The organism is Caballeronia sp. LZ019, assembly GCF_031450825.1.
GTDB lineage: Bacteria > Pseudomonadota > Gammaproteobacteria > Burkholderiales > Burkholderiaceae > Caballeronia.
Genome location: NZ_JARTVZ010000001.1, coordinates 57,414 through 172,756 on the forward strand (window position 1 = coordinate 57,414; position 115,343 = coordinate 172,756).

A 115,343-nucleotide genomic window follows, 5' to 3' on the forward strand; every position below is an offset into this window, starting at 1 on the left:
CAGCGTCAGCGGCGGGATCGCCCCGCGGCGCGTGAAGCGTTCGGGCGTATAGAACATGCGCGCGGCGTCCGCGCCGCTGACACAGATCACGTGCCGCAACATCATGCGCGCTTCGAAACCCGGTGCGCCCAACGCTTCGCAGCGGCTCGGGATGAAGCGATACCCTTCGCGCAGTAGCGCAAGCGTGCTGTCGAATTCGGTCGTGCGCGGGAAGTGCGGCATGCGATGACCTTGCGCTCCGTCGGTCGGGACCGACTCCGCCCGCATGCCGTGTGCCCGAAAGCGCCGGCGGCGTGGGCATAGCCATTGCGGCGAGGATGCTCGCCTGGGCGATAACCCATCGAACGTCGAAGCGAGGCGCGTCTCCAGGCAGCGCCTGCGCTACTCAGCAAACGGAGTCAGTCATGGCAAGACACGCGAACAGCCCATCGGGGCCGGGCAAGCCGACGGCCGTCGAAACGTCGGACATCAAGAAGGAAGAAGGACTCGTCGAGTTATCGAGCGAGGACGATACGATCGGCGGCGCGGAAGGCGCTCAATCGCAGCGGCAGGAAGGCGGCAGCAACGATGACGGCGCCGCCTCCGTCAAGGGAGAATGACAAGGCGGCGCCGCGTGCTCATCGCGCGGGCTGCCGCCATTGCGTCCACCAGCCGCGCAATTGCAGCGCCATCGACTTGAACGGCGGATTGGCGAACAGGACGAACGCGCCGAGCGCAAGGCCGCCGCAAGCGAGGAATGTGATCCGATAGCCCATTGCAGCGACGAGTGCGCCCGACAGGACGCCCGACAGAATGGAGCCGACGCGCGATGCGTTGAAGAAAAGCGCCGTCGCCGCGCCGGGGTTGCGCGGCATCATGTCCTGGATATAGACCATGCCGAGGCACGAAGTCACCGCGACGACGAACGCATTGAAGGCCTGCATCGGGATGAGAAGATGCACCGTCTGCGATGCGCTCACCGCAACGAAATAGACGACGTGCACGACGGCGCATGCGGCAAGCCAGCGCTGCTTGTCGAGGCGCGCACCACGCGCGCCGAGCGCGAGCATCATCGGGATCTCGAGGAATGCGCCGAGACCCAGCATGATCGATACGTCGATCTGCGTGCCGCGCAATCCCTGCACGACATAGAGCGGCAGCACGATCATCGTGGCATTCGCCGCGAGGCCGATGAGCGTCAGCGCAATGGCCGCCCGCCATATCTGGGCGCGCGTGCCTTCCATTTCCGGATGCGGCTCGGCGGGATGCGCGTGCTCGGTCATCGTCGTCACTTCGAGCGACGATGCCGGATCGCCCGCGTAATGCGGCTCGGCGGACGCGGAGATTCGCGCTGCATCCTTCATGCGCCATACGATGACCGAACACGCCGCGAACGATACCGCGGCAAACACGAAAAGCCCGTGAAAACCGGCCCCGGCCAGAACCAGAGCGCCGACCGATGGCCCGAACACCCAGGCCATCGAGAGCACGGTGCGCAGCGTCGCGAGCGCGAGCGATCGTTCGGCATGGCTCGTGACCGGCAGCGCGACGCGTGCGAACGAGAACACGAGAGACATCGCCGAACTGCCGACACCGAGAAACACGATGCCGATCACGAGCAGCGACGCGTAACTGCGCAACAGGCACAGCAACAGAAAGCCGAGCGACGATGCGATCAGCGCGCTCATGAGCAGCATGCGATGACGCCCGTGCCTGTCGGTCCATTTTCCCGCCAGCGCGCTCGCGAGAACGCCGCTCGCCGCGATGAGCGTCATGAAAAGCCCGAGCTGAAGCGGCGTCATGCCGGCCTCCTGCACGCTGAAAAGCGACAGGTAAGGCGCGGTGAACGACATGGCGACGCCCAGCATCAGCGTCGCGCCTGCGAGAGGCAAGAAGGAATGCAGGCGCGCGAGGCGGAAGAGGCGTGCGTCCATCGACGGATGTGTCCTTGGGATGAGGGAAGACAGCGGGAACGTGCCGCAGGTTAGCGCAATCGGCGTTCCGCCAGTGTGGAAGTTTGAAGAAGGATGCCTAAGCGAACTTCAGGACGGCAGCGTCACCGACAGCAGCCATCGGGTTCCGGCGCCCGCTTGCGTTTCGACCGCGAGTTCGCCGCCTATGTTGCCGATCAGACGCCGTGCAGTTGCAAGCCCGGTGCCTTCGGTCGCGCCAGCCGCATAGCCGCTGCCGTTGTCGCGCACTTCGACGATCAGCGCCCGTGATGTGCGATGCATCGAGATGCGAATCTCGCCCGCCGCGCCGTTGAACGCGTGCTCGACGGCGTTCGCGACAAGCTCGTTGACCACGGTGCCGATGGCCGTGCAGGTATCGATGCCGAGCATCACCGCGCCTTGCTCGATGGATCGCGCGAGCGTGATGTGATGGCCCGCGAAGTCGTAGAAGCCGTCGAAGCTCGCGCACATCGACTCGAGGTACACGCCGGGGTCCACCGATTCGCCGTGCTCGCCCAGCCCGAGCAGGTGATCGTAGAGCGATGCCATCGCGAACACGCGCCGCTCGACATCGTGATAAGCCTTCTGCACGGACGGGTCCTGCGAATTCATCGCCTTCTGCGCAAGCAGCGCGGCGATCATCTGGAAGTTGTTGCGGATGCGATGCTGCTGCTCCCGCAAGAGCGTGACCTTCGCATCGCGGTCCTCGATCAACGCTTCGCGCTGCTGCCGGGATTCGATGCCGTCAGCGAGGATCGCGGCAACGGATGCGAGGAACGATACGTGGGACGCATCGACGGCATGCACGGTGTCGTAATCGACTTCAAGGATGCCGTACGCGCCCTCGGCGGCGATGAGCGGAAGGTTGATCGTCGTGACAACGGAGCATTCGCGCAGAAGATCCGGCACGGTGTCGCCGCGTTCCTTCATGACATCCGCCACGACGACGGGCCGGGCGGTGATCAACGCCTGTCCCGGTGGATTGCCGGCTTCGGCGGTGCCCGCGTCGCGTCCGATGACCGATGCGTCAAGGCCGTATTGCGCCTTGACGATGAGGAAATTGTCGGAGTGCCGGAGTTCCAGCACCTTGGCCATCGGCGCATTGCAGCCTGCTGCCGCGCATTGCACGGCGGCGTCGAGCAGTCGCGCGATGGAACGCTCGCCCTGAAAAGCATCGTGCATGACGGCTAACGCATTGCGTTGCCGAACCAGCAATGCGATAGGGACGGTGTCGTTTTCGGCGAACTGGAGGTCGCTTATCGATGCGGCCCAGGTCGCTCTGCGCGCGAAGCTCATTTGTTCTGACGATAGGTGGCTGACACGCCTGTCGATTCGACAGGGATCGTTACCGCGCATGCGGCAGAGATGCTCCGCATCCGCCATGCCACCGCACGCCGTTCACTGCAGCGCGCCTGCTCCCGCCTTGGCCACCTGCGCGTCCTGATCGGCCTTGACGCCCGATACGCCCACTGCGCCGATCACCGCGCCATCCGCCACGACCGGCACGCCGCCTTCGAGCGTCCCGACAAGCGGCGCACTCAGGAACGCGGTGCGGCCGTTGTTGATCATGTCTTCGTATTGCTTCGATTCACGCCGGCCGAGCGCGGCCGTGCGTGCTTTCTCGGTGGCGATATACGCGCCGATGGGCGCGCAGCCGTCGAGGCGCAACAGGCCGAGCGGATGACCGCCGTCGTCGGTCACGGCGATCGTTACCGCCCAGCCGTTCTTTTCCGCTTCGGCGCGCGCGGCGTCGAGAATACGTGTCGTTTCGGCGATGCCGAGGATCGGTTTGCTTTTCATGCGCTTCGCTCGTTGAGAGTTGAAAATGAACGCGCCGCCCATGAAGGCGGCGCGGTAAGTATGAAGCGTCAGGCGTTATCCGGCGAGACGCTCCGAAGCACGCGCGGCCTGCCGCGTTTGCAGCAACGCGAGCACCGCGCCGAAGATGAGCGCGCCCGACACGCAATAGATGCCTGCGTTCGTGCTATGCGTCACGTCCTTCAGCCAGCCGATGATGGATGCGCTGACGAAGCCCGCGAGGTTGCCGACCGAATTGATCATGCCGATGGCCGCCGCTGCCGAACCGCCCGCGAGGATCGCGCTCGGGTAGGTCCAGAAGACGGGCATCGTCGCCAGCATGCCGGCGGTGCCCACGGTGAGCGCGAGCATCGCAAGGGGGATGTTGCCGGTGAGTTGCGTGCTGACATAGAGTCCGATGCCCGCGAGCGCGGCGGGAATCGCGAAGTGCCAGCGGCGTTCGTTGGTGCGGTCCGAACTGCGCGCAACAAAGAACATGCTCGCCACTGCGACCGCATACGGAATGGCCGTCAGCAGGCCGACTTGCAGCGCGCTTTGCACCCCCGTCGCCTTGACGAGCGTCGGCAAATAGAAGCTGATGCCATAGAGGCCCATCATGCAGCAGAAGTAGATGATGGCCATCTTCCAGATGCGCAGATCGGTGAAGACCTTGCCGAGCGCTTCGTGCGTCTTGCCGGCATCGTCGCGCTGAATGTTCGCTTCGAGCACGCGCTTTTCTTCTTCCGTGAGCCACTTCGCCGCGCGAATGTTGTTCGGCAGGCAAAACAGCGTGACGACGCCGAGCACGGCGGAAGGAATCGCTTCGAGCAGGAACAGCCACTGCCAGTTCGACCAGCCGCCCACGCCCTGAAACGCGGCCATGATCCATCCCGACAGCGGCCCGCCGACCACGCCCGCCACCGGAATGCCCATCATGAAGAGGGCATTCATGCGCGAGCGCCGCGCGGCCGGGAACCAGTAGGTGAGATAAAGCACGATGCCGGGGAAGAAGCCCGCCTCGGCGACGCCGAGCAAGAAGCGCATCACGTAGAACATCGTCGGTGTCTTGACGAAAAGGGATGCGGCGGAGATGACGGCCCACGTGATCATGATCCGCGCGATCCAGACTCGCGCGCCGACGCGATGCATGATGATATTGCTTGGGACTTCGAAAAGAAAATAGCCAATAAAAAAGATGCCCGCGCCGAGACCATACACGGTCTCGCTGAACGACAGGTCGTTGAGCATCTGCAGCTTGGCGAAGCCGACGTTCACGCGATCGAGGTACGCCGCGACGTAGCAGAAAAAGAGGAAGGGCAAAAGCCGCCATGCGGCTTTCGAATAGGCGCGCGCTTCGAGTGCCGCATAATCGCGCGCGTTGCTGTCGGGATAGGTGTTGCTTGCCACGGTGTGTGTCTCCAGTCTCGTTATGAATGATGTGCGCTTACGCGATGGCCTCGTCGACGATCTCGATCCAGTGGCGCACCGCCGTGCGCCCCGCGCCGCCGAGATGCGTCTGGCAGCCGATGTTCGCGGTCGCGATGATATCCGGCTGCCCGCTTTCGAGCGCATCGAGCTTGTTGTCGCGCAGCTTGCGCGAAAGCTCGGGCTGCGTGAAGGCGTACGTTCCCGCCGATCCGCAGCACAGGTGCGGATCGGGCACGGAGGTCAGCGGGAAGCCCAGACGGCTCAGTATCGCTTCCACCGATCCGCCGAGCTTTTGCGCGTGTTGAAGCGTGCAAGGACAATGAAACGCCACGCGCTGGTCCGCCTTCACACGCAAATGTTCGAGCGGCAATGCGGCGAGCACTTCGCCGATATCACGCGCCAGTTCGCTCACGCGAGCCGCTTTGGCGGCATAGGCGGGATCGTTGCGCAGCAGATGGCCGTATTCCTTGATGAACGCGCCGCAACCGCTTGCCGTCTGGATGATCGCTTCCGCGCCGGCTTCGATCTTCGGCCACCAGGCGTCGATGTTGCGCCGTGCGCGGTCCAGTCCCGCGTCCTGCGCGTTGAGATGATAGTCAACCGCGCCGCAGCAGCCCGCTTCGTGCGCCGGCTCGATGCCGATGCCGAGACGGTCGAGCACCCGCGCTGTCGCCGCATTCGTGTTCGGCGACAACGAGCGTTGCGCGCAGCCTTCGAGCATGAGCATGCGCCGCGCATGACGCATCGGCGGGCGCGGCGTTGCGCGTGCGGCTTCGCGCGGAATCTTGTCGCCGATCTTCGCGGGCAATGCGCCGCGCATCAGGCGGCCGGCCGCAAGCAATGCGCCGAACGTGCGCGGACGCGTGATGACCTTGCGCAACCCCGCGCGCATCACGCGCTCGCTCATGGGACGCTCGACGCGCGCTTCCAGCATGTCGCGGCCGATATCCAGCAGCGCGTGATACTTCACGCCGGACGGACACGTCGTTTCGCAGTTGCGGCACGTGAGGCAGCGGTCCAGATGCAGTTGCGTCTTGTCGCTGGCGGGCTGGCCTTCGAGCATCTGCTTGATGAGATAGATGCGCCCGCGCGGACCGTCGAGTTCATTGCCGAGCAGTTGATAGGTCGGACACGTCGCGTTGCAGAAGCCGCAATGCACGCACGAACGGAGAATGTCCTCCGCTTCTTTCGCGCGCGGCAGCGTTAGAGCCTGATCGCTGAGATTCGTTTGCATGTCGATGAGTCGATAAAGCGATTCGGATGGCGAATCAATACGCGGCGTACATGCGCCCCGGATTGAAGATGCGGTGCGGATCGAGGCGTGCCTTCAGTTGCTCGTGCAGGCGCATGAGCGGCGCGGGAAGCGGATGGAACGGCTCCCCGCTGCCGTGCTCCGTGAAGCACGTGGCATGTCCGCCCGCCGCGTTCGCGATGGCGCGGATGTCGGGGACCTGAGCATCGCTCTTGAGCCAGCGTTGCGCGCCGGCCCAGTCGAGCAGTACCGCGCCGGGCAGGTCCACGAGCGGTGTCGCATTCGGCAGCGACAAACGCCAGAGCGTGCGCGGATCGTCGAAGAAGCCGAGACGTTGCTCGCGCAGATCGTCCCAGAAGCGCATATCGAGCACATTGCCGCCGATGCGATCGACCGCCGCGCGCACCGATCCCGTGCCGCCTTCGAGCCGCAGGTGCAGCGCCTGATCGACGAAGCATGCGCCGGTCACGGGCAGCGCCGCGCGCCGCCATGCCGACAGCTCGCGCATCGCTTCGCTCGCGTCCATCGCGATGACGAGACTCGCGGATGCGCGCGGCTTGGGCAGCACCTTCAACGACACTTCGGTGATGAGGCCGAGGCATCCGAAACTGCCGCTCATCAGCCGCGATACATCGAAGCCGGCGACGTTTTTCATCACCTGGCCGCCGAAGCGCAGGTGCTTGCCTTCACCGGTGATGACGCGGCAGCCGAGCACGAAGTCGCGCACGGAGCCTGCCCACGGCCGGCGCGGTCCCGCGAGCCCGCTCGCCACCGCGCCGCCGATGGTCGCCAGCCCGTCATACGTCGGCGGCTCGCACGGCAGCATCTGGCCCGCTTCGTCGAGCGCCGCGTTGAGTTCGGCGAGCGGCGTGCCGGCGCGCGCGGTGATCACGAGTTCGCTCGGGTCGTAACTGACGATGCCGCGATGCGTGCGTGTATCGATCTCGCGCGCCCCCGTGTTCACAGGACGGCCGAGGAACGCTTTGGTGTTCGCGCCGCGTATCGAGATCGGCTCGTGGCGCGCAATCGCTTGTCGAACCTCGTCGGCGAGGCGCGCGCTGTCATCGAAAGATAAGGGGTCGCGCCGCATCAGAACCGCTCCAGTTCGGGGAAGGGCAGTGCGCCGTGATGCACGTGCATCGCGCCGAATTCAGCGCAGCGGTGCAGCGTCGGCACGTTCTTGCCCGGATTGAGCAGGCCGTGGGCGTCGAATGCCGCCTTGACCGCGTGAAAGAAGGTGAGCTCGTCTGCGTTGAATTGCGCGCACATCTGATTGATCTTCTCGCGGCCCACGCCATGTTCGCCGGTGATGCTGCCGCCCACTTCGACGCACAGTTCGAGGATGCGTGCGCCGATGGTCTCGGCGCGCTCCGTTTCGCCGGGCGCGTTGGCGTCGAAGAGAATCAGCGGATGCATGTTGCCGTCGCCCGCATGGAACACGTTCGCCACTTGCAGCCCATATTCCTGCGATAACGCCGCGATGCCCCGCAGCACGCGCGACAGTTCGCGGCGTGGAATGGTGCCGTCCATGCAGTAGTAATCGGGCGAGATACGGCCGACCGCCGGGAACGCGTTCTTGCGGCCGGCCCAGAAGCGCTGGCGTTCCGCTTCGTTCGCCGCGAGCCGGATGTCCGTTGCGCCCGCCGCGCGCAGCAGCGCTTCCACGCGCTCGCAGTCTTCCTGCACGTCGGACTCGACGCCGTCGACTTCGCAGAGCAGCAGCGCTTCGGCATCGACGGGATAGCCCGCGTGAATGAAGTCCTCGGCGGCGCGGATCGCGAGGTTGTCCATCATTTCGAGGCCGCCGGGAATGACGCCCGCCGCGATGATCTGCGCGACCGCATCGCCGGCGCGCTCGATATCGTCGAAGCTCGCGAGCAGCACTTTCGCGCTCTGCGGCTTGGTCAGCAGCTTGACCGTGACTTCGACCACCACGCCGAGCATGCCTTCGGAGCCCGTGATGAGCGCGAGCAGATCGAAGCCGGGCGAATCGAGCGCCTCGGAGCCGAGCGTCACGCGCTCGCCGTCGATGGTGACGATATCGACCTTCAGGATATTGTGGACCGTGAGGCCGTACTTGAGGCAATGCACGCCGCCCGCATTCTCCGCGACGTTGCCGCCGATCGAGCACGCGATCTGCGACGACGGATCGGGCGCGTAGTACAGGCCATGCGGCGCGGCGGCCTGCGATATCGCGAGGTTGCGCACGCCGGGCTGCACGCGCGCGATGCCGGCTTCGGCATCGATCTCGAGGATGCGGTTGAAACGCGCCATCACGAGCAGGATGCCTTTCTCGAGGGGCAGCGCGCCGCCCGAAAGCCCGGTGCCCGCGCCCCGCGCGACCACCGGAATGTGATGTGCCGACGCGTATTCGAGCAGCGCTTCGACTTCATCGACGGCGCCGGGCAGCGCGACGAGCATCGGCGTGATGCGATACGCGGAAAGGCCGTCGCATTCGAACGGGCGCAGGTCTTCCTGATCGTGCAGAAGCTGGAGGTCGGGCAGAAGCGCCCGTAAATCGCGGACGATCGCGGCTTTGTCGTGATCGCGCAGCGGGCCGTCGATTCTTTCGTCGTAGGCGTAGGTCATGCGGTGTCTCCGTGCCGACGGCGTTCATATCGACGCCTGTCTCGATTGCAGGTGTTGCGCATTCTTGCGGCCCGAGCGCGCCCTTGTCGATGCTTTTCGCACTGGTATGACCAGTTTATTTGCAGCGCAGCATGCGGACAAGCGGCCGTAGCTCAAGAAAACGCCTGCCGACAAGGGTTGGCGCCGCGCGCACGGTGTTACTATCATCGCTGGTCATACCAGTGACGAAAGAGAGGTGGACGGCATGGAACCGGACAAGCGCAAACTCGCGGATGTGGTCGTCGAGCGCGTGGAGCGCCTTATCGTCGATGGCGTGTTGAAAGAAGGGCAGACGCTGCCTTCGGAGCGTCGCTTGACCGAGAAGCTCGGCGTGTCGCGCACGGCGCTGCGCGAAGGGCTGCGAATCCTGCGCGCGCGCGGCTTGATCGAGACATCGCATGGAAAGGGCTCGTTCGTTGCGAAGCTGACGGTCGAGCCTGCTCAGACGCCGATGATGCATCTACTCGGCTCGCAACCGCGCACGCTTTACGACCTGCTCGAAGTGCGGGAGATGATCGAAGCGGAATCGGCGCGTCTCGCGGCCATGCGCGGCACGCCGGCCGATCACATTCTCATCAGGCGGCGCTACGAAGAGATGATGGCCGCGCAAGCGAAGGAAACGGATGCGAGCACCCATGCGCGGCTCGATCACGCGTTCCATCTCGCGATCTGCGAGGCTTCGCACAATCCCGTGCTGGTGCATACGCTCGGCATTCTCAACGACCTGATGCTGAGTTCGGTGTTCGCGTCCGTGAACAATCTCTATCACCGCGAGCAGCACAAACGCGTGATCGACCGGCAGCACGCGCGGCTCTATAACGCGGTGACGGGACACTTGCCCGAGCAGGCGCGCCGCGCCGCGAGCCAGCATATCCGCAGTGTGCGCGAGCGTTTTGCGGAGATCGAGCAGGAAGAGCAGCGGCTCGTGCGATCCACGTTGCGGCTCGAAGGCTGGGCATGAGCCAGCCGGCAAGCCTATAGAATGACTCGCGTCGAACGCATACTTACGAACGAGGAGACGGTCTGCAATGAGCAAAGAAGCGTATCGCATCGCGGTGATTCCGGGCGACGGCATCGGTGTGGAAGTGATGCCCGAGGGCCTGCGCGCGCTCGACGCCGCGGCCAGGCGCTTTGGTATCGCGCTGGAATACGACCATATCGACTGGGCGAGCTGCGATTACTATCTCGCGCACGGCCAGATGATGCCCGACGACTGGAAGAGCCGGCTTCAGCAATGCGACGCCATTCTTTTCGGCGCAGTGGGCTGGCCCGACAAGGTGCCCGACCACATTTCCCTGTGGGGCTCGCTGCTCAAGTTTCGCCGCGAGTTCGACCAGTACATCAATCTGCGCCCTGCGCGTCTTTTCGATGGCGTGCCTTCGCCGCTCGCGAATCGCAAGGCGGGCGATATCGACTTCATGATCGTGCGCGAGAACACGGAAGGCGAGTATTCGTCGGTCGGCGGCGTGTCCTTCGAAGGCACCGAGCGCGAGTTCGTGTCGCAGACATCCATCTTCACGCGCAAGGGCGCGGAGCGCGTGCTGAAGTTCGCATTCGATCTGGCGCAGCAGCGCGAGAAGAAGCTCACGGTGGCCACGAAGAGCAACGGCATCTCGATCAGCATGCCGTGGTGGGACGCGCGCGCCGCCGAAATGGCCGCGCAGTATCCGGACGTGACGTGGGACAAGCAGCACATCGATATCCTCAGTGCGCGCTTCGTGCTGAGCCCGGACCGCTTCGATGTCGTCGTCGCGACGAATCTGTTCGGCGACATTCTTTCCGATCTGGGACCGGCCTGCACGGGGACCATCGGCATCGCGCCATCGGCGAACATGAATCCCGAGCGCCGCTTTCCTTCGCTGTTCGAGCCGGTGCATGGGTCCGCGCCGGATATCGCGGGCAAGGGCATCGCCAATCCCATCGCGATGATCTGGTCCGCCGCGATGATGCTCGACTTCCTCGGCGAACGCGAGGCGCACGACGCGATACTCGATGCGATCACCGCCGTGCTGAAGGACGGCCCGCATACGGGCGACCTCGGCGGCAAGGCGGGCACGACGGAAGTCGGCGAAGCGGTGGCGGCGCGCATCGGCTGAGCGTCTGATCGAAAACACGAGGAGACGCGGCGGATGAACGAGAACGACAACGACAACGGCCACACCGCGCAAGGCGAAGTTCGATTGACGATCGATGGTGCGGCCGCGCATGTGGTCTTCGATCGCGCTGACGCGCACAACGCGCCCATCACGATGCGCGTCAGCAAGCAATCCATGTCGCCCATGCTCGCTGCGCTGCCGCTGCAAGGCGATGACCTCGTGCGTCAGCGCTACGGCAGCGAGGACTTTCACGAAGGCGTTGCAGCCTTTACCGACAAACGCCCGGCGGGGTGGATAGGCGTCTGAATCGCGCTCATGCGCGTCTGATGGCGGTTCGCTGACGGCCGCTCCGGTGTCCCCGGGCGGCGTGGCCGTCGCCGCTCCCTCATCGGCGTCCCAAGCCAAACGCGCGCGTTGCCCCTGTCGCGCATCCGTGATGCTGCTCGCTTCCCTCTCTTGCGCTCGCGCTTGCCGGCGACCCGGACCGACGCGTCCGTCCCCCGGCGACGCATGTGGCGGCAACGACATTCGCGGAATGGATCGGTCACTCCGTGGCCGGAGACGGCCGGCATGACAGGGAAGCGGTGTTCGTAAGTCCCGTGTTACGTACAGCGCAGCATGCCGGCGCGCCGCGCAAAATAGCTTCTACTGGACTGTTTTACTGGAGCGAATGCATGACCCATGTTAGCGGAAGACGCCCGAAGCTCGTGTTGTTCCCCACGCGTAGAGTCCCGCCTGCTCCCGGCGCGACCGAGGACGATTTCCATATCTACGCTTCTTACCGCGGCACGAGCGCGAGTGGCTATTACGGCACGCTGAAAGTCGTCCGCAAAACGGACGGACGGCTTCTTTTTCCATTCGATGGCGCCGATACCATCGGCCCCTATCCCACGAAGGCAGCCGCGATCGAAGCGGCGCAGCGGCGCGGCGATGAAGTCGTCAGCGCCGATCTCGTGCGGCCCGAACTCTGAGCGCCCGCAGTCGCATCGCGTGTCGATGCGACTGTTCTGGTTCTTCCTGACGTTCAAAGCCCATCGTTCGTCTATGCTGAATGTCAGTGTCCTTCCATCGTGAAGCCGTGGCCGTCTTCCGTGCTCCTCTAATGGTCTGCCCCGAAGCGCCGAGGGCCGGTATCGCATCGGCTATGTCTTGGCGAGGCGTCGTCATGTCCAGGACAAAGCAACTGCGTCGTCGCCAGGGAGGCGTTCGGGAGTAGACCTTGCTATTTCGAACGGTATGACGCATGCCACGAAGCGCTCACGCGAGAGCGGCACGTGGCGTCCGCATCGGTACACCGCATTCAATCAGCAATCCGCTTCGGGCGAGTCGGAAGAATCCTCCGTCAGCCAGTCGCTCCCTGGCGGCGAAGCGCGCATTTTTTGCGGACCGGAATCGACCGATACGATAAGGAGCACAGCAAATTGGGAATCGTCGTGTACGTCCTGGAGGATACCGAGGGCGTGTCAAGTCACGAACGCGCGCTGTTCGATATCGACGCCGCCGGCTATCTCGTGGAGATGAGCGCGGTCTTCGTCGAGCAATGCAGTTGCGCCACGCCGATGGGTTCGCGCCCCGCGTTTCAACGTGCGTTGCGGCGGCTGCAAGCAGGCGATACCTTCATCACGACGAAACTCTGGGGACTGGGCAATACCATCGGGGAAGTCATTTCCACGCTCGGCCACCTGGAGTCGCGGCAGGTTTCGGTGGTGTGTCTCGACTACGGCAACGAGGACATCGGCGCGGGCCACGGCGGCGCTTTCCTGCGAGCGTTGCAACTTGCGCAAGACCTGGAACGCTTCACGCGCCAGATTCGCGCGCGCGAAGCAGTGAGCGCCGCGCGGGAACGCGGCGTCGCTCAGGGACGGCCTAGCTCCTTGTCCAGGGCACAGCAGCTTGAAGCGCTGAAGGAGTTGAAGGCGGGCGCGTCGGTCGCGGAGGTTGCGCGGTCGCTCAATACGTCCCGGCAGACCATCATGCGTCTGCGCGACGCCCACCGCGATTCCACTCCCGACGACCTGTCCGCCGAACTCGACGAACTCGCCGTCGATTCGCCGCAGGGCATCACCAGCGAGCGTTGAAGCTCCGGCGCAGTTCGTCGATCGCGGCTTCGTCGAGCGGCGCGGGGCGCGGCGTCGTCATGAGCCAGAGGCGCGCCGTCTCCTCCAGTTCTTCGAGCGCATACGACGCGTGCGATACGCTGCGCTCCCACACCACCGGCCCGAGCCGCTCGAGCAGTACCGCGCGGACCTTCGCCGCAACTTGCGCGATTTCAGCGGCGACTTGAGGATCGCCCGGGCGGCGGTATCGCACGAGCGGAACATGGCCGACTTTCATTACGTAGTACGGCGTGATGGGCGGCAGCACGTCGTCGTCGCGCCAGGCACCGGCGAGCGTCAGCGCGACGAGCGATGTCGAATGCGTATGCACCACACCGCGCGTTTCGGCGTTGGCGTCGTAGATCCGGCGATGCAGCTCCAGTGTCTTCGATGGCCGCCCGCCCGACAGATGCTGGCCGTGCGCGTCGACCTTCGCGATGTCGGCGGGATCGAGCCTGCCGAGGCACGCGTCCGTGGGCGTGATGAGCCAGCCGTCGTCGCATCGTGCGCTGATGTTGCCGGCCGTGCCGACCGTATAGCCGCGCGCATAAAGGCTTGCGCCGACCGTGCAGATTTCCTCGCGGAGTCTGGCGTCGCTATTCATCACGCGCGCTCCCCGACGGTGAAGCGCAGCGCCTTCGCGAAGAAATCCTGCGCGCCGAAATTGCCCGACTTGAGCGCCAGCGCAAGCGGCGTATCGCCGACCGTCACGGTGACGGGTACGCCCGGATCGATCGGCGGCCCGATGTGCAGCATGTCGACGCCGAGCGCCTGCACCACCGCGCCCGATGTCTCGCCGCCCGCCACCACGAAGCGCCGCACGCCGCGCGCCTTCGCCTCGCGCGCGATGGCCGCGAGCGCGTCTTCGACCAGCTTGCCCGCCGCCGCGACGCCTATCTCCTGTTGCACCGCCTTCACTTCGTCAGGCGTGGCCGTCGCATAGACCAGCACCGGTTCAGGCGCGTTTTCGTCGATGAAGGCGAGCGCCGCATCGACGACGTTTTCGCCGCGCGACAGCGAACGCGGATCGACGCGAAAGGCGGGCCGCGACGCGACCCATTCGGCCACTTGCGCGTTCGTCGCTTTGGACGCGCTGCCCGCCAGCACGAGCGCGGCGCCGTCGACCAGCGGCAGATCGGCGGCTGTCTCGTTGGACTCGATGAGCCCCGCGCGCCGGAAGTTCTCCGGCAAGCCGATGGCAACGCCCGAGCCGCCCGTGACGAGCGGCAGGTCCGCGCATGCCGCGCCGAGGATGCGCAAATCGGCGTCGGTGAGCGCGTCGGCGATGGCGAGGCGCACGCCGTCCGCACGCAGCCGCGCGAGCGCATCGCGCACGGCGGCCTCGCCCGCGGCGACGGTTTCGCTCCCGATCAGCCCGACCTTCGACTTCGACTGCCGCTGCAGCACGCGCACGAGGTTGGGATCGCGCATCGGCGTCAGCGGATGATTCTCCATGCCCGATTCGCTCAGCAGCGCGTCGCCCACGAACAGATGCCCGCGATACACCGTGCGCTTGTTCTCCGGAAAAGCGGGGCAGGCGATGGCGAAATCGTCGCGATCGTTCCCGGCGAGCGCATCGAGCAGCGCTTCCGCGACCGGGCCGATGTTGCCCGCATCGGTGGAATCGAAGGTCGAGCAGTACTTGAAGAAGAACTGGCGGCAACCCTGCTCCCGCAACCACTCGAGCGCGGCCAGGGATTGCGCGACGGCGTCGGCCGGGTCGATGGTGCGCGACTTCAGCGCGACGACGAGCGCGTCTGCGTCGATCGGCTGCGTGGACGCCGGCACGCCGATGGTCTGGATGGTACGCATGCCGCCGCGCACGAGCATGCTCGCGAGGTCGGTGGCGCCGGTGAAGTCGTCGGCGATGCATCCCAGGACGGGACGCCGGGTAGATGTCTGCATGTGGGCCTCCATGAGTCGATTGTACGGGCGTTTGCCGGGGCTGTATGTCTCGCACGGCCTGTTGCCGCCGCATCCGGCGCCGACGCTCGCCGTCACCGCGTATCACGCGAACACCGGCCTGACGCTGCTCTACGGCCTATTGATCGCGATTCCGAGCGCCGTGATCCGCGGCCCGCTCTTCACGGCGTTCGCTCGACGCAGCTTCGGTCCCGCGCCCGATCTCGCGGCCGGTCCGGGCGGCACGCGCAGCGATGCGGCGAGCAAGGCGAACGTTTCGCTCGCGCTGTCGGTGCTGTGCCTGCTGATTCCGCCGGGGCTGATGCTCGCGGGGACCATCGGCATGGATCACAGCGTGAAGGGCCCGGCGTCCTATGTGTTCTTTCAGTCGCTCAACGCTCGGCACGAAGGGTGGCTTCACGCTCGCGGACATGCAGAAGATGATCGGCCGGGGCATCGCGCCGCTTTCCGCCATCCTGCTGATTCTCGGCGCGGGCGGCGGCTTCAAGGAGATGCTGACATCGATTCATCCCGGCACGATCATCGTCGCGCATACGTCGCACTGGTCGGTGAGCCCGCTCGTGCTGGCCTGGGTGATCGCGGCGCTGCTGCGCGTCAGCGTCGGATCGGCGACGGTGGCGACGGTGGCCGCGAGCGGGATCGTCGCGCCGCTGCTGCTGTCGCATCCGGAAGTGCCGGTGATGACCTGATCGAATCGCTCGAGACTCGCGACCTTCCATGATGCGCTCGCGCCCGCCGCCGCCACAGGCATCCGGCAATCGGGCATCGATCTGGTGCTGGCCGAAGTCCGCTAGGCTTCGGCCATACCGGCGACGCGCCTACTTCATCGCAGGCGTCGCTTCTTCCGGCTCGTTGCTCGTATAGACCTGCGCATCGCGGCGCTCGCCCGGCGCGGGCTTTCCTTCGAGCGGCGGCAGCTTCTTCGCCTCTTCCAGATCGATGCCCGCGCCTTGCGCGACGCGCGTGCCGTAGTCGGGATCGCAATGCCAGAAATGCCACACCATGCGCAGCGCAATGGGCTTCGGGCACGCCTTCATGTCGGCGACGAGATTGGCGATCAGATCGTCGCGCTCCCAGTCCTCGAACGTGCGATAGCGCTCGCCGGCCTGCTTGTAGTCGTCCTGCGTGCGCGTGGCCTGATAGCGCCCGAGATGCCCTTCGACCCATTGGTGATAGTCGTGCTGCTTCTTCGGCGCTTCCTTCAGGCCGCCCATCATGCTCGGCTCGTAGTTCACGTGCGGATTCTCTCCGGCGTTATCGACGTAATAGGCCATCTGCCCGTCGCGCTGATTGGTTTGCGCGCCGTTCTTCGGCGCGTTGACCGGCAATTGCAGATAGTTCGGCCCCACGCGATACCGCTGCGTATCGGAGTACGAGAGCGTGCGGCCCTGCAGCATCTTGTCGTCCGAGAAGTCGATGCCGTCCACCAGCACGCCCGTGCCGAACGCCGACTGCTCGGTCTCGGCGAACACGTTCTTCGGATTTTGATCCAGCACGAGCCGGCCGACCGGCAGCAGCGGGAACTTGTCTTCCGGCCAGCGCTTCGTATCGTCGAGCGGATCGAAGTCCAGTTCCGGGTGATCGTCGTCGGACATGATCTGCACGCACATTTCCCATTCGGGATGATCGCCGCGTTCGATGGCATCGTAGAGATCGCGGGTTGCGTGTCCGACATCGCGCCCCTGAATCTCCGCAGCCTGCTCTGAGGTCAGATTCTTCACGCCCTGCTTCGGCTCGAACGAGAACTTGACGAGCACCGCTTCGCCCTCATCGTTGACGAGCTTGTACGTGTTGACGCTCGACCCTTGCATGTGACGATAATCCGCCGGAATGCCCCACGGACTCTTCACCCATGTGACCATGTGCAGCGACTCGGGATGATGCGCGATGAAGTCATAGAAGCGCCACGGCTCCTGCCGGTTGGATAGCGGATCGGGCTTGAACGCGTGGATCATGTCGGGGAACTTGATCGCATCGCGGATGAAGAAGATCTTCAGGTTGTTGCCGACGAGATCCCAGTTGCCATCTTCCGTATAGAACTTGATGGCGAAGCCGCGCGGATCGCGCGCCGTCTCGGGAGACTCCTTCGCGCCGATCACGGTGGAAAAGCGCAGGAATACGGGTGTTCTCACGCCGGCTTTCGTCAGCACCTTGGCGCGCGTGTACTTTTCGGCCGGTTCGTCGCCGATTTTGCCGTAGGGCTCGAAGTATCCGTGCGCCGCCGTGCCGCGCGCGTGCACCACGCGCTCCGGAATGCGCTCACGATCGAAGTGCGTGATCTTTTCGATGAACGGATAGTTCTCCAGCGTCGCCGGACCACGTTCGCCGACGGTTCGCATGCTCTGATTGTCCTGAACAGGATGTCCCTGCCGCGTGGTCAGGACTTTCTCGTCGCTCATATCTCGCTCCTTGCTCCTGGCTGGACTAGCAGCCTCACAGTTGACCGTTTGCTCCGGCGCGCTGTGCGCGTGCCGGCCCGTTGCCGGGGGAAGCAAACACCATACCGATGCACGTGATGTCGTGGACGCGGTCAGGCACGATAAGGCGTCCGCGTTTCATCCACGTGTCTCCTGCGCGCATTACTCCGCGAGCTTGTCCTGCGTGCGCGTCTCGAAGTCCGATGCATCGTGACGCTCGTGCAGCTGGGTCAACGGCTCGCCGAAGGTGCGGTTCACCATGCGGCCGCGCTGCACGGCGGCGCGTGCGCCGATGGTGTCCGCCCAGCGGCGCACATGCGTGTATTCGTGTACGGACAGGAACTCCGCTGCATCGTAGAGCCAGCCGCTGACGAGGCCGCCGTACCACGGCCAGATGGCGATATCGGCGATGGTGTACGCATTGCCTGCGACATACGCGCTGTCTGCGAGACGCTTGTCGAGCACGTCGAGCTGGCGTTTCACTTCCATGGCGAAGCGGTCGATCGGGTACTCCATCCTGGTCGGCGCGTAGGCGTAGAAATGGCCGAAGCCGCCGCCGAGATACGGCGCGCTGCCCATCTGCCAGAAAAGCCAGGAGAGGCATTCGGCGCGCTGGGCCGGATCTGTCGGCAGAAACGCGCCGAACTTCTCCGCGAGGTAAAGCAGGATGGCGCCCGATTCGAACACGCGCACGGGAGCCGCGCCGCTGCGATCGAGCAATGCGGGAATCTTCGAATTGGGGTTCACGTCCACGAAGCCGCTGCCGAACTGGTCACCTTCACCGATGCGGATGAGCCATGCATCGTATTCGGCCCCTTCGTGGCCGAGTGCGAGCAGTTCTTCGAGCATCACCGTGACTTTCACGCCGTTGGGCGTCGCGAGCGAATAAAGCTGCAACGGATGCCGTCCGACCGGCAGGGGCTTGTCGTGCGTGGGACCGGAGATCGGGCGATTGATATTGGCGAAACGCCCGCCGCTTTCCTTGTTCCAGGTCCAGACGGCCGGTGGGGTGTAGTCGGACGGCTCGCTCATGCTTCAGGCTCCTTCGCGGGGGATGGGTTCCGCTGAGGTTAGCAGGTCCGTGCGGATCGTGCTTTTTTGTCGCCGGCGTGGCGAGGCTCGTTCGCCGGTGCGTCCGTCGGGGTGCGAAGGGCGGTGGCGGTGAGTTCCCACGGGCTCGAGAGAAGATTGCTTGTGATCAAGAAAATTAGGAACTGTCTGGCTGTGGCAGCAAATTAGGATACCGATAATTTCGGGCTCGCTGGAACGCCCGAAAGATTCGAAGAATGAACAAAGGTTTGCACAAGGTTGTTTTCTGTCGCATGCGCCGCATGCTGGTTGCCGTCGCCGACTTCGCCACCTCGCATACGAGCGAGCCGGTCAGCGGCGGGAGCACGGGTCGCGCGATGCGCGGTCTTTTGAGCGCTGTGCCTGACTTGCGCGCCACCGCATTCGCCGCGATGCTGCTGCTCGGCACGGTCTCGACGATCGCCGATGCGCAGATCGTCGCTGCGCCGGGGTCGGGTGCGCAGGTCATTCAGACACAGAATGGGCTGGATCAGGTGAATATCGCGCGTCCGTCCGGGGCTGGCGTTTCACTCAACAATTTTTCGCAGTTCGACGTGCCGGGCAAGGGCGCGATTCTGAACAACTCGCCGACCATCGTTCAGACCCAGCAAGCGGGTTACATCAACGGCAACCCGAATCTTTCGCCGGGGCAGTCCGCTGGCATCATCGTCAATCAGGTGATGAGCAACTCGCCGTCGCAATTGCGCGGCTATCTTGAGGTCGCTGGATCGCGAGCCGAAGTGGTCATCGCGAATCCGAACGGGATCGTGGTCGATGGCGGCGGCTTCATCAATACGTCGCGCGCCATCTTGACGACCGGCACGCCGAACTTTGGCGCGACCGGAAATCTCGCGGGCTTCAGCGTATCAGGCGGCAATATCACCGTGCAAGGCGCGGGACTGAATGCGACGAATGTCGACCAGGTCGATCTGCTGGCCCGCGCGATTCAGGTCAACGCCGCCATCTATGCGAATAGCCTGAACGTCATCGCAGGCGCGAATCAGATCGATCACAACACGCTGTCGGCGACGGCGATCGCCGGCAATGGCGCCGCGCCAGCGATGGCGATCGATGTGAGCGCGCTGGGCGGGATGTACGCGAATCGGATTTTTCTGACGTCCAACGAGTATGGCGTCGGGGTGTCCAATAAGGGCGTGCTCGCGGCGCAGGCCGGCGACCTGACGCTCAAGTCGAACGGGCAACTGGTGCTGGCCGGACAGACGAACGCGAGCGGCAGCATCAGCGCGACGGCACGCGATGGCATCGACAACAGCGGCATGACCTATGCCCGGCGCGATGTGATCGCATCGACGTCGGGGACGCTGACGAATACGGGCGTGCTGGCGGCGCAACAGAACACGACGCTGAACGCGGGCGCGATCGCCTCGACGGGCACGCTCGGCGCGGGCGTGAACGCCGATGGCACCATCGCCAATTCGGGCGATCTGACGGTGCTCGCGAGCGGCGCAGTAACCGCGACGGGACGCAACGAAGGCGGCGGCAATACCGTCATCCAGGGCACGGCGGTCAATCTCGCAGGCAGCAACACCTCGGCCAATGGCGCGCTCACGCTCGCGGCCAACAACGGGGATCTGAACCTCGCGGGCGCGGCGACGACCGCTGGCGGCGCGCTCAACGCGAGCGCCACCGGTAAGCTCGTCAACGAAGGCGGCAAGCTGTCGAGCGGCGACGCCATGCAACTGGCTGCGGGCAGCATCAGTAACGCAGGCGGTCAGGTCGTCACGCAATCGACGCTCGACGTCAATTCGACGGCTGCGCTCGACAATCGCCAGGGCGTGATGCAGGCAGCAGGCCGCGAGACGATCCGCGCGGGTTCCGTCGATAACACGGCAGGTCGCATCACTTCGCTGAACGCAGAGGGCTTGAGCATCACCGCGAATGGCGCACTCGTGAACGGCGCGGGCGGCAGCATCGGCACCAATGGGGCGCTCGGCGTAGCGGCGGGCACGCTGTCGAATCAAGGACAGATGAACGCGGCGGGCAACGCCACGCTCAACGCACAAAGCATCGACAATCACGCGGGCAGCGTTGTCGCCGGTGGCGCACTGAGCGCGACCACACCGGGCGCGCTCAATAACGCAGGCGGCACGCTGTCGGGCTCGGCGACGACCGTTTCCGCTGCATCGATCGACAACACCAGCGGCGACATCAACGGCGATGCGCTCGCCGTGTCCACGCCCGGCGCGCTCGTGAACCGCGGCGGCAAGCTCACGCAGTACGGCGCGAGCGATCAAACCATCAGCGCAGGCGGCGCGCTGGACAACACCGGCGGCACGATCGCATCGAATGCGAACAATCTGAGCGTCAGGGCGCCAGGCATCGCCAATGACAACGGCACGATTCAGCACGCTGGCGCAGGTGCGCTGACGGTGAAACCGAACGGTACGCTGTCGAACGCATCGGGCAGCATCGTGAGCAACGGCGCGCTCGCGCTTCAGGCCGCGCTTGCGCTGAACAACACGCAAGGCGCGATTCAGGCGGCCCGCCGCGTGGATATCAATGCTGCATTGCTCGACAACACGGCGGGACGCATCGTCTCGCTCAACAGCGATGGGTTGAAGGTCACAACCACCGGCGCACTCGTGAACGGCACGGGCGGTGTGATCGGCACGAACGGCGCGCTGGATGTCCGCGCCGCGTCGCTCTCGAATCAGGGGCAGCTCAATGCGGCGACCGATGCCACGCTCAACGCGCAGAGCATCGACAACCACGCGGGCAGGGGCAGACTGTCATCGGCTCGGGCGTGACGGGCGGCAGCGCCGATGGCACGCAGGCGGGCATGATCGCAGGTCAGGGCGGCAGCACGCAAGGCGTCAAAGGCAGTCAGACGCAAGCGGTGAGCGGCCAGTCGAGCGCGCCGCAGACGCTGGGCGGCGCCACTGGCGGCATTCCGAACCTGAAGCTGCCGGTCAATGGCCTCTACACGTACAACACCGCGCCGGGCGCGACCTATCTGATCGCCACCGATCCGCGCCTGACGCAATACGGGCAGTTCATCAGCAGCGACTACATGCTCAGGGCGCTGAACCTCGATCCGGCCAAGACGATCAAGCGGCTGGGCGATGGCGCGTATGAAGAGCAACTCGTGCGCAACCAGATCACGCAACTGACGGGCCGCACGTTCCTGGACGGTTTCCACGACAACCTGAGCGAATACACCGCGCTGATGAACAACGGCGTGACGTATGCGAGGGAGTTCGGCCTTACGCCGGGCATTGCGCTGAGCGCCGAGCAGATGGCGCGGCTCACGAGCGATATGGTGTGGCTCGTCGAGCAGGATGTGACCTTGCCGGATGGCTCGCACCAGACGGTGCTGGTGCCGACCGTGTATCTCGCCCAGGCCAACGCGGTCGATCTGAAGCACAGCGGCGCGCTCGTCGCGGGCAACAGCGTGACGCTCAACGCGAGCGGCGACGTGAACAACAGCGGTCACGTCACGAGCAATCTGGCGACGACGATCATCGGCAACAATGTGGTCAACAGCGGCATCATCGGCAGCGGCGGGACCACGGCGGTCGTCGCGGTGCAGGATGTGCGCAACACGAGCGGGCGCATCGGCGGCAACGATGTGGTCGTGCAGGCCGGACGCGATGTCATCAACGAGACGCAGACGTATGGCGTATCGAAGTCGTTCACGGATAGATCGTTCTCCGGGACGACGACGAACACGAGCGCCGATGCAATCGGCACGATCTCGGCGACGAACAGCGCGACGGTCATCGCGGGCCGCGACGTCAATCTCAACGGCGCGCTGATCCAGAGCGGCGGCGACGCGACCGTCATGGCAGGACGGGATCTCAACGTCGGCACGACGACGCTGACCTCGACCAAGGATTCATCCGGACACGGCGGACAGGACTTCCGTCACGACACGGTGACGCAGGAACTCGGGAGCGGCATCGTCGCGGGCGGCAACGTGACGACGGTTTCCGGTCGCGACGCGACGCTGAGGGGATCGACGGTTGCAGCCGGCGGCGACGCCGCCATGATCGCCGGTCGCGATGTGACGGTGACGGCGTCGAAGGACACGCGCACGTACAGCGAGCAGTCGCTGAGCAACAGTCAGAGCCAGCACGCGAATTCGAGCTACGACGAGCGCGTGAACAGTTCGAGCGTGAGCGCGGGCGGCAACGTGGTGCTTGCGGCGGGGCAGGCGGGCGGCGGTGATCTCGCGGTGATGGGCTCGAGCGTCACGGCCGACAAAGGCGGCGTGGCGCTGGTTTCGACGGGCGATGTCGCTATCGGCAGCGTAAGCGAAACGCACGACTCGCAGGGCTGGTCTCGCAGCATGATAGCGGCAACGAGACTGCGACGACGAAGAGTGCGGTCGGTGCGGGCACGATCAATATCACGGACAAGGATCATCAGACGCAGGACGTCGCGAGCCTGAATCGTGATACGACGGACTTAAATGGCACGGTCAGCAAGTTGCCGGATTTGAACAATCTGCTTCAGCAGCAAGCGAGCACGCAACAGGCAGCGGCGATCGTGGCGCAGACGGTGGCGACGCAGATCGGAAACTATGCGCAGCGGCAGAAGGAGGCGGCCGAGGCGGCGGGCGATCAGGCGACGGCGGACAAGTGGAAGGAAGGTGGTGAGTATCGTATTGCGATGCATATCGCGGGCGGGGCGGCGGTGGCGGGACTGGGAGGCGGGAGCGTTGCGGGCGGTGCGGCTGGAGCAGGGGTATCGGCAGCGCTGGCGGGCAATCTGAACGACCTCAGTAACGCCATTACCAGAGCAAGTCCGACGGGTAACGCGGACGCGGACCGCGCGCTGGGAAATATCATCGCGAACGCGCTGGCGGCCGGAGCGGGTGCGGTCGTCGGCGGCAGCAGCGGCGCATCGATCGGCTCGGCCGTGGATATGTACAACGCTGAAGCGCACTGTTCGAATCAGAAGTGTGAGGGGAGCACACCGGGATCCATATCAGCGGGAATACGAAACGGGATTGTCTCGATCGCCGAGATGGCCGTGAATCTGCCCAATGGTGGGCCGTTCGCTTCGCCTAGCGATCCTGGGTATATCTCGCTCGACGGCTTGCGTGTACCGTACTCGCCAGGCGACGCAGTAGGGCCGGATGTGGAGTTCTGGACGGCTGTGCTGGCGACCAGAGGTTCAAAGGGAACTGCAGCCGAAGCGAGAGCGCTGACGGAAGCGGAAGCGTTCGAACGGTCCCTTGTCAATTTGCCGCCCGGAGAGAGAGTTGCGCAGGTCAAACAAACGGCCCAGACGGTCGCGGCGGACAACGGCTGGGCGAAGGACTCGCAACTCAGCCGACTCAATGGACGCGATGTATACCGTGCAGACGACGGTACCCTTTATGCTGTCGATTCACAACATGGACGCTTCGAACAGGTCAATGGAAAAACCGGTGCACACATGGGTGAAGTGAGTATGCTGGATCTGAAGACGACGAAACCTGCTGACACGTCTGGACAACACGACCTTCGACTGAAATGACGAATTGGAAAAGACTAATTGAGAGCCCAAATTCAGAACTCGAGCGAGGCACATTGCTTCGCTTCGTGGCTGGGCAGCCATTCGAGAGCCATGTCGTAATGATGGTTTGCGAAGCGCCGGATAAATCTGATAGGCTCGGACTGATAGCTATCAGTGGCTACAAGGCAGGAATCAATTGCTATGTGGTATTCCCACAAGACACTGCCTCATATCGCTTGTCAACTCGCTGGCTCATCGAGAATTGGCAGCATTGGGTTTGGCCAAACGGCGATGTTAGTCAAGTGGAAGTCCACGAACCGCTAGATGCGTTGGAGATCGACTGAGAGGGAATTAGACGGTCGCCCTAGATCTCGTGTTTCGTCGTGCACGCAGCCAAGGCGGTGACCGTCCTTCTTCCGCTAGCACAGATACGGCCATGAGGTTTGAACGCGGTTGTTGAGGCCCTCTGCTGCGAAGCTGTGGGCGCGGCACAGACAGTGGTGCCGGATGCAGGTTGCCGTACCGTTGTAGTCGAACCTTGCCAAGCGGTAACCGCCGGCACCACGTGGAGAGGCGCAAAGGCGCAAGGTGAGTCGACTTTCGTCGATTAGTTCTTCGAGTAGAGTAATGGCAATTAGTTTGAGGCTGGCGGCGTTGCCGCTTACAGCCCTGGTATCGCTCGCCGTTCAGGCGCAACAAGCGCCTGCGCGCGCCGATGAGGCAGCTGCGGCACGTGCGAACGCTGAGCAGAGTCAGCAGATTCAACAACAGCGCGAAGCGCAGCAGCGAGAAGCAGCGGTACAGGCACCCACGGTGCGTTCGACGCTTCCGACTGTGGGGGCCTACCCCGAACTACCCATCGAGTCGCCATGCTTTCGCATCGACACGTTCGCGCTCGATGTGCCTGCGACATTGCCCGATGCGGTGCGTATCAAAGGCGCATCGGCGCTGCCGCTGGACCCGTTCGCGTTTGCGCGTGAATGGCTCGACCATTACACAGGCCAATGCGTCGGCAAAGACGGCGTCAATCTGATCACGAAAGGCTTGCAGCAAGCGATTCTCGGTCGCGGTCTCGTGACAACGCGCGTGCTGTTGCCCGAGCAAGACTTATCGACGGGTACGCTCAAGGTTGCACTCGTGCCGGGGCTCATCCGGGAGGTGCGCTTCGCCGACCCAATCTCGTGGGGCACGTGGAAAACCGCCTTCCCCGCAAGACCCGGTGACGTGCTGAACCTGCGCGATCTCGAACAGGGCCTCGAGCAGATGAAGCGCGTCGCCAGCCAGGACGTCTCGATGAAGATCGAGCCGACCAGCGTCCCGGGCGAAAGCGATGTCGTTCTCACGCTCAAGCGATCGAAGCCATGGACGTTCGTCGCATCGGTCGATAACTCAGGCAGCCGCGCGACTGGCAAGCTGCAAGGCAATGTGAGCCTCGGCATCGACAATCTGCTCGGCCTGAACGACATCCTGACCCTCGGCGCGAGTCAGGATCTGTATTTCAAAGACAAAGCGCTCGGCTCCCACGGCTTCAACGGCTCGTACTCGATGCCGTGGGGTTACTGGACGGCGACGCTGTTCGGCAACACGAACACGTACTACCAGCAGATTGCGGGCGTGAATCAGACCTTCGTATCGAGCGGCAATTCGCAGTCGGCCGGGGTGAAGCTGGCTCGCGTGCTGCGTCGCGATCAGAACGACGTGTTCGGCGGTTACGTGCAGTTGTCCAAACGCTTCGGCGCGAGTTTCATCGACGACACGGAAATCGAAATCCAGCGCCGCAACAACACGTTCTTCGAAGCGGGCCTGACCGATCGTCACTACTTCGGCGGCGCACAGTTCGATGGCACGCTTGCGTATCGACAGGGCATCGGCGCATTCGGCGGGAAGGCCGATCCATCGCTGGCGTACGATCCGAACATCGCGCCGACGCCAGCAACGAAACCCGACGGCCCGACCTATCGGTTCCACATGGCCGTGCTGGATGCCAACCTGTCGGTGCCCTTCGCGATCGCATCGCAGGCGCTCAGATACGTGACGACCTTCCACGGTCAATACACGAACGACACGCTGTTCTACGTCGACGATCTCACCATCGGCAGCCGCTACACAGTACGCGGCTTCGACGGCGAACAGATGCTGGCAGGCGAGAAGGGTTTCTATTGGCGCAACGAGTTGCAAGCGCCGATCGGCAAGACTGGCCAGTCGCTTTACGCCGGTATCGACTATGGCCGCGTGTTCGGACCGAACACGGCGTTTCTGGCGGGCACGCAACTGGTCGGCGCAGTCATCGGCGTACGCGGCGGCGTCCCGGGTAAGTACGCGGGGCTCAGCTACGACCTATTCGCCGGCACGCCGATCCACAAGCCGTCGGCATTCACGACATCGCGCGTATCGGTCGGCTTCCACGTCACAGCCCAACTCTAGGAACAAGCCTCAAAAGAAATCGCGATTCATTCGCTCGTCGAGCTTTCTCAACGAGCGAACGATCGCGCGCCACAGCGTCACCCCGCCTTGTTCCACCGCTCCGCCCGCCGCCGCGTCACCAGCGCGATCCGGTCCGACGCAAGCCCCGCGAGATTGACTAGCCGCCGCTTCTGCACCGCATCGATCACACGCGGCTGCCGGTCGATGCCGCACAGCGCCCCAAGCGCATTCCCCTGAGCATCGCGCAAAGGCGCGCCCGCATAGAACCGGATGCGCGGCTCGCCGGTCACGAGCGGATTCGCGTTGAATCGCACATCGGCGGCGGCATCGTCGACGACGAACACATCGTTCTGCATGATCGTGAAATTGCAGAACGCCCACGGCCGCGGCGTCTCTTGCGCGTTGAGTCCCCACCGCGCCTTGAACCATTGACGATCCGGCGTCAACAGCGTCATCAGGCTGATCGGCACGCGCAATATCTCGGCCGTGAGTTGAACGATCTCGTCGAATTCGGGCTCGTTGACCGTATCGACGAGCCCCGTGCGCGCCACGGCCTGCACGCGCGCCTCCTCGTTCGCGGCAATCGGATAGGACGATGCAGCATCATCGGGCGGCGTAAGTGCGAGGCACCGCATCAGCGCCGCCGTGAACGCAGCGCGGTCGGCGGGCGTCTGCAGCACCGTCACGCGCGACAGCCTTCCGAGATCCGCTTCGAGTTGCGCGCTGCTCATGTCGGTCACGATGAGCATCCGCATATGCCCGAGATCGCGCGACTGGAGCAGACGCCGCGCCATCGACAGACGTTCCCAGTCGCCGCGCATCAGCTCGATTGCAATGACAGCCGGCATCGCGACGCCCGCATCGAGCATCGCGTTGAACGGATCGCTCTGGCCGATGCCGCGCAGGCCCGCCGCAGCCACCGCCTCCAGATAGGCCGGCAACGCCGCATCCGACGCCACCACGAGCGCAATCGCATTCTCGACGCGCGCCGCAGGCTGCCGCCCATTGCCGAGCTGGTCGCGCAGCGCGATGACCGCGCTCGTACGCACGCGACGATGCCCGCCCGGCGTCTTCCACGATTCGATCATCCCCTGCTCGATCCACGTTTGCGCCGTCTTGACCGATACGCCGAGAATGGCCGCCGCGTCGCGGGTCGTCAGGATGGGATCGTCGTTCGATGACATGAGGCTCCTTGCGTTGAGGGCGCAAACGATAGCTGGCTTCGGCTTAAAGCACAATCGCCGAATTTGATAGAAACGGCAATTTTCCGCTTGCGCTGTTCTTCAGTTAAATCTACGCTTAACGCGCTTATCTCGCTGTCTTCTGCGGTCATCGGTCGCAATTACCAACGGTTGTGCGGTGTGTCGGTAATTATGGCTTCCATCGAGCCGAAGAGCAAGACGGCGAAAATTGATAAAAACGGAAAGTCTCGATAATGCAGCGGGTACGCATCTCCCGCACGCCGCGGACCACGGCGCACTACACAACAACACCATGAATCTCAAGACCATGTCGATCAAGGCGAAGCTCGCCTTGTCATTCAGCTTTCTCACGGGCGTCGTGCTGATCGTATCGGCGGTATCGATCAACGCGCTCGGCGATGCGAACCGGCGCTTCACCGGCTATGTCGAAGGCGCCAATGCGCGGGCCGCGATGGCGGAGCAGGTTCGCGCCGCAGTTGACCGGCGCGCAATCGCCGCGCGCAACATGGCGCTCGTGTCGACGCCCGCCGATTTCGCGCTGGAGAAGGCGGCGGAAGCACGCGCGCAGGCGGACGTCACCGCGAACCTCGGCAAGCTGAGCGCGATGATCGCGTCCGCCACGGATACGACCGACGAAGCACGCTCGCTCGTCGCCGAAATCAACCGCGTCGAAGCGCTCTATGCGCCGGTCGCGCAATCCATCGTCGAACTCGCGAGCGAGCACCGGCAGGACGAAGCGGTACGCAAGATCAACGACGAATGCCGCCCGCTGCTGGCCGCGCTGGTCGGCGCCACCGACGCTTACTCGCGCCACACGCATCGGCGCGCCGAAGCGCTCGTGGCCGACGCGCACGAACACTATGCGGTGCAGTTGCAGATTCTCGCGGCCATCTGCCTCGGCGCCGTCGCGGCTGCGGTGCTGGCGGGCGTCGTCATCACGCGCGGACTCACGCGCGCGCTCGGCACCGAGCCGGCCACGCTCAAGGAAATCACGCAGCGCGTTGCTTCGGGCGATCTCAGTCCGGTCGGCATGACGCGCGCGGCGCCCGCAGGCAGCGTGCTCTCGTCGATGGACGCCATGCAGAAGAGCCTCGTCACGCTGATCGGCGAGGTACGCATGGCCGCCGACGGCATCGCGACCGGTTCGATGCAGATCGCCTCCGGCAACGCCGATCTCTCCGCGCGCACGGAAGAGCAGGCGTCGTCGCTGCAGGAAACGGCGGCGAGCATGGAAGAACTGACGTCAACGGTTCGGCAGAATGCCGACAACGCTCAGCAGGCGAGCACGCTGTCGGCGAACGCGTCGCACGTCGCGCAGCAGGGCAACGCAGTGGTGACGCGCGTCGTCGAGACGATGACCGCCATCAGCGAGAGTTCGCTCAGGATCGCGGACATCATCGGGATCATCGAAGGCATCGCATTCCAGACCAACATCCTCGCGCTGAACGCGGCAGTCGAGGCGGCGCGCGCGGGTGAGCAAGGGCGCGGATTCGCCGTCGTGGCATCCGAAGTGCGCTCGCTCGCGCAGCGTTCCTCGCACGCGGCCAAGGAGATCAAGGAGCTGATCGGCGCGTCGGTGGCGAAAGTGGAAGCGGGCTTCGTGCTCGCGCAGGATGCGGGCGCCACCATGAGCGACGTGCTCCGCGCGGTGGCGCGCGTATCCGACATCATGGACGAGATCGCCGCGGCCTCCGGGGAACAGAGCCGCGGCATCGAGCAGGTCAATCAGGCGATTGCGCAGATGGATCGCGTCACGCAGCAGAACGCCGCGCTCGTCGAACAGGCCGCGGCCGCTTCTCAGGCGCTCGACGATCAGGGGCGGCACCTGTCGCGAACCGTCTCGCAGTTTCGCATCGAACACGCTCGTGCATGACCCGCGCGCGGCCCGCGAATCGCAATACTGAGAGGTAGTCGTGCATCACGAGATGAAGACGCCGCCAGGCGTCGCCACCGCGCAGTTCAGATCGTTTGCAGCCAAGATCCCGCCGTTCTACGCATCGCTTGCAGTCACGATGCTGTCGGTCATGTTCGTGTTCGCGCACCGCGCGCCCGCGTGGCTCGCGCTCGGCGTTCCGGGCATTTTTATCGTCCTGCTCGCGTGGCGGGGATGGTGGTGGCTCGATCATCGCCACGACGAACTGACCGATGCGCAAGCGCGCCGGCATCTCGCGCGCGCGACGACCGTGCTCATCGTCTGCGCGCTCGTCGCGATGGGCGTCGACGTGATGCTCTTCAAATACGCCGACGTGCACGCGAAGTACTTCATTCTGATGCAGATCGTCGCTTCGACGATGGCAGGCTTCTTCTGCCTGATGCACCTTCGCGCGGCGGCCGCGCTCGTCGCTTTCGCGATGATGCTGCCGTTCATCGGCTTCATGCTGTGCATGGGCGATATCGGCGCGACGGCATCCGCAGTTGACATCGCGATCACCGTCGGGCTGATGAGCATCGTGATGTTCGGCTACCAGCGCGACTTCGCGAACCTGATTCGTTCGGAAGCCGAAACATCCCAGCTCAGCAGGGAAAATGTGTGGCTCGCGAATCTCGACATGCTCACCGGGCTGCCGAACCGCCGCCAGTTCTTCGAAGAGCTGCAGGCATCCATCGCCAGCGCCACGGTAACGAAACGGTCGGTTGCGGTCGGCATCGTGGATCTCGATGGATTCAAACCCGTCAACGACACGCACGGGCATCGCGTGGGCGATCATGTGCTCGCGGAAATCGCGCGGCGCATCGAGGGGGTATCGAGTCATAGCGCGTTGCTCGCGCGGGTCGGGGGCGACGAGTTCGCTTTCATCGTCACCGATGCCGACGAAGCCGCGCTGCTCGCATCCGCCGAGGTCATCATTCAGACGGTGAGCAGGCCGATCACCGTGGGCAACCTGACGACATCGGTCGGATGCTCGATCGGCTTCGCGGTCTACCCGAACGCGGCCGCGACCGCCGATCTGCTCTACGAACGCGCCGACTATGCGCTGTATCACGCGAAACGTTCGGGTCGATCGCGCTCGGTGATGTTCTCGGTGGAACACGAGCAGTTGCTGAAGGAACAGGGCGCGGTCGAGCAGGCGTTGCGCAGCGCAAATCTTGCCGACGAGTTCTATCCCGTGTTTCAGCCCATCGTCGATGCGCAGTCGAAACGCACGCTCGCGCTCGAAAGTCTCGCGCGCTGGCAAAGTCCCGTGCTCGGCGCGGTGCCGCCCGGCACCTTCATTCCAATTGCGGAGCAGGCGGGCATCATCGCCGAACTCACGCCGATTCTGCTGCAGAAGTCGCTCGCCGCTGCGGAGCTGTGGCCGGAGGACGTGCATCTTTCGTTCAACGTCTCGCCCTACGATATCTCGAGCGAGATCCGCACCCGCAGGCTCATCGAGATCATCAAGGCGAGCCGCGTGCCGCCGCATCGCGTCGCCATCGAACTCACGGAAACGGCGTTGCTGCACAGCTTCGTGCAGACGAACGCGAACATGGCGCTGTTGCAGGCCGTGGGCGTACGCATCTCGCTCGACGACTTCGGCACCGGCTATTCCAGCCTCAGCTATGTGCACGCGTTGCCGTTCAACAAACTCAAGATCGACAAGCGTTTCATCGGCGATATCGAAGCGAATCCGCGAAGCAGGAACATCGTGCGATCGCTGATCACGCTGTGCCATGACCTCGGCGTGACATGCATCATCGAGGGCGTCGAGACGACGGATCAGTTGCGTATCGTGCGCGAACTCGGCGGCGCGGCGATTCAGGGTTACTACTTCGCGAGGCCGATGCCGGCCGCGAACATCGACGCGTACCTGCGCACGAGCGCGAGTTCCTGACGCCACTCTCCGTGCGGCATGCGTATTGCGTGCAGCGCTGTCATGCCGCCCAATCGAGGGGCACAGAAGGAGGCTCAATTGGAAACGATGATCGCACGTGTATTTCAATCCATGGAAGCTGCGGAACAGGCACGCGACGCGCTCGTGCAGTCGGGCGTTGCGACCGATGCAGTCGAGTTGAACTTCCAGGCGGACGAAGCCGGGCCGGTGCGCGGCAACTTTCTGACAGGCGACAGCACCGAGTCCATCGGCTGGAACGAAGAATATGACGCGCGATTCAGGCATCAGGGCGAGGTGTCGCGCTTCATTCTTACCGCGCGGGTGGAAGAGGCGCGCGCGAAAGACGTCGAGTCGATCCTGCAGCAAGCAGGCGGGCGCACGATCGATGCAGTGACAGCGGCGCCGAAGACCGGCGAAGCGTAAGCCGGCACTTCAGAAAACCCATAACCTGTCTTCAGCGCGCGGGAAGTTGCCGTATGGTCGGCGAGGCAGACCGCGCGCCGCCATCATCGAGCCGCCCTGGTCATCAGCCGAGGCCGTGCCACGCATATCTCCCGAATCGCTTTGCACCTGACAATTCCTTCGTTCACGCGGGCGCCATGCATCGTTAAAGTGCAAGCCTCGCAAAAAGAACCGAAGGAACAGCAGAATGAAAACGAGAACCTGGGGTGCAGTGCTTGGCGCACTGCTGATCGTGGCGTCGCATGCGGCACAGGCGGATCGTCTCGACGACATCAGGAAGGCCGGCGTTTTGCGCGTCGCCGCGTTCGACAGCAATCCGCCGTTCGGCTATGTCGATCCGAAAGACAACCATATCGTCGGCCTCGATGTGGACTACGCACGCGCCGTCGCGCAGAGCCTCGGCGTCAAGCTGGAGATTCAGCCGACCAATCCCGCGAACCGTATTGCCTTCCTGAAGTCGGGGAAGGTGGACCTCGTCTTCGCCAACTTCACCATTACCGACGAGCGCAAGAAGGAAGTCGATTTCAGCACGCCGTACTTCGCATCGGGCACGCAGTTCATCGCGAAGAAGGGCGTGTTGAAGTCACCGGAGCAACTGAACAGCCTGCGCATCGGCGCGGACAAGGGAACCACCAACGAGCAACAGGTCCGCGCGCAGTTCCCGAGTGCGACGATCGTCGCGTATGACGACACACCGTTTGCGTTCGCGGCGCTGCGCACGGGCAATGTGCAGGCGATCACGCAAGACGGACCGAAGCTCGTCGCCTTGCTCGCGCGCGTGCCGGACAAGGCGAACTACGAAATCTCCGCTTTCACGATCTCGAACGACTATGAAGGCGTTGGCGTGCCGAAGGGCGAAACGCGGCTGCTCGATGCGGTAAACGGCACGCTCAGGCAGCTCGAAGCCGATGGCAACGCCGCGAAGATCTACGACACGTGGTTCGGCCCGAAGAGCGCCGCACCGCTGCCGCGACTCTTCAAGATCGGCGATCCGCAGAAGAGCTGAAGCCGCGCTGGCTTCGATACGGCCCGGACCGCTTGCGCTGCGAGCGGTCCGGGCTTTGCGTTTTCCTCGTCCAACGATGCTTCCACCGTCACTCATGCATAACTGGCTCGACCCCCGCTACATCGCGTGGCTCGGACAGGGCTTCGCCGTCACGCTGCTGCTGTCCGCCTGCGCCTCTGTTTGCGCGACGCTGCTGGGCTTCGTGATCGCCATCGCCCGCACCGCACGCAATCCGATGATCGCGCGCGCCGCTGCGCTCTATGTCTTCGTGTTCCGCAATTCGCCGCTGCTCGTGCAACTGCTTTTCTGGTACTTCGGCGCAGCGGCCCTGTTGCCCGCCGACTGGATGACATGGCTCAACACGCCGCATGCGGTATCGTTCGGAAGCCTTACGTTGCGATGGCCGAGCTTCGAACTCTTCGCGGGATGGATCGGCCTCACGTGCTACACGACCGCGTTCATCGCGGAAGAATTTCGCGCCGGCATGCGCGGCGTGAGCGTGGCGCAGGAACAGGCGGCCGCTGCGCTCGGCATGGGGCGCTACATGACCCTGCGTCACGTGATTCTGCCGCAGGCGCTCTCCATCGCCACGCCGCCGCTCGCGGGCCAGTACATGAATGCCGTGAAGAATTCCTCGCTCACGATGGCGATCGGCGTCGCGGAACTATCGTATATGTCGCGTCAGGTCGATACCGAATCGTTCAAGACGTTCGAAGCGTTCGGCGCGGCCACGCTGCTTTACGTGCTGACCATCGCGATCATCGAAGTGGCACTCGTGCTCTGGCAACGCACCGGCGTGCGCGCATTGCAGCGAGGCCACGCATGAGCGACTTCGCATGGCTTCCCACGTTGCGCTATCTGCTGCTCGGCGCATTCCCCGCAGGTCCGCTCGGCGGCGTCGCGCTGACGGTGGTGCTGTCGGTGTCGTCGGCGTTGCTCGCGGCCATCGCGGGTCTGGCGGGCGGCGTCGCGCTGGCCATGACGCGCGGCATGGCGCATCTCGCATTGACCGCGATCGTCGCCTTCTTCCGCGCGATTCCGGTGCTGATGCTGATTTTCTGGACCTTCTTCCTGATGCCGATTCTTCTGCACGTGAACGTGCCGGGTCTCGCGACCGTGATATGCGCGCTCGCGCTGATTGGCGGCGCGTATCTGTCGCATTCGGTCCATGCGGGCATCGTATCGGTGGGCGAGGGTCAATGGCAGGCTGCGCTGTCGCTCGGACTCACACGATGGCAGGCGTTGCGCGAAATCGTCCTGCCGCAGGCGGTGCGCGTGATGATGCCGTCGTTCGTGAATCAATGGGTGTCGCTCATCAAGGATACGTCGCTTGCGTACATCGTCGGCGTGCCGGAATTCACGTTCCTCGCCAATCAGCTCAATAACCGGCTCATGGTGTATCCCGCGCAGATATTCCTGCTCGTCGGCGTCGTGTATCTGACGCTGTGCGGCGCGCTGCAATGGACGGCCAATCGCTTTCTCGTCGTCCGCAAGAAGCGAGCGCCGCGCAACGAGTCGCGCGCTGCGGCGACGATCCGGACCCGCGCTTAGTGCCGGCCTTTCCAGGGTACGAGCCGGCGTTCGAGCGCACGCATGCCGAAGTCGAACACCCACGCGATAGCGCCGATCAACACGATGCCCATCACCACCACATCCGTGCGCAAGAAGCTCGATGCGTTGAGGACCATCTGCCCGAGGCCCGCGGTCGCGGCGACCATTTCCGCGGCGACGAGCGTGGTCCAGCCGAAGCCGACGGCGATTCTCAGGCCCGTGAGAATCTCCGGCAAGGCGGCGGGCAGCACGACATGCCACACGACTTGCCGAAAGTTCGCGCCGAGCGACCAGGCCGCATTGACCTGTTCGGCGGTCGCGCTTCGCACGCCGGCTCGCGCGGCCATCGCGATCGGTGCGAAACATGCGAGCCAGATGACGACGATCTTCGCGGTCTCATCGATACCGAACCAGATCACGACGAGCGGCAGATACGCGAGCGGCGGCAGCGGCCGATAGAACTCGAGCGGCGGATCGAGCAAGCCGTGCGCAATGCGGCTCACGCCCATCAGCAGGCCGACCGGCACGGCCGTGACGACCGCGAGCGCGAAGGCGCCGAACACCCGGAACGCGCTCCATAACAGATGTTCGGACAGCGGCAGACCGCCTTGCAGGCGGCCATGCACGGCATCGACGAACGCTTGCCACACGGCTTCCGGCGATGGCAGGAAGAGCGGCGGCAGCCAGTGCAGATGCGTGGCCGTCCACCACAGCGCGGCCATCGCGACGACGCACGCGATGCTCCATGCGGCAGTCGGGCCTGCGCCCGGCATGCCGCGATATCGCGCGGGGCGCTGCCTGGCGGCGACAGTGCGCCCATGCGGCGTGACTGCGCGATGAGACAGCGGCGCGTTCTGAACGGGCTGCGTCACATGGCCTCCGCGACGGGACGATGCAGCCGGCGCGTGAGGCGCTCGCGCCATTCGATGAACGCAGGCGACGACTTCACCGCGCGCGCATCGCGGTTGCGCACGTATTCGCGCGAGAACGGCAGTTCATGCACTTCCTCGATGCGCCCGGGCCCCGGCGTCATCAGCACGAGCCGCGTGGCGAGGAACAACGCTTCCTCGACGCTATGCGTGATGAAGAAGACCGTCTTCGCGGTGCGCGACCAGACATCCAGCACCAGCTCCTGCACGTTCTCGCGCGTGAGGGCGTCGAGCGCGCCCATCGGTTCGTCCATCAACAGGACTTCGGGATCGCTTGCCAGCGCACGCGCGATACCCACGCGCTGCTGCATGCCGCCCGACAACGCGTGGACTTTCGCGCGTTCGTATTGCGCGAGCCCGACGAGCGCGAGCGTGCGCCGCGCAATCTCCTGCCGCTCCGCACGCCTGACGCCGCGAAAGCGCAGGCCGAGCGCGACGTTATCGAGCACGTCGAGCCACGGCATCAGCGCATGTTTCTGAAACACGACGCCACGTTCCGCGCCCGGCCCGACGATGGCTTCGCCGTTGAGCGAGGCGTCGCCTTCGGTCGGCGCGAGGAAGCCTGCGAGGCAGTTGAGCAGCGTGGTCTTGCCGCACCCCGATGCGCCCAGCGCGACGACGAACTCGCCGCTGCCGATGTGCAAGTCGACGCCCGCGAGCGCGGGCGCGCTCGCGCCTTCATAGGTGACGCCGAGATTGCGGATCGAGAGCGATGTCATTTCGCGGCCTGTTGCACGAAGCGCGGATCGACGCCCGTCGAATAATCGGCGAGCACGTTCTGAATCGTGCCTTGCTGCTTGAGGAATTGCGCGGTCGCGGTAAGCGATCTGGCCGCGCCCGATTGCTGCCCGCCGCCGAGCCACGTCGGCGATGCCTGTTCGGCGGCGCTCGGGAACGCATACAGCGCGAGGCTCGCGGGAACGTCGGCGGCGGCCGCGCCGGATTCCTGAGCCACGGCCTGCACCTGTTTCGAGCCGGCGCTCCAGTCGGCTTTGTGATCGCGGTATTGGGCGTCGGTATCGGCGAGCACTTTCACGAGCCCGGCCATGAACGCGGCGTTGTCCTGCGCGAACTTGCGCGACGCGACGAAGCCGTCGAACGTGGCCTTGCCGGTTTCCTTCGCGACATCGCCGGACGTGATCAGCACCTTGCCGTTCTGCTTCACTTTCGCGAGGACAGGGTCCCAGATATAGGTCGCATCGATGTTCCCGCGCTCCCACGCCGCGGCGACTTCGGGCGGACGCAGATTGACGATCTTCACCGACGCGGGATCGACGCCTGCCTGCTGCAACGCGACGAGCGCATGAAAATGCGAGGTCGACACATACGGCAGGCCGAGCGTCTTGCCCTTGAGATCGGCGAGTCTGGTCACGCCCGAGCCGTTGCGCACGACGAGCGCTTCGGCGTCGTTGATGTTGTCGAGAATCCAGAAGAGCGACAGGTTGACGCCTTGCGACAACCCCGCCGCGATCGGGCTCGATCCTGCTTCGCCCAGTTGTATCGATCCCGATGCGAGCGCACGAATGACATCCGCGCCGCTGCCGAGCTTGCGATACGTGACTTTGTAGCCGGTCGCCTTCTCGACCGCACCGCTTGCCTGCGCATAGCGCCACGGGACGACCATGTCCTGATAGCCGATCACGACTTCGCGCGTGTCGGCGCGCGCGGCTGCGGGCGTCGCGATGAGCGTGACGGTGATCGCGAATGAAAGCGCGCCGGCGATGGGCCGTGCGAGAAGGCGAAGCATGGATTTCATGGAGCGGGGCGAAGGTCGTGGACGAGCTTATGAATATAAGCACTTTGTCTGCCGCGGCTTCGAATGATTCGTGCGTAGCAAATCAGAACGCAGGTGCGTTGCTTGTGATGACTTGCGTGGCCGATGGCGCGTGGCCCCGGCGCGATGCGGGGACTATGGCCGTTCGTTCGGCGAACCGATCTTGCATGTGCCGTCGATCGACAACCCCAGCACTTGTTCCGGTGCAACCGGCCGGCTCAACAGGAAGCCTTGCACGAGGTCGCACGCAGACTCGCGCAGCAACTCGAGCTGACCCGTCTGCTCCACGCCTTCGGCGGTGACGCTGACACCGAGCGTGCGCGCCATCTGGATAATCCCGCTCACGATGCTGCGCGTCGCGCGATCGTCCTGCAGCCGCGCGACGAACGACCGATCGATCTTCAGCGTGTCCGGCGAGAAATCCGCGAGATAACGCAGGCTCGAATAGCCGGTGCCGAAATCGTCGATCGCGATACGCACGCCCAGCGCCTTCAACGCGGACAACGTGCGCTGCGCGAGCGCGGGGTTCTCCATCAACGCGCTTTCGGTCAGCTCGACCTGCAGGCTCGACGCCGGCAACGCGTAGCGGCTCAGCGCATCGTTGACGACCTCGACGATCGCCGCATCGCGCAACTGTCGCGACGACACGTTCACGGACACGCCGAGCGAATGCGCGCCCGCGCCTCGCCAGAGCGCGAGCTGGCGCAGCGCTTCGTCCATCACCCATGCGCCGATCTCGTTGATGAAGCCCGTTTCTTCGAGGATCGGAATGAACACGCCCGGCGACACCAGCCCGCGCGTCGGATGCCGCCAGCGAATCAGCGCTTCGACGCTGCGCACTTCGAGCGTGCGCGGCTCGTGTATTGCCTGATAGTGCAGAAGGAACTCGCGTTTCGCGAGCGCGGCGGGCAAGTCGCGCTCCAGCTTGAAATCGACGATGCGCTCGGTCGACTCCTTGTCCGCGAACGAGAAGCCATTGCGGCCGGCCTTCTTCGCGGCATACATGGCGATGTCCGCGCTCGTCAGGAGCGTCTCGTGATCGGCGCCGTTCTCCGGATACACCGAGATGCCGATGGAGGCCGTGACGAACGCATCCGCGCGCGACGGTTCGGCGGATCGCGCGAGCGCGGCCAGAATATTCTTTGCGATGCCGGCCAGGCGTTGCTTGTCCGAAGCATCATCGATCAGGACCGCGAACTCATCGCCGCCGAGGCGGGCGAGAACGGCGTCGCGCGGCAACGCGGCCTGAATCAGTTCGCTCAGTGACTTGAGCAGACGGTCGGCGGCGGTGTGGCCGAGCGTATCGTTGAGCACCTTGAAGCGGTCGAGGTCGATGAACATCAGCGCAAACGCGGCGTTGCGCCGGCAACGCTCCTCGATCTGGAGCACGAGCGCGCCGCGGTTCGCGAGGCCGGTCAGCGAATCCGAGAAAGCCAGGCGGTCGAGTTCCGCGAGGCGTTCCTGTTCGACGGTGATGTCCTCGCTGATGCCGACGACGCGCACGACATTGCCGCTCGCATCGAGCACCGGATTGCCGGTGCTTTGAATCCAGCGGACGCCTCCGGCCGGATGTTGAATGCGGTATCGCGCGCGGCCGCCGGTCTTGAGTTGCGCGATGCGGTGCATCGCCGCCTGAAGCGTCGGCCGGTCCTCCGGCAACACGAGTTCGATCCATCCTTGCGGGCATTCGCGCATCGCTCGTGCGTCGATGCCGAAGACGGACTTGCAGCCCGCACTCACATGATGAAAGTAGCTGAAATCCGCGCTGTAAGAGTAGAAGCAGAGCCCGACATGCGCTTCCATTTCGGACATGAGCAGCTCTTTCGCGCGCAGGTCGGCGGCGAGTTCCGCTTCGTGCGTGATGTCGAGCGATGCGCAAAGGATCGCTCGCGTGCCGCCGCGGCCGTCGTCAATCGGGATCAGGCGCGATTGCCACGTCTTCGGCACGCCGGCCGTCGTCGGACACGATCCCACGAATGCGCTGCGCGAGCCGTTGAGCGCGGCGTCGAACGCGTTGCGGGCGGTATTCGCCTCATCGCCGGACCAGAAGCCGAGCCAGTTCGCGCCGGCGAGTTGTTCGGGCCTGCTCGCCTGCATCAGTTCGGCGCCATATTCGGAGATGCGCAACATGCGGCCGTCGGCGTCGAGCAGCTTCAGGCATTCGCGGTTGGCGTCGAGCAGGGCTTTGGCGAGCGCCGATGTCGCGTTCGCGCGCGCATGGTCACGTCGCGCGTGACGCAGCCCCGCCATGAGCACGAGCATGGCAGCGCCCGCGCCGATGCAGAAGGCCGCTTCCTCCGATACCGATGCCAGCGCGAACCAGGCCAGCGCCCACGCGCCCACGGCTGCGAGAAAAATCTGCGCGACGCTCGCGAGCGGCAGCGCCGCGGCGCTTCTCGTGCGCGTCGAGAGGAAGAACGACAGGAAACCCTGGTTACGGGCGGACGACGGGCTTCGCGGTGTATCGCCGCGAAAAGGGATGGCTGCCGAAGCTCCGGGACGAGTGGTTTGAGACATGTGCAGGCGATACCGACGTGCGGTGGACGAGCAGCCGCTCGGCCCGAAGTGGCCGAGAGAGGCTATAGCTGGTTTACGTCGCGAAGGCGCGATGCTTTAGGGTGATCGCGCGAAGGATCGGCGGCAGCGCCGATCCTTTTCCACACGGGGCCGCTTCACTGCGCCGCGTTCCACGTATGCGCGGTCGTGCGCCACTGTCCGTCGCTGCTCCTGGTCATCACCTTGAGCAGCACGCCCTGGTACTGCGTCTTCTTGCCGTCCTTATCGGCGACGGCGGTCCAGTTGGCGGTCTCGTACATGACGTTGCCGACGCGGCGCGCATGAACCACATCCGTCGTGTGGTGGCCGACGCCTGCCTTGAAATAGCCGTCGAACAGTTTTTCGATATCGGCGCGGCCCTTGACCGTCTTGCCATTTCCCGGCGATACCACCGCGTTCTCGTCATACAGCGAGGCGAGCTTTTTCGCGTCCCCGCTGTTGAACGTCTTGTCCCAGGCCGCGTTGGCCTTTTCCACTGTCGCGTCTTCCGCGGCATGCACGGAATACGGCGCGGCCACGAACAGCGCTGCGCAGGCGCTCAGGCACGCAATCGTCTTCTTCATCGCTTGTCTCCATGATTGTTTCGTCGTACGTAGAAGTACCGACAATGCGAGACGCTGCCGTAAGCGGCGTGCGGCGATGCCTGCAGTCTGTTGGCGCACGAAGTATAGAAAGCGCGCAACGGGGTAAGCAATTAAGGGAAGTTCGAGGCATGAACGTTCGCACGGCACGCACGGGACTTGCGCGTGCTGGCGATGCTGCGCGGCTACTCCTGATAGACCGCCGACAGCACGTTTTCCGCATCCGCCTGCGCGTTGTCCAGTTGCACGAGGCTCGCATGACGCGCGCCGAGCGGATCGCGATTGATGATCGCGGTGAGGATGGCCTTGTGACGGGGCAGCGAGAGCGCGTGCGTGTCCGGATGCCGGCTCGTCAGCTTGATCGACTCCGACAGCGCGAGCGACAGCATATGCCCGATGTACGTCAGCATGTCGTTGTGCGTCGCCGACATGATCGCGCGATGAAAGTCGAGGTCGGGTGCGAGCAGCGCTTCGGGCGTGTCGGCATGTGACATGCGCTCGAAGGCATCGCGAATGCGCGCGAGGTCGTCGTCCGTTGCGTTCGATGCCGCGAGCGCCGCCGCAGCCGGCTCGATGATTCTCCGCACGACCAGCAGCGAGCGGAAGAACGCGCCTTCGTTCACGCTGTTCATGGTCCAGAAGAGCACATCGGGATCGAGCATGTGCCATTCGTCGCGCGGCCGCACGATGCTGCCGAGGCGCGGCTTCGACAGCACGAGTCCCTTCGCGACCAGCACGCGCGTCGCTTCGCGCAGCACGGGACGGCTCACGCCATAGGCCTCGCACAGCTTGGCTTCCGCGGGCAACCGCTCGCCCGGTGCGAGCCTGCCGCTCACGATTTCGATGCCGAGCTCCTGCACGATGCGCGCGTGCATGCTCTTGCGGGGCAAGGGATGGCGATAGTCCATGCCGTTCCTCAGCGCGGGGCCGCGCGATGACCGAACGCGCGCTGCGAGAGGCAGAACACGAGCAGCAGCGCGCCTACCGCGATCTTCGTCCACCAGGAACTGAGCGAGCCGTCGAACGAGATCAGCGTCTGAATGATGCCGAGCAACAGCACGCCGAAGAGCGTGCCGATCACATAGCCGACACCGCCCGTCAACAGCGTGCCGCCGATGACGACGGAGGCGATTGCATCGAGTTCGAGCCCCATCGCGTGCAGGCCGTATCCCGACAGCATGTAGAACGTGAACAGCACGCCGCCGAGCGCCGAGCAGAAACCCGATAACGCATACGCGCCGATGGTCGCGCCGTGCACCGGCAGGCCCATCAGCAGCGCGGAGTGCGGATTGCCGCCGACCGCATAGATGGAGCGGCCGAACGGCGTGTAATGCGCGACGAACACGGCGATGGCGAGGACCACGAGCGCAATGACCGCCCCGATGGACAGCGATGCATCGCTCGTCACCGGTATGCGGATCTGCGATACGGCCGCATACCACGGATGCGTGATGCTGATCGAATCGATGCTGATCAGATAGCACAGCCCGCGTGCGAGGAACATGCCGGCGAGCGTCACGATGAACGGCTGCAGCCTGAAGCGCGCGATCAGCCAGCCCATGAACGTGCCGAATGCGGTGCCCATCGCGAGGACAAGCGGAATGACCACGAGCGGATGCCAGCCCGCCTTCTCGACGAGCGCAGCGGAGACCATCGTGGTCAGCGCGATGACCGATCCCACGGACAGGTCGATGCCGCCCGACAGAATCACGAAGGTCTGTCCGACGGCGACGACGATCAGGAACGCGTTGTCGATCAGCAGATTGAGAAAGACCTGCGGCGAGAGAAAGCCCGTGTACATCGTCGAGCCGAGCACCGAGACGGCGATGAACAGGGCGATCGTCGCGGCGAGCGGCAAATAGCGGTTCTGCGCGCAATTGCGTCGCGGCGTGCCGCTGCCGTGATTCGGCGCGATCGGCACACTCGGCGGCTTTGGCAAGCGCGAATTCATTAGTGAACCTCACGATCGGAAGTGGCGGGGCGGCGCGCGAACTTCGCGACGGCGGCGCGGAATTCGCCAGATTGCAGCATCATCACCGCGAACACGACGACCGCCTTCACGACGAGATTCACTTCGGGCGGCACGCCCAGCGAGTAGATGAGATACGTGAGCGTCTGGATGATGAGCGCCCCGATCACGCTGCCCGCCAGCGTGAAACGTCCGCCCGTGAGCGCCGTGCCGCCGAGCGTGACGGCGAGGATCGCATCGAGTTCGAGCAGCAGGCCGGCGTTGTTGCCATCGGCGCTCTTCACGTTGGAACTGATGAGTATGCCCGCGACGCCCGCACAGAGGCCGCTGAACGCGTAGGCGCCGAGCGTGAGCCGCCGCGCCTGCACGCCTGCGACGCGCGCGGCAGTCGGATTGATGCCGACGGCCTGAAGAAACAGCCCGAGCGCCGTGCGCGTGATGGCGAGATAGAGCAGCACGAACACGAGCGCGACGATCAGGATCGACACTGGCAGGCCGAGAAAATATCCGCCGCCGAAGAAGAAATACGGGGAATAGTAGATCGTGATGATCTGACCGCTCGTGATGAGCTGCGCGATGCCGCGTCCCGCAACCATGAGGATCAATGTCGCGATGATCGGCTGCATGCCCGCGCGCGCCACGAGCAGGCCGTTCCACACGCCGCACAGCAACGCGACGCCGAGCGCCGCCAGCAGCACGACGGGCAATGGAAAGCGCGTGACGTTGCCCGCAATCGAGCCGCCGATGGCCCACGCGGCCACCGCACCGGCAATGGCGACGATCGCGCCCACGGAAATGTCGATGCCGCGCGTCGCGATCACGATCGTCATGCCGAGCGACACGACCGCGAGCGGCGCCGCGCGATTGAGAATGTCGATGAGACTGCCGTACAAATGGCCGTCGCGCCATTCGATATGCAGAAAGCCGGGGTTGAACGCCGCGTTCAGCGCAAGCAGCAGCGCAAGCGTGACAACGGGCCAGCCGAGCCGATGTTCGAGCGCCGAGCGTAGCGCGTTGGGTCGCACGGACTCATCCATGTTCCGCTCCGATCATTTCGCATACGGTGTCCTCGCTCGTGCCTGCCGGCAGTTCGCCGACCTTGCGCCGGTCGCGCAGCACGACGATTCGATTGGCAATCCGAACGACCTCCGATATCTCCGACGAGATGAAAAGCACCGCCATTCCGGTCGATGCGAGCCGCAGGATCTCGTCCATGATTTCCTGTTTCGCCGCGACGTCGATGCCGCGCGTGGGTTCGTCGAGGATCAACAGGCGCGGTTCGGTCGCGAGCCATCGGGCAATGAGCGCCTTCTGCTGATTGCCGCCCGACAGAAGGCCGATCGGCATGTCGAGCGTCGCGGCCTTGATGCCGAGCGCGCGCACGAAGCGTTCGGCAAGCGCATTCTGCTCCGCGCGCGAGAGGCAGCGCCGCGCGCCGAGCCGCGCCTGCAGCGCGAGTGCGATGTTCTCGCGCAGCGACAGCTCCGCGACGATGCCATCGGCCTTGCGCTCTTCCGGGCAGAACGCGAGACCGTGCCGGATCGCGTGGGCGGGCGTCGTGAATTCGACCGGGACGCCGTCGATGCGCAGTTCGCCCTGGTCGGGCTTTTCCAGGCCGAACAACAGTCTCGCAAGCTCCGTGCGTCCGGAGCCGAGCAGGCCCGCCACACCGACGACCTCACCCGCGCGCACGCGCAGGTCGAGCGGCTGCAATTGCCCGGTCTGCCCGAGGCGCGATGCATCGAGAAGGACATCGTCGGTGGATGCGGTATCGGCTTCTTCGGGCGGCGCTTGCCGCGCTTGTGCGGCGGCCAGTTCGCGGCCGAGCATCGCGGCGATCAGCGCTTGCGTGTTCAGTTCGCTCGCAGGCCATGCGCCGACGAGGCGGCTGTTGCGCAACACGGTGATGCGGTCCGAGATCGCATAGACCTGGTTCAGAAAGTGCGTGACGAAGAGAATCGCGATGCCTTGTGCGCGCAAGCGGCGCAGCACGTCGAAGAGAAGGCGCACTTCGTCTTCGTCGAGACTCGACGTCGGTTCGTCTAGGATCAGCACTTTCGATGACAGCTTCAACGCACGCGCGATCGCCACCATCTGCTGGACCGCGACGGAGTAGCTCGTGAGCAGGCGCGTCACATCGATATCGAGGCCGATGCGCGCGAGCAACTCGCGAGCCTCCCGATTCGTCGCGTCCCAATCGATGCGATACGCGTGCAACGCGCCGCGTCGCGGAAACGATCCGCTGAAAATGTTCTCGGCGACGGACAGGTTAGGGCAGAGATTCACTTCCTGATAGACCGTGCTGATGCCGAGCCGCTGCGCCTCCTGCGGCGAACCGGGGCGAATGGCGCGGCCATCGAGCAGGATCTCGCCCGCGTCGAGACTGACGACGCCGGTGAGCACCTTGATGAGCGTCGACTTGCCCGCGCCGTTCTGTCCCATGAGCGCGTGAACCTCGCCCGGATACAGGGTTAGATTCACGCCCGCCAAGGCGTGCACGCCGGCGAAGCGCTTGTCGATGCCGCGCAGTTCGAGTACGGGCGCGGCGTCCGTCGGCCTTGGCGATGTCATCGTCGCTCAGTACTTGCGGTTGGGGAATTCCTTCGCCGCGACTTCCATCGGGAAGATGCCTTCCTGAGTCACGATGCGCTTCTGCACGGGCTTGCCTGCCTTGATGTCCTTCACCACCGCCATCAATTGCGGCCCCAGCAGCGGACTGCATTCGACGGACACGTTCAGCTTGCCGGCCATCATCGCTTCGAACGCGCCCTTCACGCCATCGACGGAAATGATGATGATGTCCTTGCCCGGCTTCATGCCGGCTTCTTCGATCGCCTGAATGGCGCCGATGGCCATGTCGTCGTTGTGCGCGTAGAGCACGTTGATTTTCTTGCCGTCGGCCTTGAGGAATGCCTCCATGACCTCCTTGCCTTTCGCGCGCGTGAAGTCGCCGGTCTGCGAGCGAATGATCTTGTACTTCGGGTCCGCCTTGATGATTTCCTCGAAACCCTTCTTGCGATCGATGGCGGGCGCGGAGCCGACCGTGCCTTGCAGCTCGACGATATTCACCGGCCCCGCGTTGTCCTTCATCTTGTTGACGAGCCAGCGGCCCGCCTTGCGACCTTCCTCGGTGAAGTCCGAGCCGATGAACGTCACATAGAGCGATTCGTCCTTGCTGCTGATCGCGCGATCGGTCAGCACGACGGGAATCTTCGCGTTCTTCGCTTCGATGAGCACGGTGTCCCATCCCGTCTCGACAACCGGCGAAAACGCGATGACGTCCACGCGCTGCGCAATGTACGAGCGGATCGCCTTGATCTGGTTCTCCTGCTTCTGCTGCGCGTCGGAGAACTTCAGGTCGATGCCCGCGTCCTTCGCGCTCGACTTGATCGACTGAGTATTCGCGGTGCGCCATTCGCTCTCGGCCCCGACCTGCGCGAAGCCGAGCACGATAGGTTTCTGCGCGAAGCTCAGGGCCGGCAGCATTCCGCTCAACGAGGCAGCGGCCATCGCGGCCAATACGGTGCGGCGTCTCATCGGTGTTTCCTCCATTCGTACGCTGTCGATTTTTTTGGTCTTCGAATGCTCGTGGAATGCACGTCTGAATCTCGGATTCTCGATCTCGTAGCCGCTTGCGTGACCTTTGTTCTCGCTATGTGGGTTGCTCGATCCACGACGGCGCGGCGATGAGATAGATAGACTATATGAATGTCTTCAAGCGGTTTTTATTGATGTAAACCCGCTCAGTGGTGGACATAGTCTGACGATCTGTGTGATTGCTCGCCAACCATGCAGACGAAAAAAACCCGCCGGGATTCGGCGGGTTTCTTGCACGACGAGTCCGGCGCGAAGCCGGACCCGCTGAATCAGTAAGTTCCGGCCGGCGGGCGCTGGCTGGTCGAAATGATGTACGGCGCTTCAGTACTGAGTTCGACGCGAAGCTCTCCCACGGACAGCACATCGCCCTTGGGTGCGGCGCTGCCGTTCACGCGAACGAACGACACCGCATACTCACGGCCGTTGCCCGACCCGATCTTCAGCAGCGCCGTGGTTGCCGGAAACTCCAGCGTCACCATGCCGTGATGCGCCGCACCTGCGATTTCGAACGCACCGACCGTTCCGAGGAAATGCTTGGAACGCACTTCATCGATATCGACGCCTTCGGGCAGGTTCAGATAGACGTTGTAGAAGTAACCGCCGGCCGCGCCTGCGGTCGTCAGCATCACATCGTCCAGCACGATCTTGACGGACTTGTACTGGCTCGACTTGCCGGGCGCGAGCGATGCCGCATTGGACGCGCCGCGCGCTGCCGCTTCGAAGCCTTCGGCAGTCGCCGACAGAAGATCCTGCAGCGGCTTAGCCGAATTCGCTTCGCCGATCACGCGCGCACTCACCGACTGTTCGCGGAGCACGAGTCCCTTCACGCCGCCGATCGACCGGCGTCCGTTTGCAATGTTACGGGCCGCCGTTGCAGCGAACGTCGCGATCGGCGGACGGGCGCGAATCTGTGCAACCTGCGCCTGCACGCGGATGATGCGGCCGGTTTGCGCCGACGGCGGCATCGTCGTGGGACGGGTCGTATCAGCATAGTCGTAACCGAGCCGCGAGCGGTTCGAGTACGTCTGTTCCTTGTTGATGGTCAGGCCCGGCGCATACGTGAACGTGCCGGCCCAGTACGGATCGGTCGGCGGCGGCATGGTGCGGCCATCGGGCAGCGCCCATGCATGCCAGAGGCGGTTGACGTTCGCGTGATGCAGATAGAAGATCGGATCGCGCGGGGACTGCATCGTCGCCATCGCATTACCGATGATGTTGTGCACGGGGTTGTGCGGCGCGCTTTCAAACTTCTCCTCGAAAGAGTTCGCGGTGCCGCGCTGAAAATTCACGACCGAGTACGAGAACGGCGACAGGTCCAGCGCGTTATAGACGTTCGTGTTCAGACGCGGACAGTACAGCGGGTTGCCGCTTGCATTGTCGGTGAATTCGCTCGGGATATGCGGGTTCTTGAACCAGTCCCAATACGGCAGGGTGAACGACGCATCGCCGGTGATGCGCTTCATCTGCTGCTCGAGATAGTACAGATAGCCGCGGTGCCACGCGAGGAAATAGGGTGCGCGGTGCGGGCAATAATTCGCATGCACATTCGTCCAGTATTGCCACGAGTTCGGATCGTTGGCATTGGTATTGGCCATCATGGAGCGCACGCAGTTCAGAAACGACGCGTAGTGCGGGGTTTGCTTGTACTGCTGCCACTCCACGCGGACTACGTTGGTCGCCGCAACTGCCATATAGGGAAACGCAGCCCATGAAAGCGTCGATGCAGCGCCGCCGAGGAAGGCTCGTCGGGTAATTTTTAGGCGGCTCAAGATATTCTCCGGTACATAGTACGACGAATTAAGCGGGTCACGATCAATCCATGCGAAGCCGGCGATCCGGTAAGTGACCGCTTCTTCGATGCTCGTGCTGGGTGACGAACGGGAGACCGTGGCGACGAACAACGTGTGCCTTTACAGTCAGGCCATCGAGAAAGGAACGCGTGCCTTGCAGTCGATATGCGTCGTGGGTTGTCAGAAAGGAATGTACGCCGATCAGTCGTCCTTTTATCGTGCGCTTCCGCACGTAAATATCCGACTAATGTCGTTTATACATGTGTTGTCGCACAGTGACTACAGCGGCGCTTCCGATTGCAGCTAATCGCGTGCCACGAGCAGATCGAATGCATTAGTAATTCACTGAAATCCGCTCGTCATTTGATAATTGTCTGCGGAATAAGCGATGGAAATAACGCAGTCGGAGCGGCGCAGTTCAGGAGAACGATGATGTCGATCGGCAAAGGCCTTGTGAAAGCAGTACTGGATTGTCTTCCGGACCGCGTATTCTTGAGCATAGCGCACAGACGCAAGGTCGGCAGATTTCCAAACATCAGCCATCCGAGAACGTTCAATGAAAAGATACTTCATCGCTGTCTTTATCCCGATGCACGTTTCGTCGATCTGACCGACAAGCTGACCGTGCGCGACTACGTGCGTCGCAAGGTCGGCGAGCAATATCTGATACCGCTGATCGCGACGCCGCCCGCATTCACGCGTGAAGTGTTCGATGCATTGCCGCGCGCCTTCGTGATGAAAGCGAATCACGGCAGCGGTTTCGTCGAAGTCGTGCGCGACAAGTCGAAGACATCGTTCGACGAATTGCAGCGCCTTGCGCAACGCTGGCTTGCAACGGACTTCTATCGCGTGGCGCGCGAACGTCACTATCGGACTATCAAGCCTCGCATCTATTTCGAGCAATTGCTGATCGAGTCCAACGAAGACATTCCGGCCGACATCAAGATTCATTGCTTTTTCAGCGACGGTCAGGCGAGGCCGACCATTTATATCGCGGTGATTTCGGATCGTTTCGGCGAGCATCCGCGTGGCGACATGTACGACGGAGAGTGGAATCGTCTGGATGTCGCCATCGGGCACTATCCGCGCAGTCCGCAGCCCGCGCCGCGTCCTGCAAATCTCGATGCGCTGTTATCGGTTGCCACGTCGCTTGCGGAAGGCTTCGAGTATGTGCGCGTCGATCTTTACGCGCCGAGCGACAAGATTTATTTCGGCGAATTGACTTTTACGCCGGGCGCGGGCGTCTTTCCGATGGACCCGGAGCATCTCGACTATGAATGGGGCCGCTTGATGAACCGGCCCTTCATGCAAGGCGCGCGCGCATAGAGGGCTCGATTCAGCATGCGGCGAACACGCGGCGTCGCCGCGCCACCATGTCGCCAGCGCGGCGGGGCGCCGTGTTGAACACGACGCCGGCCACGTTGGCGCCGCTTCGCTGAAGCACGCTGACCGCGTCATCGATCTCTTCTTCGCTGCGCGGGCCAGGGCGCGCGACGACGATCGTCGAGCCGCCAAGCGCGGCTACGGTGCTCGCATCGTCGAACGCGAGTATTGCAGGCGTATCGATGATGATGAGGTCGTAAGCGGGCGACAGCTCTCGCAGCAGTTCCTGCAAGCGCCCGTTCGCGAGCAGTTCGGAGGGATCGGCGAGCGTGCCGCCTGCGGTCATCACATGGAGGCCCGGGACATCGACGGGACGAACCGCGGCCGTCGCGTCCGTTCTGCCGGCAAGCCAATGCGCCAGTCCCGCGCCGGGGGGCAATCCGAACAACGATGCGACGCGACCGTGGCGCAAGTCCGCATCGATCAGCAACACGCGCTTGCCGGCTCGCGCGTTGACGCCTGCGAGATTGGCTGCGATGAACGTCTTGCCGACGCCTGCGGTCGGCCCCGTGACAACGAGCACGTTGGACCCACTGCGATCCGCCGCGAGCGCCGAGCGTTGTCTTCTTCCAAAGCGAGAGTGTTCGATCTGCATGATCACGAAGCGCTCCTCGGTGGATGGTGTCGATGCAATTCGCGAAACGCACGATCGGACGCTTTCGCGCCGCTGCGGCCTTCGCGGAAATCAGCGTAGTACGCCGAATTGCATATGGACAAGCGCCGTCGAAATGCGTTCGTGACTTTCGCTTTTCATCCGCTGCCCGAGCGCCTAAAACAGGAACAGGGCCGACTTCCTGCCATTGAGTCGGCGCGGGCGGACGTCGCTCGAACGCGAATTAATCGATTAGGAAAACGACGCCCGAACGTTCGATCATCGACGGATGAGGGCGGAAATGAGCTATCAACTGGAAGGCAGCATTCTCGAAGTATGCGAATGCAAGGTGCTGTGTCCTTGCTGGATCGGAGAAGATCCCGACAACGGCACGTGCCGTAGCGCGCTGGCTTATCACTATGAAAAAGGCGTGATCGACGGCGTCGACGTGTCGGGCGTCACGGTCGCATTCGCCGCGTTCATTCCGGGCAACGTGCTCGAGGGGAACTGGCGCGTTGCAATGTTCGTCGATGACAGGGCGACCGATGCGCAATTCGATGCGCTCCTGAGCGTGCATCGCGGAGAACGCGGCGGGCCGCTCGCTGAACTCGTGAAACTCATTGGCGAAGTCGTCGCGGTCGAACGCGCGCCTATCGAATTCACCGTGCAGGACGGCAAGGGCAGGCTGACCGTCGGAAAGACGATCGATGCCGAAATGGAGCCTTATCGCGGCCCCACAGGCGAACCGACAAAACTCGTCGAAAGCATCTTCTCGACGATACCCGGCTCGCCTGCCTACGTCGCCAAAGCGAACGTGTTCCGCCTGAAGGACGAAAAGCTCGGCATCGACCTTTCGCTAACAGGGCATAACGCCATTCAAGGCTCGTTCAGCTTCGCGTCATAGCGTCGGACGAAGCGTGGCCCGGATGCATAACGACGCGCGCACACGGCTGTTCGCACCGATCTTCGCTGCATTGGTGGCGAGCGCATGGGTCGTCCTCTGGGCATGGGGCGCGGGACCCTATGCACGCTATGTGCGCCACGCGAGCTGGTCTGACTTGCCGGGTGTGGCGGCGTTATGCCAATCCATTCCGGGTGCGAATCTGCTGTTCGACGCATTGCTGCATAGCGCAGCGTGGTTGTTGATGATCGCCGCAATGATGCTGCCCACTATCTTTCCCCTGCTAACGAGCTTTAGACGGCTCACGGCGGCTCGTTCGGACAGACGTGCGCTATTCGCTTTGCTCGTGTCGGGTTACGCGAGCGCATGGGCGTTGTTCGGCCTGGTCGCGCACGGTTTGGATGCGGCCCTGCATCGGCTTGCGGAAAGCGCGCCGGTGATAACGCTGTATGCGTGGCTCCTCGGCGCGGGTGTCGTCGGGCTGGCGGGTGCTTATCAATTCACGCGCATCAAGTATCGATGCCTCGAGAAGTGCCGCTCGCCGCTCATGTTCGTGATGGAGCATTGGACGGGCCGCAATGCCGGCCGCAACAGCTTCGCGCTGGGCGTGAGTCATGGTGCGTTTTGCGTCGGCTGTTGCTGGACGCTGATGCTGCTGATGTTCGCGGTCGGCACGGGAAGCATCGGGTGGATGCTCGCCTTAGGCGCGGCGATGGCGGCTGAAAAAAACCTGCCGCAGGGACGAATCATCGGCCGCACGCTTGGCGTCGCGTTGATCGGGTGGGCCGCGTGGATGATCGCGCCGCACATGCTTTGACGCACCGAAACAAGGCAATCGTGCACGCTTTTGGTTCGATTGGAGAGCTCTAAAGAAAACTTCCAAGGCGGGATTCTTTTTCTTTAGACATTTGTGAACTTTTCATGCGAAAGTATTTCGTAAGCATTGGCGCGCCGACAAGCCGAGGCGCGTTGCCAATCTTTGATGAGAGACAACGCATGAATAGACCCAAACGGATGCTCCTCGAAAATATTGCGTGGGCTCGCGAGGCCGCGCATGCGGACCCGCAGTTCTTTCCGAGACTCGCGCAAGGGCAAAGCCCCAAAGTGCTATGGATCGGCTGCTCCGACAGCCGCGTTCCGGCGGAAACCGTCACGAACGCGAATCCTGGCGATCTCTTCGTCCACCGAAATATTGCCAACCTGTTTTCGCCGACCGATGACAACACGATGAGCGTACTGGAGTACGCGGTGCGCGTGCTGAAGGTCGATCACGTGATCGTGTGCGGGCACTATGGATGCGGCGGCGTGCGCGCCTCGCTGCTGCCGCTGTCGAATGAATTGCCGCACGTGAACCGGCGCATTGCGCCGTTATGTGCGCTGGGTGAGCGTCATCGAAAGGAACTGGACGCGTTTTCCGAACTCGATGCGCGCGCCAATCGTCTCGCCGAACTGAACGTGCTGGAGCAAGTGCGCCTGTTGCGCGAGTCGCCGGTCGTTTCCGGCCGGGACACGCCGCCGCTCGTGCACGGCTGGATCTTCGGGCTGCATGACGGCCGCATCAACGTGCTGTCCTCAGGCTATGAGGACGAAGCGACGCCCGATACGCGCCTCACCGTGCAAGCCGGCATCTGCGAAGCGGTCGAATCACCCGGCCGATAACCGACTCACCTTCTTTGGCTTTTTCCTGCATGCGACGTGGTTCGGATCATGTTGCAGGCATCACCTCGCCTCAAGAAACCATGAACTCAATAAAACGCCTGACTCATTTTCCGCGCGATATTTTCGCGGGCACGGTCGTCTTTCTCGTCGCCATGCCACTGTGTCTCGGCATCGCCAATGCATCCGGCGTCGATGCCTTCGCGGGCCTCTTGTCCGGCATCATCGGCGGTCTCGTCGTCGCGTTGCTGAGCGGTTCGCACCTGAGCGTCAGTGGCCCTGCGGCCGGGCTCATCGTGATCGTCGTCGATGGCATCGCGGGGCTCGGCAGCTTCTCCTCGTTCCTGCTCGCGGTGCTATTGTCGGGCGCGATTCAGTTCGGTTTCGGCATGCTCAAAGCAGGGCGCTTCGCGGCCTACGTGCCGTCCTCGGTCATCAAGGGAATGCTTGCCGCAATCGGCCTCTTGCTCGTCATTAAACAGATACCGCTTGCCGCAGGCTTCGCGAACGTCGGCGCGCAAGGCGAGAGCGGTGCGGGCATGATCGATACCTCGTTCGGCGCGATGTCCATCGCCGCGTGCTTCGTCGCGCTCGTCTCTCTCGCGATGCTCGCTGCGTGGGAAACGCGCGCGCTGCGCCGCTTCGCACTCGTGCGCGCGGTGCCGGCTCCGCTTGCCGTCGTTGCGTTCGGCATCGGCGTGACGTTGCTGCTCGACGTCATTGCGCCGGGGTTTGCGCCGCCCGCGCAGCATCGCGTCGCATTGCCTTCGATGCAAACGTTTGCCTCTTTCACCGATGCGCTCTCGTTGCCCGATCTCTCTCAGTTCGTCAATCCCGACGTGTGGCGGCTCGCATTGACGCTTGCCATCGTCGCCAGCCTAGAGACGTTGTTGTGCCTCGAAGCCGTGGAGCAGATCGATCCGAAGAAGCGCGCGGCGCAGCCGGATCGCGAGCTGAAGGCGCAAGGCATCGGCAACATGATGGCGGGCGCAATTGGCGCGCTGCCGATCACGTCGGTGATCGTGCGAAGTTCGGCCAACGTTCATGCGGGCGCGCAAAGCCGCTGGTCGTCGTTCATTCATGGCGTGCTGCTGCTGGCGAGTGTTTTCGCGCTGACGAGCATCATCAATCTGATCCCGCTCGCGTGTCTCGCTGCGATCCTGATCTTCACGGGACTCAAGCTCGCGAAGCCGTCGCTGTTCGCGGCGGTCGCGAAGCAGGGTATCGAGCGCTTCGCGCCGTTCATCGTGACCATCGCGGGCGTGTTGCTGACGGATCTGCTGATGGGCATTCTGCTGGGCATCGCGTGCAGCCTCGCGCTTGCCGTGCGTGCGAATCTGAGAAGGCCGATCACCGTCGCGCAGCATGATGACCACTACCTGTTGTCCTTCCGCAAGGACGTCTCGTTCCTCGGCAAGGTGTCGCTCCGGCAGCATCTGCACGCGATTCCCGACGGGGCAACCGTCATCTTCGATGCCTCGCGCGCAGATTACATCGACCCCGACGTGCGCGAAATCATCGAGCAGTTCATGGCCGATGCGCCCGCGCGGCGCATGCATGTGGAATGCCGCCAGATGCCGCGTGCGGGCGCGGAACCGGTGAAAAGCGGCTGGTTCGGACTGACGCGGCAGCGGGGGAGTTGAGGCCGCGCTATTCGAAAGGCTTCACGGAATCCGATAGCTGCCCGTCTTCTTGCCGATGTAGTTATACGTGCCCTTGTCGGAGGGCAGGGCGACTACTTGCTCCCAGTCGAACTGCCCTTGTATGCCCTTGTATTTTCCGGTGCCGGAGCTGAGCGTTCCCTTTCCTTTCGGCGAGCCTCCCTGGTACGTGTAAGTTTCGATGAACTTGTCGCCGTCCTTGTCCGAGTAGACACAATATCCCGTTGCCGAGCCGGCGCTAAAGCCCGCCTCGACGCAACGCGCGGTGACGTTCTGCATCAGCGGGGACTTGTTGTTGTTCGTCATCAGCAGCGTGGATTCGAAGAGGAAGACGGCGTCATCGCCGCTGACGGTGAGGTTGCGCACATCCGCGCCGGACGCGGTGTAAGTCGCCTCGATCGTGCCTTGCTTCGGAACCGACTGACACCACGCGAGCGATGTCCACATTGCTGCGGCGACGCCCGCCATGCTGAAAGTCAGAAATCTGCCTGAAGGGCTGGTGCTCCACATGATCAACCTCCACCTTTTTATCTCCGATATGCGGGTGAATCGAACAGGTGTGCGGCAGCGGAAGGGGCGGTCAGAGGCGATGGCGAATGCTTCGCGCACCGAACTATCTGAATCGGTGTGTAGTTATAAAAGGGCTTTCCTGCGCTAGACGGCACACTCACGTTTTATAGAATTTTCGCCCTGAAAGGTCTAGTACAAATTCTCGACAGTCGATAGTTCGACTGAATAATATGAATGCGCCGTCATCGCCGGGCAACCGGCATGCTGTGCTGCAACAACGCGCGAAGGTTGCCGCGCCACGGCTGCGAATGTTGCCGGTTGGCGAGCCATTGCGCCGCGAAGGTATAACCGTCTCTCATACCCCTATCGCAAATCGTCAATATTAGGGCGGCCGTATTTTAGCTAGATTCGCTAGTTAGTACGAAAGCCGCACTGGACGAAAACATACAAGGGGACGAGATCGATGAATCAGGAAGCACGCCCGCAGGCAATGCGGGTCGCCATTGTGACGGGCGCGGGAAGCGGCATCGGCAGCGCGACGGTGCACGCGCTCGCCGACGATGGCTGGCATGTCGCGCTCGCGGGCCGTTGACGGGACGCGCTCGATGCCGTCATCCGCAGCTACGCGGAGCGTCACCCGCAAGCCGCCGACCGCCTGCTCGCCATCGCCACCGATGTCGCCGATTCCGCATCGGTGCAACATCTCTTCGAAACGGTGCAGCGCCGCTTCGGCCGGCTCGATCTGCTCTTCAACAACGCAGGCATCGGCGTGGAAGGCGTATCGGTAGAAGATCTGTCGATCGAGCGCTTCAGAAACATGCTCGATATCAACGTCACCGGGACACTGCTGTGCACGCAGGCCGCGTTTCGTCAGATGCGAGCACAAGAGCCGGGCGGCGGCCGGATCATCAATAACGGCTCCCTGTCGGCGCATACGCCGCGTCTTCATTCCGCCGATTACACCGCGAGCAAGCATGCGGTGAGCGGCCTCACGAAAGCATGCGCGCTCGATGGCCGCAAATACGACATCGCCGTGTGCCAGATCGATTTCGGCAACGTGCTGACGGAAATGGCCGCGAAGATGCAGGGCGGCGTGCTGCAGGCAAACGGCGAACGCGCGCCAGAACCGACAATGGACCTGACGCATGCGGCGCGCTCGGTCGCCCATATGGCGAGCCTGCCGCTCGAAGCGAACGTTCAGTTCATGACCGTCATGGCGACGAAGATGCCGTTCATCGGACGCGGCTGAAGCACCCGGCATCACAGACTAAAACAATCATTCGACGGAGACACACCATGCTCGATACCCTCGCGGACGTCGGCTCTATAGCCAGCGCGCCCGATGAAGCGCGCATCTTCAACAAGGTGACGTGGCGCATCGTCCCGCTCATTCTCGCGTGCTTCGTGGCGGCTTATCTGGACCGCGTCAACATCAGTTTCGCCAAGCTGCAGATGCAGTCGCAACTCGGCCTGAGCGAAGCGGCATACGGTCTCGGCGCGAGCGTGTTCTTCATCGGCTATCTGCTGTTCGAGATTCCCAGCAACGCGATCATGGTGCGCACCGGCGCGCGGCGCTGGATCGCGCGCATCATGATTTCGTGGGGCCTGGCATCGGCCGCGATGATGTTCGTGCGCGACGAGACGTGGTTCTACATTCTGCGCTTTCTGCTCGGCGCGCTCGAAGCCGGCTTCGTGCCGGGCGTGCTGTACTTCTACACGCAATGGTTTCCGGCCGAGCGGCGCGGACGCATGAACTCGCTGTTCTTCGGCGCCATCGCGCTGTGCGGGATCATCGGCGGACCCATCTCCGGCGGCATCCTCAAGTTCTTCGACGGCGTCAACGGCATGCCCGGATGGCAGTGGCTGTTCCTGCTCGAAGGATTGCCGTCTATTGCGCTCGGCCTGATGGTGCTCTTCGTGCTCGACGACCGCGTCGAGGATGCCAAGTGGCTCACGCCCGCCGAAAAGAGCCTGCTTTCCGCGATCATCGCGCGTGACCGCAAGGTGGACAGCACGCATTCGTTCATGGTCGCGTTGCGCCGGCCGGTGATCTATCTGTTCTCACTGATCTACTTCGGGCTGTGCATGGGCATCTATGGCTTCCTCTTCTGGATGCCGCAGCTCGTGAAAAGCGCGGGCAATAGCGATCCGCTCGTCATCGGTCTCATCACGATGATTCCATATCTCGCCGCGATGGTCGGCACCGTGGTCATCAGCCGCAGCTCCGACCGCACCGGCGAGCGACGCTGGCATCTGACCGGCTGCGCGCTGGCTGCCGCGTTCGGCTATCTGATCAGCGCCGCATGGCCGACGAGCACCGTGCTGCTCGTGCTCGGCCTCAGCATTTCGGCGACGGGGGTCATCGCTTCGTTCGGCATCTTCTGGATGTTCCCGGCGCGCATCCTCACAGGCGCCGCGGCGGCGGCCGGGCTTGCGCTGATCAACTCACTCGGGCAGTTCGGCGGCATCGTCGCGCCGTACATGGTCGGCAAGGTCAAGGACGTGCTCGGCAGCGCGTCGATGGGCCTGTATGCGATCGCCGTCGTCTGCATCTTCACCGCGGCGCTGATCGCGTGGGCCATGCCGCACAAGATCCGTTTCCGCGACGCCCGCACGGCGCGCGCCGAATAAACCCATCCCTCACCGCCGCGCCACGTGAGAACGTGGCGCTGGCCGGCCGCATCGCCTCCCCGCCGCTTTCCAGCAACAAACGCCCCGCTTCGTCAAGTCGCCGCAACAATTCTTTACCGCAAATCGCTCGCTTGCCCTACAATTGCGAACGATTCTCAATTCGCGGCGACGTTCGACCTGCCGTCCTATCATTCAGCACAAGTCAAAGAACAATGTCTCAACGGGTAATCGAAGCGCCGCGCAGCCGGCGCACGGGGGTATCGCGGGCGGCGCGCAGCCTCTTCGTCGGTGTGGTGGGCGTCGCGGCGACGATCGCGGCGCCGGGCGTGGCGATCGCGCAGGAAGCGGCGGCACCGGAATCGGGCGCGGCGGGTTCGTCCACGGTTCTGCCGGCGGTCGTCGTGAAAAGCACGGCGACAACCGACCAGTTGCCCGCGCCGTACGCGGGCGGCCAGGTCGCGCGGGGCGGCGGCATCGGCGTGCTGGGGACATCGAACGTGATGGATCAGCCGTTCAACACGACCAACTACACCGAGCAGGCGATGCAGGACATCCAGGCCCGCACGCTCGGCGATATCGTCGTGAACAACGCGTCGGTGCGTACGCAGCAAAGCAGCGGCGGTTTCGGCGATGTCTTCGAGATTCGCGGCTTCGACGTACAGGCAACCGATGTGGCGCTCAACGGTCTCTACGGCATGGTGTCGGCCGCGAAGATGCCGGTGAATCTCGCCGAGCGCGTGGAGGTGCTGCAAGGGCCCGGCTCGCTGATGTACGGCATGGGACCGTCGGGCAGCATCGGCGGTGCGATCAACATCGTGACGAAGCGCGCCGACGACGAACCGTTGACGCGTCTCACCGCGCTCTACCAGTCGAAGGGACAGTTCGGCGTGGCCGCCGACGTGGGCCGCCGCTTCGGCGATGAAGGGCAGTGGGGCATCCGCGTGAACGGCCAGATCAAGGACGGCCAGACGGGCATCGCGCACGGCAATCAGCTTCAGGGCGATGGCGCCATCGGCCTCGATTATCGCGGCAAGCAGCTGCGCTGGTCTTTCGACGCCTACAACGTCTCCGAGAACACCGATGAAGTCCGCTCGCAGATCGGCTTCGGCACGGCAACCGCAATACCGGCCGCGCCGTCGGGCTATGCGAACCTGTATCCCGGCTCGAAGCTGAAGCTGCGTGATACGGCGGTGGTGACGCGTCTCGAGTACGACATCAATCGCTACGTCACCGTGTATGGCGCAGCGGGCGAGCACTACGGCACGTCCGAGCAGAACTTTCCGTACGCGAGCGGCATGACGGCCGCAGGCGCGTTCAACGTGACCAACGGCTATTACGACGCGTATAACCGCACCAAAACGGTCGATGCCGGCCTGCGCTTTCACTTCGATACATTCGGCGTGAAGCACACGCTTGTCACTGGCGTGACATCGCTGAATCAGGAACAGGGCTATTTCTACGCGCTCGGGTCTCAATCCGTGGCGTCGAGCCTGTATAACCCCACGCCGCTCCTGCCGATGGACGTCGCGCGCGGCGATGCGCAACGCAGCAGCCAATTGCGACTCAACAGCCAGCAGATCATCGATACCATGTCGTTCTTCGACGACCGCCTGCTGCTCACGGGCGGCTTCCGTTGAACAGACCATCGGTCTCGATAACTACGATCCGACGAGCGGCGCGCAGACGAGTTCTATCGACCAGCAAGCGATCACGCCGCTCGCGGGCATCGTGTTCAAGCCGGTGTCGAACATCTCGGTGTACGGCAACTTCACATCCGGCCTCACGAACGGCGACACCGCGCCGGCCGGCACGGCCAACGCGGGGCAGGCGTTCGCGCCGTACAAGTCGAATCAATACGAAGCGGGCGTGAAGGCGGACTGGGGCCGCGTGCTGACATCGATCTCGGTGTTCCAGATCAGCCGGCCGAACGGCGTCACGAATCCGACGACCAACATCTACGGCTACGACGGCAAGACGCGCATACGCGGCCTCGAACTCGCCGCGTATGGCGAAGTGTTCCGCCACCTGCGCCTGATGGCGAGCGCGACGTTCTACGATCCGAAGCTCGAAGGCACCGAAGGCGGCGCGAACGACGGCAACGATCCTGTCGGCGTGCCCAAATTCGCGTTCAATCTCGGCGCGGATTACGACTTGCCGTGGGTTCCGGGACTGAGCGTCAACGGCCGCATCATCCACACGGGCGCGCAGTACTACAACGCCAGCAACACGCTGCGGCTGCCTTCATGGACGCGTTACGACCTCGGCGTGCGCTATGGCATGCGGGTCATCGGCAAGGACGTGATCCTGCGCGCGAACGTCGAGAACCTGTTCGGCAGCCGCTACTGGATTCAGCAAGGCACGTACGTGACGAACGCCGCGCCGCGCACGCTGTTGCTCTCGGCTGAATTCAACTTCTGAGGCTGAAAGCGCAAGAGACTGGCCGATGAAAGCCGCACCCCTGATCTCGCGTATCGTCGCTGCGATGTTCGGCGGCTATGCGCTGGCCGCGCTCACCAGCGTGGCCGCGCTCGCCTTGCCGATCGACAAGACGCAAGCCGTGCTCACCGGCATGCTGCTGAGTTTCATCGTCTATGCCTGCGCGGTGATCTGGGTGTTCGCCGTGCGAAGCGCGATGCGCGCGTGGTGCGGCCTTCTCGTCGGCGCAGCGCCGCTATTGATCGCGGCGGCGAGCGTGTGGCTAGCGGGAAGCGCATCGTGAGACGAGCCGCCGATATCAAGCCGCGCGGCATCCGTCAGACGATGTCCGACCTGCATACGTGGGCGGGCCTGCTCGTCGGCTGGATTCTCTACGCGATGTTTCTGACCGGCACGGTCAGCTACTTCAAGGACGAGACTTCGCAGTGGATGCGCCCTGAAGCGCCGCCGCAACGCGCGACGGTGGATGCGGCACAAGCGGCGCAGCGCGTGGCCGCCACGCTCGGCGCCCTCGCAGCGGGAAGCACGCAATGGAGCTTCGATCTGCCTTCTGATCGCTCGAACGTGATGAGCGCCTTCTGGCGTGTACCGCATGCGACGCCGGGCAAGCGCGCGTTCCAGGAAGGCACCTTCGACGCATCGACTGGACTCCGAACTAAATCGCGCGACACGCTCGGCGGCGAGTTCTTCTATCGCTTCCACTTTCAGTTCTATTACATGCCGCCGCTGTGGGGCCGCTGGATCGCGGGCTTCTGCGCGATGTTCATGCTCGTGGCCATCGTGAGCGGCGTCATCACGCACAAGAAGATTTTCGTCAACTTCTTCACGTTTCGCGGGGGCAAGGGCCAGCGTTCATGGCTCGATGCGCACAACGCGCTCTCGGTGTTCGGCCTGCCATTTCACGCGATGATCACGTACACCGGCCTCGTCACCCTGATGACGCTGTACATGCCGTGGGGCGCGCAGACCGCCTTCAGGACGCCCGCGCAACGCCAGGCGATGACCGCACAGAGGAGCGCATTCATTCAGCCGGGCAAGCCGAGTGGCAAGCCGGCGCCGCTTGCACCCGTCGATGCGATGGTCCGCCAGGCGCAGGCGCGCTGGGGTCAGGACAACGTGGGGCGCGTGACGGTCACGCTTCCCGGCGATGCGGACGCACGCGTCGCCGTATCGCGTGGAGAAGCGGCGCGCGTGTCGATGAGTCCGCAATACATGCTGTTCGATGGCGTCAGCGGCAAGCTGATCGACGTGAAGGAACACGTCGGCGGCGCCGCGCAAACGCGTGGCGTGCTGTATGCGCTGCATCTCGGACGCTTCAGCGATCTGCACTTGCGCTGGCTCTATTTCCTCGTGAGCCTGGGCGGCGCCGCAATGGTCGGCACCGGGCTCGTCATGTGGACCGTCAAGCGCCGTCAGAAGCTGCGCGATCCCGCGCGGCCACATTTCGGGTTCTGGCTCGTCGAGCGATTGAACATCGCGAGCATCGCGGGACTTTCCGTTGCGATGACGGCGTACTTATGGGCGAATCGGCTGCTGCCCGTTGCGATGGGGGATCGCGCGAATGCGGAAGTGAACGTGTTCTTCGCGGTGTGGAGCGCGGCGCTGCTCCATGCGATGACGCGACCGGCGAGACGGGCATGGATCGAATTGCTTGGGCTCGCGGCTGCGTTGCTTGCGCTGCTGCCCCTGCTCAATGCGGTCACGACACAACGGCCGCTGTGGCGCAGCATCGCGGAAGGCGACTGGGTGTTCGCCGGCTTCGAACTGATGCTTTGGGTGTTTGCCGCGCTGCATGGGCTACTCGCGTGGCGCGTTGCGCGTGATCGTCCTCGCGCCGGGGCTTCCACGCGCGATCGAACCGTCGTCATGGATCGTGAACGCGAGAAGGAGAGCGCGTGATGCACGTTGTCGCGTTTCTCTGCTGCGTCGCTTCGTTCGCGTGCCTCGCCCTCGCGATGGAGCGCCACCAGACGCCGCTCACGCGCGCTCATGCGCTCAGCGTCCGCATTGCGGGATGGTGCGGTCTCGCGCTTGCGCTCGTCATCATCGTCGCGCATGAGGGATGGGCAACGGGACTCGTTCGCTATAGCGGAGACACGAGTCTGGGCGCGGGCGTCGTCTATCTCGCGCTGATAGCGTACGAGCGTTTGCGTCCGCGTTAGGCACACCGCATCTGCGCAGTGCGCGTTTTCCCCTAGCGAAACTTCGTTGACGCTCGACCGATCCCGGCCCAGAATTCAGTCATCGCACTGTGATCACAGGTCACAGATTCCGCAGCGCACTGTCAAGCAGAGGACCGGAAACGCATGTCGCCGACACGCTCCGCAACGGATCTTCCCGCGTTGGAACTCGTGGCAAGGGAAACGATGGCCGGTCGCGTCTATGCGCAACTGCGCGAGGCGATCATGACCGGACGCTTCGCGCCGGGCCAGTTATTGAGCCTGCGCAGCGTGGCGGAAGCGGTCGGTTCATCGACGATGCCGGTGCGCGCCGCGCTCACGCGGCTGCAAGCGGAAGGCGCATTGATCGACGGACCGGGCCGCGCGCTGATGGTCCCTCCCATGACGCTGGAACTGCTCGGCGAACTGCGCGACGTGCGCGTGGCACTCGAAGGCGCAGTCGCGAAGCGTGCCGCATCACGCATGACGCGCGCGCATCTCACCGCGCTGCAAGCCGTCTACGACGTGATGGACGCGCATGTCGAAGCGGGCGACGTCCCCGCTTATCTGCGCAGCAATTTCGAATTTCATATCGCCATCTACACGCACGGCGCGAGCGACATCACGCTTGCGACGATCCAGAACCTGTGGATGCGCATCGGTCCGTTCCTGAATCTCGTCGCACCCGACATTCCGCACATGCGGCGTTCGATGACGGCGCATCGCCATATCGTCGAAGCGCTGTGGCGCGGCGATGGCGAAGGCGCGCGCGCGGGCATCGAAGAGGATATCGGCGATGCGGCGGCGGACCTGGCTGAGCGTCTGCAGGGCGTGGAACAAGGCAACGAGGAAAGCAGCACGAAAGGCGGCGCACAGGCGAGCGCCTAGCAGACAACGACTAAAACAATCGGAGACGACGAATGACGGTTCTTCAAATGTTGAAACCGCAGGCGGGCTTGCGCGTGCTCATCACAGGCGGCGCATCGGGCATCGGGCTCGTGATCGCACGGGCTTTCACGGATGCCGGCGCGCGCGTGCATGTCTGCGATGCGAGCCCGGACGCAATCGATGCGCTTGCCAAAGCCGAAGCGGGCGCAGAGTCGAACGCGATCACCGCCACCCACGCCGATGTTTCGGATCGCGAAGCAGTGGAGCGGGTCTTCGCCGACGTGCAAAGCCAGCTAGGCGGCCTCGACGTGCTCGTGAATAACGCCGGCATTGCGGGACCGACGGGCGGTATCGAGGAAATCGACGTGAAGGAGTGGGAAGACACCGTCGACGTCAATCTCAACGCGCAGTTCTACTTCGCGCGGCGCGCGGTGCCGCTCTTGCGCGAGGCGCCGAATGGCGGGGCGATCATCGCGTTGTCGTCGGTGGCGGGCAGGCTCGGCTATGCATTCAGGACGCCGTATGCCGCGACGAAATGGGCCGTGGTCGGCATGGTGAAGAGTCTCGCCATCGAGCTTGGACCGACGAACATCCGCGTCAACGCGATTCAGCCGGGCATCGTGAAAGGTCCGCGCATCGAGCGCGTGATCGCCGCGCGTGCGAAGCAGATGAATCTCTCGTACGAAGACATGGAGAAGCAGTATCTCGCCAAGATTTCGCTGCGCCGCATGACGACGCCCGAAGAAGTCGCGGCCACCACGCTCTTCCTGTGCTCGCCGGCCGGCAGCGGCATCTCGGGACAGGCCATCTCCGTGTGCGGCAACGTCGAAGTGCTTTGATACAAGGAACCAGAGGATCACATGGCAACCAAACGCAAGGTCATCATCACATGCGCGCCGACCGGTGCGATCCACACGCCGTCCATGTCGCCGTATCTTCCGGTGACGCCGCAGGAGATCGGCGATGCGGCGCTCGCTGCCGCCAGGGAAGGCGCGGCGATCCTTCACCTGCACGCGCGCGATCCGAACGACGGTCGTCCGACGCAAGATCCCGCCGTGTTTCAGGAGTTCCTGCCGCGCATCAAGGCGGAGACGGATGCGGTCATCAACATCACCACGGGCGGCAGTCCGCATATGACCGTTGCGGAGCGCCTGAAGCCCGCGCATCACTTCAAGCCGGAAGTCGCCTCGCTCAACATGGGGTCGATGAACTTCGGCCTCTATCCGATGCTCGAGCGCTTCAGGGAACTGAAGCACGACTGGGAACGCAAGCATCTGGAAAACAGCCGCGATCTCGTCTTCAAGAACACGTTCGCGGATATCGAATACATCCTCACTTCGTGCAGCGCGAACGGCACGCGCTTCGAGTACGAGTGCTACGACATCTCGCATCTGTATAACCTCGCGCATTTCGTCGATCGCGGACTCGCGAAGCCGCCGTTCTTCGTGCAGAGCGTGTTCGGCCTCCTGGGCGGCATCGGGCCGCACCCGGAAGACCTCGCGCATATGCGCCGCACGGCGGACCGCCTCTTCGGCAAGGACTATGTCTGGTCGATCCTCGGCGCGGGCCGCAATCAGATCACGCTCGGCTCGATGGGCGTCGCGCAGGGATCGAACGTGCGCGTGGGTCTCGAAGATTCGCTGTGGATCGAGCCGGGCAAGCTCGCCGAATCCAGCGCCGCGCAAGTGCGCAAGATCAGGCAGGTGATCGAAGGGCTGTCGCTCGACATCGCGACACCCGACGAAGCGCGCGAGATGCTGCAACTGAAGGGCGGGAGCGACACCAACTTCTGATGCGGAGGGCATCGTGAACGACAGTGCAAGGCGCAAGCTCAAGGTAGTCGCCATGCCGACGGGCTGGCTCACCGTCGATCGCTCGTCGCAGGTCTACGGCCGGTATTTCGGACAGCAGATCAAAGTGCCGGTGTGGTCCACGGCGATCGTCGGGGCTTCGATGAAGATCGTCGTGGATACGGGCATCCACGATCCGGGCTGGGTATCGAACTTCGTCTGTCCGTGCGATCAGGCGCCGGAAGAGCGGCTCGAACGCGCGCTGAAAGAGTACGTGGGATGGAGCGCGGACGACGTTGATATCGTCATCAACACGCATCTGCATTACGACCATTCGGGCGGCAACACGCTCTTTCGCAATGCGCGCTTCATCGTGCAGGCGGCCGAGTGGGAATACGCGGGGCGTCCGTTGCCGACGCAGGCCACGTATTACCAGGAGTTTCTGATCGGACGCGAACCGCTCGCCTACTTCCGCTGGCAATTCGCGCACGGGGTGACGGATATCGTTCCCGGCGTGCGCGTGGTGCCGACGCCGGGGCATACGCCCGGCCATCAGTCGGTGGCGGTGGATACGGAAGAAGGCGTCGTGCTGATCGCCGGCGACTGCGCGAACTGCATGGAGAACATCGTCGATCTCGTGCCGGTCGGCATCGTGCATGAAACGCTGGCGGAAATGAGTTCGCTCACGCGCATCCGGCAGATCGCGGACTTCGTGATTCCCGGACACGATCCGAACGTGGCGCCGGGAAGCGCGGGCATCGCACTGCCTGCGAGCGCGCGTCTGCCGCATGTATCGAAGTAAGCCGAAAGGCACGAGCAGCAAGTCGGGATACCAATAACGAAGGACCGGAGGAAGACATGAAAGCATGGACGCATTCGATTCGTCTTGCGAGCCGGGCGGCGCTCGGCATCGCGTTCGCGACGGCGCTCGGGGTGTCGGCGCACGCCGAGGCGGCGGGCAAGTACAAGGTCTTCTTGTCGATGAGCTACGTCGGCAACGACTGGCAGACAGAAGCCGCGAACATGGTGAAGGCGATGGCGAACACGCCTGCGCTGAAGGACAAGGTCGATCTCGAAGTGCAGGTCGCGGGCACCGACGCGCAGAAGCAGATTCAGCAGATCAACTCGATGGTGCAGGCGGGCGCGAAGGCGATCATCATCTATCCGATATCGCCGACGGCGCTCAATCGCGCGATCAAGAACGCCTGCTCGAAAGGCGTGGTCGTGGCCGCATACGACGCCGAAGTGACCGAGCCGTGCGCGCATAACGTGACCATCGACCAGCATCAGGCGGGCACCGTGACCGCCGAATGGCTCGCCAAGACGATCAACGGCAAGGGCAACATCGTGATGATCAACGGTGTGCCGGGAACGTCGGTGGACCGTGCACGCACGGAGGCCGCGAAGGCGGTGTTCGCGAAGCACCCCGACATCAAGATCGTCGCGGAAGGCACCGGCATGTGGAGCCAGGCGACGGCCAAGACCGAACTGTCCAAGATTCTCGCCACGAACAGCTGGGACAAGATCGACGGCCTGTGGATGCAGGTCGGCTGCTTCACGGCGGCGTCGATGCAACTGGAAGCGGGCGTCCCCGATGACAAGGTCAAGCCGTGCGCGGGCGAATCGTCGAACGGGCATCGCGTGCAGATGCTGCCGCCGGGCACGGTGAAGGGCGAGGGAAGCTATCGCTCGATCGGCTATCGCTCGATCTCGTATGGCGCGCCGCCGTACTCGGGTGCGATGGCGCTCAAGATGGCCGTGCAGAAGCTCGAAGGCAAGGAGTTTCCGCAGCGCGTGACGCTCAAGCTGCCGCTCGTGCTGACGAACGAATCGAAGCTCTGCAAGAGCGGCAGTATCGACGAACTGAAGGCGGGCTGCACCGCGTTCCCGCCGGACAAGGTGCCGCCGGGCTGGTTCGCCGACATCTATTCGGAAGACACGCGCGAAGTCGGGTTCAACGCGGCGCTCACCGGCAACCAGGACTGAAGCGGCGCACCGAAGGAGACGAGCAATGACGAGCGCATCCATGACTGACAGCGGCGCGCTGGCTATCGACGTCGCGAACGTGACCAAGCGCTTTGGCGCGACGGTCGCGCTCGACGGCGCGTCGTTCAAGGTCAGGCGCGGGACGGTGCACGCACTGCTCGGCGAAAACGGCGCGGGCAAGTCCACTACCGTGAAGCTGCTGTCCGGGCTGATGCAGCCGGACAGCGGCAGCATCCACGTGATGGGCAGCGAAGTGACGATGCGCGGCCCGAAGGACGCGCATCGCGCGGGCGTGCAGACTGCGTTCCAGGAGATGACCCTGGTGCGCGATCTGACGGTCGAGCAGAACCTGTTGATGTCATATGAACCGACGGGCCTCTTCGGGCGCATCAAGAAGCGCGAGGCGCAGCGGCAGGCATCCGAATGGCTCGAACGGCTCGAGCTGTCCGACATCCGCCCCGGCGCATATATTCGCGATCTCGCGCTGCCGGTGCGCCAGAAGATCGAGATTGCGAAGGCGATCGTTCGGGGTCCGAAAGTGCTGCTGCTCGACGAGCCGACGTCCGCGCTTTCCGGTGCGGATGTCGCGTGGCTCGCGCGCCGCATCGATGAACTGAAGGCAAGCGGCGTCACGTTCGTGTTCATCTCGCATCGCATGCAGGAAGTGCGCGAGTTCTGCGACAGCCTCACCGTGTATCGAAACGGGAAAGATGTCGGCGCGTTCGATGCCTCGGACATCTCGGACGAGGAAGTGATTCGCCTCGTCATCGGACGCTCGATGGAGGCGAAGTATCCGCCGAAGGTGACGCCGCCGGTGCGCACGCAAGCCTCGGCGCAGCCGCCCGCGATCGAAGCGCGCGGCATTCGTGTCGATGGCGTCGTGAGCGATTTCAATCTCACACTGAAGGCAGGCGAGGTGCACGGCATCGCGGCGCTTCAGGGCATGGGACAGCGCGAGCTCTTCGAAGCGCTGTTCGGCGCGGAGTATATCGACGAAGGGGAGATTCGCATCGACGGCCGGCCGGTCACGCTGACCTGCACCGCCGATTCGCTGAAGGCCGGCGTGGCGACGAGCTTCTTGCCCGAGGACCGCAAGACGGAAGGGCTGTTCCTGCGGCTGCCCGGCGGCGAAAACGTCTCGCTGCCGGTGATCGGACGCTATGCGCGTTTCGGCCTCATCGATCGCAGGCGCGAGCGCGCCGCCATCGCCAGATCGCTTGCGCAGATGGAAGTGAACCCGCGTGCGCTCTACAAGCCGTGTCTCTCGTTCTCGGGCGGCAATCAGCAGAAGATCGCGATGGCCAAGTGGCTGCTCACGCAAAGCCGCGTGTGGCTGATGTTCGATCCGACGCGCGGTATCGATGTCGGCACGAAGCACCAGATTTTCGTGCTGATGCGCGCCTTCGCGGCGGCGGGCGGCGCGGTGCTGTTTTATTCGACCGACGTGCCCGAGCTGGTGAACGTGTGCGATCGCGTGTCGGTGATGTATCGCGGGCGCAATGTCGGCGAGCTGGAAGGCGACGCGCTCACCGAAGAGAACGTCATGCGCAGGATGCTGTCGAGTTAAAGCGGTCAACGCTACGGAGAACGGAACATGAAGATTGCGATTGCGTCGCCCGAAAGCGAGATCGTGCGGCCGGGCGCGCGCGTGGGATGGGGCGCGCGCATCGATCATCATCGCGGGCTCATTATCGCGGTGAGCGCGCTCGTCGCGATGCTGGCCGCGTGGGTATCGCTGTCCGCGACGCCCGTGGGCATGTACGACATCGGCTCGGTCATTTCCAGTGCGACGACGCTGGCGCTCGCGGCCATCGGGCAGACCATCGTCGTGCTGTCGGGCGGCTTCGATTTGTCGGCGTCGGCGGTGGTGTCGCTCGCCAACGTGCTCGCGGTGCGCTTGGTCGCCGGCTCGCCGATGGAGCAATGGGCGGGCGCGGCGCTCATTCTTGCGATCGGCGGCGGCATCGGGCTCGTGAACGGTGCGCTGATCGCATGGTTCCGGCTGCAGTCCATCGTCGTCACGCTCGCGACCATGTTCATGGTGCAAGGCCTCACGCTGCTGATCCAAAACAAGCCGGGCGGCGCGGTAGGCGAGCAGTTCGGCGCATTCATCACGTCGGACCTGATCCCCGAGAAGCTGCCGATGTCGGCAGGCGTGCTGATCGTCGCGTTGCTGGTGTGGGCGTTCATCCGGCGCACGCGCTTCGGCGTCGGGCTGTATGCGCTCGGCAGCGACCCCGACGGCGCGTTCGCCAACGGCGTGCCGGTCACGCGCTATCGCATCGCAACGTATGCGCTCGCCGGCGTCTTCTACGCAGCGGCGGGCCTGTATGTGTCGGCGCAAACGGGCTCGGCCGATCCGCTCGTCGGCAGGCCGTTGCTGCTGTCGATGTTCACCGCCGTCGTGCTCGGCGGCACGTTGCTCGGCGGCGGGCGCGGCGGCTGCACGGGCACCGTGTTCGCGGCAATGACGCTGATGATTACCGTGAACATCCTGCTCGTGCTGAACGTGTCGGCGTTTTTCACGACGATCGCCGAAGCGGTCATCCTCATTCTCGCGGTGCTCGGTTCGTCGATCGGCAAGCAATCGGCAGCGCACGAATGCGCGCGCCACTCGGCGCAATGGCTCAAGGCGGTGCGAACGGGCACGCGTGCGAAAGACGACCGGCAGGCGCGCCGCGTATCGTTCGAAGTGAACGACTATCAGCCGATCAAGAACACGGAGTTGAAGGGCCGCGCGCTGTCGGACTGGATCGAGCGCAATCGCGAATGGGTCAAGTATGTGATGCCCGCGTATCTGCTGTTCATTGCGGTCGTGGCGGTGACGGGCGTGGTCTACGGGCCGGGCGTGCTCGCGAGCGCCGGCTTCTACAGCAGCTTGCTGACGCTCACGTTGTTCCTCGCGATTCTCGGTCTCGGCCAGGGCGCGGTCATTCTGACGGGCGGTCTCGATCTTTCGATGCCGTGGCTCATCACGCTGTCCGGCGTCTTGCTGACGGGTCTCACGCACGGCGTCAACGATGCCGCAGCGTGGGCGGTGCCGGTCGTGCTCGGCGTCGGCCTGCTGGTCGGCGTGTTCAACGGCGTGGGCGTCGTGATGCTCGGCCTGCCGCCCATCGTCGTGACGCTCGCGGCGAACGGCCTTCTGCAAGGACTCACGCTCATCTATTGCAACGGCTCGCCGCAAGGATGGTCGCCGTCCGCGATCAGCGAGTTCACCAACGGACGGCTCGGACCGCTGTCGCTCGCGGCGTGGAGCGTGCCGCTCTTTCTCGTCGTCGCGTTGCTGCTGCTGCATCGCACGCCGTTCGGCCGGCGCGTGTATGCGGTCGGCAATTCGCAAGTCGCCGCGCGGTTATCGGGCGTGCGCGTCGGTTCGACGCTGATTGCCGTCTACTGCCTCTCGGGTCTGTGTTCCGCCGTCGTCGGGCTGCTGCTTGCGGGCTTCAGTTCGCAGGCGTTCCTCGGCATGGGCGATCCGTACCTGCTGCCGTCGATTGCGGTCGTCGTCGTGGGCGGCGCGCTCATCACCGGGGGAAGGGGACATTATCTCGGCGTATTCGGAGGCGCGCTCTTGCTGACCGCGCTCGGCACCCTGCTCGCGGGCACGACCGTGCCTCCGGCGGTCAGGGACATCATCAACGGGCTCGTCGTGCTGGCCGCCGTCATCACACTGCGCGACAAGCGGGCCTGAAACTATCGAGGAAGCATCGAATGCAAGGAAGACACATCGCGGTCATCGGGTCGGGGCGCATCGGACGTGCGTGGGCCATCGTGTTCGCGCGCAACGGCTTCGCGGTCAGGATCCACGACGCTTCCAGCGACATGCTGGCGGGCGCGATCCCATCGATCCGCGAAAGCGTGGAAGACCTCGCGTCGTTCGGTCTCGTCGACGAATCCGTCGATACGATCGTCGCGCGCATCACGACATGCGACACGCTGGCCGAAACGGTCGCGGACGCCGATCTCGTGCAGGAGAACATCGCGGAAGTGGTGGAAGCGAAGCGCGCGCTGTTCGCCGAGCTGGATCGCCTGACGAAGCCCGGTGCACTGCTCGCGAGTTCGACTTCCGGCCTGCCGGCGTCGACGTTCACGGAAGGCCTGGAAGGACGTTCGCGTTGCCTCGTCGCGCATCCGGTGAACCCGCCGTCGCTCGTGCCGCTCGTGGAATTGTGCGGTGCGCCGTGGACCGATGCGCAGACGCTCGAGCGCGCGCGTGCGCTGTACGAGCAGGCAGGGCAGAAGCCCGTTTTCGTCAACCGCGAAATCTCGGGCTTCCTGCTGAACCGGCTGCAAGGCGCGGTCCTCGACGAAGCATTGAGCCTCTACGAGCAGGGCTATGCGAGCGCGGCCGATCTCGACACCGTCATGCGCGACGGCCTCGCGATGCGCTGGTCCTTCATGGGCCCGTTCGAGACCATCGACCTCAACGCGCCCGGCGGCGTCGCGGATTACGCGTCGCGTTATGGCGGCACGTATCGCAGCATCGCCGAGACGCGCAAGCCCTTCGCCTGGTCCGATGAAACGCTCGCGCGGCTGGCTGCCGAACGCCGCGCAGTGCTCGATGCGGACCGTATCGAAGAACGCAGCCGCTGGCGGGACCGTCGGCTGATGGCGCTGCTCGCGCATCGGCGGTCGCTGAAAGACGAGGGTTGATCCACAAAAACCAAGGAGACGGAGATGGCCGAAGTACGCTTGCTCGTGGACGCGAACAATCATCTGGGCGAAGGCCCGCTGTGGGACGTGCGGGAGGAACGGCTTTACTGGATCGACAGCACGGCCGCCGAAATCTATCGATGCCGCGCGGACGGCAGCGACGTCGAACGATTCTTCGTGCCGCGCCACATCGGTTCGATGGCGTTGCGCGAGAACGGCGGCGCGGTCGTCGCGCTCGCGAACGGCCTGCATTTTTACGACTTCGAATCGCAGACGGTCGAGTTCATCGCCGACCCGGAAGCCGACGATCCCGAAACGCGTTTCAACGACGGCAAGGTGGATCGCCGGGGCCGCTTCATCGCGGGCACCATGTCTTACGACTTCGACCGCTACTATGCGGACCGCGGCCAGCGTTCGACGCGCAGCGGCGGCCTGTACCGGCTCGATACGAACGGCAAGCTCGCGCGGCTCGACAGCGGCATCAGCTGTTCCAACGGGCCGTGCTGGAGCCCCGACAACCGCACGCTCTATTTCACCGATACATATAGCAAGGAGATGTACGCCTACGACTACGACATCGAAACGGGCGCGGCGACGAACCGGCGTCTCTTCGTATCGGCGCAAAACATGGCGGGCACGTTCGACGGCGCGACCGTCGATGAGGAAGGCTTCGTCTGGTCGGCGCTCGTGTTCGGCGGGCGCATCGTGCGCTTCGCGCCCGATGGCACGCTCGATCGCGTGGTGCCGTTTCCGGTGCGCAATCTCACGAGCGTGATGTTCGGCGGGCCGAATCTCGACACGCTCTACGTCACGACGATGGGCCGGCCGATGTGGGGCATTCCGCAGAAAGAACGCGACAAGGGCGGCTTGTTCGCGGTAACGGGACTCGGCGTGAAAGGCTTGCCGGAGCCGCGCTTCGCGGGCTGATCCGGTTTGTTTCGGGACGCGGCGGTCAAGCCGCCGCTGTTTCGCTCACGTCAACAACGCGCCTGCCGCGTAGAGTCGCGCATCGATTGGTAATCCCAAGAGGTTGGCATATTCTTTTTGAGTGAAAAGCCGACCGCGAGGAACCCGATCATGAACGATGATCTTGCAACACACGTGCGCGCCGATGCGAAGACCACCGCGGACGCCGTCACGAAAGGCTCCGCGTTGCAGGACGATGCCGGTCGCGGGTTCGTAGCGCGTCACCAGTTCGCCGTTGGCGATGACCATTTGCGTGAGGAGGCTCACTGCCTTCGCGCCGACGAAGAGCGGATCGAAGCGGATCAGCGGCTGACCGGTGGCGACCGTGTCGCCTTCGCTCACGAGCGGCGTGAAGCCTTCCCCGCGCAGCATGACCGTGTCGAGCCCGATGTGGATCAGCACTTCGATGCCGCTTTCGCCCGTCACGGTGACGGCGTGCGCGGCGCGGTGAAGCTGGGTGATCTTGCCGGCGAGGGGCGCGAGCAGTTCGTCGGAGACCGGGTCGATGGATACGCCGTCGCCGACCATCTTCTCGGCGAAGACCGGATCGGGCACGGATTCGATCGGGACCATGACGCCTGTGAGCGGCGCCATCAACGCGACCCGCGTCAAACGCTGCGGAGCTTTCATGGGAACGACTCCTTGGCCGCGGACGCTTGGAGGTCGCGGACCTGAGACGTGCTGAGCGATGCCTGCAAAGTGCTTTCACGATCCTGAGTCGAATCATAGGCAAAAGATTCGTGTTTTGCGCATCGAATGCGTATAACGTAGGGATCGATTTCCTTTCGCTTCGATGTGCTTTCGGTTTCGAAGGAGCCAGACATGCAAGCATCCGACATCATGACGACGTCCATCATTTCTGCGAGTCCTGAAATGTCGGTGCGCGACGCGGCGGGGACGATGGTCTTTGCCGGCATCAGCGGAATGCCGGTTATCGACGAGGAAGGCAAGCTGCTTGGCATCGTCACGGAGGGCGATCTCATGCATCGCGCGGAGCTCGGGACGGGGCTGAAGGATCGCGCGTGGTGGCAGGAGACGCTGCCGTCGGCGCGCGACATGGCGAGTCAGTATGTGAAGGAGCACGCGCGGAAGGTGAAGGACGTCATGACGACGGATGTCGCGACGATCACGGAGTCGTGTCCGATCGGCGACATTGCGGATCTGTTCGCGCAGCGGCATATCAAGCGGGTTCCCGTGATGCGCGATGGCCGCGTGGTCGGCGTGATCAGCCGGGCGAACCTGATTCGCGCGCTGGTGACGCGCACGCCTTGTCCGCCGGATGCCGGCGAGTGCAACGATGCCGCGTTGCGCGATGCGGTGCTGCAGGCGATGGAAGGGCATCCGTGGGCGATGGCGCGCGAGAGTGTGGTCGTCGAGCAGGGGACCGTGCACTTATGGGGCGCGGTGAAGAGCGCGGAAGAGGGGAACGCGCTGAGGGTCGCGGCGGAGAATGTGGCGGGGGTGCGGGGAGTGGTGACGCATTTTGGGGAGGGCGACGATGTTCAGCGGTAGCGTTGCGATGGCATGGCCACCGTCGAGGATTGCATAGCGTCGTTTCGCCGCCGAAACGAAAGGCGCGGCCGATGAGATGAATCGGCAGGATGGAGCCGTCGCTTGCTCACCCTTTCTCGTTGCGATGCTGCGAGCCGGTTCATGCCGGCGGATCGACTCCGATCCCCGCGCTTTCCGTCCACCGGAATGAGAAGCCCTGTGGGTTAAACGCTATTCCGTCGCGCCACTCATCCCGCGATAATCAACCGTTTCCGCCCGCACCGCCCCACCCCCATGCCCCCCCGAATCGACGACGAAATCACCTTCCGCAAGCTCGAAGTCCTGCTCGCGTTCATGGAGACCGGCAACCTTGCCAAGGCCGCCGAAGCATTGAACGTCAGCACGGTCAGCGTGCATCGCGCGTTGCATTCGCTCGAGCAGGGCGTGCGCTGCGCGCTCTTCCGCCATGAAGGCCGCAATCTCAAGTCAACGGAAGCCGCCCAGATGCTCGCCGACGTCGCGCAGGAAGTCATCACGCTGATGTCCGACGGCATCCGCGCGACGCGGGAAGCCGCCGGCTATTCGTCCGACCGCCTCAAAATCGGCTCCCTTTATTCGCTGACCATTCGCACCGTGCCGGGCATCGTCGTCGATATCAAGGTGCGCAGGCCGACCCTGCAAGTCGAACTCGTGCTCGGCTCCAACGAGATGCTGATCGACAAGCTCAAGCGCAGCGAAATCGACGCCGCCCTGATGGCCCTGCCCGATGCCGAAACCGAAGTGGAATCCATCCCGCTCTTCGAAGACGACATCTTCTTCGCCGCGCCCGCCGGATCGCCCTACGCCAAGCAGGAAGCCGTCGATCTGCGCGACTGCCGCGACGAAACCTTCGTCTCGCTCGGTGAAGGATTCGCCACGTATCACGGCTTCGTCGAGGCGTTCCGCGTCGCGGGCTTCGAGCCGAACGTAACCGTGCGAACCGGCGACATCTTCTCGCTGATGAATCTCGTAAGCGGCGGCGTCGGCTACACGCTCCTGCCGGGACGCGTGCGCGGCGTCTTCGGCGACAAAGTGCAGTTCATCCCGCTCAAGCCGCAATACCTGATGCGGCAAACCATCGGCGTCAGCTTCCTGCGCGCGCGGGAACGCGACCCGAACCTGCTCGCGCTGATGGCCGTCTGCCGCCTGCGCACGCGCAACCTCGATTGAGCGTTCAACGCTCGTCGCGCGCGCGTTCCCTGTCGATGAGCGCGTCCACATTGTCGAGCGATGTCTCGCTGCAACTGACAGCGATGCCTTGCGCGAACACGTCGGCCGCCAGCCGCGTCAGCACGTTTGCAGGCGGCATTTCCACGGCCAGCCGCGCGCCGCGCTCCCACGCGAGCCGCATCGTGTCGTGCCAGCGCACTTGCCGCGCCATGTTGCCGGCCAGATCGGCGGCGATGCGCCCGCCGTCGAACAGCGGCCTCGCGGCGCTGCTGCTCAGATAAACGATGCGCGGCGCGCGCACATCGACCGGCCGGAAAGCATCGGCGAGCGCGGCGGCGGGTGCATCGAGCAGGGCGCAATGCGATGGCACCGCCACATCGAGCCGGTCGCTGCGTTGCGCGCCGCGTTCGATGGCGATGGCCGCGAGACTTTGCATCGCGGCATCGCTGCCGGCGACGACCATCTGCGTCGGCGTGTTGATGTTCGCCAGAAAGACAGGCTCGGCGTCGCTATTAACTTGCGCGATCAGCGGTTCGAGCGCCCGCTGAGTCAGACCGACGATCGCCGTCATTCCGAAGCCGCGCGGATAAGCCTCTTCCATCAGCCGGCCACGCAAGGCAACGAGCCTGAGCGCGTCGGGATACGTGAGCGCGCCGGCAATCACCGCTGCGGGATACGCGCCGATCGACAGCCCCGAAACCATGTCGGGTTCGTGACCGCGCGCCTGAATGACCCGCGCCTGAGCGACGCCCGCTATCAGCAGGCAAAGCTGCACGGAGACGGTGGAGCGCAGCGCGGCGGAATCGTCGAGAGCACGCGCATCGCAGCCGAGGGTATCGCTTGCTTCTTCGAGCGTGCGCGCGGCTTCGCGATCATCGGGCAACGCGTGCAGCATGCCGGCGCGTTGCGAGCCCTGGCCAGGGAACGTGAAAAGCACGCTCATGATGTCCACGGGTCCGCAACGAGCTTCGGCCCGCGACCCGTCTTCAGCATCACGCGCCCGGCCCGCCCGGTCCACTCTGCAAGTGCGAAGCCGCCGTGACCGGTATCCACCTGCATGTCGATGCGTGCAGGCGCGGCCTGCAACAACGACAGCAACGCGCGCGCGTCATCGCGCGGCAACGGTCGGTCCGCACGCAGCAGCAAGTCGAGGTCGCTGTCCTCTCGCAATGTGCTCACGCCGCTTGCAAGCGCGAAGCCGACGCTGCCCGTCACGCCCCACGTCAATGCAAGTGCATCCAGCCGGGGCGCGATGAAGGCGAGGGCGCGCATGCACGGCAGGTTCGCGAGCGCGCCGTCTGCATCGAGCCATCCGCGTGCTCGGGCCAGTGCTTCCGGCGTCACGCATCGCGCGATGCGTTCGACGTTCACGAAGGCCGCGAAGCGCTCGTTGCGCGCGTGCCCGCGCAGACCGACGGGCACGACGCCGCGCTCCGCCGCCTCCCGCCGCACGACGGCCGGCGCGACCGACAGCCACTCGCGCGTAGCCCACGCAGGCATCGCCGATGTCGCCACGATGTCCTCCGGTGCTTCGACCCACACGAGATCGTGCGGGCGGGGCGCTTCACGATGGATCGACACTGCGGGTCTCCCGATGCCTCACGCGCCGACCAGCGCTTTCGTCGCGAAGAACAGCAGCGACGGCCCGAGCAGGCAGCCTACGCCCGTATGGAACGTCGCGATCAGCGCGCCGTACGGCACGAGCCGGCGATCCGTCGCGGCGAGTCCCGCGCTGACGCCGCTCACCGTGCCGGCGAGTCCGCCGAAGATCATCGCGGAGCGGGGCGTCCTCAGGCCCATGAAGCCGGCCGCGAGCGGCGTGCCGATCATCACGATGATCGCCTTGATGAGACCCGTCGCGATGCTGAGCGCGATCACGTCCGAACTCGCGCCGATCGCCGCGCCCGTCACCGGACCGACGATATACGTGACCGCGCCCGCGCCGATCGTCGTCATGCTGACGGCGTCGGTGTAGCCGAACGCATGCGCGACGCTCGCGCCGACGATGAAGGGCAGCACCGTGCCGAGCAGCAGCGACACCACGCCGATCATCCCGGCCTTGCGCGCTTCGGTCGCCTGCACTTCGAAGGCGGTCGCGACGATGGCGAAGTCGCGCAGCATCGCGCCGCCCATCAGGCCGACGCCCGCGAAGAGCGGCAGGTCCGCAAGCCCCTTCTGGCCCGACGTGAACACGCCGCCGAAGTAGGCCAGCACGAGCCCGATCACGATGGCGATCGCCGAGCCGTGCACGCGCCCGAACGTCAGCTTCCTCGAGATCACCGACGACACCCACATGATGAGCCCGACCAGCGCGAACGCCGTGACGAGACCGTTGTGAATCAGAACCTTATCGATCATTTGGAACATGGCTGTCTCCGGCGTTCAGATTTCTTCGAGCTTCGGGGCATTGGCAAACGACGTGCTGTCGCGGCCCGTCCGTGAGAGCACGGCGATGCAGCCCGCGCACGCGATCACCGCGCCCAGCGCCGACAACAGCGCGACCGGCCCGCCCTTGAGCGCGGCGACGACGTTCTGGTTCGCCGCCATCGCGACGACGACCGGGATGTACATCGCGCCCCAGAAGCCGACGCCCGCTTCCGTTTCCTTCGGCAACAAGCCCTTCTTGTGCAGATAGAGCCGCAGGAAGATGAGCAGCAGCATCGCGATGCCGACGCCGCCCACGTTCGTTTTCACGCCTATCGCGGCGCCGAGCAGATCGCCCAGAAAAAGTCCCGCCAGATGGCAGAACGCGAGCAACGCAGTTCCGTAGATGATCATTTACCGTCTCCTGAAATTGACTGACTGGCTTCTGACGAGCCGATGTCCGAAGTTGCGATTAGCGCCAGGCCTCGCGCAGCTTGCTGCGCACCGTGGCCGACGCCGCCCGGTGCGGGCTGCCGAGCCGGCTTTCGAGTCCGCGCGACGGATCGGCGCGAATGTCGTCGAGCGCGGCCTCGAGCGCGGTCTCGACCATCGACTGATCGGCGGCCGTGGGGGCATCGGCGTTGGCGGGCGAGAGCAGCTTCCAGAGCAGGCCGAGCGACGCGTAGTTGTCGATGTCATACGCCATCGGCGGAACGTGCGCCGTGAACGCTTCGAGATCCGCGACGGTGCGCAGGGTCACGCGCGCGGCGGATTCCTTGCCCATCGCGTGAACCATCACTTCGCGGTCCGCGAGCGCGATCAGCCGGTTAGCCTGATAGCCGTGCGCGAGAAACGCGCCGGACATCGCGCCGCCGACGATCAGCCCGATCACCGGATGCCCGGCGAGACGGGCGCTCGCGTAGGCGTCGGCGGCGGCGGCGAGCGCCTGATGAATGCCGTAGGCCTCTTCGCGACGCCCATACGCCTGGCTCGGGACATCGATCACGGCGACGATCGCGCGCTTGGCATCGCTTGCTGCGTCCGCATCGATGACTTCACGCACCGCGCGCGCCAGTTGCCATCCTTCGATCAGTCCGACTTCGCCGTTGCGTGCGCACGGAAACGGGTTGTCCGGGTCCGGCACCACCGCGATGAAACGCGCAGGGCGGTCGCCGATGCGCGCATCCGCCACGCGCACGGACGGCGGATAGCCCGGCTGCAACGGTGCGCTGCGGGTCAGCGCGTCGAGCCAGACCGCGCCGCGTTTCGAAAGCTCTCGTGTGCTCATGATGCGAATCCCTTGCCAAAGATGGCGGCTGCCTGTTGCGGCGTGGCTTGCGCGGCCGTATCGATCTGGTCGAGCCGCTCGATGAAGCCGGCCACGCGCTCGCTGCGGCACGCTGCGGGGCGGCCGGCGCGCAACAGGTCGATGACGGCGGCGCGGATCGCATCGGCGTCGTCGGCGGTGAAGACATCGATCAGTCCGGTGCGATGCCGCTGCTCGCAGCCGGTGAAGCTCCAGATCGTCGGGCGGTCGCGCGAGTCGAATTCGGCGATACCGGCTTCCTGCTCGATCACGGCCGGTCCGTTGAGCCCGAGCCGCGCCTCCCGCGTGCCGATCAGATAGCTGCACAGGCCGGCGGCGATCGACATGCCGCCGTAGCATCCGATGGGACCCGCCGTGATGCCGATCACCGGCTGATAGCGCCGCAAGTCGACGATGGCCGCGTGAATGTCCGCGATGCCCGCGAGCCCGAGATTGGCTTCCTGCAAGCGCACGCCGCCGGTCTCGAAGAGGATGACGGCGCGCGTCGGGATGCCGTTGCGATTGTCTTCGGCTGCGAGTTCCAGACTGCCCGCGATCTTCGCCGCCGATACTTCGCCCATGCTGCCGCCCTGAAAGCCGCCGTCGATGCCGAGCACCACGGCGGGCTGACCGTCGATCGTTCCTTTCGCGACGACCGCGCCGTCATCCGACTGCGTGACGATGTTCTGCCGCGCGAGCCACGGCGACGTCACGCGTTCGAAAGGATCGAGCAGTTCGGTGAACGTGCCTTCATCGAGCAGCTTCTTCGCGCGGCTGCGTGCATCGAGTTCGATGAAGCTCTGGCGTTCGAGCAATTGCTGTGCGTCCATGATTCACGCTCCGCCGTTCGATTCGAGTTGTTCGAATACCTGCCCGATGCGCAGCTGCACGACCCCGGGCGTCGCGCCCGCGTCGTTGATTTCGAGCCTTGCAGCGGGCAGTGATCCATCGCCGAAGATGCGTTCGAGCACGGCTTCCCACAGGCGGCCCTTGCCATCGACGGATGTGGTGATGTTCACCACCGTGCGGTTCGCGCTGTTCGCTTCGAGCAGGATTTCGAGGTCTCCGGACGCGACCACGCCCACCAGCGCGCGGCCTTTTGCGGGCTGTCCCGCCGGAAATTCGAGGACGATGTTTTCCATATGGTTTCCTAAGTATTCGGCGATTCGGTTGCTTCGCCCTGGAGCCGGTCGAGAAAGAGTGCGGCGGCGAGCAGATCGGCCGCGCCGCCGGGCGATACGTGGAGTTCGACGAGACGCTGGTCGAGCGCGCGCAGATGACGGCGGCCCGCGAGTGTCGCGACGCCGCCTTCCGCGAGCACGAGGCTTGCGCCGTGCTGCAATTCGGCGAGCGCGTTGCGTCCGCCGCGCGCGAGCACGCAGGTGTCGTCGAGGCTCGCCATGATTGCGAGCAGGGCGTTGAGACGCGCCGACGTTTCGCTGTCGCCGCGCGCACGCGAGCGCGCAAGTTCCGGCAGCGCGACGCGCACCACGTGCGGAAAGCCCGCCTGCGCCTGTCCGCGCGCGCCGCCGACGTCATAGTCGATGCAAGCCTGCTCGCCCTTGTTGCCGGTGCGCGCCGGGGCATGACGATCCTGAACGCGCGCGATCGATCCGGCGAGCGCGGCGACCGCATCCGCCGTGAGATTCGACGGCTCGCGGGCGGCCGCGGTCACGAGCAGCCCGAGGGCCCAGATCGCGCCGCGATGCGTGTTGACGCCGCCGGTCGCATCAAGCATGCGCGCTTCGCCTTCGCGTCCGATTGCGCCGATGCGTTCGCGCAGCGCGGGCATCGGTGCGATGTCGATGCCCGCGCGCGCCATCGCGACGAACGCCGGCTGCAACGCGAGCGCCGAGACGCACATCAACGTCCAGTCGAGATCGTGATGCGCGCCGCGGCTGCGGATATCGACGAGGCCGGGCTTGGGCGCGAGCGTGACTTCGTCGATCAGCGCTTCGACGACGTATCGGCCGAGGCGGCCGGCCGCGTCCGGCGAAAGACAGAGCGGGCGCGCGGCGCTCCTGGCATGGGGATCGCGCATCACCAGCTCCGGAAGCGCGCGGGCGGATCGTACAGCCCGTCGGACCAGTCGACGAGATCGGCCATGCTTTTCGCGGCGAGCAGCGAACGGCTCGCTTCGCTGCGATGAATGCCGAGGTCCTCGGGCAGCGCGACGAAGCCGTCGCGGCGCAGCGCCGGGAGCTTGCTCTTGTCGCTTTTCAGGCCGATCGGCGTGACGCCGGATACCGCGGCGATCATCTCCTTGCGGTGCTCCAGCGAGCGCGCCCTGTACAGATAGGCGATGCCTTCCTCGGTCAGCACGTGCGTGACGTCGTCGCCGTAGATCATCACGGGCGCGAGCGGCATGCCGGATTCGCGGCCGACATCGACGGCGTCGATGGATTCGACGATGGTCGGCTGTCCGCCCGCCTGAAACGTCTCGACCATCTGCACGACGAGCTTGCGGCCGCGTTCGAGCGGGCTGTCCGTTTGCAGCAGGTCGAGCCACGCGGGCGTGGCATGACGGCGGCCGTGCGGATCGTGGCCCATGTTGGGCGCGCCGCCGAAGCCGGTGAGCCGTCCGTGCGTGACCGTCGACGAGTTGCCTTCGCCATCCATCTGCAGCGTCGAGCCGATGAACATGTCCACCGCGTATTGCCCGGCGAGCTGGCACATCGTGCGATTCGAGCGCATCGACCCGTCGCGCCCGGTGAAGAAGATGTCGGGCCGTGCGGCGACATAGGCTTCCATGCCGAGCTCGCCGCCGAAGCAGTGGACGCTGTCGACCCAGCCGGTCTCGATTGCGGGGATGAGCGTGGGGTGCGGATTGAGCGTCCAGTGGCGGCAGATTTTGCCCTTGAGGCCGAGCTTGTCGCCGTAGGTCGGGAGGATGAGTTCGATTGCGGCGGTGTTGAAGCCGATACCGTGATTGAGCGACTGCACCTGATGCTTTTCGTAGATGCCGCGGATGGCGAGCATCGCCATCAGGACTTGCATCGGCGTGACGAGGCGCGGATCGCGCGTGAAGAGCGGCTCGATGAAGAACGGCTTGTCGGACTGCACGACGAAGTCGATCCACGAGCCGGGAATATCGACGCGCGGCAGGTCTTTCGGATCGTCGACGATCTCGTTGACTTGCGCGATCACGATGCCGTCGCGAAACGCGGCTGCTTCGACGAGCGAGGGTGTGTCTTCGGTGCTCGGGCCGGTGTACAGGTTGCCCTGGCGGTCGGCCTTGTAGCCCGCGCACAGCACGACGTTCGGCGTCAGGTCGACGTAGAGCCGCGCGTAGAGCTCGATGTAGGTGTGGATCGCGCCGATTTCGAGGATGCCGTCCTGCAGGAACTGGGAGATGCGCAGGCTCTGCGCGCCGGCGTAGGCGAAGTCGAGTTTGCGAGCGATGCCGCGCTCGAAGAGATCGAGGTGCTCGGCGCGGCTCACGCTGGGAATGATGAGATGCAGGTCGTGGACGACGCCGGCATCGACTTTGGCGAGCGAGCGCGAGAGGAAATCGGCCTGCTTCTGGTTGTTCCCTTCGACGACGACGCGGTCGCCGGGCGCGACGAGCGCCTGCAGTACATCGACGATGCGATCGGTGGGCAGCACCATGCCGTCCGCGATCGATGCGACGCGCGCGAGCCGGCGATGCTTGTCCGCCCGGCGCGTGGCCCAGCGGGATGGGGACTGAGTTTGACTGGACATGGATGCTCTCGCTGAGGACATGAGGCGAGTCTAGAGAGCACGGGATGCCGGTTCAATCAACGTTGGCGGGCGATTGTTATCCGGAGGGTAATGGTTGGGGGAGGGTTTTCCCTGCGTGCTGCTCCCAGGTTCCGCTTTCGACGGCCGATATGCCGATGCCGGCGGGTGAGACGAAGTACGCAAGGAAACGGGTCGGTTCCGGCATCCTCGTGGGAAAAGTCATTCCCTCGATCGAATGGAGCGAACAAGCCGAGCGCGCGCTCGATAACTTGCACTACAACGGAACGCCGACAATGTCGGCATCAGATGACGCACGGTGGCACTGGAGAAACCAAGCTGTTAATGGATCCCGCGCAACACCGGCGCGTGTTCAAAGCGCCCAGTGATTCAGGAACGCGGTCCCGCATCGCGGCGGCTCCAACGCCGCGCCACAACGCTGATTGCTTGCCGCGCGCGGTGCACGGGCTGTCGATAGCCTCATCCCCCGATGGCGCTCCCCTCGATTCCGCCTTAACATCCCTGTTCGCGCACCCGCGCCGCTGCTTCGACACAAAGCACGCCGATCGACCGACAAGCGTGCCCGACCTCATGGAGCCAGATGCGCAATCCGCTCACCGTATATCGCGCTCGCACTCTCGCGGGCAGTCACCCTCCCGCACGGCCGCGTCGGCTGGCACGCCTCGGCCTCGCAACGCTGCTGCTCTCCAGCGCAATCGCCCACGCGCAGTCTTATCGCGATGTGAGTCCCACGCCGCCGCCCGCGTCCCCGCGTCCTTCCACGCCGCCGCCGCCGCCCGAGCCCGCGAGCGGATCGGCGGAAGTCGCGGTGACCGCGCTTCGCGGGCTCGTGTTCGAAGCATCCGCGTCAAAGTCCGCGTCAACATCCGCGTCGACGAACGCCGAGGCGCGCGCAGCCGACGGCCGCATCGTCGCGCGCGGCCTCACGCCGATCGACGACGCCTTCCTCCAAGGCTTCGCCGCCGACCTCGATCGCCCGCTCACGTTCGCGCGGCTCGCCGACATTCGCCGCGCCGTGGTGGCTCGATATCGCGAGGCAGGACTGCCGCTCGTCGATGTCTACGTGCCCGAGCAGGACGTGACCGACGGCGTCGTGCGTATCGCGGTGGCGAGCTATCGGCTGGGCCGAGTGATCCCGCGCGGCAATCGCTACTTCTCCGATGCGCTCCTCACCGGCGACATGCCGCTCACCGCCGGCGATGCGATCCGCGAATCGGACGTCGCCACCGGCCTCGCACTGCTCAACGCGAATCCATACCGCGCCGTCGATGTGATCTACGCCCCCGGCGAGGCCGACGGCACCACCGACGTGATCCTCCAGACCGCCGACCGCTTCCCGATGCGCGTCTCCGCCGGCTACGACAACGCAGGCGTTCCGCAGCTCGGCCGCGACCGGTTCTTCGCGGGCATCGACTATGGCAATCTCTTCGGGCTCGACCAGCAGATCGCCTATCAGATCACCGCGAGCAACGACGCGCTGAGCGGCAATCCGGATATCGAAGGGCGCCCGAACCGCGCGCGCTTCGTCGCGCACGCGCTCAATTATTCGGCGCCGCTGCCGTGGCACGATCGCGTCGAACTGTTCGGCGTCTATGCCCAGAGCACGCCGCGCCTGCCCGACAGCTACGGACAGACCGGCATTTCCGCGCAGGCCAGCATCCGTTACGACTGGCGGCTCACGCCGTTCGCGGGCTGGCAGCAGCAGGCGCAGTTCGGCTACGACTTCAAGCGGTCCAACAACAACCTCGAGTTCGGCGGCTTCCAGGTGTTCAACTCGAACACGCACATCCACCAGTTCGTGCTGGCTTACGAACTGAGCCGCACGGATACATCGGGCCAGACACGCGCCAACGCGACGGTCGTGCTCAGTCCCGGCCGGCTCGATGCCGACAACAACGAAGCCGCCTTCGAAAGCGCGCGGCACGGTGCGACGCCGCGCTACATGTACGCGCAGTTGTCGGCGCAGCGGGATATCGCACTGGGCGGCGGGTTCATCGCATCGGGACGGGCCATGCTGCAATGGACGCCCGATACGCTGTTGCCCAGCGAAGAGATGGGACTGGGCGGCGACAGCAGCGTGCGTGGCTACCTGCCGTATGTGGTGCAGGGCGATCGCGGCTGGAATGTGCAGACGGAAGTGCGCACGCCGCCGTGGAGCATGGGCGCGAGCGGCGTCGCCATTCAGCCGTTTCTTTTCGTCGATGCAGGGCGGGTGTGGAATCGCATCGATCAGCCGGCCGAACCGAACAACGGATCGCTGGTCGGCATCGGCGGCGGTTTCCGCTTTCAGGTCAGCCGTTTCATCAATGTGCGGGGAACGTTCGGCTTTCCGCTGCACGCGGCCGAGCCCGCCGGTTCCAAAGCACCGGTCGGGATGCTGTACATCGTGCTCGGCTCGTGACCGCGCCTGTCACGTCGCGCTATTTGGTCACCTGCCATTGCAGGACCGGATGGGAGACGCCCTCGATGAACGTCCACGTGCCGCCCGGCGCGAAGTTCCAGGTGGGCGCGAAGCTCGACGCCATGCCCATCTGCGCGGTCGTCAGCCCGTTCGCGGCGGGGATGGCCGTGCCGGTGGCCGCGCCGACGCTTTGTCCCGACACTTCGCGATCCCAGTACACGTCCTTGGCGATGTTGCCCACGTTCGTCGACGTGATGCCGCCGACGTATCCGGGCGGCAGCGCCGGCGCGGACACCGCTGCGAACGATTCCTCGATCCTGCCCGCGTTGTAGTCCGTCAGCCCGCCGTCGGTGACGCCGCCGGCGCTCGCGGTCGAATACGATTGCCTGATGATGCCGGTCGTCCCGTTGCCCGCCGCGATGCCGCCCACGTGCGCGTGCGTGCCGCCGCCGTAGTCGCCGCTCGACGACGATTGCACGATGAGCCCCGAGTTCGACAGCGCGATGCCGCCCATCGAGCCTTGCGCATACATCGACACATTGCTGGTGGCGCGCGATATGGTCCCCGAGTTCTCGCCGACGACACCGCCGATTGCGCCCGCGCCGATCTCGTCGGTGCTCATCTCGCCGGTGACGTGCACGTTCGCGACCAGGCCGGCGTTGCTGCCCGCGAGCAATCCGGCGAGCGTGGCCCACGGCGACGCGTAGGCGTTCGTCAGATTGACGTTGCGCACGACGCCCGACCTGCCGATCGCGGAGAACATGCCGAGCGGCGGCGAGCCGGAGTCCGGCGTGGTGCTGAACGAGATGCCGTCGATCGTATGGCCGAAGCCGTCGAACTGGCCGGTGAAGCCGGTCGTGTTGTTGATTGCGATCGGCGTGAATGAGCCCGTCGCGGACAGGTCCTTGCCGAGCGCGTAGTTGCCGTTCAGGTTCTGCGAGATGTTCTCGAGTTCGGCGATCGAATTGACGAGTTGATACGCCGTCACCTGCGTCTTGAGTCCGCTGAAGGGCGCGGCGCTCCACGACGCGGTGCTGCGCAGCGTGCCGGGCGTGAACGCGCCGTTCGAATCGTAGAACGCGGCGACGACGCCCGTGCTCTGCGACCAGTCGATGGTGCCTGCGTTCGTCACGCTGCCGTTGTTGTCGATGCTTTTCGCATCGGCGCGCAGGTACAGGTTGCCTGCGCCGGTGTTGGAAATCGTGGTGAGCGGTCCGAGGAGGATGGAATGCCCGGCGGCGAGCACGAGCGATGCATTGCCGGTCCATCGCAGTGTCGACAGCACGTTGATGTCGTTGTCCGCGTTCACGCGCACCGAGGTGCCGTTCGACAGGCTCTGCGACAGCGCCGCCGCGTTGTGCGGCCCGGCGTTCAGCTCGCTCACGCCGATGTTCCACTTCGCCGCGCTTACCGTGGTGTTCTCGAGTTCCGTGGTCGTGCCGATGGTATCGACTGTGCCGCCGGTGCCGTCGCTGTTCTTTGCGCTGATCCTTTGGTGCTGCTGCACGTCGCCTTGACGCGCGACGAGCCATACGTGGCCATCGCGGCTGGCGGTGCCGGTCGCGCGCAGTCCCGCGTGGCGGCCTGCGAGCGCGTAGACGTTTCCGTCGGCGGCTTCGAGGTGAATTTGTGCGGCGCGGATGAAGCCCTTGTTCGCGACATCGCCGTGCGTGCCTGGCTGCACGAAGACCTGCGTGCCGCTCGATGAATCCTTCAGCAAGACTTCGTTGCCGGTGACGAGTTCGGCGGTCCCGTTGGGCGCAGCGATGTGTCCGGCGTTTTCTGTGTGGGCGAGCGAGATGAGCAATACGTCGCCGCCCGTCGAACTGATTTTGCCGAGGTTGACGATGGAGGCGTTGCTCGTGCCGGAGAAGGTGAGCGGTCCGCCGGCCATGAATGCGTCGTTGGGCGTATCCAGGGTGGCGGCGACGAAGCGGCCGCCGGTCGTCACGATGCCGCCTCGTCCGATGACGACGCCTTGCGGATTGATGAGATAAAAGCTGCCGGTGGCGTTGAGCGCGCCGTCGATGGCCGATGCGGCCGGTCCGGTCACGCGCGAGAGCGTGGCGCCCGAGCCGTTGTTGACGTTGACGCTGTTGCCTGCGCCGATGGAGAAGCTGTTCCAGTCGATGACGCCGCGCGCGGTGCCCTGGGTGATGTTCACCTGGTTCGCGGTGGATGTGATGCTGCCGGAACCCGCGACGAAGTTGCCGTTTTGCGGCAGCGGACCGGCTGCGAAGGCGACTGGCAGAGAGACGCCCATCAGGAAAACGATCGCGGCTGGTCTGGCCAGCCAACCATGAACAGACGACTCATTGCGCATGACGCCTCCCGTTGCGTGGCACACCGAATCGGTGAGTATCGAGAATATAACCTGAATGGATAAATGCAATGGGAGTGCGTTGGCGATGGTGAGCGGTGTCGTAAGCAAGATGATCCCGTGTGCGCTTCGACGGCAGTGCACACGGGGCTTTATTGCATTGCAACAGACACGCGCAGCGCGATGCTTGCCATCACCCCAACCGAATCGAAGTGACATCCGCCGTCAAATACCCCACCGCCGCCCCATACCGATCCTTGTAGTTCGCCCGCACGAGCGGATCGAGCGTCGCCTGCACCTTCGCATGCACGCTTCCCCAGTCACCCGCGTGCTGGAAGTTGCTCATGATGTACGTCCAGCCATTGATCTCATCGACAGCATGCAGCCCCGTCGATTCCGCGCCCGCCGGAGCCGACAGGATGCGCGACAGCATCTTCGTATCGACGTTATAAGCCCACAGGAAGTTATTGACGTGCATGCTGCTGTCCTCGCCGATGAACAGCGTGCGCAGCTTCTCCGAAAACTTGATGTTGTCCGGATTCGCAATCCTCTCCGGATTCGCCGTATTGCCGATCGCATCGGCGGCCATGTCCTCGCCGACGAGCGCAGCCGGCGCGCTCATGTCCACCGGCACCCATTCGCTATCGATCGCCGCGCCCGTCACATCGCGCTGGCCGCTTTTCATGTTGAGCGCATAGACGGCGCCCGAATTGATGGCGCGGTCGACTGCGATATCCACGTTATGCGCGTTGCCCTTGACCATCGACGATACGATCTGCGACATCGCCGTATAAAGCACCTTGTCCTTCGCATTGACGGTCGTGCCTTCGAGCTTCGTGAACCCGAGGCTCGCGCCGCGCAGCGCCGCATAGCGATGCGTTTCCAGAAACGCCGCCGCTTTCTCCATGCCCGGCTTGATGCGAATCCAGTTGTACTTGCCGCTGAAGTGAATGCGCGTATAACTTGCATCGCTCGGCGGATTCCTTTCGTCGGTAACAATGTCCATGATGTCGGCGATCGTCAGCGTGTTCGCGAGCGCCTCGATTTCATCGCTCGTGGCGTGGCCGAGATTGAGCCACGTGAGCGTCGCCGAACCCGCACCCGCCGACGATGTCTGCGTCCACTTCGCGACATACAACGTGCCGGCCGAAAGGTCCGCTTCCTTGTCCGCGACGAACATGAAAAGGCCGCCGTTCGTGGCGTCGTCGCCCATCAGCACGGTGCGCCTGTCGGGCATCACCTGGATCAGCTCGTGCGAGATGCGTCCAAGACAGTAGTGCTTCTTGATCGTGCCGGTGCCGTCCGGATGAACCGTCACTTCGGGAAGATGCCCATAGTGATACGCGCGGGCCTTCGTCGCATCGCCGTAAAGGTTCTGGCTATAGGCCCTGAACTGCGTGTTGGTGGCGAGGGTCGCGGCATCGGGCTCGTACTCTTCGCTCGACAAGTGCGTATTCCACGGTGACAAGCTCGCGCCGCACGTGATCCACAAGCCGTTGGCCTTCGATGTATCGACATTCGCATAGCTCACGAGCGAGAGCTTGCCCGTCGATGGATCCTGATCGAGCGTCAGCACGGCAATGGGCGACGGCAGCTTGCCGTACATGTCCTCGCTCGCACGGTCGCGCGTCGTGTATTCGAACTGCACGACCGCGAACACCGCATTGCCTTTCACGCCCTTGACCGTCGCGTTGTCCAGCCTGATGAGCGACGTTCCGTCCGGGCAATCCGAGAAGAACTGCCGCTCGCTGCCCGCAACAGAACGATCGATGATCGGCTGATTGCCGATGTCGAAGTACCCGCCCGCGACGATGGTCCCGCCCGCCGTGTTCGGCACCACGTCGCCGGTGACGAAGAACGGCTGATACGCGAGCTTGTAGCTGCGCGTGCTGCCATCGGCGAAGCTCGCCGTCATCGTCGATGCAACCGTGGTCGTCGCCATCGCATCCGGATTGGCAAGCGAAGGCGCGGCCATGCTGCCGAACGATGCCGTCGTGAATGCGGCGGCGGCTGCGGGCGTCGGCGCAAGCGCGGTGGCGTCGCTGCCGCCACACGCGGCGAGCAGCGACGTGGACGCGAGTCCGAGCGGCAGCATCGGTGCGCCAGCGAGAATCTTCAGGGCTTTGCGGCGGGAAAGATCGTGGGACTGCGCCATGTGCGGTTTCAATTCCTTGATGTGGGTTGTCCCCGGCGAATCGAGTTCGTGTCCGCGAGCCTCCACGGCCCGCGGTTGCCGGATGACGCAACACTTTAGGAAATGAATGTGAAATGCGTTTGACAGCGCGTTGTAAATCTCTCCCGTGGCTCGACCTCAGTTCATCCCGGGCCCCGACTCGACGGCAAGCAGGTTCAGCACGATGAAGATGGCCGGCTGATTGTCGACGCTGATCGCGATGCCGAGCGTCGCGCTGATCCATCGACCGATCTTCGTGCCGGCGAAGTCGTCGCTTTGCGCGGACTTCTTGACCGTCACGCCGAGCTTCACCGCGCGATAGTGATACGACGGAATGTGATGACGCGCGGCGACGCCCGACAGCCCGCCTTTGCCGCCTGACGACCACCCGAGCGTGCCGGCCAGCACGAGCCGCTCGTACTTGTCGAGGCCCTCGATGAAATCGCGCGCAAGCAGCCGCACGCGCGCTTCGCTCAAGCCGTATTGCACGAGCACCGATTCAACCGGGTCGGCGACCGCATGCGCGTGCTCGTCCACTTGTTGCTCAATGCCGTCGAGTTCGATCGACACATCGCGCTGATAGCTCGCGCTGCGCAGGCAATCGATGAGAAACCGCCTGAAATACGCGCATACGGCATAGCGGGTCGAGGGCGCGCTCTGTTCCCCCGAATGCGATTCCGTATGCCCCGGCTCCAGCCTCAGCACTTTCGAATAGATGAACTGCGCGATCAGCTCTTCCTTGTCTTCCCTGAGCGACTGCAATTCGGGCGGATGGTAGCTGCGCAACGCGCTTCTCACGAGCGTATAGATGGAAACCATTTCGTCGTGCGACAGATGCGTCCTGCGCCGCCAGAGCGCGGCCAGCGTCAACACCGTACCGGCGTCGGCTGCGGCGTTCATCGTCAAGGTATCCATCATGACCCCCCATATCGGTGGCTACGCGAGGAGTATGGTTTTTTCGTACCGATCGTCCAATATGGATTAAGTGATAGCCGTCGCCTAAACTCTCGGGTAAACCAGTCGAGCACGGACCTCCGCCGCTTACTGCCGTTACCCCGGGCGTTGCATGGCGACAAGGGGATGACAGAATGCATGGCGATCGTGAGCAGAAAGAGATCGATAGCGATCTCGCCAACACGCTGTACGCCGCGGACCCCGTCGCCATCGTCGCGCACGCATGCGCGCTCGTCCTTCTCAGCGCCGTCTATCTCACGCGCCCGGCCGACAGGCGCATGATCCTCGTCTCCCTGTTTGTCTATGGCATCGCGGTCGTCACCGCGTCAGGGCTAAGGGCGTGGCGCCGTCATCGCCCATTTGCGTTCGACGTGCGCGGCTGGATCGGCCTTCATGCGTTATCGAACGTGTTACTTCACGGTGCGCCGGGCCTGCCGATATGGTTCGCATTCCAGATGGAATCCGCCGATGCCGTCGCCATTCATACCGTGCTGCTCGTCGCGCTGGCGGCGCTCGCCTATGCGTCGAACGGCCTGTGCGCGATGAACCTCGGCGCGGCAGTCGTGGCGTTGATGACGCCCGTCATCGCCGTGCACCTGATGCAGGCGACGCCCCGCGATATCGCGGTCAGCGCGCTGCTCGCGGCGTTCAGCGTCGCGCTGTGTGCCGCGGCGGGGCAGTATCGGCGGCGTCATCGGCGCATCGTGGCGGCGCTCGCGGATCAGCAGAAGCTCGCCGAAACCATCACGCGCCAGAAGTGCCTGATCGAAGATGCAAGCCGCGCCAAGACGCGCTTCTTCGCAGCCGCGAGCCACGACCTGCGGCAGCCGCTGCATGCGATCGGATTGCTCGCCCAGGCGCTCTGCGAGCGCGGCGCAAGGCCCGAAGAGCGCGAGGAAACGGCGCAGAACATCATCGCGAACGTCGAGGCGCTCAATCACTTGTTCAATCAGGTGCTCGATCTCGCGCGCATCGAAAGCGGCGTGACGCAGGTCATTCCGCAGCACTTCTCCTTGTCCGAACTGCTCGCGCGCATCGACAAGCAGTTTCGTCCGGCCGCCGCCGCCAAAGGGCTCGCGTTCCGCATCGCGCCGAGCGCGTGTGTCGCGAATACCGATCCCGTGCTGCTCGAACGCATCCTTATCAACCTGGTGTCGAACGCGGTGCGGTACACCGAGCGCGGCGCGATCTGGATCGGCGTGCGGCACGGCAGCGATCCCGCGCGCTGTCATATCGAAGTGCGCGACTCGGGCATCGGCATCGCGCCGCACGAGCACGAGCTCGTTTTCGAGGAGTTCTATCAGGTCCCGCTGCCGCAGCACGCGATGCGGCAGGGTCACGGACTCGGCCTCTCGACGGTGCGCCGCCTCCTGCACCTGCTCGGCGGCGAACTCACGCTGCGCTCGGACCTCGGGCGCGGCACCACCGTGCGGGTGCCGGTCAGACTGGGCGAAGCGGGCCTCATCACCGCGAGCCTCACCGCGCCGCCTTCAGTCGGCGCGCTGATCGAAGGCCGCCATATCCTGTGCGTCGATGACGACCCCGCGAACCTCGACGCGCTCAGCACGCTCCTCGCACGCTGGGGCTGCACGGTGCGCGGCTGTCGCGACGAATTGTCGGCGGTGCGCGCGATCGCCGAGGGCTTCGTGCCCGACGCGTTCTTGTGCGACTACCAGATCGGCCGTCATCAGACGGGCATCGATGCGATCGGCGCGGTGCGCGAAACGCTGCGGCGGCGCGGCCACAACCAGCTTGCCTGCGTGATGATCACCGGCGATATGGCGTCGCCCGAACTGTCGGCGCTCGCGGCCGACGGCGTCCCGGTCCTGCGCAAGCCCGTGACGCCGACGCGCCTGCGCCGCACGCTCGATCTGTTGCTGCAGGAGAGCGGGCAGGACGAAGCCGCGTGATAGCCGATACGGCGCGCTCAGAGCTCGCGCCCGGCCTGCAGCCAGCCGTTGATGACCGCGATCGCCGACGAGCGGTTGTGCACCCCGAGCGCCCGGAAGATCACGGACAAGTGGACCTTCACCGTGCCTTCGGCCACTTGCAGTTCGCGGGCGATCATCTTGTTCGTGCAGCCGTGATGCACGAGCCGCATGATTTCGCGCTGGCGGGGCGACAGGTTTTCCATCAGATGCAGATGATGCGGCGCGAGCGTGGCGGCAGGGCCGTTGCTGGATGTGTTCGGCGACGGTGAAGCGGTGCGGGGTGGCGCGACACGCGATCCGCCGATGAGACTCAGCGCTTCGATCGGCACGTACGCGCCGCCGGAGAGCACGAGTTCGATCGCCTTGAGCATCACGTTGGCCGGCTCGCGCTTGGGCACGAAGCCGAGCGCGCCCGCCGCGAGCACGGCGCGCATTTCATCGACGGATTCCTCCGCCGACAGCACGACGAGCGGCAGCGCGGGATTCGCCTTCAGCAGCGCCGTCAGCGACGACGCGCCGGCCATCCCGGACATATGCAGATCGACGATTGCAAGGTCGTGGTTCGCTTCGGGCCGCGCGGCGGCGGCGAGCGTATCCCAGCTATCGGCTTCGTCGAATTGCGCGTCCGGATCGATTCCGCGTAACAGCGACTTGACGGCCTGACGGATCAGCTCGTGGTCGTCGGCGACGAGGAACCTCATGGCTTCTCCCGGCTGGAGGTGTTTGCGCTGGGCAATACCGCATCATTCACTGTGTATCGTCGACGCACAAGTCCGGATCGCTCACGACGCAATCGGCGCTCGGCATCGCGGGACCGCCGCGCACGCGCACGCCCGATTCTTTCGCCGAAATCCGCAAGCCCTTCGGCAGGAGAACCCACATTTGCGCCGGCTGCTTCATTTTGCTCGCCTTCTGCTGCGCGTCTGCCCCGGTGCCGAAGAAGTAGTCCGCGCGGACCGCGCCGCGAATCGCGCCGCCCGCGTCCTGCGCCATCAGCAGCCTCGTGATCGGCGCCCCCGACCCGGACTCGCTCGCATCGATGAAGACCGGTGCGCCGAGCGGCGTCGTGCGGGGATCGACGGCGGCGGAGCGTTCCGGCGACAACGGGACGCCGAGCGCGCCGATCGGCCCGGCGGGCGAATCGGGGATGGGGCGGAAGAAGACGTAGCTCGGATCGGATGTCGCGAAGGTATAGGCGATGGGCGCTGCGTTCGTGCGCGGCGCGGCGGCCTTGTTCGTTGCACGCGGTGAATCGATCTGGGCGACGCCCGCGCTTGCGGTCTTCGCCGCCGGCGATGGCGTGCTCACGCGCGATGGGTGCACCGAAGGCGTCGCGCTCTTTGCAAGGTTGAAGCCGCGCAGGAGCGGCGAATCGGGTGCTTCGTCGGCGGCAGGCTCATCTGCGGCGCCGCGCAGCAGCGGGGATTGGGGCGTATCGCCGGATGCGGATTCCGGCGTGTCGTCCGCGCTGGCCGCGCCTTCTTCCAGCGCGATTTCTACGCCGCGCACGAGCACCTTGCGGCCCTTGGTCTGCGCCGTCGCGACGGGAGGATTGAACGCGAAGCCGTTCTGTTCGGCATAGGCGAGGCGTATCACGCTCGTTCCGTCGGGCAGGATGATCTTGCCTGCGCCCTGCAGTTGCATCGAGTAGAGCATCGCCGGGTCGGCAACGTACGCGAGCACGGGCGCATCGATGCGGCCTCGTTCGATCTGCGCGCGCGACAGATACGGCACGATGCGTCCGCCCGCGACGCGCAAGCGGAGCTTCTTGTCGCGGATGTCGGGGATGCTGTTGCCGAGGTCGAGCGCATACACGTTCTTTGCGCGGCTCATCGACAGGGCGGTCAGCGGGACCACGGTGCGGCCCTCTACGCGGGCCATCGTCGGCTCCGAGCGGGCGCCGGGCGGGAGCTTGCGGGAATCCAGGAAGAGCATGTCGCGGGGGACGCCGTAGACCGGGTACACATAGGGCGGGTCGTAGCGGCGGCTGCCGCGCATCACGGGCTCGTAATAGCCGGTCAGCACGCCGCGTGATGTGCGGTCTACGTTGCGGATCTGGTACACCGTGAAGTTGTCTTCGAAGAAGCGCCTGATGGCCGCGGCGTTCGTCGCGCTGATGCCGCGCGAGGCGGCGCAAGGGGCCGCCCAGGCCGGTTTTGCGGCTAGCACCGAGCAGCTCTTTTTGAACGCTTCCCACGATTCCGATACGTCGTCGGTTGTCCAGCCCGGCACGGTTTTGAATTGCACTGGCGTGTACAGGGCGTTTTTTGTCGCGAATGCAGTCGCGGTTCCTGTTATCGATGCCGTTGGGGTCGCGGGTAATGGGCTCGTTATGCCCGGTTCCGGGCCCGTCGGAGTCGCGGGGATCATTCGGGGTTCTTCCGGTTGGTCTTGTTTTTCTTGTTCTCTTTCTCTTTCTCGTTCTCGTTGTGGGGTTTGTGTTGGGGTTTCTGCCTGCGGCGGGGGAGGGGTCGCGCAACCCGTTCCTAGTAGCAGTGCCACTGCTGAAGCTATCGTTAGAATTCGGGCGCTCGCTGCTCGTTCTGACATGATGTCCTCGACTTCTTTGCGCTATCCTTTTTTTGTTCGAATTGCTTAGCGAGTGAGTTCTGTATTTCCGCGTCGGTCTATTGGCGCGCCCCTCCCCGGGGCGGGGGTCACTTTCTTGGCTGTCGACCAGAGTTGGCGCTTTAGCGCCTTACTCTGGTCCCATGCAAAGAAAGTAACCAAAGAAAGCAGCTTTTCTTCGAACCGCCCAATGCACAGACTTGCGTGACCACTTCGTAGAAGATCGGTGGCACTCAGCTTGTAAAAAGCCCTGAATCACCTTCCACGCCCACTGACTACTGACGTCCTCCGAGCCCCTTGGCTCGTTAACGCCGATCTCTCATTTTTGCTCTGTCGCGGCTCATAGCCACGCCCCCTACTTGGACGATCCAACTACATCGATCATGAACGTCGCCGCCCCATGCTGACCACAGAACGCAAGTCTTTCTCGTACCGCACGATGCACAAATGCGCGTACGCACTCCGTAGAACACGCTTGCAAAGAGCCTTGAATCACCTTCCGCGCCCACTGACTACTCACGTCCTCCGAGCCCCTTGGCTCGTTAGCACCGATCTCTTCTCTTTGCTCGTCACGGCTCATAGCCACGCCCCCCTACCTGGACGATCCAACCACATCGATTTTGAACGTCGCCGCCCCATACGCCACCGGGCACGACGGCGCCTCGCTCCCGCATGACGGCACACCCGCAAACGGCGATGCACTCAGCGTCCGCTGCGCCGCCGCAACCGCCTGCGCCGACGCAGAAACACTGCCGAACACCGAGTCATGCGCCATATCCAGCGCCGAAAAATCGCGCGGAGCAAGCGACACGATCGCCAGAAAATGATTCTCCCCAACCGGCTCGCCCGCCTGCATCGGCCACGCCGCCCGCGGCAACACCACTCGCTTGCCCGCCACCACCCGGTTGTCCCTGTCCAACTCATTCGGGAAAAGCTGCAAATACTGATTCGCAGGATCAACCGCGAAAACATACAGATAGCCAGCACGGTCGCTCGTCACAATGAAACGCAACCTGTCCCGATCCACCACCGCACGCTCGAGCGGCACCTCCACCCTCACCGCAACCGAAGGGTCCGACAACGACACAATCCGCGCAAACTCCCCAGCCGGCGTGAACGGCGGCAACGCAGCCTGCAGCGGCACAACCGGCTCAGACACCGTCTCCGCCACAGACGCCGAGCGATCCGCCGCTAATTCCGTCCCATCCCTCCCATCCGTCCCGCTCGCCGGGCCTTCCACACGGACCGCAGGCGGACCATGCGACATCATCTTCGGCACAAGCCAGCCAAACCCCGCCACGGCCACAAGGACGCATCCCGCGCCTACCACCCATCTCACGCGACGCCGTGCCGTCGCCACCGCACGCGGCGGATCCCTTCCATCGACGACGCCCGCCCCGCGCTCCGCCGATGCCGCATCGAGCACAATCCCCAGCTCGTCGGCAAATTGCCGGTCCGTCTGCGGACGATCGGCCGGCACTACCGCCAGCGCATGATCGACCGCCCTCAGAAAACGATCCGAATATCGTCCCGCCGCCAGCTTCGCAAGCGGCTGATAACTGTCGCTCACCATCCGCCCCACGGACGGCGGCGGCGTCCTGCCCGTGATCGCGTAATAGACCAGCGCCGCAAGCGCATAGTGGTCCGTCCACGGTCCCTGCCTCAGCGACGAGACCTCCGCATACTGCTCGATCGGCGCATATCCCGGCTTCAGGATCACCGTCAGCGCCTGCGTCATGTCGCCGATCACGCGCCGCGCCGCGCCGAAATCGAGCAGCACCGGCCGATGACCGTCGTCCAGCAAGATGATGTTGTCCGGCGCGATGTCGCGGTGAAAGCAGTTCGATGCATGCAGCACCGCGAGCGCATCCACGAGCGGCGTCAGCAGCGCGCGCAGCCACGCTTCGTCGGGCGGCCCCGGCATCGCTTTCAGCGCATCCTTCAGCGTCACGCCACGGTAATACGGCATCACCATGTACGCCGTGCCGTTCGCCTCCCAGAAGCGATACACCTTCACGAGCGACTGATGATCGAAGCGCGCGAGAAGCCGCGCCTCGTCGTTGATGAAACTCTTCAGCCCCGCGCGAAACATGCTCTCGTAGCGCGACGACTTCACCTGCACCTGCGTCGCGCCCACACGCGACGCCAGCGCCGACGGCATGTACTCCTTCAGCGCAACCTCGCGATCCAGCGACGTATCCAGCGCGCGATACACGATGCCGAAGCCGCCTTCGCCGATCAGGCCGAGAATCTCGAATTCGCCGAGCCGCGTGCCGGGCGGCAGCACGCCATCGGTCGCGGTCATGTCCGGCGACGGCGCGCGCGCGCCGCTCACGATTACCGTCCTGTCATCCCCGGCGTTCGCCTCGATGTTCACTTCGGTCCGGCCTTCGTCGCCGTCCTCCGGGACGCGCTCGCCGGGATGCCTGCCGGTGGCGTTCATGATGGACGATCCCGCAGCAGCGTCGTAAAGAGCGCCGTGTCCGGCAGGCCGTACACCGGCCAGATCGTGAACGGCCTGGGCGTCGCGTCCGGTAACTCGCCGGTCTCGTCGGACAGCGGCGCGGCCTGCGCCGACGTCCACATGCTCATGCCATACAGCTCCGTCTGCCAGATGGGGGCGAACGTGCGCGCAAGGGCATCGGGCAGCACGGCCGCCGACTGCACCGTCCACGGCTCGCTCAGCACCGCGGCGCGCGCGTTGTCGGACGGCGGCGCGAGCGCCGGCGCGGGAAGCGCAGCAAGTTGCGCATCGAGCCGCTCGATGCTGTGATCGAAATCGAGCGCGGCCAGCGCGACGCCTTCGATTGCCGACAGCCATTCCCACAGCGCGACGATCTCGCCGCCCCGCGCGGGCGCGCACGGCAGCGACGCCGCGATCGTCAACGGAAAATGCCGGCCCACGCGATCCACCGACGCCATCACCACGCCCGCCCAGCACTGCGTGAGCGCCGGAGCGATCGCGCCCGGCATCGCGAAGAAGCGCCACACCGGACACGTGAGATAAAGCGCGAGCCAGTCTGCGCCGAGTGCGAGCTGCGCCTCCCCGACGCGCTGCGCAAGCCACGCATCCCACGGCGCGACGAACGCATCCGACAAGCGCCGCGCCGCGAAATCGCCGAGCGAAGGCAGCTTCCCGTACCAGCCGGGAATTGCCGGCGTTTCATCGGCGAGGGCGTTGGCGAGATCGTCGCTCATGGGCGTGCATCGGCCTTCATAGACGTTCGGGACACGAAAACGCGCGCAGGTCGGCGAGCCGGAAGGGATTCTCGACGCTGTTCGCCGTCACTTCGAAGCGCGCCTTGCGTCCCTCGATATCGAAGGTCACAACGAAGCGCTCCGGCTGGCCGGTCGGCTGCACGTCGACCCGGTCGAACATGCGAAAAAGCGCCCACGGTCCTTCGAAAACCAGATTGCTCGCCCCGTTCGACGGCGGCGGCGTCAGTTGCAGGCTCACGCGGCCGGAGCCTCGCGCGCCGGGCCACTGGACCGTCGCGGGAACCTGCGGGCCGTGCGCGTAGGTGAGAATCTGCCCGTCGATGTCGAGCGTGAAGGAAAGGATCGTCGGGTCCATGTCGAGCGGCTTGAACTGCAGCGCAAGCGCCGGCGTCTTGCCGCCGCCCCGGAAGAACACGCCGCGAATCGTGGCCGCGCGCTCGAACTGCGCGAGCCCGGCCGGACTGATCTGCGCCGCGCTCGAATCGGATTTCTTGAAGGCCCACGGTTTCGCGGATACATCGACGTCCTGCGCGAGATGCTTCTGGAAGAAATCGTCGAACTTGCCGCCGGGCGCGAACAGCGCGCCGAAGTCCTCGGGCAGCACGTCGCGTCCCGACGCCTGCACGAACGGATAACGACCGCCGAGCGCCCGATCGCAGAACGACGAAATCGATTCCTTCAGGTCCGCCGAAAGGTTCACGCGCCGCGCCTGCAGCGTTTCCGCCGCGCCCTGGCTGCCGAGATCGAGCAGCGCCGTGCGGATCGGCTCCGGCATGCGCGCAGCCTGCGAACGCAGCTTCGCGGGGGCGTCGGAGGGGGGCGGGGCGGTCTTCTGCTGCAAGGCTTCGTTGGTGGCGCTCAGGTACGCGTAGACATCGTTGATGAGGGCGAGCGTCTGCATGATCGGCGCGGGCTGCCCGGCGCCGGGACTCGTCGCGAGCGCGTGCAGCGCGGCGAAGCGATCGTTGACGATGCTTTCTAGCCGCGTGCCCGGCGCGACGGGCGCGATCTTCGTCGGGTCCGGTCCGCGGATGATCTTCTCCAGCCGCTTGCGCGCCGCGCTGATCCTGTCGTTCGCCTTGTCGACGACGGTCGTCTCGTCCTGTGGCTTCGCGGCGAGCGTCGTTTCACGCGATGCCGCCTGCACGAGCATCGCGAGCGGCGAATCGGGCGCGGAGAGAATGCGCGCGATCTGCGCCGATTGGGACAGGCTGTCCGCGCGCACGATGCGGATATCGTTCAGGAATTCCGTCCAGGTGCGCGCATAGTCCTGCAGATACAGCAGCCGCACGTCCTGCGTCAGCCGCTGCATCGCTGCCGGATCGCCGCGCCGCAGGCCGCTCTGATCGCGGATGCCGAGCACCCACGGTTCCTCGGCGGCGAGTTGCGCGGCGGTGTCGTCGACGGCCTTGAGAAACGCCTTGTGATAGCCGTCGAACGAATACAGGCCCGGCACGCCGCGCGTGAGCGGTGCGCCGCTCGCCCGCACGAAGACGAGTTGGGCATTCGGCCCGCCCGCGCGCGTGACGGTGAACTCGGGATAATCCGCGCCGACGCCTTGCTGCTTCACGCGCCCGTAGACCCGCTGCGCGAGCGTGCTGGCGGCGAGCATCGCGCGCACGCTCGCGACGAGCCGTTCGTCGAACGGTAGATTCGGATGCACGACGCCGCGCGACAGCAGGGCGTCGAGATGACGGGCGAGCGCCGCGCGTTCCTCGTTGCCGACATCGCGCGGCAGCGAGCGGTCCCAGTCGGTGACGATCCACACCTTCAGCGCATCCGGGTCCTGATGTTCGGGCTGATTCAGCATCAGATACGCCTTCAGCGCCTCGTACGCATAGCCCGGGTTCGACGCGTTCGCGCTGCGCGCCTGCTCCTCGATGCGCGCGGCCAGCTTCGGCAGGAACAGGTCGGTCAGGAGCCGTTCGTACGCGCCGGTCGCGGCCGCGTCGAGCTTCGCGCCTTGCCACAGGCCCCATTGCATCGCGAGCGGCGGATGCGCGGCATCGACTTGCGGCGTGGAGCCGAGCTTCTGCACGGCCGATAACAGCGGCAACTGCGCGACGAGACTCGCATTCGCCGCCGATGTCCCCGCTACCGCGTCCTTCGCGGTGCGCGCGGTCCGCTCGACGTCCTCGACATAGGCGCGATTGCGCAAATAGCTCGTACCCCAGAGCGCCAGCACGCACGCGCTCGCCGCCGCGATGCCCGCGTACGCCGACAGCCGCCGCACATGCCGCCGCCGCGCCCATTGCACGTTCGACCCGGCAAGTCCCTGCTCGGCGAAAACGACCTGCTTCAGCAGCCGCTCGATGAAGTAGCTGCGCCCGCTCGACGGACGCGGCGGCGTGCCACGCTCCACGCGGTCCATGCGGAAGGCGCGCGCGAGCGCACCCATCACGCGGTCGATCGGCGTGCCTTCCTGCGTGCCGCTCGTGAAGTAGACGCCGCGCAAGAAAGGCAGCTCGTCGTGCTTCGAGTGCATGAAGGTTGCGCTGAGCGCCTCGGCGAGAAGCGGCTTGAGCGCCGCGAACTGCTGAGGAAAGCCGATGATTGCCGCGCGCTCGGCCAGCCCGCTTTCCTGATGCAGACGATCGTGCAGCCGCCCGACGAGCCGCGCTTCGAGCGCATCGAGTTCCGCGTCGACGCGCGCGGCGAATTCGTCATCGGTCAGGGCGCGGCCCGGTTCGTACGCAAACGTGAAGCCGAAGACCTGCGCGCGCTCTTCCTTCGACATATCCGCGAAAAATTCGGTGAAGCCCGCGAGCAGGTCCGCCTTGGTCACGAGCACATAGACGGGAAAGCGCGTGCCGAACGCCTGGATCAGCTCGCGCATGCGGGCGCGCAGCGTCGCGGCCCGCTCAGCCACTCTCTCGCCGGCGCCGGCGTGCGAGGCCGCGAGCAGGTCGGGCACGGCGAGCGTGAGCAGCACGCCGTTGATCGGCTGGCGCGGGCGGGTTTTTTTCAGCAGCGCGAGAAAGCCTTGCCACGCGGCGTGATCGGCGTCGCGGTCGCTATCGTGCGTGGTGTAGCGGCCCGCTGTGTCGATCAGCACGGCTTCGTCGGTGAACCACCAGTCGCAGTTGCGGGTGCCGCCGACGCCGCGAATCTTGTCGGTGCCGAATCGCTCGGCGAGCGGGAAGCGCAGCCCCGAGTGGACGAGCGCCGTGGTCTTGCCCGCGCCCGGCGCGCCGATGAACATGTACCACGGCAACTGGTAGAGATATTGCCGCCCCGAGAACGTGATCCAGTCGCGCCAGCCGGGCTTGCCGCCGGACGCGGTGAGGCGCGCTTCCCGCAGCACGGCGAGCGCTTCGTCAAAGCGTTGCGCGAGCGTCGCGACTTCGGCTTCTCCGGCGCCCGGCGCGGCGGCGTGTGCGGGCGTCGTGTCATGGCTCGCGAGTCCCGCCGACAACGCCGCCTGCGTGCGCCGCGCCCGCCACGCGACGTAAAGCCGCCGCACCACGAGCAGCAATGCGACGCAGCAGATGGCGATGAACCGTGCCGTCGTGGATTCGAGCGGATAGTTGCCCGCGAACGACAGCAGCGGTCCCGCGATCCAGACCGCTCCGGCAATCAGCAGGAATCCGATGATCGTCAGCAGCACCGGATGAAAGAGGATCGACAGAATCTTCTTCATGTTCACGAACCCGGCCTGGCGAACAGCGTCACCTCCACCCGCCGGTTCCGCGCGCGGCCGGCGGGCGAGTCGTTGGGCGCGACGGGATCGGCGTCGCCTTGTCCTTCGGCCTTGAGGCGTGCAGCCGGGACGGTGGCCGCGAGCAGGTCGCGCACGTTCGCGGCCCGCTCCTGCGACAACTCCCAGTTCGACGGATAGCGCGCCGAGCGGATCGGCCGGTCGTCGGTGTGGCCGGTGACGAGCACGTTGCCTGGCACCGCGCCGAGCGCCGCCGCGATGCGCGCGATCAGCGGCTTCGTCTGCGCCGATACCTGCGCGCTGCCTGGGCTGAACACGTTGTCGCCACGCAGCGTGATGACCGAGCGATCCACGCGGTCGTCGACGTTGACGAGGCCATCGCGGATGTCCTGCGCGAGGAACTCGGCGAGGCGCGGCTTCGCCGCCTGCGTAACGACGAGAGGCCGCTGCGCCCCGGCGCGGATCGACGCGAGCGTGGCGAACGCCGGATCCGAGAGGCGGCCGAGCTGGAAGCTCATCGCCAGATACGCACCGGCGAGCAGCAGGAGCGCGAGCGCGCCCGCGACCCAGACCGGCAGCACGTCGGTCGTGCGTCGGCGCGCGGCGGGCACGCCTTCCCAGTGCGGCGACAGCGCCCGCTCGGGCTCGCCGCGTTCCTTGCGGATCAGTTGATGCAGCCGCACGCGAATGGCGTCGAGCGTTTGCCTGCCTTGCGCCGCCACGCGATAGCGTCCCTCGAAGCCGAGCGCCAGCACGATGTTCGACAGCTCCAGCAGATGCAGATGAACTGCGGGCTTCTGCGCGAGCCCCGCGAGCAAGTGGAAGACTTTCTCGCCGCCCCACGCTTCGTTATGAAACGTCACCAGCAGGCTTTGCCGCGCCCACACGCCCGCGCCCCACGGCGTGCCCGACGCGGCTTCGTCGAGCATCGTGCAGATCATGTAGCGCGCCGCCGTGACCTGTTCGGCGGGCACGCCGCACGCCCGCGCCTCCGACTCGAAGCGGCGCACCCCGGCGGCGAGGGAATCGCGGAGCGCGGCGGGATCGGCGCAGGCGCTCATCGCCCGGATGCGCGGCGCGAGCTGCAAAAGCGGCGCGCACGCGGCGACCAGCGGATTGACCGCGCCGCCGCGAACGAAGGCGGCATCGAAGGCGCGCGGGTCGGCATCCGCCGGGAACGCGCCTTCCGTGCCGCCGCTCGTGCGCGATTCGCTCGCGCCCGGAACGCGCCGTCGCGCGCCCGGATTCGGCTTGATGATCGTCTGGTCGGATTCGAATCCGGCGAAGGGATCGTCGTGGTTCGTCATGGCGTCGGGGAATCGATGCAGTCAGTGTCGGATGGCCCAGAACTCCAGCTCCAGCGCCGGAAACTCGCCTGCGATGTACATCGCCAGATTGCCGGTCTGCTCCAGCTCCTTCCATAGCTCGCCGCCGCGATCCAGTTCGAAGTACGAAAAGCCCGCGTGAAACGGAATCTGGCGCGGCGCGACCGGCATCGCCCGCAGCCCGATGCCCGGCAGCGCGAGATTGACGAGATCGCGCAGCTTCTCGGCGGGCGCGACCTTCACCTGCGTGGGAAAGCGCGTGCGCAGCGCTTCGCCTGGCATCTGCGCGTTGGCGGCGAGCACGAAACCCGCCGTTCGCACGAGTTCGAGATCGTTGATCATCGCGACGCGCACGCCGGGCTTGCGGCTCTGCAATTCGATCGCGACCGCGTCGGGCTCCCGCACTTGCGCAAGCAGTTGCCGCACGTCGCGCATGAGCGGCTCGAACGACGTGGCGATATCGTCGTGCCGATACGGCGGATACGCAGGCACGCGACGCCGTTCGTCGAAGGCGGCGAGATCGCCGGCGAACGCGAGCGTCGTCTGATAAAGGCGCTCGGGATGCAGAAGCGGCGACTGCAGCAGATGCCCGTATTGCGGTTCGAAGCGGTTGAGCGTCTGCAGCAGCAGAAAATCCGCGATTTCCGCGACACCCCCGCGTCCCGGATTCGCCAGCCGGCTCGCGAGCCGGTCCGCATGCTGATGCGCGAGACCGGCAAGCTCTTGCGCATGGCCGAGCAGGCGCGGGTCGGCGAGCGCGTGGAGCATCGGCGGGATGTAGGCGGGGTCGAGCAGCACGCGATTGTCCGCACGACGCTCGAGCACGCGCGCCAGGCCGATCGTCGCGAAAGCGTCGGTGGCGTCGCGCGCGAGCATGAGCCGCAGGTTCGGCGCGCCGACGCGAATCTGCGCGATGCGATCCGTGCTCGTCGTGATGTCCGCGACGGACGTGTCGCTCGTGCGATAACGCAGCGCATCGGCGCGGGCATCGGCGTTGCCGTCGGAATCGAATTCCTTGGCTCCGGCGCGCACCAGCGGCAGCGCGAGCAGGACGAGTTCATCGCGCGTGCCGGGCGGAATGTCGAGCGGCGGCGGCGCGGGCGCATCGTCGGGAAACGAGAACGCCGCGCCGTCGGGCAGCACGCCGAACGCCGACGACAGCGCGATCTTGCCGAGCCCGAGCGCGATGTCGTCGATCCTCACGTCAGCCCAGCCCCACGACCACGCTTCCGTCGCCCGTGCATGACAACGCACGAGATGCTCGATGAAGCGGTCATGTTGCTGAAAATGCTGCGGTTCGAGGAACAGGCCCTCGGACCAGATCATGCGTTGGTGCCAGGTCATGGTGGCTCGAAGTCTCACGCGTTGCCTTGCGCCCGGCGCTTCGACTGTCCGAACGCTCCGGTCAAAGAACGATTCAGCCAAACGATTTTGGAAGCCGCCGAGGCCCTGCCTGCGCTGCCGTTACTTTTTCTTCGATGGCGGCGGCGGCGCGGGCTGCGCGGCGATGGTGACGTCGGCGGCATCGACGCGCACGTTCATCAGCGTGGTCTGATTCGGCGGCACGGGCTCGGTCACGCGCCAGCGCGAGCGTTCGATATCGCGATACGCCGCCACGACCGCCACGAACTTCGTGCCCGGCTGCACGGCCTGCTCGACGCTGCGGGTATCGCCCGGGCGCAGCAGGAATTCGTTCTTCGCGTTGAGGTCGCCGCCGAGCGTTGCCTGGTCCTTGCCGTAGAGCGTGAAGAAGTCGGCGCTTTCGAACGCGGCGGTCGTTCTCAGTTCGTACACGCGCACGACGACGGGCGACGGCCGTCCCGTGCGGTCGGGATTCGCGCCATCGAGCGCATTCACGGTGATGCGAACGATGGTCGGCGCGGGCGGCGGAGGCGGCGCGGACTTGCACGCGGCGAGCGCCAGCGCGCAAAGCGGCACGGCGAAAAAACGCGCGCGGTTCATGAGTGGCCCGGTAAGTGACGTGCGACACAGCAGCAGACGAACCATGCCGCCGCGTTTTTTAAATCGGCTGCGGTGTTTCGTCTAATCGTGGCATCGCGCCGGCAGCGTGTCGGCGACGGATGCGAAGCGACGGTCATCGAGGAGCGCGTTCGTGAAACCGAATCAGCGTATGGCGCCGGCCCTTTCCCGCGACGCGGCGAGGCGGCTCGTCGCGGCGATCGCGCTGCTCGGCGCGGCTTGCATCGCACCGCGAGCCGATGCCGGGACCTCGCGCGACGAAGCCCTCACGCCCGCCGCGCGTCAGGCCGAAGCACGCGTGCGCGACGCCGAGACCATCGCGACGCTGTCCCAGGAAGGGCGGCTCCTGCTCGCACGCGATCAGGTGAAGCTCGACGGCTACGCGTACTGCAGCATGTCGGTGGCGGCGGCGGAGCGGGGGGATTTTCGGGAGAGCATCGAGGCGGCCTCGCGCGCGCTCGTCGTCGCGGCGCAAACGGACAACGCGAATCTCGCCGCGCTCTCGCGGCGCGATCTGGCCATCGCCTACAGCTATGCCGGCGATCTTCCCGATGCCGAACGCTACGCGAAGGAAGCCATCGCCGCCGGCGCGGGCAATCCGCAGCAAGTGCTCGCCCCGGCGCACAAAGTGCTCGGCGACATCGCGGCGCGGCGAGGCGATCCGGCCGCCGCGCTCGGGGAATATCGCGCGGCGCTCGCGGCGGCGTCGGCGCGTTATCGGCCGATGGTGCTGCTGTCGATCACGAACGCGCAGATCGCTGCCGGCGATGCGGCGGGCGCGCGCGCGACCTTCGCGCAGACAGCGGGCGTCGACGAGAGCCTGCTCGCGCCGCTCCGAAAGCGCATCGAAGGCAATCTGCTGCTCGCCGAGAACGAACCGCACGCGGCGCTCGACGCGTTCGCCGCCAGCGCCGCGAAAGGCGGCTCCGACGCCAGCTACGACAAGCTCTGGGCGCAGGAAGGCATGGGCCGCGCGTATCTGGCGCTCGGCGAACGCCGCAAGGCGCGCGACGCGTGGCTCGCCGCGCTCGACGAATCGGAGTCCATCCGCGCGCGTTTTCGCAGCGACGAGTTCAAGACCGGCCTGTTCTCCGATACGCAGACGGTCTTCGAGGAGACCATCGCGCTCGTCGTCGAAGATGGAGACTACGCGCTCGCATGGTCGCTCTCGGAAAAGAGCCGCAGTCGCGCGCTGCTCGATGTCGTGCGCAACCGGCTCGCCGGCAATGTCGACGAAACGCAGCTCAACGGCCGCGCGCTCTCGCTCGACGACGTGCGCGGCGCGCTGAAGCCCGGCGAGGCGATCATCGAATTTCACGGCCTTGGCGACAGGATGATCGCGTGGGTCGTGCGCGCCGATGGCATTCGCGGTTTCACGCTGCCGATCGCGCGCAAGGACATGGCGCTCGCCGTCGATGATTTTCGAAGCGCGATCGTGCGCGGGCGTCCACAGGCGCTGACCTATGGCGCGAAGCTCGACGCGCTTCTGATCGCGCCGCTCGGTCTGCGTGCCGGGGAGCGGCTCGTCATCGTGCCGAACGGGGCGTTGCACTACATGCCGTTCCAGGCGCTGCGCAACGCCGACGGATTCCTGATTCAGCGGCATGCGCTCGCGCTCGCGCCGTCGGCGAGCATCGCGGTGCAGCTCGTGCGGCGGCCCCAGCGCATCGCGAGCGATCTCGTCGCGTTCGGCAATCCGCGCATTGCGCCGGAATTCGATCTGCCGGGCGCGGAAGCCGAAGTCCGCGCGATCGGTCCGCTGTTCGCCAGGCGCGAAGCGTTCCTGCAGGGCGATGTCACGCGCAAGACCTTCAGCGACAACGCGCCGGCGGGCCGCATCGTGCATGTGGCGACGCACGCGCAGGCCGACACCGTCGATCCGCTGCACTCGCGCGTGCTGCTCGCGCCGGCTACGCAACCCGCCGACGGCCCCGACCCGATGCTCGCGCAGGACATCTACAACCTCAGGTTCGACTCGGTGGCGCTCGTCACGTTGTCCGCGTGCGAGACGGCGCTCGGGCGCATCGAGCGCGGCGACGAAATCATGGGCTTCACGCGCGCGTTCTTCTATGCGGGCGCATCGGCGCTGCTCGTGTCGATGTGGCCCGTCGCCGATGAGTCGACCGCGCTCACGATGCGCACGTTCTACGGCTCGCTCACGAAAGGCGAGGAGGCCATCGACGCGATGCGCGACGCGCAGCTCGCGGTGCTTGCGGATCGCAAGTTCGCGCATCCGTTCTACTGGGCGCCGTTCGACCTGATGGGCAACTGGCGGCTCACGGTCGCGCGCTGACAGCCGTGCGCCATGCGATCCCACTCGATAACGACGCCATGAAATCCTTCGCATCCCGTATCAAGCCGCGTCCGTGCGGCATCGTGCTCGGTGCGCTCGTTTCGGCAAGCGCATGGGCGCAGCAAGCACCGCTTCCCGGCACCCAGCAGACGCCGAGCGCCGGCACGCTGTTCAACCAGCAGCCGCGCCCCTCCATCGCCGCGCCGCCGCCCGGTGGCGCGAACGCGCTGCCTGCGCCGCCCGCCGCAGCCACGCCGCCTGTGCCCGAAGGCACGAAGTTCACGCTGAAGGGCGTGCGTTTCGCGGGCAACGAAGTGCTCGGCTCGGACGTGCTGCTGCCGCTCGTCGCGGACCGGATCGGCCAGGAAGTATCGATCGGCGATCTCGACGCGATGGCCGCGCGCATCGCGCAGGCGTATCGCGATCGCGGCTATCCGCTCGCGCAGGTCGTGATTCCGCCGCAGGACGTGACGAGCGGCGAGCTGACCTTCACCGTGCTCGAAGGCAAGATCGGCCGCGTGCGGCTGACGGTTGCGCCCGGTGCGCCGATCAGGGAACCGATGGTGCGCGCGCGGCTCTCGGCGATCGAGCCGGGCAAGCCGCTCAGGCAGGCGGAACTCGAACGCACGATGCTGCTGCTGTCGGACCTGCCCGGCATTCGCGTGAACTCGGCGCTGGAGACAGGCAGCGCGCCCGGCACCGTCGATCTGAACGTGACCGTCGAGCCCGTGCGCCGATGGAACTTCGCGGTCGCCGTCGACGATTACGGCGCTGCGCCCGCTGGCCGCTGGCGGCTCGGCGCGGTCGGGCGGCTCGCATCGCCGTTCGGCATCGGCGACAACCTCGACATCAATCTGCTCGCGGCCGAGCGCGCCGATACGGTCTACGGGCGCATCGGCTACGACGCGCCGATCAACGCCTACGGCACGCGCGCGGGCATCGCGTATTCGCATCTGTACTACTACCTCGGCAAGAACTTCTCGGCGCTGGACGCGCACGGCGATGCGGATGTCGTGACCGCGTCGATCTCGCACCCGCTGATCCGCTCGCGCAGCCAGAACCTGTTACTGCGCGGCGCGCTGGAGTATCGCTCGCTGACGGACAAGATCGGCAGCGTCAGCTTCGAGAATCCGCAGAAGCTGTACGTGGCGAGCGTGGGGCTGTCGTACGAGAGCCGCGACAGCTTTCTCGGCGGCGGCTTCAACAGCGCCGACGTGCAGCTCTCGTTCGCCCACCTGAACATCGACTCGGCGCTTGCCCGGCAGATCGATCAGGGCCCGTTCGGACGCCACGCGCAGGGCAACAGCGTGCGTCTGACGATGCAGGCGAACCGCCTCAACGCGATCACCCCGAAGACCAGCTTTTTCGTCGGCATGTCGGGGCAATGGGCGAACCAGAACCTCGACAGTTCGTCGCGCATCACGCTTGGCGGACCGCGCGCGGTGCGGGCGTACTCGCCGTCGGAGGCGGTCGTCGACGAAGGGCTGATCGGCACGGCCCAGCTTCGCTATGCGGTGATTCCGTCGCTCACGCTGTCCGCATTCTTCGATATCGGCGTCGGACGATACAACGCGCGCGCGATTCCGGGACAAGGCGCGAACACGGTGACGCGCAGCGGCGCGGGCATCGGCGCGTTCTGGAACGGGCCGTACGGCATCACGGTGGACGGCAGCATCGCGTGGCGCACGACCGGCCCCGACACCACCGGCGACGACAAGCTGCCGCGCGTCTACGTTCAGATATCGAAATCGTTCTAGCCAGGAGCGCGCAATGAACGACATCACTTGCCTTCGGGACCGCAGGCATCGCCGGGAATGGCAACGCGCGATCAGGCGGCTCGCGAAGCGCGCCGCGCGCGGCGCCGGGCTGGAAGTGCGCGCGTCGGCGCTTCTGCCGCTTCTCGTGCTGGTCGCCGCGCCCGGCGCATTCGCGCTGCCGGTCGGGGAGAACGTCGTCGCGGGCAATGTCGCGATCAACCGGCCGAATCCGAACGCGATGACGATCACGCAAGGCTCGCAAAAAGGCATCGTGAACTGGAACGGCTTCTCGATCCAGGGCAACGAGCGCGTCGATATCTCGCAGCCGTCGGCGCAGGCGGTGCTGCTCAATCGCGTCGTCGGCAATGACGCAAGCCGCATCGCGGGACAGCTCAATGCGAACGGGCAGGTGTTCCTCGTCAACCCGGCAGGCGTGATGTTCGCGCGTGGCGCGTCGATCAACGTGGGGTCGCTCGTCGCATCGACGCTCGGCATTTCGAACGACGCGTTCCTCGCCGGCAAATACCACTTCGCGCAGCAAGGCGCGGCTGCAGGCAAGGTGACGAACGAAGCCGCCATCAATGCAGCGCCGGGCGGGGCGGTTGCGTTGCTGGGCGCGCAGGTTGACAACAGCGGCCACGTCAGCGCGACGCTCGGCAAGATCGCGCTGGGCGCGGGCAGCGACATCACGCTCGACTTCGCGGGCGACGGCCTCACGATGCTGAAGGTGAACGACAAGGTGGCGAACGCGCTCGTGAACAACGCGGGCGTGCTGCAGGCCGACGGCGGGCAGATCGTGATGTCCGCGCGCGCCGCCGACGAAGCCGCCGCGAGCGTGCTCAACCAGACGGGGACGGTGCGCGCGCGAAGCATCGAGGCGCGCAACGGGCGCATCGTGCTCGATGGCGGGACCTCGGGCGTGACGGATATCGCCGGCACGCTCGACGCCAGCGCGCCGGATGGCGGCGCGGGCGGGCGCATCGACGTGACCGGACATCACCTCGCGGTGAACGACGGCGCGCGCATCGATGCAAGCGGCGCGGCGGGCGGCGGGCGGGTGCGCGTGGGCGGCGGCGCGGCGGGCAAGGAGACGGATATCCGCAACGCGGATGCGCTGTGGATGAGCCCGAGCGCGCAAGTGCGAGCCGATGCGCTCGCCGCGGGCGACGGCGGCAACATCGTCATGTACGGGACGGAGGCGGCGCGCGTCCACGGCATGGTGTCGGCGCAAGGCGGCGCGCAGCGCGGCAATGGCGGCCTCGTGGAAACGTCCGGACGGTATCTCCACACGGACGGCGCGCGGATTCGTCTCGGCGCGCCGATGGGGCACGGCGGCCAATGGCTGCTCGATCCCGCGAACATCGAGATCGTGACCACCGCGCCGTCGACCCTGAGCGCGCCGCAGTCAAGCGCCGATCCCGGCTCGAACACCGTCACGTTCTCGCCCGGCAGCGGCAACAGCTACGTGCTCGCGGACGCCGTCAGCAATCAGTTGAGCGAGGGTGTCTCGGTAACGATCTCGACCAGCGCGGCCGACCCGACGCCCGGCAACGGCGACATCACGATGAACCGTGGCGTCGTCATCACGAAGGCGGGGCCGGCGCCCGTGCCCGACGCGACGCTCACGCTCAGCGCGGCCGGCTCCATCATCCTGTCGGGGCAGATCGGCGGCGATGCCCCGGAAGCCTCGCCTGCCGGACGCCTGAACGTCGTGCTCGACGCGAATCAGAGCCAGGCGGCGGACGGCGTGAACCGCATCGTTTTGTCCGCCGCTTCGATCGGCGCCAACGGCGGCTTCGTGACGATCGGCGTGCCGGCTCCGCTCGCGGGCACCCCCGCCGCCGCGACGGCGTTCGACGGCGCGGCGATAGGCTTGTCAGGCGCGACGATCGATACCACCGTGCTCACCGCGTCGCCGGGAACGGGGACGGGCTCGATCACGATCAACGGACGGGGCGCGCTGACCGTTCCGGTTCCGCCCGACGGCTCGGGCCAGACGCCGGCGCAGTTTCCGACCGGCACGCCGCTCGCCGCCGTCAACATGATCGACTCGACGCTCGCGACGTCCATCGGCGCGATCTCGATCAACGGCGAGAGCGGCGCCGCGACGCCGCTCGCAACGGGCGGCGTGTCGATCATCGGCAATACGCGGATCAGTTCGGCGAGCGGCGCTATCGGCATTCGCGGCGTCGCGCAGACCGTGCCGGCTTCGTCGGCGAGCCTGTCGACGGGCGTGTCGGCGTTCGGCGTCGCGCTCGTTCCGACGACGGGCAGCACCGTACAGGGGCCGAGCGTGCTGTCGGACTCGGGCAGCATCGTCATCGATGGCGCCGCGCCGGACGTGCAGGCATCGACATCGGTCAACGGCGCGGGACTGCGTCTGGAACGCACGACCATCAGCACCGCGAGCGGCGATGTATCGGCGATCGGCCGCGCGCCGGCGTATCCGGCGAGCGTGACAGCCGGGTCGAGCCGCGTCGACGGCGTCGAAGTGGTTGGCGCAACGCTGGCATCGGGCGGGCGGATGCTCGTGCAAGGCACGGTGCAGCCGGGCGCCACGCCGTTGACGGGCGTGCCGGGCGCGGGCGTCACGATCACGGGCAACGGGGATGCGTCGAGTTCGATCACATCGAGCGCGGCGGACGTGCGGATTTTCGGCGGCGGCAACGGACTGCCGGGCGTGTCGCTGCAAGGCGCTGCCGGCGGTGGCAACACGCGGCAAGTTGACGTCCGCGCGGCCAACGGCGACATCGACATACGCGGCTACACGACCGGTCAGCCCAACGACGGCGCGTTCTTCCCCGGCGTGCAGATGAGCAATGCGTCCGTCACCGCCGAGGGCGACGCGCATCAGGTGTCCGTCACCGGAACGGCGCCCGGGTCCGCGCCCGGCATCGCGCTGAACGATGCGGTGATCTCGGCGGGACGCGATCCGGACGCCTATGAAGTCTCCGACACGGGCGGCACGCTCCTGCTGCGCGCGACGAGCGGCGCCGGTGTGCCCATCACGGTCACGACGGTTTCGACCGCGGTGTCGTCGTCGCTATTCGCGCCGGGCGGCAACCTCGTGTTCGTGCCGGGGAGCCTTGCGCCGGACACGTTCGACATCGTCGCCGCCAACGCCGTCCCGATCGATGTCGGCGGGTCGGCCAACGGCTTCACGCTCACGCAGCCGGTGCTCGCGCAGATTTCGCCGAATGTGTCGAACGTGATCGTCGGTTCGTTGACGCATACGGGGCCGATCACGTTGAGCGTCAACGCGCCGACAACCGGCTCGCAGGCGCTCACGCTCGCCAACGGCGGCGAGGGCAGCCAGGGCATCGCGCTGCCGGCCGGCTTTTCCGGCGATACGCTGACCTTGCACTCGGCCGGTACGGTGACGGAAAGCGGCGCGGGCATTCAGGCCTCGACGCTCGATCTGATCGGGCCGGGTGTGTTCGAGCTGGCGACCGCGCCGAATCGGATCGGCTCGGTGAGTTTCTCCGGCACGCGCGACGTGCGGCTCACGAGCGCGGGCGACATCGGCATCGTCGATCCGGCGGGCTATACGTTCGATGGCGCAACGGCGCGCGTGGTGCCGCCGACCGCCGTGGGCGCAACGCTCGGCGGCAGTCTCGACTTGCGCACGACCGATGGCGGCGAAGGCGGCGCGGGCGCGATCGACGCGAGCGTGCCCATCGTCGCGAATGCGGCCGGTCCCGCGACGCTCGCCTTCCATTCGAGCGACGTGCTCAATCTGCGGAACGACATCACGTCGGCAGGCGGGCCGCTCGATATCGTCGCCGATGCGCGCAACGCGATCATCGCGCTCGGCAATGCGGGCGAAGGCGCGGCGTATCGCATCCGCTTGTTGACCAACGGCGGCAACGTCACGATGGGCACGTTCGACGGCGGCCCGACCGGCTTCGATGGCGCGACGCTGCAAATCCGGTCCACGGACATCGACACGCGCGGCGGCGCGGGTGGCGGCAACGTTACGCTGCATGGCGTCGCGCCGCAGCAAGTTTCTTCAGGCGACGGCGGCGGATCGTTCCCGGCCTTCGGCACGCCTTACGGCGTCGATCTGAACGACGCGACGGTTTCGTCGGGCACGGGAAGCATCGCGGTGCAAGGGCAGAGCCTGAATCCGGCAGCGAACGCGGGCGGCGGCGTGATCCTGCGCAACGCGGGCAACGCGGCGGGCGTGACGCCCGGCCCGACGCGGCTCGTTTCATCCGCGACGGACAGCGCGGGCGGCAGCGCCATCCGCGTCTACGGCACGGCGAGCGGCGCGGGTAATCACGGCGTCGCGATGCTCGACAGCGCATCGCTCGAAGCAACGAACGGCGCGGTCGATGTGCGCGGGGCCACGACCGGCGCAACCGCCGATGGCTACGGCGCGTTGCTGTGGTCCGGCTCGATCGCGGCGGCGAACGTGCGCGTCGCCGGGTCGGGGAGTTCGGCCACGCCGGGCATCGGCATCGGCGGGGTGAGTCTGCCGCCGAACGCGGAACCGGGCGCGCCGGGGTTTTTCATCGGCGCGAACGCGGCAGGCGCGGTGATCCTGCGTCCGGCCAACAACGGCTCCGGCAGCAGTCTCGCCGTGCGCAGCGGACCGGCTACCATCGCCGCGCCGGGCGGCACGCTCGCCATCGCGCCGGGGTCGGTCGATCCGTCGAGCTTCGCCGTGCTCGCGCAGGCCAGCATCCCGATCACGCTGTTCGGAACGAGCGCGACACCCGGCCTGTCGATCGATGCCGCGAGCTATCAGGCGTTCTCGCCCGCAATCTCGACGCTCGTGCTCGGTTCGTTGACGCAAAGCGGGCGCATCACGGTCGCGGGCGCGTGCGCGGGCGGCACGGGCTGTGTGCCGCGTCCCGGCGTCGCGACGAATCTCACGCTGCAGAACACCGGCGCGGGAAGCCGGGGCATCGATCTTCCGTCGGGCATTGCGTTGCCCGGCAAGACGCTCGCGCTCGTCTCCTCGGGCCCCGTCACCGATCCGGGCGGCATAGAGGCGCAGACGCTGTTGCTCGGAGGCAGCATCGGCGACTTCGATCTCATCGATGCGGGCAACGACGTCGGCCTGCTCGCGCTCGCCGGCGCGCGCGATGTGCGGTTCTCGAATTCGCACGGTTTCGTCATCGGCACAGCGGGCGCGAACGGCTTCGACGGCGCGACGGGCAATGTCGCCGCCATCGCCGCGCAGCAGCCGAACGTGACGCGCAACCTGACCGCCATCGCGGATACGGGCGCGATCGCGCTCGGCACGCCCGGCGCGCCGGCGAACCTGATCGCAGGCGGCGACATCGACCTGGTGATGCAACAGGGCGTATTCCAGAACGATGCGGGCGGCACGCTCGCCGCCGGCAACGCGTGGCGGGTGTGGACCGCGCGGCGCACGGACGAGAACCGCAACGGCATCGATCCGGGCGGCGCGCTGCCGAACTTCTATGGCTGCGTCTACGGCGGCATCTGCAGCTGGAACGGCCAGCTTTCGCAGAACGTGGTCCCGGCGACCGGCAATCACTTCGTGTATGCACAGCGGCCGAAGGTCACCGTCACGATCGGCAATCAGACCCGCGCTGAAGGCACGCCGAACGGCCCGTTCGCGTTCGATGTGACCGGCCTGCTCGATGGCGATTCGCGCGGCTCGAGCATCGCAGGCGGCCCGCTGCGTTCGCCCGCGACGCCGGGTTCGCCGGCGGGCAAGTATCCGATCGACGGCGCATTCGCGTCGCCTGTGGGATACGAGGTCGTGGTGCAGCCGGGCACGCTCACCGTCACGCCGATGCAGCTTCAGGGCGCGGTCTTCAATCGCAGCGGCCTGCAGCCGCTTTTCACGGCGCAGGAGCAGAGCTTCGTCTACGAGAGCAACCTGGGCGGCATCAACATCTGCGTGGGGACGAACGAGCCGATCCTTGCGCTGCAGCAGGCCGAAGGCGAAGCGGACACACTCGCGGCGGAATGGAAGCGCGTGCGCTCGCGGCCGAATCTCAACAACTGCCTCGTCGTGGACGGCCAGCACGGCTGCGGCGAATTCTGAGCGGGGCCGCGATGATCGATATCGAACCGCTGCTCGCGCCGACCGAATCCATGCCGCCCGCGGGCATCGACCTGGAGTACGACGCGGCGTTTCTCGCCTTCGAAGCGCTCGCCCGCGAAAGCCCCACGCGCCAGTTCGACGCGCCCGCCGAGCCGCCGCCCTGGGCCGACGTGCTCGAACAGGGGCAAGCGCTGCTGGCCCGTTCGAAGGACCTGCGCGTGGCCGTGGCGTGGACGCGGGCGGCGTCGCACGTGCAGGGCCTTGCGGGCTTTCTCGCGGGCATGCGCCTGCTGACGGGCCTGCTCGAACGCTACTGGGACGGTCTTTTTCCGCGACTGGATACTGACGACGACAACGACGCCGCGCTGCGCATCAACGCGCTCGCGCCGCTCGCGGATGCCTATACGCCGTTCGCCGAAGCCGAGACGCTGCTGCACGATTTGCGCGAATGCGAAGTCTGCCGCGTGCATGGCGAGCGGCTGACCGTGCGCGACATGCTGGTCGCGCAGGGCAGGCTCCCGCCGCAGGAAGGCGCGGCAGCGGCGAGCCTGCCGCGCGTCGAGGGCATCCTGGCGGATGCGCTCGCGCACGATCCCGCGCTGCTTGCTCAGGCGCTCGAACTGGCCGACGCCGTGCAGTCGCTCGCCGATTGCATCGCGCGGAAGCTCGGCGCGGAGCGTGC

Annotated in this window: 91 protein-coding genes and 4 pseudogenes (2 of these 95 cut by a window edge); 48 read left to right on the forward strand and 47 right to left on the reverse strand. The window is 65.2% G+C overall.

The features are described 5' to 3' along the window. Nucleotides 1-222, reverse strand: the 5' portion of a protein-coding gene (locus P9255_RS00260; RefSeq protein WP_309768854.1) for a cytochrome P450. Its footprint begins 1,026 nt before the window's first position; the window shows 222 of its 1,248 coding nt (coding positions 1-222); its start codon is at nt 220-222; its stop codon lies off the left edge, out of view. A gap of 182 nt (nt 223-404) precedes the next feature. Between P9255_RS00260 and P9255_RS00265 the strand changes: the two genes are divergently transcribed. Beyond that, nucleotides 405-599, forward strand: coding sequence for a hypothetical protein (locus P9255_RS00265; protein WP_309768855.1), 195 nt, complete (start codon nt 405-407; stop codon nt 597-599). An 18-nt stretch (nt 600-617) separates the two neighbouring features. Here the strand turns inward: P9255_RS00265 and P9255_RS00270 are convergent, their stop codons facing one another. From P9255_RS00270 to glcD, 7 genes are all read right to left on the reverse strand, one after another. Further along, nucleotides 618-1,913 carry a sugar efflux transporter gene (locus P9255_RS00270; protein ID WP_309768856.1) on the reverse strand — a complete coding sequence of 432 codons (1,296 nt, stop codon included), beginning with the start codon at nt 1,911-1,913 and terminating at the stop codon, nt 618-620. Between the two features lie 108 nt (nt 1,914-2,021). After that, complete coding sequence (locus P9255_RS00275) at nt 2,022-3,113, reverse strand: histidine kinase dimerization/phosphoacceptor domain -containing protein (RefSeq protein ID WP_309768857.1); 1,092 nt, start codon at nt 3,111-3,113, stop codon at nt 2,022-2,024. A 216-nt stretch (nt 3,114-3,329) separates the two neighbouring features. After that, nucleotides 3,330-3,731 carry a heme-binding protein gene (locus P9255_RS00280; RefSeq protein ID WP_309768858.1) on the reverse strand — a complete coding sequence of 134 codons (402 nt, stop codon included), beginning with the start codon at nt 3,729-3,731 and terminating at the stop codon, nt 3,330-3,332. 75 nt (nt 3,732-3,806) lie between these two features. Then, on the reverse strand, nt 3,807-5,135 hold the full coding sequence (locus P9255_RS00285) for an MFS transporter (protein WP_404980221.1): 1,329 nt from the start codon (nt 5,133-5,135) through the stop codon (nt 3,807-3,809). 37 nt (nt 5,136-5,172) lie between these two features. Beyond that, nucleotides 5,173-6,390 carry a glycolate oxidase subunit GlcF gene (gene glcF / locus P9255_RS00290; RefSeq protein ID WP_309768859.1) on the reverse strand — a complete coding sequence of 406 codons (1,218 nt, stop codon included), beginning with the start codon at nt 6,388-6,390 and terminating at the stop codon, nt 5,173-5,175. Between the two features lie 34 nt (nt 6,391-6,424). Continuing rightward, nucleotides 6,425-7,498, reverse strand: coding sequence for a glycolate oxidase subunit GlcE (gene glcE / locus P9255_RS00295; protein WP_309789012.1), 1,074 nt, complete (start codon nt 7,496-7,498; stop codon nt 6,425-6,427). Further along, entirely contained in the window at nt 7,498-8,997 is a 1,500-nt protein-coding gene (gene glcD / locus P9255_RS00300) for a glycolate oxidase subunit GlcD (protein WP_309768861.1), read from the reverse strand. The genes glcE and glcD overlap by 1 nt, the downstream gene beginning before the upstream one ends. Nucleotides 8,998-9,241: 244 nt before the next feature. Here glcD and glcC point away from each other — a divergent pair, with 244 nt between their 5' ends. The 5 genes from glcC (at nt 9,242) to P9255_RS00325 (ending at nt 13,210) form a co-directional block, all read left to right on the forward strand. Then, nucleotides 9,242-9,997, forward strand: coding sequence for a transcriptional regulator GlcC (gene glcC, locus P9255_RS00305; RefSeq protein ID WP_309768862.1), 756 nt, complete (start codon nt 9,242-9,244; stop codon nt 9,995-9,997). 67 nt (nt 9,998-10,064) lie between these two features. Continuing rightward, nucleotides 10,065-11,132 carry a tartrate dehydrogenase gene (locus P9255_RS00310; RefSeq protein ID WP_309768863.1) on the forward strand — a complete coding sequence of 356 codons (1,068 nt, stop codon included), beginning with the start codon at nt 10,065-10,067 and terminating at the stop codon, nt 11,130-11,132. 33 nt (nt 11,133-11,165) lie between these two features. Next, nucleotides 11,166-11,438 (forward strand): hypothetical protein, encoded by a 273-nt coding sequence (locus P9255_RS00315; RefSeq protein WP_309768864.1) that lies wholly within the window; start codon nt 11,166-11,168, stop codon nt 11,436-11,438. 368 nt (nt 11,439-11,806) lie between these two features. Continuing rightward, the gene (locus P9255_RS00320) at nt 11,807-12,103 is read left to right on the forward strand and encodes a DUF6723 family protein (RefSeq protein WP_309768865.1); all 297 of its coding nucleotides are present in this window, start codon (nt 11,807-11,809) and stop codon (nt 12,101-12,103) included. Between the two features lie 489 nt (nt 12,104-12,592). After that, nucleotides 12,593-13,210, forward strand: a complete 618-nt coding sequence (locus P9255_RS00325; RefSeq protein ID WP_309768866.1) for a recombinase family protein — start codon at nt 12,593-12,595, stop codon at nt 13,208-13,210. Here the strand turns inward: P9255_RS00325 and P9255_RS00330 are convergent. Continuing rightward, nucleotides 13,194-13,832, reverse strand: coding sequence for an aldolase (locus P9255_RS00330; RefSeq protein ID WP_309768867.1), 639 nt, complete (start codon nt 13,830-13,832; stop codon nt 13,194-13,196). The genes P9255_RS00325 and P9255_RS00330 overlap by 17 nt on opposite strands. Continuing rightward, the gene (gene otnK / locus P9255_RS00335; RefSeq protein ID WP_309768868.1) at nt 13,832-15,133 is read right to left on the reverse strand and encodes a 3-oxo-tetronate kinase; all 1,302 of its coding nucleotides are present in this window, start codon (nt 15,131-15,133) and stop codon (nt 13,832-13,834) included. The genes P9255_RS00330 and otnK overlap by 1 nt, the downstream gene beginning before the upstream one ends. Before the next feature lie 10 nt (nt 15,134-15,143). Here otnK and P9255_RS27230 point away from each other — a divergent pair. Both P9255_RS27230 and P9255_RS00345 read left to right on the forward strand, forming a co-directional pair. Beyond that, a pseudogene (locus tag P9255_RS27230) lies at nt 15,144-15,434 on the forward strand (permease DsdX); the annotation flags it as partial. Nucleotides 15,435-15,504: 70 nt separating this feature from the next. Next, a complete protein-coding gene (locus P9255_RS00345) occupies nt 15,505-15,840 on the forward strand; it encodes a hypothetical protein (protein ID WP_309768870.1) in 336 nt (111 codons plus the stop codon). 129 nt (nt 15,841-15,969) lie between these two features. Here the strand turns inward: P9255_RS00345 and P9255_RS00350 are convergent, their stop codons facing one another. Together P9255_RS00350 and yghU are read right to left on the reverse strand one after the other, a co-directional pair. Next, nucleotides 15,970-17,550, reverse strand: a complete 1,581-nt coding sequence (locus tag P9255_RS00350) for a catalase (RefSeq protein WP_309768871.1) — start codon at nt 17,548-17,550, stop codon at nt 15,970-15,972. Between the two features lie 180 nt (nt 17,551-17,730). Further along, entirely contained in the window at nt 17,731-18,600 is an 870-nt protein-coding gene (yghU, locus tag P9255_RS00355; protein WP_309789013.1) for a glutathione-dependent disulfide-bond oxidoreductase, read from the reverse strand. Nucleotides 18,601-18,854: 254 nt separating this feature from the next. On the opposite strand from yghU, the gene P9255_RS00360 reads away from it, so the two are divergent. From P9255_RS00360 to P9255_RS00375, 5 genes are all read left to right on the forward strand, one after another. Next, nucleotides 18,855-21,404 (forward strand): filamentous hemagglutinin N-terminal domain-containing protein, encoded by a 2,550-nt coding sequence (locus P9255_RS00360; RefSeq protein ID WP_309789014.1) that lies wholly within the window; start codon nt 18,855-18,857, stop codon nt 21,402-21,404. After that, on the forward strand, nt 21,401-23,047 hold the full coding sequence (locus P9255_RS00365) for a hemagglutinin repeat-containing protein (RefSeq protein ID WP_309789015.1): 1,647 nt from the start codon (nt 21,401-21,403) through the stop codon (nt 23,045-23,047). Before P9255_RS00360 ends, P9255_RS00365 begins: the two co-directional genes overlap by 4 nt. A 47-nt stretch (nt 23,048-23,094) precedes the next feature. After that, complete coding sequence (locus tag P9255_RS00370) at nt 23,095-24,120, forward strand: hypothetical protein (RefSeq protein ID WP_309768876.1); 1,026 nt, start codon at nt 23,095-23,097, stop codon at nt 24,118-24,120. Beyond that, nucleotides 24,117-24,443, forward strand: a complete 327-nt coding sequence (gene imm45 / locus P9255_RS27235; protein WP_404980222.1) for an Imm45 family immunity protein — start codon at nt 24,117-24,119, stop codon at nt 24,441-24,443. Before P9255_RS00370 ends, imm45 begins: the two co-directional genes overlap by 4 nt. A 283-nt stretch (nt 24,444-24,726) precedes the next feature. Next, nucleotides 24,727-26,523, forward strand: coding sequence for a ShlB/FhaC/HecB family hemolysin secretion/activation protein (locus P9255_RS00375; RefSeq protein ID WP_309768877.1), 1,797 nt, complete (start codon nt 24,727-24,729; stop codon nt 26,521-26,523). A 77-nt stretch (nt 26,524-26,600) separates the two neighbouring features. Here P9255_RS00375 and P9255_RS00380 read toward each other — a convergent pair whose 3' ends face one another. Further along, nucleotides 26,601-27,707 carry a helix-turn-helix domain-containing protein gene (locus P9255_RS00380; RefSeq protein WP_309789016.1) on the reverse strand — a complete coding sequence of 369 codons (1,107 nt, stop codon included), beginning with the start codon at nt 27,705-27,707 and terminating at the stop codon, nt 26,601-26,603. 310 nt (nt 27,708-28,017) lie between these two features. On the opposite strand from P9255_RS00380, the pseudogene P9255_RS00385 reads away from it, so the two are divergent. The 6 genes and pseudogenes from P9255_RS00385 to P9255_RS00410 form a co-directional block, all read left to right on the forward strand. Then, nucleotides 28,018-29,595: pseudogene (locus P9255_RS00385) on the forward strand (methyl-accepting chemotaxis protein); the annotation flags it as partial. A 55-nt stretch (nt 29,596-29,650) separates the two neighbouring features. Next, nucleotides 29,651-31,537 (forward strand): EAL domain-containing protein, encoded by a 1,887-nt coding sequence (locus P9255_RS00390; RefSeq protein WP_309768879.1) that lies wholly within the window; start codon nt 29,651-29,653, stop codon nt 31,535-31,537. 78 nt (nt 31,538-31,615) lie between these two features. Beyond that, on the forward strand, nt 31,616-31,960 hold the full coding sequence (locus P9255_RS00395; RefSeq protein ID WP_309768880.1) for a hypothetical protein: 345 nt from the start codon (nt 31,616-31,618) through the stop codon (nt 31,958-31,960). Between the two features lie 226 nt (nt 31,961-32,186). Then, nucleotides 32,187-33,005: an ABC transporter substrate-binding protein gene (locus P9255_RS00400; RefSeq protein ID WP_309768881.1), complete on the forward strand. Its 819-nt coding sequence runs from the start codon at nt 32,187-32,189 to the stop codon at nt 33,003-33,005. A gap of 94 nt (nt 33,006-33,099) precedes the next feature. Then, nucleotides 33,100-33,831 carry an amino acid ABC transporter permease gene (locus P9255_RS00405; protein ID WP_309768882.1) on the forward strand — a complete coding sequence of 244 codons (732 nt, stop codon included), beginning with the start codon at nt 33,100-33,102 and terminating at the stop codon, nt 33,829-33,831. After that, nucleotides 33,828-34,556 carry an amino acid ABC transporter permease gene (locus P9255_RS00410; RefSeq protein WP_309768883.1) on the forward strand — a complete coding sequence of 243 codons (729 nt, stop codon included), beginning with the start codon at nt 33,828-33,830 and terminating at the stop codon, nt 34,554-34,556. Before P9255_RS00405 ends, P9255_RS00410 begins: the two co-directional genes overlap by 4 nt. On the opposite strand, the gene P9255_RS00415 is transcribed toward P9255_RS00410, so the two are convergent. From P9255_RS00415 to P9255_RS00465, 11 genes are all read right to left on the reverse strand, one after another. Continuing rightward, nucleotides 34,553-35,479, reverse strand: coding sequence for an ABC transporter permease subunit (locus P9255_RS00415; protein WP_404980223.1), 927 nt, complete (start codon nt 35,477-35,479; stop codon nt 34,553-34,555). The genes P9255_RS00410 and P9255_RS00415 overlap by 4 nt on opposite strands. Beyond that, entirely contained in the window at nt 35,425-36,204 is a 780-nt protein-coding gene (locus tag P9255_RS00420) for an ATP-binding cassette domain-containing protein (protein ID WP_309768884.1), read from the reverse strand. Before P9255_RS00420 ends, P9255_RS00415 begins: the two co-directional genes overlap by 55 nt. Then, nucleotides 36,201-37,241, reverse strand: a complete 1,041-nt coding sequence (gene tauA / locus P9255_RS00425) for a taurine ABC transporter substrate-binding protein (protein ID WP_309789017.1) — start codon at nt 37,239-37,241, stop codon at nt 36,201-36,203. The genes P9255_RS00420 and tauA overlap by 4 nt, the downstream gene beginning before the upstream one ends. Nucleotides 37,242-37,394: 153 nt before the next feature. Next, a complete protein-coding gene (locus P9255_RS00430) occupies nt 37,395-39,776 on the reverse strand; it encodes an EAL domain-containing protein (protein ID WP_309768886.1) in 2,382 nt (793 codons plus the stop codon). A gap of 155 nt (nt 39,777-39,931) precedes the next feature. Further along, a complete protein-coding gene (locus P9255_RS00435; protein WP_309768887.1) occupies nt 39,932-40,378 on the reverse strand; it encodes an SgcJ/EcaC family oxidoreductase in 447 nt (148 codons plus the stop codon). A gap of 203 nt (nt 40,379-40,581) precedes the next feature. Further along, nucleotides 40,582-41,304, reverse strand: a complete 723-nt coding sequence (locus P9255_RS00440) for a FadR/GntR family transcriptional regulator (RefSeq protein ID WP_309768888.1) — start codon at nt 41,302-41,304, stop codon at nt 40,582-40,584. An 8-nt stretch (nt 41,305-41,312) separates the two neighbouring features. Next, nucleotides 41,313-42,347 (reverse strand): galactofuranose ABC transporter, permease protein YjfF, encoded by a 1,035-nt coding sequence (gene yjfF, locus P9255_RS00445; protein ID WP_309768889.1) that lies wholly within the window; start codon nt 42,345-42,347, stop codon nt 41,313-41,315. Continuing rightward, entirely contained in the window at nt 42,347-43,402 is a 1,056-nt protein-coding gene (locus tag P9255_RS00450) for an ABC transporter permease (RefSeq protein WP_309768890.1), read from the reverse strand. Before P9255_RS00450 ends, yjfF begins: the two co-directional genes overlap by 1 nt. Next, on the reverse strand, nt 43,395-44,936 hold the full coding sequence (locus tag P9255_RS00455) for a sugar ABC transporter ATP-binding protein (RefSeq protein ID WP_309768891.1): 1,542 nt from the start codon (nt 44,934-44,936) through the stop codon (nt 43,395-43,397). Before P9255_RS00455 ends, P9255_RS00450 begins: the two co-directional genes overlap by 8 nt. Nucleotides 44,937-44,942: 6 nt before the next feature. Further along, nucleotides 44,943-45,902, reverse strand: a complete 960-nt coding sequence (locus P9255_RS00460) for an ABC transporter substrate-binding protein (RefSeq protein ID WP_309789018.1) — start codon at nt 45,900-45,902, stop codon at nt 44,943-44,945. Nucleotides 45,903-46,231: 329 nt separating this feature from the next. Beyond that, nucleotides 46,232-47,731 (reverse strand): tyrosinase family protein, encoded by a 1,500-nt coding sequence (locus P9255_RS00465; RefSeq protein ID WP_309789019.1) that lies wholly within the window; start codon nt 47,729-47,731, stop codon nt 46,232-46,234. Between the two features lie 453 nt (nt 47,732-48,184). On the opposite strand from P9255_RS00465, the gene P9255_RS00470 reads away from it, so the two are divergent. Continuing rightward, a complete protein-coding gene (locus P9255_RS00470; protein ID WP_309768896.1) occupies nt 48,185-49,078 on the forward strand; it encodes an ATP-grasp fold amidoligase family protein in 894 nt (297 codons plus the stop codon). A gap of 10 nt (nt 49,079-49,088) precedes the next feature. On the opposite strand, the gene P9255_RS00475 is transcribed toward P9255_RS00470, so the two are convergent. Continuing rightward, nucleotides 49,089-49,730: a CpsD/CapB family tyrosine-protein kinase gene (locus P9255_RS00475; protein ID WP_309789124.1), complete on the reverse strand. Its 642-nt coding sequence runs from the start codon at nt 49,728-49,730 to the stop codon at nt 49,089-49,091. A gap of 298 nt (nt 49,731-50,028) precedes the next feature. On the opposite strand from P9255_RS00475, the gene P9255_RS00480 reads away from it, so the two are divergent. The 4 genes from P9255_RS00480 (at nt 50,029) to P9255_RS00495 (ending at nt 53,927) form a co-directional block, all read left to right on the forward strand. Beyond that, nucleotides 50,029-50,631 (forward strand): DUF1326 domain-containing protein, encoded by a 603-nt coding sequence (locus tag P9255_RS00480; RefSeq protein ID WP_309768897.1) that lies wholly within the window; start codon nt 50,029-50,031, stop codon nt 50,629-50,631. A 22-nt stretch (nt 50,632-50,653) separates the two neighbouring features. Continuing rightward, a complete protein-coding gene (locus P9255_RS00485; protein WP_309768947.1) occupies nt 50,654-51,445 on the forward strand; it encodes a DUF2182 domain-containing protein in 792 nt (263 codons plus the stop codon). A gap of 179 nt (nt 51,446-51,624) precedes the next feature. Continuing rightward, nucleotides 51,625-52,287 (forward strand): carbonic anhydrase, encoded by a 663-nt coding sequence (locus P9255_RS00490; RefSeq protein WP_309768898.1) that lies wholly within the window; start codon nt 51,625-51,627, stop codon nt 52,285-52,287. Between the two features lie 80 nt (nt 52,288-52,367). Continuing rightward, complete coding sequence (locus P9255_RS00495) at nt 52,368-53,927, forward strand: SulP family inorganic anion transporter (protein ID WP_309768900.1); 1,560 nt, start codon at nt 52,368-52,370, stop codon at nt 53,925-53,927. Between the two features lie 21 nt (nt 53,928-53,948). On the opposite strand, the gene P9255_RS00500 is transcribed toward P9255_RS00495, so the two are convergent. Then, nucleotides 53,949-54,455: a hypothetical protein gene (locus tag P9255_RS00500; protein ID WP_309768901.1), complete on the reverse strand. Its 507-nt coding sequence runs from the start codon at nt 54,453-54,455 to the stop codon at nt 53,949-53,951. Between the two features lie 463 nt (nt 54,456-54,918). On the opposite strand from P9255_RS00500, the pseudogene P9255_RS00505 reads away from it, so the two are divergent. The 16 genes and pseudogenes from P9255_RS00505 (at nt 54,919) to P9255_RS00580 (ending at nt 71,928) form a co-directional block, all read left to right on the forward strand. After that, nucleotides 54,919-55,704, forward strand: a pseudogene (locus P9255_RS00505) (SDR family oxidoreductase). A gap of 47 nt (nt 55,705-55,751) precedes the next feature. Then, on the forward strand, nt 55,752-57,086 hold the full coding sequence (locus P9255_RS00510) for an MFS transporter (RefSeq protein WP_309789020.1): 1,335 nt from the start codon (nt 55,752-55,754) through the stop codon (nt 57,084-57,086). A 212-nt stretch (nt 57,087-57,298) separates the two neighbouring features. Further along, nucleotides 57,299-58,723, forward strand: coding sequence for a TonB-dependent receptor plug domain-containing protein (locus tag P9255_RS00515; protein ID WP_309789021.1), 1,425 nt, complete (start codon nt 57,299-57,301; stop codon nt 58,721-58,723). Further along, nucleotides 58,623-59,504 carry a TonB-dependent receptor domain-containing protein gene (locus tag P9255_RS00520; protein ID WP_309789022.1) on the forward strand — a complete coding sequence of 294 codons (882 nt, stop codon included), beginning with the start codon at nt 58,623-58,625 and terminating at the stop codon, nt 59,502-59,504. The genes P9255_RS00515 and P9255_RS00520 overlap by 101 nt, the downstream gene beginning before the upstream one ends. Before the next feature lie 25 nt (nt 59,505-59,529). Beyond that, the gene (locus tag P9255_RS00525; protein ID WP_309768905.1) at nt 59,530-59,805 is read left to right on the forward strand and encodes a DUF3649 domain-containing protein; all 276 of its coding nucleotides are present in this window, start codon (nt 59,530-59,532) and stop codon (nt 59,803-59,805) included. Between the two features lie 41 nt (nt 59,806-59,846). Further along, entirely contained in the window at nt 59,847-61,421 is a 1,575-nt protein-coding gene (locus tag P9255_RS00530; RefSeq protein ID WP_309789125.1) for a PepSY-associated TM helix domain-containing protein, read from the forward strand. Next, nucleotides 61,421-61,684 (forward strand): DUF3325 domain-containing protein, encoded by a 264-nt coding sequence (locus P9255_RS00535; RefSeq protein WP_309768949.1) that lies wholly within the window; start codon nt 61,421-61,423, stop codon nt 61,682-61,684. Before P9255_RS00530 ends, P9255_RS00535 begins: the two co-directional genes overlap by 1 nt. A gap of 144 nt (nt 61,685-61,828) precedes the next feature. Then, entirely contained in the window at nt 61,829-62,569 is a 741-nt protein-coding gene (locus P9255_RS00540; protein WP_309768906.1) for a GntR family transcriptional regulator, read from the forward strand. A 32-nt stretch (nt 62,570-62,601) separates the two neighbouring features. Continuing rightward, the gene (locus P9255_RS00545; protein WP_309768907.1) at nt 62,602-63,408 is read left to right on the forward strand and encodes an SDR family oxidoreductase; all 807 of its coding nucleotides are present in this window, start codon (nt 62,602-62,604) and stop codon (nt 63,406-63,408) included. 21 nt (nt 63,409-63,429) lie between these two features. Then, entirely contained in the window at nt 63,430-64,362 is a 933-nt protein-coding gene (locus P9255_RS00550; RefSeq protein ID WP_309768908.1) for a 3-keto-5-aminohexanoate cleavage protein, read from the forward strand. A 52-nt stretch (nt 64,363-64,414) separates the two neighbouring features. Continuing rightward, a complete protein-coding gene (locus P9255_RS00555) occupies nt 64,415-65,161 on the forward strand; it encodes an N-acyl homoserine lactonase family protein (RefSeq protein ID WP_309768950.1) in 747 nt (248 codons plus the stop codon). Nucleotides 65,162-65,217: 56 nt separating this feature from the next. Further along, nucleotides 65,218-66,345, forward strand: coding sequence for a sugar ABC transporter substrate-binding protein (locus P9255_RS00560; RefSeq protein WP_309768909.1), 1,128 nt, complete (start codon nt 65,218-65,220; stop codon nt 66,343-66,345). Between the two features lie 25 nt (nt 66,346-66,370). After that, nucleotides 66,371-67,912: a sugar ABC transporter ATP-binding protein gene (locus tag P9255_RS00565; protein WP_309768910.1), complete on the forward strand. Its 1,542-nt coding sequence runs from the start codon at nt 66,371-66,373 to the stop codon at nt 67,910-67,912. A gap of 27 nt (nt 67,913-67,939) precedes the next feature. Next, a complete protein-coding gene (locus P9255_RS00570) occupies nt 67,940-70,039 on the forward strand; it encodes an ABC transporter permease (protein WP_309789023.1) in 2,100 nt (699 codons plus the stop codon). 20 nt (nt 70,040-70,059) lie between these two features. After that, nucleotides 70,060-71,001, forward strand: coding sequence for a 3-hydroxyacyl-CoA dehydrogenase (locus P9255_RS00575; RefSeq protein WP_309768912.1), 942 nt, complete (start codon nt 70,060-70,062; stop codon nt 70,999-71,001). Between the two features lie 24 nt (nt 71,002-71,025). Then, the gene (locus P9255_RS00580; protein ID WP_309768913.1) at nt 71,026-71,928 is read left to right on the forward strand and encodes an SMP-30/gluconolactonase/LRE family protein; all 903 of its coding nucleotides are present in this window, start codon (nt 71,026-71,028) and stop codon (nt 71,926-71,928) included. 228 nt (nt 71,929-72,156) lie between these two features. Here the strand turns inward: P9255_RS00580 and P9255_RS00585 are convergent. Then, nucleotides 72,157-72,597: pseudogene (locus P9255_RS00585) on the reverse strand (PTS glucose transporter subunit IIA); the annotation flags it as partial. Between the two features lie 192 nt (nt 72,598-72,789). Here P9255_RS00585 and P9255_RS00590 point away from each other — a divergent pair. Together P9255_RS00590 and P9255_RS00595 are read left to right on the forward strand one after the other, a co-directional pair. Continuing rightward, nucleotides 72,790-73,479 (forward strand): CBS domain-containing protein, encoded by a 690-nt coding sequence (locus P9255_RS00590; RefSeq protein ID WP_309768301.1) that lies wholly within the window; start codon nt 72,790-72,792, stop codon nt 73,477-73,479. A gap of 273 nt (nt 73,480-73,752) precedes the next feature. Next, on the forward strand, nt 73,753-74,667 hold the full coding sequence (locus P9255_RS00595) for a LysR family transcriptional regulator (RefSeq protein WP_309768302.1): 915 nt from the start codon (nt 73,753-73,755) through the stop codon (nt 74,665-74,667). 4 nt (nt 74,668-74,671) lie between these two features. Here P9255_RS00595 and mdcH read toward each other — a convergent pair whose 3' ends face one another. Genes mdcH through mdcA form a run of 9 tightly spaced genes read right to left on the reverse strand, consistent with a single transcriptional unit; the run spans nt 74,672 to nt 82,039 of the window. After that, complete coding sequence (gene mdcH / locus P9255_RS00600) at nt 74,672-75,610, reverse strand: malonate decarboxylase subunit epsilon (protein WP_309768303.1); 939 nt, start codon at nt 75,608-75,610, stop codon at nt 74,672-74,674. Next, entirely contained in the window at nt 75,607-76,248 is a 642-nt protein-coding gene (locus P9255_RS00605; RefSeq protein ID WP_309768304.1) for a malonate decarboxylase holo-ACP synthase, read from the reverse strand. Before P9255_RS00605 ends, mdcH begins: the two co-directional genes overlap by 4 nt. A gap of 18 nt (nt 76,249-76,266) precedes the next feature. Continuing rightward, a complete protein-coding gene (gene madM / locus P9255_RS00610; protein ID WP_309768305.1) occupies nt 76,267-77,034 on the reverse strand; it encodes a malonate transporter subunit MadM in 768 nt (255 codons plus the stop codon). Nucleotides 77,035-77,049: 15 nt separating this feature from the next. After that, nucleotides 77,050-77,445, reverse strand: a complete 396-nt coding sequence (gene madL / locus P9255_RS00615) for a malonate transporter subunit MadL (RefSeq protein WP_309768306.1) — start codon at nt 77,443-77,445, stop codon at nt 77,050-77,052. Between the two features lie 58 nt (nt 77,446-77,503). Next, a complete protein-coding gene (gene mdcE, locus P9255_RS00620) occupies nt 77,504-78,319 on the reverse strand; it encodes a biotin-independent malonate decarboxylase subunit gamma (protein ID WP_309768307.1) in 816 nt (271 codons plus the stop codon). Then, nucleotides 78,316-79,167, reverse strand: a complete 852-nt coding sequence (locus P9255_RS00625; RefSeq protein WP_309768308.1) for a biotin-independent malonate decarboxylase subunit beta — start codon at nt 79,165-79,167, stop codon at nt 78,316-78,318. The genes mdcE and P9255_RS00625 overlap by 4 nt, the downstream gene beginning before the upstream one ends. Nucleotides 79,168-79,170: 3 nt before the next feature. Further along, a complete protein-coding gene (locus P9255_RS00630; protein WP_309768309.1) occupies nt 79,171-79,479 on the reverse strand; it encodes a malonate decarboxylase subunit delta in 309 nt (102 codons plus the stop codon). Nucleotides 79,480-79,487: 8 nt separating this feature from the next. After that, nucleotides 79,488-80,378: a triphosphoribosyl-dephospho-CoA synthase gene (locus P9255_RS00635; protein ID WP_309768311.1), complete on the reverse strand. Its 891-nt coding sequence runs from the start codon at nt 80,376-80,378 to the stop codon at nt 79,488-79,490. Further along, the gene (gene mdcA, locus P9255_RS00640) at nt 80,378-82,039 is read right to left on the reverse strand and encodes a malonate decarboxylase subunit alpha (RefSeq protein ID WP_309768312.1); all 1,662 of its coding nucleotides are present in this window, start codon (nt 82,037-82,039) and stop codon (nt 80,378-80,380) included. The genes P9255_RS00635 and mdcA overlap by 1 nt, the downstream gene beginning before the upstream one ends. Nucleotides 82,040-82,637: 598 nt before the next feature. Here mdcA and P9255_RS00645 point away from each other — a divergent pair. Then, the gene (locus P9255_RS00645) at nt 82,638-84,458 is read left to right on the forward strand and encodes a ShlB/FhaC/HecB family hemolysin secretion/activation protein (RefSeq protein ID WP_309768314.1); all 1,821 of its coding nucleotides are present in this window, start codon (nt 82,638-82,640) and stop codon (nt 84,456-84,458) included. A 19-nt stretch (nt 84,459-84,477) separates the two neighbouring features. Here the strand turns inward: P9255_RS00645 and P9255_RS00650 are convergent, their stop codons facing one another. The 3 genes from P9255_RS00650 to P9255_RS00660 all read right to left on the reverse strand — a co-directional run bounded on the left by P9255_RS00650 (nt 84,478) and on the right by P9255_RS00660 (nt 89,866). Then, complete coding sequence (locus P9255_RS00650) at nt 84,478-86,721, reverse strand: filamentous hemagglutinin N-terminal domain-containing protein (protein WP_309768316.1); 2,244 nt, start codon at nt 86,719-86,721, stop codon at nt 84,478-84,480. Between the two features lie 250 nt (nt 86,722-86,971). Further along, the gene (locus tag P9255_RS00655) at nt 86,972-88,933 is read right to left on the reverse strand and encodes an alkaline phosphatase PhoX (protein ID WP_309768318.1); all 1,962 of its coding nucleotides are present in this window, start codon (nt 88,931-88,933) and stop codon (nt 86,972-86,974) included. A 156-nt stretch (nt 88,934-89,089) separates the two neighbouring features. After that, nucleotides 89,090-89,866 (reverse strand): hypothetical protein, encoded by a 777-nt coding sequence (locus P9255_RS00660; protein ID WP_309789126.1) that lies wholly within the window; start codon nt 89,864-89,866, stop codon nt 89,090-89,092. A gap of 173 nt (nt 89,867-90,039) precedes the next feature. Between P9255_RS00660 and P9255_RS00665 the strand changes: the two genes are divergently transcribed. After that, complete coding sequence (locus P9255_RS00665) at nt 90,040-91,815, forward strand: hybrid sensor histidine kinase/response regulator (RefSeq protein WP_309768319.1); 1,776 nt, start codon at nt 90,040-90,042, stop codon at nt 91,813-91,815. 17 nt (nt 91,816-91,832) lie between these two features. Here the strand turns inward: P9255_RS00665 and P9255_RS00670 are convergent, their stop codons facing one another. From P9255_RS00670 to tssJ, 8 genes are all read right to left on the reverse strand, one after another. Then, on the reverse strand, nt 91,833-92,537 hold the full coding sequence (locus P9255_RS00670) for a response regulator transcription factor (protein WP_309768321.1): 705 nt from the start codon (nt 92,535-92,537) through the stop codon (nt 91,833-91,835). A 46-nt stretch (nt 92,538-92,583) separates the two neighbouring features. After that, nucleotides 92,584-94,005: an MltA domain-containing protein gene (locus tag P9255_RS00675; protein ID WP_404980224.1), complete on the reverse strand. Its 1,422-nt coding sequence runs from the start codon at nt 94,003-94,005 to the stop codon at nt 92,584-92,586. 991 nt (nt 94,006-94,996) lie between these two features. After that, nucleotides 94,997-96,847, reverse strand: coding sequence for a serine/threonine-protein kinase (locus P9255_RS00680; protein ID WP_309768324.1), 1,851 nt, complete (start codon nt 96,845-96,847; stop codon nt 94,997-94,999). Then, complete coding sequence (gene tagF / locus P9255_RS00685; RefSeq protein WP_309768325.1) at nt 96,844-97,602, reverse strand: type VI secretion system-associated protein TagF; 759 nt, start codon at nt 97,600-97,602, stop codon at nt 96,844-96,846. Before tagF ends, P9255_RS00680 begins: the two co-directional genes overlap by 4 nt. 16 nt (nt 97,603-97,618) lie before the next feature. Then, nucleotides 97,619-101,263 (reverse strand): type VI secretion system membrane subunit TssM, encoded by a 3,645-nt coding sequence (gene tssM / locus P9255_RS00690; protein WP_309789025.1) that lies wholly within the window; start codon nt 101,261-101,263, stop codon nt 97,619-97,621. Between the two features lie 2 nt (nt 101,264-101,265). Beyond that, nucleotides 101,266-102,588 (reverse strand): DotU family type VI secretion system protein, encoded by a 1,323-nt coding sequence (locus P9255_RS00695; protein WP_309768328.1) that lies wholly within the window; start codon nt 102,586-102,588, stop codon nt 101,266-101,268. Between the two features lie 21 nt (nt 102,589-102,609). Beyond that, complete coding sequence (gene tssK, locus P9255_RS00700; RefSeq protein ID WP_309768330.1) at nt 102,610-103,950, reverse strand: type VI secretion system baseplate subunit TssK; 1,341 nt, start codon at nt 103,948-103,950, stop codon at nt 102,610-102,612. A gap of 120 nt (nt 103,951-104,070) precedes the next feature. After that, complete coding sequence (tssJ, locus tag P9255_RS00705; protein ID WP_309789026.1) at nt 104,071-104,568, reverse strand: type VI secretion system lipoprotein TssJ; 498 nt, start codon at nt 104,566-104,568, stop codon at nt 104,071-104,073. 151 nt (nt 104,569-104,719) lie between these two features. On the opposite strand from tssJ, the gene P9255_RS00710 reads away from it, so the two are divergent. The 4 genes in view from P9255_RS00710 to tssA are tightly spaced (at most 38 nt apart) and all read left to right on the forward strand, a layout consistent with a single transcriptional unit that may run on beyond the window. Then, nucleotides 104,720-106,879: a CHAT domain-containing tetratricopeptide repeat protein gene (locus tag P9255_RS00710; protein ID WP_309768333.1), complete on the forward strand. Its 2,160-nt coding sequence runs from the start codon at nt 104,720-104,722 to the stop codon at nt 106,877-106,879. A 38-nt stretch (nt 106,880-106,917) separates the two neighbouring features. Further along, complete coding sequence (locus P9255_RS00715) at nt 106,918-108,636, forward strand: ShlB/FhaC/HecB family hemolysin secretion/activation protein (RefSeq protein WP_309768334.1); 1,719 nt, start codon at nt 106,918-106,920, stop codon at nt 108,634-108,636. Between the two features lie 13 nt (nt 108,637-108,649). Then, entirely contained in the window at nt 108,650-114,661 is a 6,012-nt protein-coding gene (locus tag P9255_RS00720) for a filamentous hemagglutinin N-terminal domain-containing protein (protein ID WP_309789027.1), read from the forward strand. Nucleotides 114,662-114,672: 11 nt separating this feature from the next. Further along, nucleotides 114,673-115,343: the 5' portion of a type VI secretion system protein TssA gene (tssA, locus tag P9255_RS00725; protein WP_309768337.1), read on the forward strand. It continues 352 nt past the right edge of the window; 671 of the gene's 1,023 nt are visible here — the first part of the coding sequence; it begins with the start codon at nt 114,673-114,675; the stop codon falls past the right edge of the window.

Bases quoted from the DNA above. Each gene is read 5' to 3' on its own strand.
- P9255_RS00265 (WP_309768855.1), top strand. From the start codon at position 405: ATGGCAAGACACGCGAACAGCCCATCGGGGCCGGGCAAGCCGACGGCC.
- P9255_RS00270 (WP_309768856.1), bottom strand. From the start codon at position 1,913: ATGGACGCACGCCTCTTCCGCCTCGCGCGCCTGCATTCCTTCTTGCCT.
- P9255_RS00275 (WP_309768857.1), bottom strand. From the start codon at position 3,113: ATGCACGATGCTTTTCAGGGCGAGCGTTCCATCGCGCGACTGCTCGAC.
- P9255_RS00280 (WP_309768858.1), bottom strand. From the start codon at position 3,731: ATGAAAAGCAAACCGATCCTCGGCATCGCCGAAACGACACGTATTCTC.
- glcF (WP_309768859.1), bottom strand. From the start codon at position 6,390: ATGCAAACGAATCTCAGCGATCAGGCTCTAACGCTGCCGCGCGCGAAA.
- glcE (WP_309789012.1), bottom strand. From the start codon at position 7,498: ATGCGGCGCGACCCCTTATCTTTCGATGACAGCGCGCGCCTCGCCGAC.
- glcD (WP_309768861.1), bottom strand. From the start codon at position 8,997: ATGACCTACGCCTACGACGAAAGAATCGACGGCCCGCTGCGCGATCAC.
- glcC (WP_309768862.1), top strand. From the start codon at position 9,242: ATGGAACCGGACAAGCGCAAACTCGCGGATGTGGTCGTCGAGCGCGTG.
- P9255_RS00310 (WP_309768863.1), top strand. From the start codon at position 10,065: ATGAGCAAAGAAGCGTATCGCATCGCGGTGATTCCGGGCGACGGCATC.
- P9255_RS00315 (WP_309768864.1), top strand. From the start codon at position 11,166: ATGAACGAGAACGACAACGACAACGGCCACACCGCGCAAGGCGAAGTT.
- P9255_RS00320 (WP_309768865.1), top strand. From the start codon at position 11,807: ATGACCCATGTTAGCGGAAGACGCCCGAAGCTCGTGTTGTTCCCCACG.
- P9255_RS00330 (WP_309768867.1), bottom strand. From the start codon at position 13,832: ATGAATAGCGACGCCAGACTCCGCGAGGAAATCTGCACGGTCGGCGCA.
- otnK (WP_309768868.1), bottom strand. From the start codon at position 15,133: ATGCAGACATCTACCCGGCGTCCCGTCCTGGGATGCATCGCCGACGAC.
- P9255_RS00345 (WP_309768870.1), top strand. From the start codon at position 15,505: ATGTGTTCTTTCAGTCGCTCAACGCTCGGCACGAAGGGTGGCTTCACG.
- P9255_RS00350 (WP_309768871.1), bottom strand. From the start codon at position 17,550: ATGAGCGACGAGAAAGTCCTGACCACGCGGCAGGGACATCCTGTTCAG.
- yghU (WP_309789013.1), bottom strand. From the start codon at position 18,600: ATGAGCGAGCCGTCCGACTACACCCCACCGGCCGTCTGGACCTGGAAC.
- P9255_RS00360 (WP_309789014.1), top strand. From the start codon at position 18,855: ATGAACAAAGGTTTGCACAAGGTTGTTTTCTGTCGCATGCGCCGCATG.
- imm45 (WP_404980222.1), top strand. From the start codon at position 24,117: ATGACGAATTGGAAAAGACTAATTGAGAGCCCAAATTCAGAACTCGAG.
- P9255_RS00375 (WP_309768877.1), top strand. From the start codon at position 24,727: ATGGCAATTAGTTTGAGGCTGGCGGCGTTGCCGCTTACAGCCCTGGTA.
- P9255_RS00380 (WP_309789016.1), bottom strand. From the start codon at position 27,707: ATGTCATCGAACGACGATCCCATCCTGACGACCCGCGACGCGGCGGCC.
- P9255_RS00390 (WP_309768879.1), top strand. From the start codon at position 29,651: ATGAAGACGCCGCCAGGCGTCGCCACCGCGCAGTTCAGATCGTTTGCA.
- P9255_RS00400 (WP_309768881.1), top strand. From the start codon at position 32,187: ATGAAAACGAGAACCTGGGGTGCAGTGCTTGGCGCACTGCTGATCGTG.
- P9255_RS00405 (WP_309768882.1), top strand. From the start codon at position 33,100: ATGCATAACTGGCTCGACCCCCGCTACATCGCGTGGCTCGGACAGGGC.
- P9255_RS00410 (WP_309768883.1), top strand. From the start codon at position 33,828: ATGAGCGACTTCGCATGGCTTCCCACGTTGCGCTATCTGCTGCTCGGC.
- P9255_RS00415 (WP_404980223.1), bottom strand. From the start codon at position 35,479: ATGGCGCGAGCGCCTCACGCGCCGGCTGCATCGTCCCGTCGCGGAGGC.
- P9255_RS00420 (WP_309768884.1), bottom strand. From the start codon at position 36,204: ATGACATCGCTCTCGATCCGCAATCTCGGCGTCACCTATGAAGGCGCG.
- tauA (WP_309789017.1), bottom strand. From the start codon at position 37,241: ATGAAATCCATGCTTCGCCTTCTCGCACGGCCCATCGCCGGCGCGCTT.
- P9255_RS00430 (WP_309768886.1), bottom strand. From the start codon at position 39,776: ATGTCTCAAACCACTCGTCCCGGAGCTTCGGCAGCCATCCCTTTTCGC.
- P9255_RS00435 (WP_309768887.1), bottom strand. From the start codon at position 40,378: ATGAAGAAGACGATTGCGTGCCTGAGCGCCTGCGCAGCGCTGTTCGTG.
- P9255_RS00440 (WP_309768888.1), bottom strand. From the start codon at position 41,304: ATGGACTATCGCCATCCCTTGCCCCGCAAGAGCATGCACGCGCGCATC.
- yjfF (WP_309768889.1), bottom strand. From the start codon at position 42,347: ATGAATTCGCGCTTGCCAAAGCCGCCGAGTGTGCCGATCGCGCCGAAT.
- P9255_RS00450 (WP_309768890.1), bottom strand. From the start codon at position 43,402: ATGGATGAGTCCGTGCGACCCAACGCGCTACGCTCGGCGCTCGAACAT.
- P9255_RS00455 (WP_309768891.1), bottom strand. From the start codon at position 44,936: ATGACATCGCCAAGGCCGACGGACGCCGCGCCCGTACTCGAACTGCGC.
- P9255_RS00460 (WP_309789018.1), bottom strand. From the start codon at position 45,902: ATGAGACGCCGCACCGTATTGGCCGCGATGGCCGCTGCCTCGTTGAGC.
- P9255_RS00470 (WP_309768896.1), top strand. From the start codon at position 48,185: ATGTCGATCGGCAAAGGCCTTGTGAAAGCAGTACTGGATTGTCTTCCG.
- P9255_RS00475 (WP_309789124.1), bottom strand. From the start codon at position 49,730: ATGCAGATCGAACACTCTCGCTTTGGAAGAAGACAACGCTCGGCGCTC.
- P9255_RS00480 (WP_309768897.1), top strand. From the start codon at position 50,029: ATGAGCTATCAACTGGAAGGCAGCATTCTCGAAGTATGCGAATGCAAG.
- P9255_RS00485 (WP_309768947.1), top strand. From the start codon at position 50,654: ATGCATAACGACGCGCGCACACGGCTGTTCGCACCGATCTTCGCTGCA.
- P9255_RS00490 (WP_309768898.1), top strand. From the start codon at position 51,625: ATGAATAGACCCAAACGGATGCTCCTCGAAAATATTGCGTGGGCTCGC.
- P9255_RS00495 (WP_309768900.1), top strand. From the start codon at position 52,368: ATGAACTCAATAAAACGCCTGACTCATTTTCCGCGCGATATTTTCGCG.
- P9255_RS00500 (WP_309768901.1), bottom strand. From the start codon at position 54,455: ATGTGGAGCACCAGCCCTTCAGGCAGATTTCTGACTTTCAGCATGGCG.
- P9255_RS00510 (WP_309789020.1), top strand. From the start codon at position 55,752: ATGCTCGATACCCTCGCGGACGTCGGCTCTATAGCCAGCGCGCCCGAT.
- P9255_RS00515 (WP_309789021.1), top strand. From the start codon at position 57,299: ATGTCTCAACGGGTAATCGAAGCGCCGCGCAGCCGGCGCACGGGGGTA.
- P9255_RS00520 (WP_309789022.1), top strand. From the start codon at position 58,623: ATGCGCAACGCAGCAGCCAATTGCGACTCAACAGCCAGCAGATCATCG.
- P9255_RS00525 (WP_309768905.1), top strand. From the start codon at position 59,530: ATGAAAGCCGCACCCCTGATCTCGCGTATCGTCGCTGCGATGTTCGGC.
- P9255_RS00530 (WP_309789125.1), top strand. From the start codon at position 59,847: ATGTCCGACCTGCATACGTGGGCGGGCCTGCTCGTCGGCTGGATTCTC.
- P9255_RS00535 (WP_309768949.1), top strand. From the start codon at position 61,421: ATGCACGTTGTCGCGTTTCTCTGCTGCGTCGCTTCGTTCGCGTGCCTC.
- P9255_RS00540 (WP_309768906.1), top strand. From the start codon at position 61,829: ATGTCGCCGACACGCTCCGCAACGGATCTTCCCGCGTTGGAACTCGTG.
- P9255_RS00545 (WP_309768907.1), top strand. From the start codon at position 62,602: ATGACGGTTCTTCAAATGTTGAAACCGCAGGCGGGCTTGCGCGTGCTC.
- P9255_RS00550 (WP_309768908.1), top strand. From the start codon at position 63,430: ATGGCAACCAAACGCAAGGTCATCATCACATGCGCGCCGACCGGTGCG.
- P9255_RS00555 (WP_309768950.1), top strand. From the start codon at position 64,415: ATGCCGACGGGCTGGCTCACCGTCGATCGCTCGTCGCAGGTCTACGGC.
- P9255_RS00560 (WP_309768909.1), top strand. From the start codon at position 65,218: ATGAAAGCATGGACGCATTCGATTCGTCTTGCGAGCCGGGCGGCGCTC.
- P9255_RS00565 (WP_309768910.1), top strand. From the start codon at position 66,371: ATGACGAGCGCATCCATGACTGACAGCGGCGCGCTGGCTATCGACGTC.
- P9255_RS00570 (WP_309789023.1), top strand. From the start codon at position 67,940: ATGAAGATTGCGATTGCGTCGCCCGAAAGCGAGATCGTGCGGCCGGGC.
- P9255_RS00575 (WP_309768912.1), top strand. From the start codon at position 70,060: ATGCAAGGAAGACACATCGCGGTCATCGGGTCGGGGCGCATCGGACGT.
- P9255_RS00580 (WP_309768913.1), top strand. From the start codon at position 71,026: ATGGCCGAAGTACGCTTGCTCGTGGACGCGAACAATCATCTGGGCGAA.
- P9255_RS00590 (WP_309768301.1), top strand. From the start codon at position 72,790: ATGCAAGCATCCGACATCATGACGACGTCCATCATTTCTGCGAGTCCT.
- P9255_RS00595 (WP_309768302.1), top strand. From the start codon at position 73,753: ATGCCCCCCCGAATCGACGACGAAATCACCTTCCGCAAGCTCGAAGTC.
- mdcH (WP_309768303.1), bottom strand. From the start codon at position 75,610: ATGAGCGTGCTTTTCACGTTCCCTGGCCAGGGCTCGCAACGCGCCGGC.
- madM (WP_309768305.1), bottom strand. From the start codon at position 77,034: ATGTTCCAAATGATCGATAAGGTTCTGATTCACAACGGTCTCGTCACG.
- madL (WP_309768306.1), bottom strand. From the start codon at position 77,445: ATGATCATCTACGGAACTGCGTTGCTCGCGTTCTGCCATCTGGCGGGA.
- mdcE (WP_309768307.1), bottom strand. From the start codon at position 78,319: ATGAGCACACGAGAGCTTTCGAAACGCGGCGCGGTCTGGCTCGACGCG.
- P9255_RS00625 (WP_309768308.1), bottom strand. From the start codon at position 79,167: ATGGACGCACAGCAATTGCTCGAACGCCAGAGCTTCATCGAACTCGAT.
- P9255_RS00630 (WP_309768309.1), bottom strand. From the start codon at position 79,479: ATGGAAAACATCGTCCTCGAATTTCCGGCGGGACAGCCCGCAAAAGGC.
- P9255_RS00635 (WP_309768311.1), bottom strand. From the start codon at position 80,378: ATGCGCGATCCCCATGCCAGGAGCGCCGCGCGCCCGCTCTGTCTTTCG.
- mdcA (WP_309768312.1), bottom strand. From the start codon at position 82,039: ATGTCCAGTCAAACTCAGTCCCCATCCCGCTGGGCCACGCGCCGGGCG.
- P9255_RS00645 (WP_309768314.1), top strand. From the start codon at position 82,638: ATGCGCAATCCGCTCACCGTATATCGCGCTCGCACTCTCGCGGGCAGT.
- P9255_RS00650 (WP_309768316.1), bottom strand. From the start codon at position 86,721: ATGGGCGTCTCTCTGCCAGTCGCCTTCGCAGCCGGTCCGCTGCCGCAA.
- P9255_RS00655 (WP_309768318.1), bottom strand. From the start codon at position 88,933: ATGGCGCAGTCCCACGATCTTTCCCGCCGCAAAGCCCTGAAGATTCTC.
- P9255_RS00660 (WP_309789126.1), bottom strand. From the start codon at position 89,866: ATGGATACCTTGACGATGAACGCCGCAGCCGACGCCGGTACGGTGTTG.
- P9255_RS00665 (WP_309768319.1), top strand. From the start codon at position 90,040: ATGCATGGCGATCGTGAGCAGAAAGAGATCGATAGCGATCTCGCCAAC.
- P9255_RS00670 (WP_309768321.1), bottom strand. From the start codon at position 92,537: ATGAGGTTCCTCGTCGCCGACGACCACGAGCTGATCCGTCAGGCCGTC.
- P9255_RS00680 (WP_309768324.1), bottom strand. From the start codon at position 96,847: ATGAACGCCACCGGCAGGCATCCCGGCGAGCGCGTCCCGGAGGACGGC.
- tagF (WP_309768325.1), bottom strand. From the start codon at position 97,602: ATGAGCGACGATCTCGCCAACGCCCTCGCCGATGAAACGCCGGCAATT.
- tssM (WP_309789025.1), bottom strand. From the start codon at position 101,263: ATGAAGAAGATTCTGTCGATCCTCTTTCATCCGGTGCTGCTGACGATC.
- P9255_RS00695 (WP_309768328.1), bottom strand. From the start codon at position 102,588: ATGACGAACCACGACGATCCCTTCGCCGGATTCGAATCCGACCAGACG.
- tssK (WP_309768330.1), bottom strand. From the start codon at position 103,950: ATGACCTGGCACCAACGCATGATCTGGTCCGAGGGCCTGTTCCTCGAA.
- tssJ (WP_309789026.1), bottom strand. From the start codon at position 104,568: ATGAACCGCGCGCGTTTTTTCGCCGTGCCGCTTTGCGCGCTGGCGCTC.
- P9255_RS00715 (WP_309768334.1), top strand. From the start codon at position 106,918: ATGAAATCCTTCGCATCCCGTATCAAGCCGCGTCCGTGCGGCATCGTG.
- P9255_RS00720 (WP_309789027.1), top strand. From the start codon at position 108,650: ATGAACGACATCACTTGCCTTCGGGACCGCAGGCATCGCCGGGAATGG.